90 protein-coding genes and 2 pseudogenes are annotated in these 115,343 nt (G+C 46.3%); 64 read left to right on the top strand and 28 right to left on the bottom strand.

The annotated features are described in order from the left end of the window. Positions 1-546: 546 nt before the first annotated feature. Positions 547-1,845 carry a group II intron reverse transcriptase/maturase gene (gene ltrA, locus ACJJIE_RS07810; RefSeq protein ID WP_444894191.1) on the top strand — a complete coding sequence of 433 codons (1,299 nt, stop codon included), beginning with the start codon at positions 547-549 and terminating at the stop codon, positions 1,843-1,845. 535 nt (positions 1,846-2,380) lie between these two features. Here the strand turns inward: ltrA (ACJJIE_RS07810) and ACJJIE_RS07805 are convergent. The 3 genes from ACJJIE_RS07805 to ACJJIE_RS07795 all read right to left on the bottom strand — a co-directional run bounded on the left by ACJJIE_RS07805 (position 2,381) and on the right by ACJJIE_RS07795 (position 5,354). Then, positions 2,381-2,977 carry a DUF4291 domain-containing protein gene (locus ACJJIE_RS07805; protein ID WP_444894190.1) on the bottom strand — a complete coding sequence of 199 codons (597 nt, stop codon included), beginning with the start codon at positions 2,975-2,977 and terminating at the stop codon, positions 2,381-2,383. 146 nt (positions 2,978-3,123) lie between these two features. Next, positions 3,124-3,288, bottom strand: coding sequence for a pre-peptidase C-terminal domain-containing protein (locus tag ACJJIE_RS07800; protein ID WP_444894756.1), 165 nt, complete (start codon positions 3,286-3,288; stop codon positions 3,124-3,126). Then, complete coding sequence (locus tag ACJJIE_RS07795) at positions 3,213-5,354, bottom strand: M12 family metallopeptidase (protein ID WP_444894189.1); 2,142 nt, start codon at positions 5,352-5,354, stop codon at positions 3,213-3,215. Before ACJJIE_RS07795 ends, ACJJIE_RS07800 begins: the two co-directional genes overlap by 76 nt. 548 nt (positions 5,355-5,902) lie before the next feature. Between ACJJIE_RS07795 and ACJJIE_RS07790 the strand changes: the two genes are divergently transcribed. The 4 genes from ACJJIE_RS07790 (at position 5,903) to ACJJIE_RS07775 (ending at position 9,863) form a co-directional block, all read left to right on the top strand. After that, positions 5,903-6,496, top strand: a complete 594-nt coding sequence (locus ACJJIE_RS07790) for a TetR/AcrR family transcriptional regulator (protein WP_444894188.1) — start codon at positions 5,903-5,905, stop codon at positions 6,494-6,496. 74 nt (positions 6,497-6,570) lie between these two features. Further along, entirely contained in the window at positions 6,571-7,701 is a 1,131-nt protein-coding gene (locus ACJJIE_RS07785; protein ID WP_444894187.1) for a methyltransferase, read from the top strand. A gap of 303 nt (positions 7,702-8,004) precedes the next feature. Beyond that, the gene (locus ACJJIE_RS07780; RefSeq protein WP_444894186.1) at positions 8,005-8,829 is read left to right on the top strand and encodes a transporter substrate-binding domain-containing protein; all 825 of its coding nucleotides are present in this window, start codon (positions 8,005-8,007) and stop codon (positions 8,827-8,829) included. 146 nt (positions 8,830-8,975) lie between these two features. Then, positions 8,976-9,863 (top strand): SMP-30/gluconolactonase/LRE family protein, encoded by an 888-nt coding sequence (locus ACJJIE_RS07775; RefSeq protein ID WP_444894185.1) that lies wholly within the window; start codon positions 8,976-8,978, stop codon positions 9,861-9,863. A 6-nt stretch (positions 9,864-9,869) separates the two neighbouring features. Here ACJJIE_RS07775 and ACJJIE_RS07770 read toward each other — a convergent pair whose 3' ends face one another. Next, a complete protein-coding gene (locus ACJJIE_RS07770) occupies positions 9,870-11,252 on the bottom strand; it encodes an amidase family protein (RefSeq protein ID WP_444894184.1) in 1,383 nt (460 codons plus the stop codon). A gap of 180 nt (positions 11,253-11,432) precedes the next feature. Here ACJJIE_RS07770 and ACJJIE_RS07765 point away from each other — a divergent pair, with 180 nt between their 5' ends. The 10 genes from ACJJIE_RS07765 (at position 11,433) to ACJJIE_RS07720 (ending at position 21,128) form a co-directional block, all read left to right on the top strand. Continuing rightward, on the top strand, positions 11,433-12,014 hold the full coding sequence (locus ACJJIE_RS07765; protein ID WP_444894183.1) for an HAD family hydrolase: 582 nt from the start codon (positions 11,433-11,435) through the stop codon (positions 12,012-12,014). Between the two features lie 573 nt (positions 12,015-12,587). Continuing rightward, on the top strand, positions 12,588-13,430 hold the full coding sequence (locus ACJJIE_RS07760; protein ID WP_444894182.1) for a hypothetical protein: 843 nt from the start codon (positions 12,588-12,590) through the stop codon (positions 13,428-13,430). A 120-nt stretch (positions 13,431-13,550) separates the two neighbouring features. Then, a complete protein-coding gene (locus tag ACJJIE_RS07755; protein ID WP_507021888.1) occupies positions 13,551-14,942 on the top strand; it encodes an IS4 family transposase in 1,392 nt (463 codons plus the stop codon). A 1,346-nt stretch (positions 14,943-16,288) separates the two neighbouring features. Next, the gene (ltrA, locus tag ACJJIE_RS07750; protein WP_444894755.1) at positions 16,289-17,581 is read left to right on the top strand and encodes a group II intron reverse transcriptase/maturase; all 1,293 of its coding nucleotides are present in this window, start codon (positions 16,289-16,291) and stop codon (positions 17,579-17,581) included. Between the two features lie 34 nt (positions 17,582-17,615). Beyond that, complete coding sequence (locus ACJJIE_RS07745; protein WP_282933231.1) at positions 17,616-17,846, top strand: hypothetical protein; 231 nt, start codon at positions 17,616-17,618, stop codon at positions 17,844-17,846. Between the two features lie 45 nt (positions 17,847-17,891). Further along, positions 17,892-18,488, top strand: coding sequence for a hypothetical protein (locus ACJJIE_RS07740; protein ID WP_444894180.1), 597 nt, complete (start codon positions 17,892-17,894; stop codon positions 18,486-18,488). Positions 18,489-18,490: 2 nt separating this feature from the next. After that, entirely contained in the window at positions 18,491-18,700 is a 210-nt protein-coding gene (locus ACJJIE_RS07735) for a hypothetical protein (protein ID WP_444894179.1), read from the top strand. A 150-nt stretch (positions 18,701-18,850) separates the two neighbouring features. Further along, entirely contained in the window at positions 18,851-19,276 is a 426-nt protein-coding gene (locus ACJJIE_RS07730) for a hypothetical protein (RefSeq protein ID WP_444894178.1), read from the top strand. Positions 19,277-19,949: 673 nt separating this feature from the next. After that, complete coding sequence (locus ACJJIE_RS07725) at positions 19,950-20,231, top strand: hypothetical protein (RefSeq protein ID WP_444894177.1); 282 nt, start codon at positions 19,950-19,952, stop codon at positions 20,229-20,231. Positions 20,232-20,813: 582 nt separating this feature from the next. After that, positions 20,814-21,128: a hypothetical protein gene (locus tag ACJJIE_RS07720; protein WP_444894176.1), complete on the top strand. Its 315-nt coding sequence runs from the start codon at positions 20,814-20,816 to the stop codon at positions 21,126-21,128. A gap of 40 nt (positions 21,129-21,168) precedes the next feature. Here ACJJIE_RS07720 and ACJJIE_RS07715 read toward each other — a convergent pair whose 3' ends face one another. From ACJJIE_RS07715 to putA, 3 genes are all read right to left on the bottom strand, one after another. After that, positions 21,169-23,148, bottom strand: coding sequence for an alkyl/aryl-sulfatase (locus tag ACJJIE_RS07715; protein WP_444894175.1), 1,980 nt, complete (start codon positions 23,146-23,148; stop codon positions 21,169-21,171). A gap of 555 nt (positions 23,149-23,703) precedes the next feature. Next, the gene (locus ACJJIE_RS07710; protein ID WP_444894174.1) at positions 23,704-24,093 is read right to left on the bottom strand and encodes a hypothetical protein; all 390 of its coding nucleotides are present in this window, start codon (positions 24,091-24,093) and stop codon (positions 23,704-23,706) included. Between the two features lie 257 nt (positions 24,094-24,350). After that, positions 24,351-27,497 carry a bifunctional proline dehydrogenase/L-glutamate gamma-semialdehyde dehydrogenase PutA gene (putA, locus tag ACJJIE_RS07705; protein WP_444894173.1) on the bottom strand — a complete coding sequence of 1,049 codons (3,147 nt, stop codon included), beginning with the start codon at positions 27,495-27,497 and terminating at the stop codon, positions 24,351-24,353. 141 nt (positions 27,498-27,638) lie between these two features. Here putA and ACJJIE_RS07700 point away from each other — a divergent pair, with 141 nt between their 5' ends. The 6 genes from ACJJIE_RS07700 to ACJJIE_RS07675 all read left to right on the top strand — a co-directional run bounded on the left by ACJJIE_RS07700 (position 27,639) and on the right by ACJJIE_RS07675 (position 36,769). After that, on the top strand, positions 27,639-28,148 hold the full coding sequence (locus ACJJIE_RS07700; RefSeq protein WP_108732847.1) for an Lrp/AsnC ligand binding domain-containing protein: 510 nt from the start codon (positions 27,639-27,641) through the stop codon (positions 28,146-28,148). A 254-nt stretch (positions 28,149-28,402) separates the two neighbouring features. Further along, entirely contained in the window at positions 28,403-29,557 is a 1,155-nt protein-coding gene (locus ACJJIE_RS07695) for an acyl-CoA dehydrogenase family protein (protein WP_444894172.1), read from the top strand. Between the two features lie 176 nt (positions 29,558-29,733). After that, positions 29,734-31,740: an alkyl/aryl-sulfatase gene (locus tag ACJJIE_RS07690; protein WP_444894171.1), complete on the top strand. Its 2,007-nt coding sequence runs from the start codon at positions 29,734-29,736 to the stop codon at positions 31,738-31,740. Between the two features lie 68 nt (positions 31,741-31,808). Beyond that, entirely contained in the window at positions 31,809-33,035 is a 1,227-nt protein-coding gene (locus ACJJIE_RS07685; RefSeq protein WP_444894170.1) for a phytanoyl-CoA dioxygenase family protein, read from the top strand. Positions 33,036-33,075: 40 nt separating this feature from the next. Further along, a complete protein-coding gene (locus tag ACJJIE_RS07680; RefSeq protein ID WP_444894169.1) occupies positions 33,076-34,302 on the top strand; it encodes a phytanoyl-CoA dioxygenase family protein in 1,227 nt (408 codons plus the stop codon). A gap of 556 nt (positions 34,303-34,858) precedes the next feature. Then, entirely contained in the window at positions 34,859-36,769 is a 1,911-nt protein-coding gene (locus tag ACJJIE_RS07675; RefSeq protein WP_444894168.1) for a hypothetical protein, read from the top strand. Positions 36,770-36,938: 169 nt separating this feature from the next. Here ACJJIE_RS07675 and ACJJIE_RS07670 read toward each other — a convergent pair. After that, positions 36,939-37,400 (bottom strand): annotated as a pseudogene (locus ACJJIE_RS07670) (transposase family protein); the annotation flags it as partial. Positions 37,401-37,907: 507 nt separating this feature from the next. Between ACJJIE_RS07670 and ACJJIE_RS07665 the strand changes: the two are divergent. Further along, positions 37,908-38,882 (top strand): DJ-1/PfpI family protein, encoded by a 975-nt coding sequence (locus tag ACJJIE_RS07665; protein WP_444894167.1) that lies wholly within the window; start codon positions 37,908-37,910, stop codon positions 38,880-38,882. A 643-nt stretch (positions 38,883-39,525) separates the two neighbouring features. Here ACJJIE_RS07665 and ACJJIE_RS07660 read toward each other — a convergent pair. After that, a complete protein-coding gene (locus ACJJIE_RS07660) occupies positions 39,526-41,055 on the bottom strand; it encodes a flavin-containing monooxygenase (RefSeq protein ID WP_444894166.1) in 1,530 nt (509 codons plus the stop codon). A gap of 115 nt (positions 41,056-41,170) precedes the next feature. Between ACJJIE_RS07660 and ACJJIE_RS07655 the strand changes: the two genes are divergently transcribed. Next, complete coding sequence (locus tag ACJJIE_RS07655; protein WP_444894165.1) at positions 41,171-42,208, top strand: AraC family transcriptional regulator; 1,038 nt, start codon at positions 41,171-41,173, stop codon at positions 42,206-42,208. Positions 42,209-42,230: 22 nt separating this feature from the next. On the opposite strand, the gene ACJJIE_RS07650 is transcribed toward ACJJIE_RS07655, so the two are convergent. After that, the gene (locus ACJJIE_RS07650; protein WP_444894164.1) at positions 42,231-43,763 is read right to left on the bottom strand and encodes a DUF1254 domain-containing protein; all 1,533 of its coding nucleotides are present in this window, start codon (positions 43,761-43,763) and stop codon (positions 42,231-42,233) included. A gap of 882 nt (positions 43,764-44,645) precedes the next feature. Between ACJJIE_RS07650 and ACJJIE_RS07645 the strand changes: the two genes are divergently transcribed. The 17 genes from ACJJIE_RS07645 (at position 44,646) to ACJJIE_RS07565 (ending at position 62,426) form a co-directional block, all read left to right on the top strand. After that, positions 44,646-46,121 (top strand): class I adenylate-forming enzyme family protein, encoded by a 1,476-nt coding sequence (locus ACJJIE_RS07645; RefSeq protein ID WP_444894163.1) that lies wholly within the window; start codon positions 44,646-44,648, stop codon positions 46,119-46,121. A 92-nt stretch (positions 46,122-46,213) separates the two neighbouring features. After that, positions 46,214-47,362, top strand: a complete 1,149-nt coding sequence (locus ACJJIE_RS07640; RefSeq protein WP_444894162.1) for a type III PLP-dependent enzyme domain-containing protein — start codon at positions 46,214-46,216, stop codon at positions 47,360-47,362. Positions 47,363-47,365: 3 nt separating this feature from the next. After that, on the top strand, positions 47,366-48,406 hold the full coding sequence (locus ACJJIE_RS07635; RefSeq protein WP_444894161.1) for a hypothetical protein: 1,041 nt from the start codon (positions 47,366-47,368) through the stop codon (positions 48,404-48,406). Then, positions 48,403-49,236, top strand: coding sequence for a hypothetical protein (locus tag ACJJIE_RS07630; RefSeq protein WP_444894160.1), 834 nt, complete (start codon positions 48,403-48,405; stop codon positions 49,234-49,236). The genes ACJJIE_RS07635 and ACJJIE_RS07630 overlap by 4 nt, the downstream gene beginning before the upstream one ends. After that, the gene (locus ACJJIE_RS07625; RefSeq protein WP_282933209.1) at positions 49,236-49,763 is read left to right on the top strand and encodes a hypothetical protein; all 528 of its coding nucleotides are present in this window, start codon (positions 49,236-49,238) and stop codon (positions 49,761-49,763) included. Before ACJJIE_RS07630 ends, ACJJIE_RS07625 begins: the two co-directional genes overlap by 1 nt. Positions 49,764-49,765: 2 nt before the next feature. Next, positions 49,766-50,785: a hypothetical protein gene (locus ACJJIE_RS07620; RefSeq protein WP_282933208.1), complete on the top strand. Its 1,020-nt coding sequence runs from the start codon at positions 49,766-49,768 to the stop codon at positions 50,783-50,785. Then, entirely contained in the window at positions 50,778-52,640 is a 1,863-nt protein-coding gene (locus tag ACJJIE_RS07615; RefSeq protein ID WP_444894159.1) for an acyl-CoA dehydrogenase family protein, read from the top strand. Before ACJJIE_RS07620 ends, ACJJIE_RS07615 begins: the two co-directional genes overlap by 8 nt. Further along, on the top strand, positions 52,637-54,604 hold the full coding sequence (locus ACJJIE_RS07610) for an NAD(P)/FAD-dependent oxidoreductase (RefSeq protein ID WP_444894158.1): 1,968 nt from the start codon (positions 52,637-52,639) through the stop codon (positions 54,602-54,604). The genes ACJJIE_RS07615 and ACJJIE_RS07610 overlap by 4 nt, the downstream gene beginning before the upstream one ends. Beyond that, positions 54,601-55,515, top strand: a complete 915-nt coding sequence (locus ACJJIE_RS07605) for an alpha/beta hydrolase (protein WP_108732865.1) — start codon at positions 54,601-54,603, stop codon at positions 55,513-55,515. The genes ACJJIE_RS07610 and ACJJIE_RS07605 overlap by 4 nt, the downstream gene beginning before the upstream one ends. After that, positions 55,512-56,642, top strand: coding sequence for a hypothetical protein (locus tag ACJJIE_RS07600; protein WP_444894157.1), 1,131 nt, complete (start codon positions 55,512-55,514; stop codon positions 56,640-56,642). Before ACJJIE_RS07605 ends, ACJJIE_RS07600 begins: the two co-directional genes overlap by 4 nt. Positions 56,643-56,644: 2 nt before the next feature. Continuing rightward, entirely contained in the window at positions 56,645-56,899 is a 255-nt protein-coding gene (locus ACJJIE_RS07595) for an acyl carrier protein (protein WP_282933202.1), read from the top strand. A gap of 19 nt (positions 56,900-56,918) precedes the next feature. After that, positions 56,919-57,653, top strand: coding sequence for a tetratricopeptide repeat protein (locus ACJJIE_RS07590; RefSeq protein WP_444894156.1), 735 nt, complete (start codon positions 56,919-56,921; stop codon positions 57,651-57,653). After that, positions 57,653-58,357, top strand: a complete 705-nt coding sequence (locus ACJJIE_RS07585) for an ABC transporter ATP-binding protein (RefSeq protein WP_444894155.1) — start codon at positions 57,653-57,655, stop codon at positions 58,355-58,357. The genes ACJJIE_RS07590 and ACJJIE_RS07585 overlap by 1 nt, the downstream gene beginning before the upstream one ends. Beyond that, a complete protein-coding gene (locus tag ACJJIE_RS07580; RefSeq protein WP_444894154.1) occupies positions 58,354-59,073 on the top strand; it encodes a hypothetical protein in 720 nt (239 codons plus the stop codon). The genes ACJJIE_RS07585 and ACJJIE_RS07580 overlap by 4 nt, the downstream gene beginning before the upstream one ends. A gap of 2 nt (positions 59,074-59,075) precedes the next feature. After that, positions 59,076-60,305 (top strand): ABC transporter permease, encoded by a 1,230-nt coding sequence (locus ACJJIE_RS07575; protein ID WP_413665420.1) that lies wholly within the window; start codon positions 59,076-59,078, stop codon positions 60,303-60,305. Positions 60,306-60,317: 12 nt separating this feature from the next. After that, positions 60,318-61,070, top strand: coding sequence for an outer membrane lipoprotein-sorting protein (locus tag ACJJIE_RS07570; RefSeq protein ID WP_444894153.1), 753 nt, complete (start codon positions 60,318-60,320; stop codon positions 61,068-61,070). Positions 61,071-61,082: 12 nt separating this feature from the next. Then, positions 61,083-62,426: a hypothetical protein gene (locus ACJJIE_RS07565; protein WP_444894152.1), complete on the top strand. Its 1,344-nt coding sequence runs from the start codon at positions 61,083-61,085 to the stop codon at positions 62,424-62,426. On the opposite strand, the gene ACJJIE_RS07560 is transcribed toward ACJJIE_RS07565, so the two are convergent. After that, positions 62,423-64,687 carry a multiheme c-type cytochrome gene (locus tag ACJJIE_RS07560; RefSeq protein WP_444894151.1) on the bottom strand — a complete coding sequence of 755 codons (2,265 nt, stop codon included), beginning with the start codon at positions 64,685-64,687 and terminating at the stop codon, positions 62,423-62,425. The genes ACJJIE_RS07565 and ACJJIE_RS07560 overlap by 4 nt on opposite strands. Before the next feature lie 106 nt (positions 64,688-64,793). On the opposite strand from ACJJIE_RS07560, the gene ACJJIE_RS07555 reads away from it, so the two are divergent. After that, positions 64,794-65,843, top strand: coding sequence for an HAD family hydrolase (locus tag ACJJIE_RS07555; RefSeq protein WP_444894150.1), 1,050 nt, complete (start codon positions 64,794-64,796; stop codon positions 65,841-65,843). Positions 65,844-65,885: 42 nt separating this feature from the next. After that, positions 65,886-67,448: an arylsulfatase gene (locus ACJJIE_RS07550; RefSeq protein WP_444894149.1), complete on the top strand. Its 1,563-nt coding sequence runs from the start codon at positions 65,886-65,888 to the stop codon at positions 67,446-67,448. A 136-nt stretch (positions 67,449-67,584) separates the two neighbouring features. On the opposite strand, the pseudogene ACJJIE_RS07545 reads toward ACJJIE_RS07550, so the two are convergent. Together ACJJIE_RS07545 and ACJJIE_RS07540 are read right to left on the bottom strand one after the other, a co-directional pair. Further along, a pseudogene (locus tag ACJJIE_RS07545) lies at positions 67,585-67,743 on the bottom strand (tyrosine-type recombinase/integrase); the annotation flags it as partial. 481 nt (positions 67,744-68,224) lie between these two features. Further along, positions 68,225-69,304, bottom strand: coding sequence for a M12 family metallopeptidase (locus tag ACJJIE_RS07540; protein ID WP_282933192.1), 1,080 nt, complete (start codon positions 69,302-69,304; stop codon positions 68,225-68,227). Positions 69,305-70,785: 1,481 nt separating this feature from the next. Here ACJJIE_RS07540 and ACJJIE_RS07535 point away from each other — a divergent pair. The 4 genes from ACJJIE_RS07535 (at position 70,786) to ACJJIE_RS07520 (ending at position 77,466) form a co-directional block, all read left to right on the top strand. Further along, positions 70,786-71,556, top strand: coding sequence for a hypothetical protein (locus tag ACJJIE_RS07535; protein WP_444894148.1), 771 nt, complete (start codon positions 70,786-70,788; stop codon positions 71,554-71,556). A 55-nt stretch (positions 71,557-71,611) separates the two neighbouring features. Next, positions 71,612-72,883, top strand: a complete 1,272-nt coding sequence (locus ACJJIE_RS07530) for a hypothetical protein (RefSeq protein WP_444894147.1) — start codon at positions 71,612-71,614, stop codon at positions 72,881-72,883. Positions 72,884-73,330: 447 nt separating this feature from the next. Then, positions 73,331-75,397, top strand: coding sequence for a peptidoglycan-binding protein (locus ACJJIE_RS07525; protein ID WP_282933188.1), 2,067 nt, complete (start codon positions 73,331-73,333; stop codon positions 75,395-75,397). A 986-nt stretch (positions 75,398-76,383) separates the two neighbouring features. Beyond that, positions 76,384-77,466, top strand: a complete 1,083-nt coding sequence (locus tag ACJJIE_RS07520; protein WP_444894146.1) for an alpha/beta hydrolase — start codon at positions 76,384-76,386, stop codon at positions 77,464-77,466. 618 nt (positions 77,467-78,084) lie between these two features. Here the strand turns inward: ACJJIE_RS07520 and ACJJIE_RS07515 are convergent. Continuing rightward, positions 78,085-78,852 (bottom strand): LytR/AlgR family response regulator transcription factor, encoded by a 768-nt coding sequence (locus ACJJIE_RS07515; RefSeq protein WP_444894145.1) that lies wholly within the window; start codon positions 78,850-78,852, stop codon positions 78,085-78,087. After that, complete coding sequence (locus ACJJIE_RS07510) at positions 78,842-79,894, bottom strand: sensor histidine kinase (RefSeq protein ID WP_444894144.1); 1,053 nt, start codon at positions 79,892-79,894, stop codon at positions 78,842-78,844. Before ACJJIE_RS07510 ends, ACJJIE_RS07515 begins: the two co-directional genes overlap by 11 nt. Before the next feature lie 394 nt (positions 79,895-80,288). On the opposite strand from ACJJIE_RS07510, the gene ACJJIE_RS07505 reads away from it, so the two are divergent. After that, positions 80,289-82,106, top strand: a complete 1,818-nt coding sequence (locus ACJJIE_RS07505) for a haloalkane dehalogenase (RefSeq protein WP_444894143.1) — start codon at positions 80,289-80,291, stop codon at positions 82,104-82,106. A gap of 350 nt (positions 82,107-82,456) precedes the next feature. Beyond that, positions 82,457-84,220 carry a DUF885 domain-containing protein gene (locus ACJJIE_RS07500; protein ID WP_444894142.1) on the top strand — a complete coding sequence of 588 codons (1,764 nt, stop codon included), beginning with the start codon at positions 82,457-82,459 and terminating at the stop codon, positions 84,218-84,220. Positions 84,221-84,810: 590 nt separating this feature from the next. Here the strand turns inward: ACJJIE_RS07500 and ACJJIE_RS07495 are convergent. The 6 genes from ACJJIE_RS07495 to ACJJIE_RS07470 form a co-directional block, all read right to left on the bottom strand. Then, a complete protein-coding gene (locus ACJJIE_RS07495) occupies positions 84,811-85,974 on the bottom strand; it encodes an acyl-CoA dehydrogenase family protein (protein ID WP_444894141.1) in 1,164 nt (387 codons plus the stop codon). Between the two features lie 11 nt (positions 85,975-85,985). Continuing rightward, positions 85,986-88,010, bottom strand: a complete 2,025-nt coding sequence (locus ACJJIE_RS07490; protein ID WP_444894140.1) for an acetyl/propionyl/methylcrotonyl-CoA carboxylase subunit alpha — start codon at positions 88,008-88,010, stop codon at positions 85,986-85,988. Further along, positions 88,010-88,813, bottom strand: coding sequence for an enoyl-CoA hydratase/isomerase family protein (locus tag ACJJIE_RS07485; RefSeq protein ID WP_444894139.1), 804 nt, complete (start codon positions 88,811-88,813; stop codon positions 88,010-88,012). The genes ACJJIE_RS07490 and ACJJIE_RS07485 overlap by 1 nt, the downstream gene beginning before the upstream one ends. 9 nt (positions 88,814-88,822) lie before the next feature. Then, positions 88,823-89,989, bottom strand: coding sequence for an acyl-CoA dehydrogenase family protein (locus ACJJIE_RS07480; RefSeq protein ID WP_413665474.1), 1,167 nt, complete (start codon positions 89,987-89,989; stop codon positions 88,823-88,825). 81 nt (positions 89,990-90,070) lie between these two features. Beyond that, a complete protein-coding gene (locus ACJJIE_RS07475) occupies positions 90,071-91,678 on the bottom strand; it encodes an acyl-CoA carboxylase subunit beta (protein ID WP_444894138.1) in 1,608 nt (535 codons plus the stop codon). Beyond that, the gene (locus ACJJIE_RS07470) at positions 91,678-92,571 is read right to left on the bottom strand and encodes an SDR family oxidoreductase (RefSeq protein WP_444894137.1); all 894 of its coding nucleotides are present in this window, start codon (positions 92,569-92,571) and stop codon (positions 91,678-91,680) included. Before ACJJIE_RS07470 ends, ACJJIE_RS07475 begins: the two co-directional genes overlap by 1 nt. A gap of 202 nt (positions 92,572-92,773) precedes the next feature. Between ACJJIE_RS07470 and ACJJIE_RS07465 the strand changes: the two genes are divergently transcribed. Together ACJJIE_RS07465 and ACJJIE_RS07460 are read left to right on the top strand one after the other, a co-directional pair. Beyond that, entirely contained in the window at positions 92,774-93,418 is a 645-nt protein-coding gene (locus ACJJIE_RS07465; protein ID WP_444894136.1) for a TetR/AcrR family transcriptional regulator, read from the top strand. Between the two features lie 183 nt (positions 93,419-93,601). Beyond that, on the top strand, positions 93,602-96,145 hold the full coding sequence (locus tag ACJJIE_RS07460; RefSeq protein ID WP_444894135.1) for a hypothetical protein: 2,544 nt from the start codon (positions 93,602-93,604) through the stop codon (positions 96,143-96,145). On the opposite strand, the gene yciH is transcribed toward ACJJIE_RS07460, so the two are convergent. After that, positions 96,142-96,465, bottom strand: a complete 324-nt coding sequence (yciH, locus tag ACJJIE_RS07455) for a stress response translation initiation inhibitor YciH (protein ID WP_282933173.1) — start codon at positions 96,463-96,465, stop codon at positions 96,142-96,144. The two genes, ACJJIE_RS07460 and yciH, sit on opposite strands and share 4 nt — an antisense overlap. Positions 96,466-96,631: 166 nt before the next feature. Here yciH and ACJJIE_RS07450 point away from each other — a divergent pair, with 166 nt between their 5' ends. After that, positions 96,632-97,465, top strand: a complete 834-nt coding sequence (locus tag ACJJIE_RS07450) for an ion transporter (RefSeq protein ID WP_413665480.1) — start codon at positions 96,632-96,634, stop codon at positions 97,463-97,465. A gap of 63 nt (positions 97,466-97,528) precedes the next feature. On the opposite strand, the gene ACJJIE_RS07445 is transcribed toward ACJJIE_RS07450, so the two are convergent. Beyond that, entirely contained in the window at positions 97,529-97,993 is a 465-nt protein-coding gene (locus ACJJIE_RS07445; protein WP_444894134.1) for a PaaI family thioesterase, read from the bottom strand. Positions 97,994-98,103: 110 nt separating this feature from the next. Here ACJJIE_RS07445 and ACJJIE_RS07440 point away from each other — a divergent pair, with 110 nt between their 5' ends. The 10 genes from ACJJIE_RS07440 to gad all read left to right on the top strand — a co-directional run bounded on the left by ACJJIE_RS07440 (position 98,104) and on the right by gad (position 107,995). After that, positions 98,104-99,246 (top strand): serine hydrolase domain-containing protein, encoded by a 1,143-nt coding sequence (locus tag ACJJIE_RS07440; protein WP_444894133.1) that lies wholly within the window; start codon positions 98,104-98,106, stop codon positions 99,244-99,246. Beyond that, positions 99,246-99,473, top strand: coding sequence for a SlyX family protein (locus tag ACJJIE_RS07435; protein ID WP_444894132.1), 228 nt, complete (start codon positions 99,246-99,248; stop codon positions 99,471-99,473). The genes ACJJIE_RS07440 and ACJJIE_RS07435 overlap by 1 nt, the downstream gene beginning before the upstream one ends. A gap of 615 nt (positions 99,474-100,088) precedes the next feature. Then, positions 100,089-100,736, top strand: a complete 648-nt coding sequence (locus tag ACJJIE_RS07430; protein WP_282933168.1) for a YiaD family glycine zipper/OmpA-like lipoprotein — start codon at positions 100,089-100,091, stop codon at positions 100,734-100,736. A 224-nt stretch (positions 100,737-100,960) separates the two neighbouring features. After that, complete coding sequence (locus ACJJIE_RS07425) at positions 100,961-102,046, top strand: PQQ-dependent sugar dehydrogenase (protein ID WP_444894131.1); 1,086 nt, start codon at positions 100,961-100,963, stop codon at positions 102,044-102,046. Positions 102,047-102,247: 201 nt separating this feature from the next. Next, positions 102,248-102,700: a netrin-like domain-containing protein gene (locus tag ACJJIE_RS07420; RefSeq protein ID WP_282933166.1), complete on the top strand. Its 453-nt coding sequence runs from the start codon at positions 102,248-102,250 to the stop codon at positions 102,698-102,700. A gap of 309 nt (positions 102,701-103,009) precedes the next feature. Then, on the top strand, positions 103,010-103,576 hold the full coding sequence (locus tag ACJJIE_RS07415) for a hypothetical protein (RefSeq protein ID WP_444894130.1): 567 nt from the start codon (positions 103,010-103,012) through the stop codon (positions 103,574-103,576). Between the two features lie 81 nt (positions 103,577-103,657). Continuing rightward, positions 103,658-104,026, top strand: coding sequence for a SpoIIAA family protein (locus ACJJIE_RS07410; protein WP_444894129.1), 369 nt, complete (start codon positions 103,658-103,660; stop codon positions 104,024-104,026). A gap of 36 nt (positions 104,027-104,062) precedes the next feature. Beyond that, positions 104,063-104,866 carry a class I SAM-dependent methyltransferase gene (locus ACJJIE_RS07405; protein ID WP_444894128.1) on the top strand — a complete coding sequence of 268 codons (804 nt, stop codon included), beginning with the start codon at positions 104,063-104,065 and terminating at the stop codon, positions 104,864-104,866. A gap of 220 nt (positions 104,867-105,086) precedes the next feature. Next, entirely contained in the window at positions 105,087-106,607 is a 1,521-nt protein-coding gene (locus tag ACJJIE_RS07400) for an amino acid permease (protein ID WP_444894127.1), read from the top strand. 14 nt (positions 106,608-106,621) lie between these two features. Further along, complete coding sequence (gad, locus tag ACJJIE_RS07395) at positions 106,622-107,995, top strand: glutamate decarboxylase (RefSeq protein WP_444894126.1); 1,374 nt, start codon at positions 106,622-106,624, stop codon at positions 107,993-107,995. Positions 107,996-108,048: 53 nt separating this feature from the next. Here the strand turns inward: gad and ACJJIE_RS07390 are convergent, their stop codons facing one another. Both ACJJIE_RS07390 and ACJJIE_RS07385 read right to left on the bottom strand, forming a co-directional pair. Beyond that, the gene (locus ACJJIE_RS07390) at positions 108,049-109,617 is read right to left on the bottom strand and encodes a multicopper oxidase family protein (RefSeq protein WP_444894125.1); all 1,569 of its coding nucleotides are present in this window, start codon (positions 109,615-109,617) and stop codon (positions 108,049-108,051) included. Between the two features lie 129 nt (positions 109,618-109,746). After that, a complete protein-coding gene (locus ACJJIE_RS07385; RefSeq protein WP_444894124.1) occupies positions 109,747-110,433 on the bottom strand; it encodes an alpha/beta fold hydrolase in 687 nt (228 codons plus the stop codon). A 354-nt stretch (positions 110,434-110,787) separates the two neighbouring features. On the opposite strand from ACJJIE_RS07385, the gene ACJJIE_RS07380 reads away from it, so the two are divergent. Further along, complete coding sequence (locus tag ACJJIE_RS07380) at positions 110,788-111,537, top strand: sporulation protein (RefSeq protein WP_444894123.1); 750 nt, start codon at positions 110,788-110,790, stop codon at positions 111,535-111,537. A 632-nt stretch (positions 111,538-112,169) separates the two neighbouring features. On the opposite strand, the gene ACJJIE_RS07375 is transcribed toward ACJJIE_RS07380, so the two are convergent. Next, positions 112,170-112,529 carry a winged helix-turn-helix transcriptional regulator gene (locus ACJJIE_RS07375; RefSeq protein ID WP_282933156.1) on the bottom strand — a complete coding sequence of 120 codons (360 nt, stop codon included), beginning with the start codon at positions 112,527-112,529 and terminating at the stop codon, positions 112,170-112,172. A 110-nt stretch (positions 112,530-112,639) separates the two neighbouring features. Here ACJJIE_RS07375 and ACJJIE_RS07370 point away from each other — a divergent pair, with 110 nt between their 5' ends. After that, complete coding sequence (locus ACJJIE_RS07370; protein WP_444894122.1) at positions 112,640-113,050, top strand: GFA family protein; 411 nt, start codon at positions 112,640-112,642, stop codon at positions 113,048-113,050. Positions 113,051-113,463: 413 nt separating this feature from the next. Here ACJJIE_RS07370 and ACJJIE_RS07365 read toward each other — a convergent pair whose 3' ends face one another. Continuing rightward, positions 113,464-113,700, bottom strand: a complete 237-nt coding sequence (locus ACJJIE_RS07365) for a winged helix-turn-helix transcriptional regulator (RefSeq protein ID WP_353057041.1) — start codon at positions 113,698-113,700, stop codon at positions 113,464-113,466. A 459-nt stretch (positions 113,701-114,159) separates the two neighbouring features. Between ACJJIE_RS07365 and ACJJIE_RS07360 the strand changes: the two genes are divergently transcribed. After that, positions 114,160-114,453, top strand: coding sequence for a YciI family protein (locus ACJJIE_RS07360; protein WP_413665500.1), 294 nt, complete (start codon positions 114,160-114,162; stop codon positions 114,451-114,453). 54 nt (positions 114,454-114,507) lie between these two features. Here ACJJIE_RS07360 and ACJJIE_RS07355 read toward each other — a convergent pair whose 3' ends face one another. Beyond that, a complete protein-coding gene (locus tag ACJJIE_RS07355) occupies positions 114,508-115,242 on the bottom strand; it encodes an SDR family oxidoreductase (RefSeq protein WP_444894121.1) in 735 nt (244 codons plus the stop codon). Positions 115,243-115,343 lie beyond the last annotated feature (101 nt).

Raw genomic sequence — 115,343 nt, 5'->3', positions numbered from 1 at the left:
GACTTTATTGAAGACGAGCGAGTTTCTAGCGTACTATGCATACAGCCAGTGCGTCCTGAGTATTTTTTTTTTATAAATAAAAAAAAAAATACGTGCTATCCAGGAGATGGAGGTCGGCCCTCCGTTATCGCTTTGCAGGAAGTGATAACAAACCCCCTCAAGGTGATCGGAGTAAAGAGCTTTGGTTAGAAGCGCTTGAGGAAAAGGCGTACGAGATACGTCAGGTATGTTGTGTAGAGACGAATGCAAATGAACCACTGATGAGGTGTCGAAAGCGTATTACCAAGATGATGTCAAAACCCGTGCACTGGCTAAGTGCGGGGATAAGCTTGGAGGTTACCTGTTTACCGACCGAGTGGCATCCGGCATAGAGGTGGCGTGAACACACAACAGGCTTTTGGGTGGAACAGGAGAACCTGTCGTCCAGGTGTTAAGGAAGAGCGTCAAGTAGAGGCCCTGCAAGACGTTGAGTACCAAGACTGGTCACAGGGGCGGAACAACCCGTAGTAGTGGAGAAGCGGCTGTAATGGACGTGGAGCGAAGGGGTTGTCGTATTCGGCGACTAACCGTGTAATCAACCCAGATGGGGAGGAATTAACGATTAGCGCAAAGCCATTCAATATTCCCAAGCGAGCGGTTTGGGAAGCGTGGAAGCAGATCAAGGCTAATGGCGGCGGAGCGGGGATTGATGAGATAACGATAGAGCAATACGAATCGAGTCTCGTCAAAAACCTTTACAAGCTATGGAATCGGATGTCATCTGGCAGCTATTTTCCATCAGCCGTCAAACGAGTGGATATTCCGAAACTCGATGGCAGCCTGCGACCACTGGGTATCCCCACAATCGAAGATCGCATTGCACAAATGGTGGCTAAGCAACTGCTGGAGCCAGAATTGGAGAAGGTATTTCACCCTGACTCCTACGGCTATCGGCCAGGCAAATCTGCTATAGACGCAGTGCGTCGAGCTCGACAACGATGCTGGGATAGAATCTGGGTAGTTGATTTAGATATCAAAGGTTTCTTTGACAATATTAATCACGAACTTCTGCTGAGGGCATTAGATAAACATAATAATCATCGGTGGGTCAGACTCTATGTACAGCGCTGGTTAACGGCTCCAGTACAACATCGGGACGGACAGCTTGAAGAGCGAACACAAGGTACTCCACAAGGGGGTGTAATCAGCCCGCTACTGGCAAACTTGTTTTTGCACTACACGCTGGACGCCTGGATGGTGAGAACGCACAGAGATATTCCTTTTGAGCGTTACGCGGATGATGCTGTTTACCATTGTCGTAATCCTCGAGAGGCGGATCGCTTACTGGCGGCTCTAAAAGCACGCTTGACTACCTGCGGGCTTGAGGCTCATCCAGAGAAAACGCGCAAGGTCTATTGCAAGAACAGTAATCGTAAAGACTCCCACCCAGTGATCCACTTTGACTTTCTGGGCTTTCGATTTGGTCCCAGAAAAGCAAGGAATCGCCAAGGACAGATCTTCACCGCATTTAGTCCTTCAATGAGCCCTAAGGCCTTCAAGAGGATTAAGGATAAGGTCAGGCAATGGCGAGTAATAAACTGGGTGGATCGATCACTATCTGAAATGGCAAAAGTACTTAATCCCGCAATACAGGGTTGGCTGAACTACTATGGTCACTTTGGGCGGAGATATGGTGTTTATCGACTTCAGAAGTATCTTGACCAAACGCTGATGCGTTGGGCCAGGAAGAAGTTTAAGCATCTGAAGCGAAGCTGTTTCAAAAGTTGGGCCTTTATTGGAAAAGTTCGTCAACAAATGCGCGGCTTGTTTGCACACTGGAGAATGGGAAGATTGAAAATGTGCTGAATACGAAGAGCCGTATGAATTGAGAGGTTCACGTACGGTTCTGTGAGAGGTCGAAGGGGAAGTTCCTTTGGTCTACTCGACTCTTGATAGGTGATTTATCAATTTGGTTAGCTGGCCCCCGGTGTTGGCGCACCTTGGGTCAGCGCCTTTTACTTACTTTTACGTCACGCTACTGTTCTCCTTTGAGAAATGAGTCTTGGATTTGCTTGAATCAACAATCCTTAAAAAACTGCTTAGTAAGACTCTAATTCCGATAAATATTCATCAATTTTACGCAGCTTTGACACTAAAACAAACTTAATAAAATCCAATAAGATCATTTTAGTGCCTATATTTTTGTGTTTGTTTGAGAAGTCTACAGCGGGTTGTTGTATTTCTGGGGAGAAGGATAACACTGCTAGTCATTCTCTATATTGGTTTTTAAAAGTAATACCATCAGTTCAATTGAGCCCCATTTGCTGACCAAAATTTTCTTCGGACTTTGTGATTTTTAGATGTGTCACAGGGGCTTAATGTTGGTATTGGCCGTGCAGATTTACATTTCCAATTTTTCTTTTAATGAAACACTTAAGGGGTACTCAACCTCTGAGGGAAGAAGGTTTTCCGCTTGCTCTAATTCTCTAGCTTTGACTAGTTGGTGAATTCTGGAGGCGCCATCAGTTACATCAGTAATTTTCTGAATCCATTCGTTAACGTAAAGCATTACAGCTTTATTCGACAGCCCAATCTGAATAGCTCTGTGAGGAAGGGGTTCCAGATCTAAATTCCGTTCAGGGTCCCACTGAATACGGACAGGTGTAGTTCTCTTAGCTTCCAACCATGCTTCTTTCGTTGGGTATTGATCGGTTTGGTGGCTAAGTAGGCTATTCTGTAAGGCCCATTCAAATCCTTCTCTAGTGATATCTATCGCCAGAATGCGGTTTTGTCCGCTGTCTTTTTCTCCCCAACCCGAACGGTACATCATCCATAGGAAAGAGGGTTTAATCCAGGTCATACGTTCCATTTTGAATGGTGGGGATACAAAGGTTCCGTTTTGTAGGGCGGAATTTGCAATGGCTGTGTTGTATGCTTGGTAGACGCGAATGGTGTGATTATTAAAGCTAGCGCGGATCTGGCGCGTTGGGATAGTCATTTCTTAACCTCTAAATACATACTGTAATGTTACAAGTGGTTAAGTTATTAGTAAAATTCTATGCAAATTTACTCCTCAAGAGGAGTAGTAGAGTCCGTTGATTTAGCGAAGCTCTACTACCAAATTATTAGTTAATTATTCATGCTTCAATAATCAGCACTAATCCAAACATTTTCAAAGTCGATATAACCATAGATGGTAATATACCAAGTGCCCGATTGAGGAGCGTTCAAATCTATGGATTCATAGTTGCCCCAGTTTTCAGAAGCGTAGTCGGCATTTGACTCAGTGGCGGGTTCACCGTGCTTGATGTAGAGATCTGCATCACCAACGGAGTTGAATAGAGCAGCCCCGTAGCTACAGAAAGCTGGCTCGCTCCTTCAGGAACTTCAATCTTAAACTCTAATTGATCTCCAGCATGGCCATTCAGGTCAGAGATAACCTCGCCGGGGATTAAAAATTCATCAGTAGATGATTCAGTAAAAGAGCCGGTCAGGGATACTTGATCGAAGTCTGTATAGCCGTGGAGCATGACATGCCAGATTCCGGGAGTTGGGTTTGCTATAGCAACGGACTCCTCATTGCCACCTAAATAGGGCCGATAATCATAGACCGATTCAGTTGGTCTGCTAGCAAAACGAATATAGAGATCCGCATCGCCACTACCACCGGTTATCTCAAATGAAAGGTCGCTGGCATTTTCCGGTACTGTGATGGTGTAGAACAACGACTCTCCTGCACTGGCATTAAGACCGCTGACAGGTTTCTGATTAACCAGAATATTGTCGGACTGATCAGCCAGAGTTACCGTTGCCGTTAAATTTACACCCTCGAAGGAGCGTTCGATAGGAGACAGTAATATGTACCAGCGGCCGGTTTCTGGCGAAGTGACCTCAATACTTTCAATATTACCGCCATTTTCAGAACTGAAGTCAAAATCGGTTGTGGTCGGTTGGCGATTATAGGCCACGTACATATTCATTTCACCGCCCAGTTCATCGCCTGAATTGTCAGTAATAATTGTCAGGGTTTGAGCATTTTCGGGCACGTCGATATGGAATACTTTTTCGCCTTTGCTACTTAAGTTCTCTCGCGTTTTTGATGGAATAAGAGTTAGCTCTGCCTCCTCATCACAAGCTAATGAATTACCGCCTTTAGCGGGGCTGAAGCTAATGCTCCCTTCATTAAGATAAGAATCAATTAACTCAAGTGCCTCGCAGGAGTAGACATCGAGGAGGTTGTCCGTAACATCAATAGCGGTTAAGAAATGTCGGTCCATTACCCACTCGAATTGCGCAGTGTCCAAGTAGTTGCCGGCAATATTTAACGTTTCTAGACGTTTAGGTAATTCGGGTAACTCGGTGAGGTTTTCATTAACAGCGGTTAAGTGCTTTAAGTATCGGAATACGTGAATCCCTTGCAGTGACTGGATTTCCCCGTTGCCTGGAGTGCGAATTTCTTCAATGTTTGCTGCTTCCAGGCTGTCGATCTCACCATCATTGTTTGTGTCGAAATAGGAAGTCAAATATGACTTGAATGCAGGGTCAGGAATATTAATATTGACCACGCCATAGTGGGATGCTGCTGCAACCTGGTCACCGCCGCCCAAGTCGATACGCTGGGCCATTATACGGCTGAAGTGCTCATAACCCGATTTAGGGATAATTGTCTCTTGGCCATTAACCGAAAATGCACGTGATGGGTAGTGCATTACAGACAGGAAGTCATAGTTACTGTAGTTGTGGGTTTGCCGTATATCAAAATTATGGACATACTCGGGTTTAATATTATCCTCAATGATTTCGACATATTCATCACGATCAGATCGCTGATGTTCATGCCTCATACCAATAACATGGCCCAATTCATGTACAATAATGTACTTGGTATCCCAGTTGTTCATGCTGAAGAATTGCCCGCCGCCAGTCTTTCCAACCATGGAGCGGTTTTCAGTTCCGTTTCTTACGTGAACGTAGTCAGATTGATTAGTGCGTCTTAAAAATTGTAAGTCTGCAATTTCTTCCCAGACTTTGGTGGCGTCGATAAAACGCTGTTGATTTTCTTCAGTGACACTATCGTAAAAGTCGTAATATATGATTCCATCAGGCCACTTATTCGCTGATATTTCAATAGCGGACATAATGCTAACTTGACCGGAATCCTCTTGAACTGGCTCCAGCATATCTCCGGTCAGCTGGTATAGTTTGCCATCAATAATGACTTGGCTCGATTTGGGTTGCTCTTCCAATTGAGCAAACTCATTGCCGGTGTAACTTGGTATCGTTATATATACAGCCTGGCTGTATGCCACTGCCGACTGCAAGGTTAGAGTCAAGGTCGCTGAAATTCCCAGTGCTGTACTGGTAAATAGTTTCATTTTCATGTTCCTGCTTTGAAAATGTTTTTAAAGTTTTGCCAAACTTTTATCCATAAATAGTCGAGTAGAAGGCATGTCTGATTAACTCTGGCAACAAGTTAAGTCAGGATGAATATGCCGCCGCGCGGGAGAATACCGATGTTTGGATTTGAGGTCGATAGGTGGTTTTAAGTTGATTCAGAATGCGAAATTTGATTCGTGGCATTTCTCGAAGGGCGAACTCACGAAAGCGATAAAATGTAGAGGATGACTATCAATTTTTGAATGTATATCTTGGTGTTATTAGCAATACTTGTGTTCTGAATATTAGAGATCACCCAGGTGCTTTGTTAGCTGGGTAATTAGTGCCAGATCCAAATCCACTTGCTCTAAACTACGAATATCTTCGAGACAATTTCATATGAATGAGTGGGGTCGTATCCAGTTTGAGGATATACGGCCACCTCAACCCGTCGTACAAACCCCTCAAATTGAACAACAAATAGCCTGGAAGGCAGTAGGGTACCCTGTTAGCCTCTCTTGCAAGCTAGATAGGAAGGAGCGAGCCTATGCAGGAGTCGGATGTTGCCAATCGGCTAATCGATGCGGCGCGAGAGTGCTTTTTGAACGATGAGTACCACCGGGTCACAACTCGCCAGATTGCTGCTAAGGCTGGAGTGGCGGTATCGATGATTCGATATTACTTCGGTAGCAAGGATGGCCTCTATGAAGATATGATCCGCCAAACCCTTCTGCCATTGATCGAGGCCGTAGAACAACTCAGCCTTGATGGCGATTGGGATTTTGGAGATTTCTTTGCCCTTTACTACTCCACGATGCAAGAGAATCCCAAGTTTCCGGCTCTGATCCTGAAAGTCATGGCCCTTAATCAAGGGCCGGGGAAAAATGTGATCCGTCAGCTCCTGGAGCGGGGGCGTCAAAGGGGTTCTCGGCGGTTAGCTGAAATCAAGGGTGAAGAAGCCGAATCTGAAGACCCCAAGTATGATTTGCTCAGGATTTCATTTGTCAGTTTGGCTATGTTGCCGATGTTGGCCAAACCCGTCCTGGAAGAGCAAATGGGGCACGTTATGGACCCCGATTTCTTAAAACAGCTTGCAGAATTTAATGGCCGACTTCTGAAGTCAGGTTTGCAAAGCTTATAGCGATAAGGCCTCAGCAAGTTGAGGCCGGTCTCTTATATCTATTTTTAATCAGATGTTATTTCTGAGGAGTTCTTATGCCCCAGTCAATGCAAAAAAATAGAGCCGTAAATTGGGTCTTTCAGCGCGCTTCTAATATGATTAATAGTATTTGTAATATTCCTAATGCTCTGATGCCGCCTCCATTTCGAGTAATGCAAATTGGATCGCTATTTTGGCAGTCTAGATGTCTGTATACAGCTGTCCGATTAAATATAGCTGATCATATTAACGGTGAAGTCGTCCCAGTAGAAAAACTGGCAAATGATTGTAATGCAGATAAAGAGCATCTATATCGATTGATGAGGATGTTGTGTGCAATGGGAATTTTTAAGGAGGTAAAAGCAAGGCACTTTTCGCACAATCGAAACTCTGAAGTGTTGCGCAGTGATGCCAGTAACAGCGTAAGAAGCATGGTGCTTATGCATAACTCCCCAGAATTCAGCAAGCCTTGGTTTAATGGGTTTGAAGACCATATTAAAGATGGGAGTGTGCCTTTTGAAGGTGTTTATAATCAGGAAATGTTTGATTATATGAATGATCATCAATCTGTTAGCACGCTGTTTTCGGACGCTATGGATACCGTTGATAATCTTACCGGGCTACAGTATTTACAAGATTTTGATTGGAGCAGGTTTGATAGGGTTATTGACTTGGGTGGGGCAAAAGGCAGCAAAAGTGCGAGTGTCCTCTCTTCATATAAACACATAACGGCGATGGTGGTCGACAGGAATAATGTTGAGGGGACGGCAAGAGAGTACTGGAAAAACTCACTGAGTGATTCAGTTGAAGAGCGATTGGACTTCTTCCCAGCAGATATTATTAACGATAGACTGCCGGTAGCTAACAGTGATAAGAATATCTACTTGTGTACGGCTGTTTTTCACTTGCTGAATGACAGCAAGGCAAAGCGACTTCTCAATAATATTTACTCTGCCATGCAAGGGCAAAATGCTACGCTTGCTATTGTTGACGCAGTATTACCTGAAAAGCGCGCAGACCTTAATTTGGCTGCCATGGACATGCAGATGTTGATGGGAACTCGTGGGCGGGAGCGAACTTACAGCGAATGGAACCAACTCTTTAGTGATAGCCCTTTCCACTTGGTGGAGACAGTCTCCGTGCGTACCTTTGCAAAACTGATGGTGTTGAAAAAGAGAAAGGGTTAGGTGCTAAGCAGTAAGTGGGTGTCAACAAGCGCAATGTTAGTAATTATGAAAATGAAAAAACATTGCGCTTATTGTATTGGTGGCACGAATAGTCCGCTTGTCAATTATAGATACGCCAGCAAGCCAATATCCGTAGTAGCTTAAAGTGCAGTATCACCTGTATTGGTTTTATATACGCCTATATTTACCTATAGCCTCTTTCTGCTAGTCGACTAAGGTTTCGGCCTTTGGTGTCTCAGTGGATATTACAGAATTACTTAGGGGGCTCTGAGCCAATATATTTGAAATTACTGGATCTTAGCTATGTATCTAGTGTCCCGTCTAATAGGCAGCTTGCTAGTTTTATCGGTTATTTATGTGGGGTATGTTTGGGCTGATCTTGAGGATCGAGAGCTAGTTGCTGGGGTTACTTATGATATTCCAGGGCTGGCGTATAGAGAACCCTCTTCTGGCGCTATAGAAGGCTTTGAGCCTGACCTGGTCAGGGCAATTGGGGAGAAGTTATTTGGCGGCCCTGGCTATATAAGGCTAACCCGTGTGCTGGATGAGGATCGTATAAAGGCACTTGAAGACGGAAGAGTGGATATGGTGGTATCCCAGTTTACCATCACTCCAGAGCGCGAAGAAAAAGTGGACTTTTCGATTCCTTATTACGTCACTGGGGAGGGTTTACTGGTCCATAAAGATAGCGATATTGAGAGCTTTATTGATCTGGAAGGTAAGATAATTGCTGTTACTAAAGGCTCACTTTCCCTAAAAAGAATGCGTGCTGTCCTGCCGTCATTGGAGGGGGCAAGATTGGTTGTAGCGCCCACAAGCTCAGCGACCTTAGAGGCTGTTCAAAGCGGAAATGCTGATGCTGCCTCCAATGACATTATTAACCTAGTACTTTTGCGTAAGGCATCAGCCTATCCGACTTTATATCGTCTGGTGAATATTAGTGGAGACTTCCCGCCAAAGCCCTTTGGTATCGGTGTTAAGAAAGGGAATAAGGAACTGCTCGAACGATTAAATTCTGCTCTAGAAAGCCTAAAGGAGAGTGGGGAGATCAATAGAATGCTGGATAAGGCCGTTTCCAGTGTGGGTTCAGAGAATGACCCTGATGATACCTTCAGCGGCTCACAGTAGAATAGTCGCCGAAGTATCCGTACAGATAAAGTCTAATTAGGGGCGATATGACTACTAAATCCCCCAGTGTCTTCTTTTCTTTGCTTTTCAGCTCAGTCCTTTTCTTGGCTATTACTTACAGCAATTATCTACTGGGGAATTCCCCGATGCAGGCTACCCATTCGATCTTGGTGGAAACGGATGCACATGAGGGGCTTGTTTATGTACCCTCCCAGAAACGTCTCTACTTCACCAGTGTTCCAGATTTAGAGATTGAGAATCCACAAATATCGATCCGTTACTACGACTTTATTACTGGAGAAGTTGTAACCTGGAAGCACCGAAGCAATATGGCAAATAGCATGTGGCTTAGCAATGACGGTGAACATTTATTGGTTGCAGAGCAGGGGAAAGGAGCAACCCCGGGCGCTATCAGCCGCATAAGCCTTTCAGACGGTCAACGAGAAGTGCTTGTAGATGCCTATAAAGGCAAGCCATTTAATTCACCCAATAAAGTTGTACAGTCACCCTCTGGCTGGATCTACTTCACCGATCCTGATTATGGCTACAACCAAGGCTTCAAGCCTGAGCCAATGTTAACGCCAGCTGTCTATGCTTTTGATCCTTCAACAAAAAAGTTAATTCGCTTGTCAGCGGAGTACATGATGCCTCATGGGTTGGCAATCTCTCCAATAGGCAACCAAATTTATATTGGTGATACTGCAGCTATCGATGGAAAGAATCCTTACAACCCCAAAAAAACAAAAGACATTTATGTAAGCGCTTTGCCATCCCCGGAAAAATTGGAAGAGAAGCAATGGGTTTTGTCGGTACCAGTAGGGATTCCTGATGGTTTTATTGTTACTGGCCCCAAAAATGATCTGTGGGTGGCGGCAGGTGACGGGCTGCGACACTATCGAGAGAACGGCTCCCTGGTTAATCTTTACCCTGTTCCCGGCGGTGTATATAGCGTAGCAACTGACGGTAAAGCAATTTACTCATCAAGTAATACCGCTATATGGAAGACAATTCCCCGAGGGGAAGAGGGGGGATAGTTCCTCTTACTTTTGGAGTGTTATTACCTGTTCGATCTGTCTAGCTACGGCAAGTAGTGCCAAATCCGCTCCAGGTAACCCATCTATCTCCAGGCCCACCGGTAATCCATTGGTACCAGGCCCGATGGGGATGCTGATGCTTGGGGCACCGGTAACTGGTGCGGAGACATTGTTGTATATCAGTGTGTCCAGGGTGGGGAGTGTCTGTCTATTTAGCTCCAGTTGATATGAGGATGTTTCCAGGGGTTGCGCTTCGATAGGTGCAGTTGGAAATACGATCGCGTCCAGTTGATGCTGCTGGATGATCTTCGAATAGCTCTCGTGCACAGCAGGCAATTTCTTTAAGGCCGCTTGATAAGCTGAGTCTGGCGGTGCCTTAGGGCCGAGCACTGATTCCTGATAGACCTCTTTCACATCCTCACTTTTGATCATTGCTACCAAACCCTCTAGTTGAGTTTGCGGTTGATAATTCGCCAGAAAATGCCCCATGGCTGTCCGCATCTGATGAAATCCGACGGGAAATCCGATTTCGAGAGCGGCGCTGACTATTGGCGAAAGGTCTACTTCTACAAGGTCTACTCCGGCATCAATAAGGGTGCTTATTAGAGCCCTGAAAGACTGGTTTACTCCAGGTGAGAGGTTGTCAAATAGAGGGTGGGCAAGCCCCAAGCGCAACTGATTGATTGGCTTGCATTGGGGTACGGAGCCCCTTGTCATCACTTCAAACAGATAGATGGTATCTTCGACACTAACAGCCATAGGGCCGATAGTGTCAAATGCTGGCACAGAGGGTACGACTCCCTGGCTGCTAAGGCTGCCAGTTGAAGGGCGAAAGCCAACAATACCAGTTAACGCCGCCGGTAATCTGACGGAGCCGGCGGTATCGGTGCCGAGGCCAGCGGGCACAATCCCCGCGGCTACAGCAACAGCGGTGCCCCCCGATGAACCGCCGGGGAAGTAAGCGATGTCCCACGGATTCCTTACGGCACCAAATGCAGCGTTATTGGAGGTTACGCCAAAGGCGAGTTCATGTAGATTGGTCTTCCCAACCACTATGGCCCCACATCCCTCTAGCCGTTCAACCACTGGGGCAGAGGACTTCGGCAGAAAGTTCATGCCAAGGGTCCCAGCAGTGGTATGCATACCCTTTACATTGATATTGTCTTTAACAACGATGGGGATACCGGCAAGGGGCCTACGGTGGCTACCGGAGGCCAATTCCCTGTCAATGCATTTGGCTTTTTGAAGGGCGCCATGCCGATCGAGGCAGATAAAAGCATTGAGTTCGGAATGAGCAACTGCATTGTCACAAGCTTCTTCAATCAGTGATACTGCGCTAATCTTTCTTGCGAGCACCATCTCCACAAGCTCATGAAGGGAAGTCGTCATAGTTTGCTTACTAGCTTCTGATTGTACTTGGGATCTTAGATCATAGTGAGAAAGAAAGTAGGACGATAAGAATGATATTGGCTAATTTGATAGCACTAGCCTTGATCTCTCCGAGGCGTATCTGATGGTGAAGAGTGAGCAGCGCGTTTCTGGCCATTGAAAATATGAGGGTTATGGGTTTTGAAAATTGATGTATTACTGTTTGATCTCGGCGGCGTACTAATAGAGCTAAAAGGCCGTCCATTACCAACCGGTAAAGCGCCTGTGACTGATGTCATTATCTCCGGTCCGGTAAGGCAGTTTGAGAGAGGAGAAATCACCACGGAAGAATTTGCAAACGCTTTAAAATCTCAATTGGAAATAGAGGAATCGATAGAGACTATTATCGATCATTTCACAAACTGGCCTGCTGGATTCTATCCAGGAGCAATTGAATTACTCAGCTCTCTAGAGACAAACTACAGAGTGGCCGCATTGACAAATACCAATGAACTTCACTGGCCACGCATCACTCATGAATTTAATGCACATAACTACTTGGGCCGAATATTTGCTTCCCACCTTATAGGTATGGCAAAGCCCGATGAAGCATTTTTCAAGCACGCGCTTGAGCAGCTGGAAGTTGAAGCCAGTAGTGTTGTCTACATGGATGATATCCCTAGAAATGTAGAGGTGGCGAATAAGGTGGGTATGAATGCGTTTCATACGAAGGGCTTTAATTCGGTGTTGGAAGTGATAGAACGTTTAAATGTTCAAAAATAGATTTTTGGTAGTAAGAAAGCTTGAGGTCTAATAGGTTATTGTGTAGAGGTAGTTTCTTGGCCTTTAAAATCTACTTAAGCCATCCAGACATGCCTGCCCTCAAAGTTGCTCCCTCTTTCTAAATATTAAGTTTTAGGAGCCTGTTCACGGTTCACGGTTCACGGCTAAGTTCATTCGAATATTGGTTAGACTATAATTTGCGCCAGTTAGTAAGTGCCAGCACGGTGAAATATGATCATGATGAGTGTTATTTCTGGGTTCGATTGAAAAACGGTGAAAAACACTTATAAATTATGGGGTTACGTGAGTAGGGTAAAATTGAGATAGTAGTCATAGTGATCGTTTTTGCAGTTTGTTTAATCGTGCCATTTTGGTGTAACTAACTGACTTTCAATGGGAAACTGTAGTGGTGGCGGCAGATTGATTATGAGATAGTAGTCAATATAATAGTGGTCAGAATGATTACTATATAGCTGTTAGCTCCTAATATAACTAGCAAAGGGACTTATGGGAAAAAGTACGTACCAGTTTGATCGATGGAAACCGAGAGCAAAAAGTTCTTGGGCGTGGAGGGTGTTTAAAAAACACAATATTGAATTTCAAAGAATGTACACGTCCTTTGACACCGGCAGAAAATACACATATCAAAATCTGGGAAAAAATGGTGCTCAAAAAAACGATGAGCCCGACAAGCATTTTAAATTTGATCGTCCTTGGGAACCTAAAAACTTCGGTGATTTAGAAGACTGGATATCAGCGTTCAATGACCTTGAAAATTGGATGAACTTAAATGCTCTTGTGGCTATTTTGTCTAACTTAGAAACGTATATTGCTACAATAGTTCCACTGGCACTGGAGTCTGATATAGGAACCTTATATGGTGTCTCACACCGGATAGATGGAATAGAGATATTAAAGCACGGTAAGGATAGGCCATTTGATTTTGACGATATTGTTACGTCGTGTACAAAAGGCACTTGGGATAGTCGTATCTCAGCATATGAGCGTGCGTTTGGAAAAGCTCCTAGGTATCTAAAGAACCATGTTTCCGAATTGGATCGGATGAGGAACCTAAGAAATAACGTAGCACATGCTTTTGGTAGGGAGATAGAAGCTGCCAGAGTTAGTGGTGATGTGAAAACAATTCCTATCGAAAGGCTCTCAAGGGATCGTCTATTAAAATATCAAGCAGTGGTATGGAAGGCTACCAAATCTATCGATGCACACTTACAGAATTTCCATATAGGTGAGTACCAAGCAGTTCTTTTTTACCATAATTTGTATCCGTCGCTTAATCATAATGTGCACCAGAGTATGAGAGCTATGGAACTCAAGAAAAAAATTGGGCAATTCGGCATCGAGTCTCAAGGTAAAGAGTTTTGCAAGGGTTTGGTCGCATACTATGAGTCAATCTGAGCTAACAAACGCGTCAATTAGGACGCTCGCAGGCTCGCGCCTATTACGCGGGCGCTAAGTTTTATACACAAGTTTTTCCGGTTTTATTATGTAAATCAATAAGTTACAGTTTGACCTGGCATGAATTACAGATTTGATTGGATAATTATGCAGGACTGGGTCATGGAGGAAGTAAAAAATCAGGTTATGGGTGATACACGTTTGAATAAGCGCTTGTCCAATATTCTTAGTAGTTTAAGTTCAGATCCAAAGAATAGCATTCCCTGTGCAAACAAAACTTGGGCAGAAACGTTTGCAGCTTATCGCTTTATCGAAAATGATAAAGTCAATTTTGATTCTATTATGAGCGGCCATAAATCGGCAACTCTTGAGAGAATCAAGGCGCAGCCCGTTGTTCTTATCCCTCAAGATACCACCTTTCTAAATTTTGCCACTGACTTAGAAAGTAAAGAGATGGGAACACTTAGGCGGAAAGAGACCAATCGGCAACTCTTGCACACCTCCATCGCTATAACGCCATCAAGAGTTAACTTGGGTGTTGTTGAGGGTAGTATGTGGCAGAGAGACAAGGAATCAAGCTCTAATTCCCGTTATACCAAGTCGATAAAGAATAAGGAGAGTCGACGCTGGCTAGACCATTACGAAACGGCTTGTCAGATACAGGAGCGCTGCCCTGAAAGTACAATTGTGAGTATTGCTGATAGAGAGGGTGATATTCATGAGTGGTTTCAACTGGCTGAAGATCAAAGTGAACAGCGGCGGGCGAGCTATATCGTTCGAGCTAAGGCCAATCGCACTTTAGAGCTCGATGGAGAAGAAACGGTTTTGCTTTGGGATCATATGAATGAGCAGAAATCTGTTGGTCTATACACGGTAGATATTCCCAAACGGAATGGTGAATCTGGAAGAAAAGCCAAAGTCAGTGTATCCACTACTGAGATACGGCTACTTGGGAAAGGAAAATCTAAACGACCACTTTCTCTCTATGCTGTATTGGCTAAAGAATTAAACCCACCAGAGGGTGAAAAAGGCATTGAGTGGATGCTGTTAACTGATCTTCCAGTTGAAGACTTTAAGCAGGCAAGGGTCATCATTGAGTGGTATCGAAGCCGGTGGGAAATTGAAACCTATTTTCGGGTGGTGAAAGGCGGATGCCAGATAGAAAGTAACCGTTTTAGAACAGAGCAGCGCATGTTGAACTGCATTGCGATCTATATGATTATTGGATGGCGGCTACATTCGATAACTACGCATGCACGAAGAGTTCCTGACGCACCGTGTACAAGTGCCTACTCTGAAAAAGAATGGCGTATGATATGGATGATGCGAGATAAAACTACTCCACCAAATGAACCCCCAAGCATGAGGGAGATAACCCGTATGTTGGCAGGTTTAGGAGGTTTTTTGGGGCGTAAAGGGGATGGCGAGCCAGGAGTTAAAACCGTTTGGCAGGGATACACCAAGCTACTTCATTATATAGAGGCAGCAGAAACTCTAAATGGACTTAAATAATGTGTATAAAACACAGCGCGGGCGTTATGTTCTCACAAGAATTTAAGTATGGATGAAATCGTTTGGCTTAAGAGGATTGAGCCTTTTAAATACACGAGCAAACCATTCCACTATAAAAAGTCGAATTGGTGCAATATTCAAAAACGTCAATTCCGCTCATATATTGTTCGCATATCAATGAGAGAGCGTCGTAGCTACCCAGGACCAGTTCGTAGTCACTGGCGCCAATTACGATTTGAGGCCATAAAATATTTCGAGTCTAAGTGGGGTGAAGTGCCTCAGGCTATTCGGGGTAGGCATGTTCCACCAAACTCCGTACTATTTAAATCAGAAGGTTGGTCGCAATGGGCAAGATCTTAGACATAACAAATCAATCAAAGATGCCCCTACGGGGCTGGACCTCCACTCCGCGGCTTCGCCGCTGCGTTCCGGCCCTTTATTGAGGCGTTATTGTGGCGGCCGATTTTCAGATGTTCTGTAGCTGCTGCAAGCATCAATCTCTATCTGAGCACTTTTTTCTGAGAGTTTTTCTGCAATTTGGTACTACAGTTTCGTTCCAGTGCCATCGTTTTAAGTCAGCAAGCCCTGCAAGCCAGCTACGCCATCATGGAGTGCCAATCAGATAGTTAACCGGTTGGGAAAGTATGGTATTTTCCCCTTTAAATTTATCGGGCAGTGGCCAGCCAAAGTTGGCTGGTAGAGAGCAAGTAGGTGGTTCAGTGCGCGCCAGCCATAACCAGGCTAGTCAAGCTCGCCCAACCCCTCCGGGGCTGGGCTGGACAGCCTACGCGTTGCTTCGGCTGCCCTTGCTAGCAGCGTGTGTGCCAGGCATGGCATTTAACTAGAGAGGTGAAAGTCCTCTTACCAGGTATTCGTGGAGCCGAAGGTTAGCGAAAGGGCAAGGTTAATATCGCGAGGTATTAGCTGGAGGAAGCTCAACGCAAATTCACGGGGTGATGAACAAGAACTGGATATGAGGTGTGACGTAGGTGGAGCCAGTGGGCACGTGACCATAAAGCTCTCCATCCACAATTGGCCTACGTTTTATAAATCCAGCATCTACGTGAAGAAAGTTAAATGTCTTACCCTGGGAGGTCTATGGGTTGTTAATGGAATAACTGAAAACTGAGAGATTGGTTTTGACCGACCCATAGAAGTCAGCAGAGGGCATAGTAGGTAGATTTCGTGCTACTGAAGGCCTGAACAATTCTGGACAGTATTATTAATGCAGAGCTTGATGACTGCATCTGACAAGTAACTTAGTTGCCAGAAAAAAAATATTTTTTTCTGGATGAACATCAAACTGGAAACTTAATCATACATTGTCCAATTTCCCATCTCTTTTAATGCAGCGAATTCTAGATAGGAATAATCTGTTTCGAGCATTACAACAAGTTTCTCGTAACCAGGGTGCGCCAGGTCTCGATGGTATGACGGTAAAACAGTTGCCGGAACATCTTAAGCAGACCTGGATTGCTACCCGACAAAAGGTGTTAAGTAGTAGCTATCGTCCTCAACCGGTGAAACGCATCTTTATACCAAAAGGCAATGGAGGCCTGCGTCCATTGGGTATACCAACGGTGCAAGATAGATTGATCCAGCAAGCTATCGCACAGATACTCAGTGAGCAACGGGAGCCGAAGTTTCATGCTCTTAGTTTTGGTTTTAGACCAAATCGATCGGCACACCAGGCGATTAGACAGGTCCAAAACTTTGTCCGGCAAGGAAAGCGCTGGACGATCGATATGGACTTGAAATCCTTCTTTGATGAAGTGAATCATGACAGGCTCATGCTAACACTGAAGCAAAGCGGAATACCGGCTGATGTGCTGGGGTTGATAAATCGATACCTAAAAGCGCCAACGGTAGTCGATGGCAAGGTAATAGCTACAACAAAAGGCGTCCCGCAAGGTGGGCCGTTATCGCCACTTCTAGCGAATATTGTGCTTAACGAACTGGACTGGGAGCTGCACAAGCGCCAACTCAGTTTTGTGCGATATGCCGATGATTTTCAAATACTGGTGGGAAGTCGTCGGTCTGCAGAACGGATAAAAGCAAACCTTACGCACTTCATCAAATGTAAGCTGAAGCTCACAGTAAATACTGAGAAGAGTGCAGAGGATCATTTCTGGAAGCGGAGCTTTCTAGGATTTAGATTGCTGAAGAAAGATGCCCGGATAAAGGTATCAGAATCATCGATGAATAAATTGAAAGCCAAGATCAGAATGATCACCCGCCGAACACGAGGCCGCAAGTTTACTCAGATCATGGAAGAGTTAAAGAAGTCCCTGCTTGGTTGGAAAGCGTACTTTGACATCAGTGAAGTACTGAGCCCTCTGAAAGATCTGGACAAGTGGATAAGGCGGAAGTTGCGATGTTATTTATGGAAGCAATGGGGACGTAGTGGTTACCGCAGATTAAGAAGGCTGGGCGTTGATCGTTTTTTAGCGTGGAACACGGCCAAATCAGCGCATGGACCATGGAGGCTAAGCAAAAGTCCTGCCCTTTACAGAGCATTGCCAAATAGATACTTTAGGAACTTGGGGCTGCCGGAATTGGCAGATAGGAAGGGGAATAGAATTGAACCGCCATGGTACGTGACCCGTATGCCTGGTGGTGTGGGAGGAGGGGCATCGTGAGGTGCCTCCCTATCCCGATTATAAGTAATAAAAAATGGAACCTGAAGAATTGAGATGGAAGCTTGATATAGTCGCGACTTCTTGCATACAGCTTTCCGGTGAGTTGCAGTCTCTCTACGCACACTTAAGCTTGAGTCTGGATAGAAAAGCGATTCGAGAAATAATTACCAATCTGCATTGGGTGGCTGAAAATTTTACAGTCGTCGGGCTCCACCAAACTGGAGAAGTGCTTGATGATAATATGGGTACTGGTCTTCATGACTGAAATTATTCGTAGGGAGCACCGGCACAAATACAGGTTTCACGCTTTGTGCTTGTGGCAGGTTGCTTGCTTGTGCGGCTGGGGTTAAAACTCACTATGAAGAAATGTTGTGGGAAGTATCTAATTCCGAAAATCGACTACAAAGCGAGTCTTCTTGATTCACTAGGGCTTTGTATATTGTTAGGATTTTTCATAGGAATTGCCATTATTGCTACTTGGTTGGCATCGGTCACACTTGTATCTTCCATTGAGGGTGGTTCGTTCACTGAAAGGGGTATATTTGGTCAGAGGATAGTCCCTGGAGGGGTGGTAGTATTACTATTTCTATATTATTTCTTGCCTAAGGTTATTAATGCCTCTAGTTACTTGGTCAACTATACGCTCAAAATCGATATAGACAATGCAATTCATTTTGGCCAAGTGAAGGACTCCGAGGTAAGGTATAGTAACTTCCAAGCCTCTGTAGCTAAGTTGCAGGAACAAATCCGTACTATCAAGGGCAATCTAATCTTTGGCTTCGGTGCCAAAAAGCTTAGTAATGGCGAGTACGCTACTGAAAATCTTCGGATCCATATTGGTCATATGAAACAAAATGAAGTTGTGTGGGCTGTTGGTTCCAATTTTCTACTTAATCACTGTAACTGAATGTGACAGATGCTCGTCATTGCGGAAAATTGCGCGAAAACTATGCTTTATATAGTGCGGTAAAGTATTATGATATCTTTCAGAGTATTGAAGCGGGAAATATCGATGGAGCAAAGGAAAAGTTGTTAACTTTTCAGGCTGCCGAATTTCTCGTTCTTGAAGGATTACGAAAAAAATCATCTCTAATAAATCTAAGTTGGCAATTGCACTGATTCGTAAATATAATAATAGAAATGTAGAGTAAACAAAAAATAGGCTGCGGCGCTTTAGCCTGGTAGTATTTGGGGTATCACAGCCTTAGGAGTTTGTTGGCCTGATGTAAGGCATATGTGTCAAGAAATTTTATGTAAGTAGGTGTAAAAATGGAAGAGTCAATTTATAGCCCTCCTGATTCTGAATTAGAGCCGACGAAGCCATATAAGGATTTATCTCTTTCGGAGAGGTTGGCTGAGTCGCGCCGGCAAATAGAAGAATCCAGGGCAATCCAGACATTGAATTTTGTATGGGGATTGCGGCTTGCTGGAGATGTTATTTTTATTTTAATCTTTGTGGTTGGATTGATTGGGACCGAGGATAATATTACGGTAGCCAATGTGATGGTTGCTGGCTTTATCACCTTATTTTTTGGGGCTGAAGCATTCTGCATTATTGGTTATTTTCGTAGAAAATCCTGGTGTCAAATTCCCCTTCATATATTTGCGGCCTTTTCTTTGTTAAATATACCAATTGGTACCATTTTGTCGGTACTACACTACTATAAAATGCCTAAAGTTAGATTCGATAAGTAACGGTTATGATTTTATACCGAGTATGATGTCGCGGTCGGGTGAGTCCTTGGGGTTGTTACTCCTTGCTTGCTAGTTGTTTGATTGTCATGAAAAAGATAGCACCCTAAGGCCTAATATGACGGGCGTAAGAATCATACTATGAGTTGAGGAAATTTTTAGAAATGTAGAGGCAGTGGCGGACTTTATTGGGCATAATGTAGATTCTATTAGGTGCAGAAACGGATATGGAGCCCCCCTTTACATTGCGCTGCAGAGCAAAATTAACCCGATGCTATTATTTTATTAAGAAAGTTAGGTGGGGTTAAAATGTTACCGAATAGCGATGGTGAAACACCCGTAGAGCTTACGTTTTCTCTTGATAATATGGAGGCTGTTGATGCGTTCATGAGAAGTGTATATAGAGAGGTTTAATTTGTTTATAGATTGCCGCTCAATTTATGCATGATATGCTGATGATGTTAGAATAAATTCAAAATAGCTTCCGTTAATTTTATCCAGAAGCCAAATAGTTACGGACTTGGGATGCCTGTTGCAGCACTGTTTGTAGTGCATCTGACCTGCTGTTTTTTTGGATATATATGAGTGGAATTCGGTAAAATCAGATATTCTAAATTAGAGGGAAGTAATAATAAGAAAACTTATTCTGGCGAGTCTTATTTCTTTAGTTTTAGGTATGGCTAATGCCTTTGAGGCTGCTGAGCTTAATGGCACCTGGTCCTTTTATGAGCAGGATGCGGCAGGAAATGTTGTCTCGAAAAAAGTTACGATAACTTTAAATAAAGATGGTTCATATCATTGGGTTGATAATTTTTGGAGGCAGAATGGTACTTGGTCTGTGGAAGAAAATAGATTGATGATGTCGAATGTTGGATCACATAAGCTCATATCTATTACTGCAGATGAAGTTGAAATGAAACGTGGCAGCACCATGGGGATGCGCAAAGGTTCACGCTAACTAATAGCATATTACCTTGGTAAATTCTTGTGGGGCTTGTAGGTATAATTTACGCTTCAGTTACCAAGGGCTGTCGTTATAATCTTTTGCGCTGAGGGTGTTTTTGTTAAGTTTAAAATTGAATGTAGGCTTCTAAGTCAGGGTTTTAATGGGGGTGTCCGCAGGGTGGGTTTGTTGAAAATATATGTAGCAGCCTGGTTTGATCTTTCTTTTACGATAGAAAAGTTATTTCTTAATGGTTTGTTGATTCGTATGGATGGAAGATTCACATTTCCGTGGGTTCGGTGATTGCAAAGTTAACTACGGCTAGTAGGTTAAATTTCTCAGAGTAGGGGAGGCTCAAAATATATTCGCCAAGTCCATATCTTTGTGATAGCTCTAGGAGGCTCAATTCATAGTTTGGGCCTGTGAGTCGCTCTATAGGGCTATATTTTCGGTTTTATTATCCTTTTGTTGGCGTGGTAAATGATTAATAAGTTAGTGCTTTTTTTCTCTATATTCCCCTTTATATTTGCATGTGAGGCTAAAAAGAGTGCGCTAGTAGGTGTTTGGAAATCTAATGCGGACAGAACAATTTCCAGTATGAGTAAAGTTCAGGGAGTCCCAGAGAAAGCGCGAAAGTTTATGGAGGATGACTTTTTTGGGCATTTATTTTTTGAGTTTACAGAAACTGAGGTGAGGGTTTACTTCGATAAGGAGGAACTCAATACTGAGGAAAGTCAAAACTTCGCCTCGTATACACTGGTTTCTGAGTCGGAACAGTATTTTGAATTAAATCACTATGATGAGCTTGAGGCGCGGGAAGTGACAGAAATACTTCACCGCGAGGATAATTGTTTCTATAGGGAAGTAGCTCCATGGGGCTTCTATGAGTATTTCTGCAAAGTGGATGACTAGCTTTAGTTAAAGTTAACCAAGGATTGCCCGCCAGAGCTTTTTATGGTGTAACAAGGCTAAAATTACGATCAAACTTATCAAATAACCGCCCAAATTTTATTAGTGCCAAAGGATTTCCGCTTACCTTGAGTCTACCATCTTTGATTAGAGTAGGGGCGCCTACTAACCCGCTAAACATCATACGTAAGTCGGTACTGTTCAGAGCGAGGCTGGCAGAGGGCTCGTTACTGTGTCGGCCGGGGTAGCCGTGCAGTACCCCATTTTGCACTACGACTAAGTACTTTTCTCCAGTGTCAGTCATATCGATATTTAAGCGGATATCTGCATCTGCCGCTTTCTCACCGTTAAGGCGCACCGCCATCGCGTCGAAAAGCAGCTGGAGAGGGACTCGCGCTACTATTTCTTCATCGGGCAGTATTTCTTCACGGTATTCGATACCATGACGTAATTCCTTGGCTCCGGAGAGGTAAAAGTTACGCCAGATACCTGATTCTGCCTGGTAGCCGAGTTGCTCTAGGCTGTCAGCTAATAGATAACGGGCTTGCTCGTTCTCAGGTTCAGCGAAAACCAAGTGCTTTAGCACCATGGCTACCCAGCGATAATTGCCCTGGGCAAAATCCTGTCGGGCTCGAGCCATAATGGCTTCTCCCCCCCCCATGTAGTCGATGTAGTGCTCTGCAGCTTCTTCCTGAGGAATAGGGTGGAGGTTTGCTGGGTTGCCATCAAAATAACCCAAATATCGATTGTAAACTGCCTTGGCTCCAACATTGACAGTTCCGTAATATCCTCGATTGGCCCAAGCCTGAGAAAGGTTCTCGGGCAGCTCAAGGCGCTCTGCAACTTCGACCATATCGTAACCGTGGTTAGCTAGGCGCAGTGTTTGGTCGTGGATATATTTATAAAGATCCCTCTGCTTAGCCAGGTAATCCATAGCTTCATCTTTGCCCCAGGTGGGCCAGTGGTGGCTGCTGAAAACCACCTCGGTCTTATCGCCAAATTTCTCCATGGCGTACTCAATATAGCGACTCCAGGCCTTGGCATCGCGGGTTTTCGCACCACGCAGAGTGTAAATATTATGCAGTGTATGGTTGGCGATCTCACTCATGCAGAGTGCGTTAAATTGAGGGAAGAAAAACACAATCTCTGCGGGTGCTTCGGCCCCGGGCGTGTTAATGAAGACGATGTCCACTCCATCAACTGTCATCTCTGCACCGGTTTCAGTAATCTCTATTGTTGGCGTAGCTATTCCGTGCTCACCATCTGATACCCGGTTGCCTAAGCCGGAGGAGACAAAACCCTCCGGGCTGGAGGGCAGCAAATTTCCAAATTGGTATAACGCACGACGTTGCATTACGTTTCCGGTGCGCACATTCTCGCTAATCGCCTCCTCAGCAAAACCCTCTGGTGCAATAATGTCGATAGAACCGCTCGCGAGCTGTTCTTTAGTCAGAACTCCAGTTATTCCGGCGAAATGGTCTGCGTGGCTATGGGTAAAGATAACTGCACTTACCGGTTGCTCTCCTAGTGCCTTGTTGGCCAGTGCAAGTGCTGCAGCTGCAGTCTCCGCAGAAGTGAGAGGGTCGATAACAATCCAGCCGCTTTCTCCCTGCACAAGAGTCATATTGGCCAGATCCAGCGAGCGCACCTGATAGATACCATCTACCACTTTGAACAGGCCGTTATTCAGGACGTTGAGCTGGGCCTGACGCCAAAGGCTGGGGTTGACGGTATCAGGAGGGGTGCCCTGTAAAAATTGCATCTGGGATAGGCCATAGACTTCCCGGCCTTCGGTATTTTTCACTTGGGCGCCGGGAATAGATTCAATAAAGCCTCGTTTAGCCAGCAGAAAATCAGTTTCATCGCCGAAGGGGAGTTGTTTTGCCAGGGATCTATTGTGGGAAATAGTTGCCTTGGAGGCGGGTTTGATCTCGGTATTTAAATTTTCTGTGTGAGTTTTCGGTTCACTACCACAGGCAATCAAAAAGAAGGACAGCAACCACATCAGTATCAGCGAGCGCATTGAGACTCCCCAAAATCGGTGTACATGAAACTTCATTTTTATACTGGGACAGGGTTTTTATTGCCCAGAGTGGCCTTAGCTTCTCCCACCTGCGGTGGCGCGTCAAGACAAGAACTGTCCCTTTGGCGGCGTAAAAGTCTTTCTGCAAGGGAAACAGTTTCATGTTACCCACTGGTTAACCAGTTTTGTCATTGGGCTTTGTATTTTCTACCAATACAGTCACGATTGTCGGCATTGTGATGTGTGAAGAGTTTGTGGTTCCTGAATCGAAGGCGCTGGATTGTCGTAGCTGATAGTTTAATCTGATCTGTTTTTATATGCCCTTAGGGATTTTATATTTAACAGGTTTAGGAAGGCTTCTATGGTAGTGAATGGTCGTAAAGGTAAATTTATTTTTAGCTTTTTTCTGTTGGTACTAGTACCAAGCTGGCCATTCAAAATAGGGTGTCTTATTTATCAAGTTCTATTTTAAAAATAAGACACCATCTATTGGAGTTTGAGCAGGTCGCCGATCAAAAATTCTTTAACTTCTATTAATCTTAACTCGAGAAGTAATTAAACGGCAGGTGATATGTTTGCGCTCTTCTTAGAGAGCGTTGCGCTTAAGAATGCGAAAAATACTAGAGCTACGATATGAGGCAGGTAAAGTGTGTATTCACTGGTGTGGAAAAAATACAGAGTGGCTTCGCAGGCGATAATGGCAATTGCTGCAGTTGCCCATGGATGCAGTTTTATCAGCCTAGATGCCAAGAAAATGAGTGTGAAAACAATTAGTCCATATCCTAGTAAATGGACAACAAAAACTTCCCAAAGGACAGCCCCTCCGTCTGAAAGAAATGCTATGAAAGCTTCGGGTATAGCGATGGCTGCAGAATATTCTGTAATTAATGGGCCTAAGTATCCGGCGACTAAGCCTATTGTTATTCCAGCTATTATGTTTTTCATTGAATCCATTCTATTTTTTTAGGGCTGGCCAACTATACCTTATGTGGAGCTGTAAAAGAAAATACTTGGTTTGTTGCCGCAAAAGACTGCGGTTGAAATAGAAGTAATTGCCTTGGTTCATCCGATTAATTTACAGGGGGTTATGAAAAGCTTACGGAGTTGGGGAGTTTGGAGTTGGTACTCTATGGGGGGTTGGCGAAATGTTTCTCCACAAAAAAGCGGGCTAAAAGCCCGCTCTCTTGTTGTTTTATGGAAGCTTATTGTCCCAATGTAAACAGTGCGGTGTTACCGCCAGTGGCAACAGTGTTAATAGTTTTGGTTTTTTCGCTGGCGAAACGGAATAGGTAGTGCGGGCCACCGGCTTTGGGGCCGGTGCCGGATAGGCCGTGGCCGCCGAAGGGGTTAACACCTACTACTGCACCAACCATATCGCGGTTTACATAGCAGTTGCCGACGTTGATACGCTTGAATACCGCGTGGGCGCGGCCTTCGATGCGGGAGTGCAGTCCGAAGGTAAGGCCGTAGCCGGTGGCATTAATGCGGCGGATTACGTCTTCCAGCTCGTCTGCCTTGAAGCGAACTACATGTAGGAAAGGTCCGAAAGTCTCGCGCTTGAGCACGGAGAAATCTTCAATCTCTACTACCTGCGGGCCGAAGAAGGTGCCATTGCTGGGCTTCTTCGCTTCCTCAAATGCAAATAGCGGCTTGGCTTCTTTAGCCATGCGCTCGCGATGGGATTCCAGCATGCCGAGGGCTTTTTCGTCGATAACCGGACCGATATCGGTATCCAGTTTACCGGGATCGCCGAGGGTTAGTTCTTCACACGCGCCTTTCAGCATATTCAGCAGGTTATCAGCGATGACATCCTGTACACACAGGATACGCAGAGCGGAACAGCGCTGACCGGCACTGAGGAAGGCAGATTGAATTACATCGTCTACCACTTGCTCGGGCAGGGCAGTGGAGTCTACGACCATGACATTTTGGCCGCCGGTTTCGGCGATCAGCGGTACAATCGGACCTTCTTTCGCTGCCAGCTGCTGGTTGATCAGGCGTGCGGTTTCAGTGGAGCCGGTAAAGGCTACACCGCCCAGGCGGGGATCTTCGATCAGCAGTTTGCCCACTGCGGCACCGGTACCTGTGATCAAGTGCAGTACTTTTGGCGGCACGCCGGCATCGAGCATCAAGCGCACGGCGTGTGCAGCGATGATGGGGGTTTGCTCTGCGGGCTTGGCCAGTACGGCATTACCGGCGGCGAGTGCGGCAACTACCTGGCCGGTAAAGATTGCCAGGGGGAAGTTCCAAGGGCTGATGCACACGAAGGTGCCACGGCCACTCAAATACAGCTGATTTTGCTCACCGGTAGGGCCGGGCAGTTCGGTGGGTTCACTGAAATGCTGGCGTGCGCCGTTGGCATAATAGCGGCAGAAGTCGATAGCTTCGCGGACTTCACTAATGCCGTCATTTAGGGTGCGGCCCGCTTCAATACAAATAATTGCAGCCAGTTCATTGGCTTTGTCTTCGTAAAGATCGGCAATTCTATCGAGAATATCCGCGCGGTGTTTTCCACCCTGACGATCCCAGTCGATCTGCGCCTCAGTGGCGGAGGCATAGGCCTGCTCAATCAGGTGCTTGTCAGTATTCGCGGTGTGTCCAATTTTTTCGCCGGTTGCCGGGTTGTAAACCGGTTCTTCTGCTTCGCCCATGGTGCCGTTGACGATAGGGCCACCGAGGAAATGCTTTTCGCGTTGCTGCTCAAGCTCTTTCAGCAGGGGATCAACGGAGAGTGGATCAGTCAGTTCGATGCCGTGTGAGTTTTTCCGTGGCAGGGCTTCTGCGCCCATATAAATATTCTCCGGGACAGGAATTTGCGGGTGACGGTAGGGGTTGCAGGCTTCGCTTTGTTCCAGGGTGTCCTGGACCAGGGCTTCAACCGGCGTTGCCTCGTCCATAAAGCGGTTAACAAAGGAGCTATTAGCTCCGTTTTCCAGCAGGCGGCGAACCAGGTAGGGCAGTAAGTCACGGTGTGCCCCCACGGGTGCGTAGACGCGCACGGGCACACGCTTGCCGTGTACCGCTTCAATTTGTGCGTACAGCAAGTGGCCCATGCCGTGCAGGCGCTGGAATTCAAAGTCGGTGCGGCCATTGGCTAACTCAAGAATCAGCCCGACGGTGTAGGCGTTGTGGGTGGCAAATTGCGGATATATTGCATCGCCAGCTTCCAACAGTTTTTTCGCACAGACCTGATATGACAGATCGGTGTGGCATTTGCGCGTGTACACCGGGTAGTCCGGCAGGCCCATCTGCTGGGAGTGTTTGATTTCACTATCCCAGTAAGCGCCTTTAACCAGGCGCACCATCAGTTTGCGGCCGGTATCGCGGCCCAGGGCAATCAGCCAGTCGGCGACATGGGGGGCGCGCTTTTGGTAGGCCTGGAGTACAAAGCCCAATCCTTGCCAGTCTTTAATTTCGGGGTCGCGGGCGAGGGCCTCGAAGATATCCAGCGAGATATCCAGGCGGTCTGCCTCTTCTGCATCGATATTCAGGCCCATATCGTATTGGGCTGCGGCGACACAAAGACGCTTCACCTGGGGCAGCAATTCGTCCATTACGCGATCCCGCTGCAGCACACTGTAGCGGGGGTGCAGGGCAGAAAGCTTGATGGAAATACCATTGGCCTCAACCACATCCCGCTGGGTGTTGTCTTTGCCGATCTCTTCGATAGCCATCATATAGGCATCGAAGTAGCGGTGGGCGTCGGCCATGGTGCGGGCGCCTTCGCCCAGCATGTCGAAGGAAAAGCGGGTGCCCGGGAGGTTTTCTTTGGGGCCGCGTTTCAGGGCTTCCCTGATGGTGCGGCCGAGTACGTACTGGCCACCCATAATTTTCATGGCCTGCATCATGGAGGTGCGCACCATGGGCTCGCCGATACGGCTAACCAGGCGTTTCATCCAGTGGGAGGGACGCTCGGTGATATCTGGGTCCAGCTCCACCACGCTGCCGGTGAGCATCAGGCCCCAGGTTGAGGCGTTCACAAACAGGGAGTCGGACTGGCCACGATGGCTGGACCAGTTGCCGGAATGCACTTTCTCGGCGATTAGTTTGTCGGCAGTATCGGCGTCTGGTACCCGGAGCAGGGACTCTGCCAGACACATCAATGCAACCCCTTCCTTATTGGAAAGGCCGAATTGCTGAAGGAAAGCGTCCAGCGTTCCGCGCTTGCTGCGCTGCTGTCGCGAATGATGAACCAGTGCGCGCGAGGTGTTCAGAATTTTCTTGCGCATCTCGTCGCTGGGGCGTGGCGCAGCCAGCAGCTCGCTCACGCAGAGGTTTTCGTCGGCGTGCAAATACTCGCGTGCCCGGTCTCGGGCATTCTGGAGGTCTCCGGCGAAGTTTGTCGACATATCGTCTCCCAAGCTCTATATCTAGGGTCAGAATAAAAAACCGGATTATGTGCGAAAATCCTTAGAATTAATCGCCATAATGTCGCGAGTTGTGGTTAAATATCACGCCTAATTGCGTGATTACCAGTAGGGTATTTTGTAATGTCTCGACAGTTGGAAGATCTTGATCGTATTGATCGCCAAATACTGCGAATTCTGCAACGTCACGGCCGCTTGCCGAATGTGGAATTGGCGCGCCGGGTTAACCTTAGTCCCACCCCTTGCCTGGAGCGAGTCAAGCGGCTCGAAAGGGAAGGATTTATTCGCGACTATGTAGCGCTACTCGACCCGCTCAAAGTTCATGCGGGCCTGGTGGTCTATATCCAGGTGACCCTGAACAATACGGCAACTGAAGCATTGGAAGCCTTTAATGAGCATGTGGCTGGACTGGAGGAGGTCCAGGAGTGCCATATGGTTGCCGGTGGTTTTGATTACCTGGTGAAAATTCGTATTAAGGATATGCTGGGTTATCGCCGCTTCCTCGGTGAAAAGCTGGCATCCGTACCGGGAGTACGGGAAACCCACACCTATGTGGTGATGGAGGAAGTGAAGACTGATACCGCTGTAGCGGTACCGGACCCAGAACCCAGTGTGAAAGGTTCGCGGCGCTAATTGAGCGCAGTCAAATATCCTGTGCGGAGTGAAAGAACTGTAGCGATTTTGCTGGTTGGCTTTTTTATGAACCTGGGTAGGAATCTGAATTCTCTCCTCAGGCCTCAATCATAGGGATTGATTGCTGATTTCATGGATGAACAGATGGAATTGGCAACCATTGTCGGCGCGGTTTTTATTATGCTCGGCATAGCGATGCGGTACCAAGGTGGGTGCCGTGTGATTTGTCCGTAATAACTATAAGTAGGTACTGTATGGATTTTTCACTGAGCGAAGAACAGCAGATGATTCAGGATGCGGCAAAGCAATTTGCTGACAGTGAACTGAAACCCATTGCTGCCGAACTCGACAAGACCGGTAATAGAGAGCTCTTGTTGGAGAAGCTCAAGCAATTGGCAGAGCTGGGCTTTATGGGAATCAATATTGATCCCAATTACGGCGGTACTGGTGCTGGTACTGTGGCGTTTTCCCTGGCGATTGCTGAACTGGCGAGAGGCTGTGCATCCACAGCAACTACCACCTCGGTAACCAACATGGTGGCTGAGGTTATTCAGGCGGTAGGTTCGGAAGAGCAGCGCCAAAAATACCTCCCTAAGATTTGTAGTGGTGAATACCCGGCAGGTTCTTTCTGCCTCACCGAGCCCGGTTCTGGTTCAGATGCGGCCTCTATGCGCACCCGTGCGGAGAAACAGGGCGACGAATACGTTCTCAATGGCAGTAAGCTCTTTATTAGTAGTGCCGAATTTGCCGGTATTTTTGTTGTTTGGGCGGTGACAGATTCTTCCGCGCCAAAAGGCAAAGGTATTTCCTGCTTCCTGGTTGAAGCCGGCACGCCTGGTTTGGTGATCGGCAAGGCCGAAGAGAAAATGGGGCAGAAGGCCTCTGTTACCAATGAGGTTTCCTTCGACAACTGCCGAATTCCTGCGTCGAATTTACTGGGCGAAGAAAACCGTGGGTTCCGTATTGCTGCGGGTGAACTTGCAGGAGGTCGAATCGGCATTGGTTCCCTGGCGCTGGGTATTGGCTTTGAAGCTTTGGATTGTGCCAGGTCTTATCTGCATGAGCGGGAGCAGTTTGGTAAAAAGCTGGCGGAATTCCAAGGGCTGCAATGGCAGCTTGCCGATAAATATACTGAGATGGAAGGTGCGCGACTCCTATTGTTGCAAGCCGCTTGGCAGAAAGATGCCGGAATGCCGTTTGGCCCTGCCGCTTCAATGGGCAAACTGTTCGCTAGTGAGAAGGCTAACGAGGCATGTTATCTATCTCTGCAAATGCACGGTGGCGTGGGCTATACCCGTGAATACCCACTCGAACGTATGAGTCGGGATGTGAGAATCACTACAATCTACGAAGGTACCAGTGAGATCCAGCGTCTGATTATTGCCAGGCATTTACTGGATGTCAGATAATATTTAATGACACATAAGCCGGCGCTCTTCGCCGGCTTTTTTGTTTCTTTCCCCCTAAATTTGTCAGTTATTCTCCTGATGCCGGCATAAATACCCGTCCGCTTAATAGTTTCCTACCTATCCTCTACAAGGGGCTCTGCCGCATCACTTTGCGAATCATGGAAAGGAAACAACTGATGAACGTTAACAAGCTGCCGCTGTTTTCGCTATTTCTAGTATTCCTTGGCTGTTCGCTAACGACCGTAAGTGTCATGGCGCAAGAACCCAATCCTGCCAGTGTCGTCACAATGAAATCAAACCAAGCTGTACTGAAAGAGCTCCCCTTTGCAAATCGAAAGGATTTTGAGGATGTAAAGCGGGGCTTTATTGCTCCTTTGCCAAACAGTGGTGTTATCAAAAACAGCAAAGGCGATACGGTGTGGAACTTGGAGCAATTTCAATTTGCTCGTGATAAAGAGGCTCCTGACACTGCCAACCCCAGCCTGTGGCGGCAACTGCAATTAATTTCGGAAGGTGGTCTTTACGAGGTGATACCGCGAATCTACCAGGTTCGCAGTGCGGACCTCTCCAATATTACTTTTATTGAGGGCGATACCGGGATCATTGTTATGGACCCGCTGATCTCTGCCGAGACGGCTGAAGCAGCGTTGAACCTCTATCGGCAGCATCGCGGAAACAAGCCTGTCGTTGCTGTGATCTACACCCACAGTCACGTTGACCACTATGGGGGTGTTCGCGGTGTTATCGATGAGGAAGATGTAAAATCAGGCAAGGTTAAGGTAATAGCCCCGCAAGATTTCCTGATTGAAGCTGTTAGTGAAAATGTCTTTGCAGGAAATCATATGGCGCGTCGTGCCAGTTTTATGTACGGAAACCTGATTCCTAAAGATCCCAAAGGTACCTTAGGATCTGGCCTCGGTCTTGAAACCTCCACTGGCACCATCACACTGATAGAACCGACAGACTCCATTGTTGAGACGGGGCAAACTTTGGAACTGGATGGGCTTGTCTTTGAATTTTTGTTGGCTCCGGGCTCTGAAGCGCCGGCAGAAATGCACTTCTATATTCCTCAATTGAAAGCCGTAACTGCCGCCGAAAACGCAACCCACACGCTGCATAATCTCTACACTCTGCGGGGAGCAAAGGTCCGAAATGCTCGTGACTGGTCTCGCTACCTCAATGAAACAGTGCAGCGCTGGGGTGGAAAAGCCGAAGTCCTGTTTGCGCCCCATCACTGGCCAACCTGGGGGCCAGAAAATGTGGTGAATCACCTGAAAAAGCAGCGCGACCTCTACAAGTACCTCAACGATCAAACCCTGCGGTTGGCCAATCACGGATACAACATGGTTCAAACGGCTGAGCTGATGGAGCTGCCCCCAGAGCTCTCACAATATTGGGCTAATCGGGGTTATTACGGCAGTGTAAATCACGATACCCGTGCGGTTTGGAACTACTACTTGGGGTTTTTTGATGGCAATCCCGCTCGTCTATATCCAATGCCACCGACGGCAGCGGGAATAAAGTACGTCGAGTATATGGGCGGGGCAGCCAATATTATCAAGCAGGCAAAGAAAGACTATGAGGCCGGAGAGTACCGCTGGGTTGCGGAGGTGCTCGATAAATTGGTTTCCGCAGAGCCTAATAATCGTGCTGCAAGAGACCTATTGGCAGATGCATTAGAGCAATTGGGTTATCAGCAGGAGAATGGCACCTGGAGAAATTTTTTCTTAAGTGGTGCCAGGGAGTTGCGGGATGGTATCCAGAGATACCCGGTTCCTCTGACTGCGAGCCCAGACACAATTCGCAGTATGCCGGCTGGTTTGATTTTTGATTACTTGGGAATTCGACTCAACGGCCCCAAGGCAACTGGCAAAAACCTCTCCATCAATATCACCATGCCGGACGTAAATGAAAGGTATGCGCTTGAGCTTGAGAATGCGGTACTGAACTACGGGCCTCCTGTTAAGAATCCAGGCAGTAGTGTCCAGATAAACCGCTCAGATCTTAATGACATCATCTTGGGGAGCGCATCTATCCAGGAGAAGATGGAGGATGGGAAAATCAAAATTGAGGGCGATGCGGGAGAGTTGAAGGCATTACTTTCCTTAATGGACCGGTTTGATTTTTGGTGGAACCTTGTTACGCCTGAACCGATGGACAAGATGGTGCCAAAAGATTTCTGAACTTGGGCTAACTTTGTGATAAGTGGATACCTTCAGTTGTATTGGGAGGCTTAATTAAGGTGGCAGGAATGGCGGAGAAAGGAAAAACGCTTTCTGAGATGTTAAAAGGAATCGGTACACTGGAAGAAAGTGCTGATTTTGATGTTTCCTGGTTTCGAGTAGTACATATTTGTTCTGCAATTGTTGTGCTTATTGCATATCGATTTTTGGTTGCGCCATGGAAAGGTCGGAAAAAGATAGCATTCAATACAGAAATGAAATCGCTTAAGAACTTGCCGCTTCGGTTACCTGATCCAATATTGGGTAGTGAATCTGAAACTCAGTATTTCCTAAATGAGAATGAGTTAGAATTTTTCAAACAGAACGGTTATCTGCCCCCATTTTCCGTAGTTTCTGAACAGGAGGCTGCCGAGTTAAAAGATCTAGCTTTGGATGAGTATGATAAAGATTTCCATGGGATTAGCTTTCTTGGGGATAAAGTTCATGATATTGAATTGAAGCATGGAAATTGGCCGATAGAAGATGCTGGAACTTATCAGGCTTTGCGATTGCCTCAGTTCAGAGAGCTTCTAAGGAAACCGCAAATTGCACATCGACTGGCTAGTTTGTTGGGGGAGGAAGTGATTTGCTGGAGGACACAGTTCTTTCATAAGTTGCCAGATACTGAGCCGACAGTTTGGCATCAAAACGCGACCTTTAGAGAATCTGGAAAATTTGCCAAGCTTCAGCCAACCCTAGACACAGATCCAGCGATGATTCAGTTGAACGCATGGGTGGCGCTTTCCGATTCCACGCGTGAAAATGGCTGCTTGCGATTGCTTCCTGGATCATGTGCCGATGCCCGGATTAGTTTTTTATATGAATATATACAAAACAATAGATACTTCTATTTGTCGCAGCTTCCGCTTTCACTTTCTTATTTATACGCTATAGCAAAAATCGGTTTCTATGGCTCAATATTTGCAAAGAGTGCGTTGGTTTTTTTTACGGCGGTAGAGATTTTAGGGGAAGATTTTTTTGAAAACTTTGAGGTTCTTGATGTTGAGATGAAAGCGGGGGAATGTCTTATCTTTTCTGCCTTAAATATGCATGCGTCTTACCCGAATATAACTAAAAGTGACTGTCGATTTTCCTTTCTGGGGCGATGTACAACAACTCATGTAAAGGTTTCCCCCTCCGGTAAAGATAGATTTCCTAGTGCTGAGGGGTTGGTTGAGTTTGAATTGCCAGAGGTTAGTTCTTTTCAAATATACGGTGGTGATTCTTATGGGTACAACAAAATATTGCGAAACTAGTGGGTGGTAGTATCCATTACTTAAAAGAGGTGAAAAATTGATGGAAGCTGGCAAAAGTACTTTTTCGGAAATGCTGAAGGGATTTGGCTCTATGGGAGATGCTGCAGATTTTGAAATCTCCAAAGTGCAGGCTTTTCAGGTTCTATTGATGATCACTGTCGTTTTACTTTATAAGTTATTGATTCTCCCATGGCGTGGTTCGAAAAAGAAACAGATGTTTGATGAGTTGGATAGGCTGAGAAATATGACAGTGTCTATTCCGAGGGAAAATGTCTCCAGAGATGGTGGTAAGGATGAGTTCCTAACAGAAGAGCAAATATGTTACTTTGAAAAAAATGGGTATCTGCCTCCATTTCAGTTAGTTTCTAAAGAGCAGGCAGCAAATTTGCGCAAGGAGGCTGAGAAAGCATTTTCGGAAGATTTTCAAGGGGTAAGCTATGTTGGCAGTAAAGTAAGAGAGATAGAAAAGCGACATGGGCAATGGCAAATTGAAAGTGCAGGTCTTTACCAGGCCCTGAGAATGAAATCTTTTAGGGAGCTACTGAGGAATCCAAAGTTATCGCGAAAGCTTGCCAGTCTATTGGGTGAAGAGGTGATGTGTTGGCGATCTCAGTTTTTTGATAAATTTCCTGGTGCTAGCGGTACCATATGGCATCAAAACGCGACTTTTAGGGAAACTGGTAAATATGCGAAATTGCAACCTACAAAAGATACTGATCCTGCGGTAATACAGCTTACTGCCTGGATAGCTCTATCAGAATCCACTATTGAAAACGGCTGTTTGAGATTTTTGCCGGGGTCTTTTAGTGATGCAAGAATGGATTTTCTATATAGCTTTATCCAAGATAATAAATTGTTTTATATTTCTCTGCTTCCTTTTTCATTTCGGTATTTTTTTGATGTTTTTAAGGTGGTTTTATTTGGTCAGATTTTCGCTAAGAGTATATTAGTCTTTCTTACAGCTGCGAAGCTTTTAGGGGAGGATTTTTTTGATAAGTTTAAAGTTAAAGATATGGAGATGAAGCCGGGTGAGTGTATTGTGTTTTCATCTCTAAATATGCATGCATCATATCCAAATACATGTAGTAGTAATTCCCGGTTTTCCTTTGTGGGAAGATGTACGGCAAATCATGTACGGATTGCACCGGGAGGTAAGGATATATACTCAACAGCGGAGGGAATGGTGGAGTATGAACTTCCAGAGGTAGGTAGCTTCCAAGTGTATGGCAGGGATACTTTTGGCTACAACAAGATATTGGAGGATTAACATTTATGCAGTTTTAAAAGGGGTTGCCTTACGGAATCCCCTGTAGGCTGCTATTTATATTGGGTTATAGCGTTCAATGCGGTATGCAATAGGGGGAGGGCCCTTACTTGTTACTTTTGCGGAATGAATTTTCGAGTTGTAATTTTTTGAAAAATCAGATCCTTCGCAAGATATGTTTGCCCATTAGGGGCGGGAAAACGATTGGTGGCATTTTTGACTGAGTTTGCGTAATAATTTAGTTTTTTATTTTCATGATGCCTTATTTGTTTTGCCATTATTTCAGCCGGTTAGTGTTAGATACCCTATGTTGAATGGTGTTTAATACCTTTTTATCTTTCGATGCCTGGGGCCCATATACTTTATTTTGATTGTGGTCGGTGCTGAATGTCTCATATTCGGCCTTCCTTATTGTGTTCACATTTTATTAAGTTACGCACAGAATTAAATTTTGTTCCGACTAAAATCCTGTTCATATTTTCATTTCATGACTGCTTCGGAACTTGTGTTTTGGGCAGTACTCAACATCAAAATAAAAAACAAAGCACTTAAGGCGATTATGGACAATTTATTCGGGCAGAAACTATTAGTACTGGCGCTTACTGCAGCACTGGCAGCTTGTGGTGGAGGGGGATCATCAGATTCTGACTCCGAATCAGCACCTGTGAGCGATGGGGGAGGTCAGGGGAGTGGGTCAGGAGATAGTGGAAGTAATTCTTCTCTGCCGGATAATGATCCATCGACAGTTATAGTTGGTGATGTGTCACAATCAGAGTTAGGATTTGCGACTATTACTGCTACAGATATCACTCTACCTGATGCGATGGTAAATGCTCAGGAGGTTTATCAATTAGCCCACTACATAGGTCGTACGGACAGTGAGCAGGATGAGGAAAACATTGATATCCCCATCCGAAGCTATACAGCCACCTGTGCCACGGATACTACTGAACCGAGAATGTTTGTTTCCACTACTCTGTCAGAGGGGCAGAGCGCTTCTGATACAACCTATGGGTCAATTTACGAGCTTAAATATAACCCGGATAGTTTGAGTTTTGAGCAAACGGGTAATGCTACAATACTGAATCAGTGTTATGAGTCACATGGCATAACGGCCAGTGCAGATTGCTCCAGGGTAGCCGTTTTATGTAACACTGAATACAAAGCCAGTGAGCAATATGATATTGAGAAGGATCTGGTCGAAGAGTACGGTACCACTTGGATGAAGATTGAAGACAATCTTTCCAGTGTTGAAGGTACTGATAATGAAGAGAAATACAATGATCAAATTTGGTTATTAGAGTGGGATGATAAATCGATAACAGAGGTCCCTGATGCCTATGTTGTCAATAAGATGCATGGTGGCACTCATTTGGGGACTCAAGAGCTACTGTATGTAGAGGATGATAGCCAGGGACGTACAAGTTATGCATTTTCCGTAACTGCTCGTGTTCTTGTTAGTGGTTCGCATTATTCGGCAGGGTTAACGGTTATTAATCGAGATGACTGGTCAATGTCTTTCTCCGGTGATGATCATCGGGGTTGGTACTGGGCATGTGGCCATGGCCATGTTCTGAATATTCGAGCCTTTTATAATCCCGGGAATGAGATGTACGGGGCTCTTTGTACTAGTGACGGAAATAAATATTATCCATCCCCGGGCCTGAATGCGATCGCCATCAAAATGGAGGACAGTGGATCTTCTGTTTATGAAGGCACCTATAATCATTTAGTACCCTCGACAAGTGCAATGATATCCAACGGTGGTGGCCATACGGTTGTCCCGGTTGATGCCGATACAAACCTCTCAGTTATTGTATCTCCGAAGTACATTGAAGATACGAACATGGATATGTTCTTACAGGATGAGCTGGGCATCGATATTAGTGGCGATGGACCCTTCGATGAGCAATGTGCTGATAACGGCATTCGCAATTGCTTCTTCTCATATATCGATAGTGGTGAATATCCCGTAATTTCGAGGCAGGGTCTCTACTCTGGGGATGCCCTGGATACTACTTCCCTGACACGTGTAGGTGTTGCAAAAGTTGATGGGGAAGGCAGTATTGAAGGTAATGGCATTGAATGGCTGGCAACGGATTCTGACTGCCAAATTAGTGATCCCCAGTTGGTTGATCTGAAAAATGGCCGTTACTTATTTGGTTACGCGCAGTTCCAGTGTATCTCCGATAACCTCCCGTACAATCGCAGTTACAATAAGAGTGGTGATGCCATGCGTATGTTGGTGCCAAAAGCCTACTATGTAATGGAGATTGATGCAGACTTAAATGTACTTGAGGGGCCGGTAAAACTGACTGACTACGGTTGGGGTGGTTTGGATGAGCCTATGTACTTGGGTAATGGTAAAGTTGCCTGGAGCTATATTAAGAATCCTACCCTGGATAATTATATAGGTGGCCAACAAAATGTTTGGCAGGCAATTGTCTATCATTCTGATAGCGTAAATTAATTGTGCTGATTTGGGGTAAGCTTAGGCTTGCCCCAAACTAAATTATACTTATACATTTGTAGTAATTTATTTGTAGTAGTTCATGTTTGATCTGACAGTTACCGGTTTTTGAGGAGGTGCCCTTTCTGGTCAAATTTAGTTTACGAGTATTTCCCTTCAGATCCTTTTATAACTCTTCTATTAATCCATAAATCTTGCGGCGTGATGAAGGTTGGTAGAGCTCTTCTAAAATGGTCTTATAAAAGCGCTCACAGGTTTCGTTAGTTTGTGGATGACTGGCTTTTGTCTTGGTTTGTTCTATTTCGATCACACTCAGATCTAACTGGTAGATCATGTATGGCATAAAAGGGTAGTACACGGTCATTCATAAGCTCCGTCCATGTAATTGGCCCCAAGTGCCATTAATCACAATTTGAAGTTAGCCAGGTCATGCCGTAACCAGATGCTCCAAAGGCCACTAGGGGACACAAATATACCGGATTTACGCAGTTCATTGGTAACTCGAACCTCTCCATGGGCAGACTCTCGATACACCTATTTTCTTGCAATCTTTGGATATATTGCCGAGTTCTTCTGCAAGATTTAGTAATCCGGTCTTGTACTTGATGATACGATCATTAGTATGGACCATGGGGTTTTGCTTGTGGGTTTAGTCTCCTTCATAAAAACCGGTAAACACCCCCTTTTTCCAAGAAAACATGTCCGATTTAGCCTGAATTAACCCATTTTATTGCTAGTTGTTCCTCTGTGTTTTTTTCGTACCATTAATATAACCCTGAATGCTTGTAGTGGTTGATGCAGATATTTTTATTTATTTTATTTTGGGTTGTAGATTTATTTGGATATCTCATTGGCTAGACACTCGCTTTGGATAATGTCCTTTGCTGCTGAGACATATAGTGCAGTAGAAAGTATGTAAGCCCAGCTAAATATTATTTTTCGAATAAAGATTTGTCGTGCCCAATCATCGATGTCTGAATTTGTCGACTTTATGTCATTTGCGACCGAATTTACTAGCTTACAATTCTGGCTGTTACCCCTAGAGATACCTTATTTATATGTTTGAGCTTGGCGTGAGGTACCCGCGATAAGCGCTTAAGCATGTATCTGTACTCACCAAAATAAAAAGGAAATAGCCATGCGTTCTTTAATCTGGGCTGGCCTATGCTCGCTACTTTTTAGCAATATGGTCTGGGCCCACTCTACGTCCAAAGATGCCTTTCATATTGGAATATTACTGTACGATGGTGCGCAAACCATTGATTATGCCGGGCCCTATGAGGTTTTTGGGCAAGCCAATTATCGTTTAACAACGGTTTCGGAAGATGGTGGAACCATTACTTCAGCCATGGGGCTTAAAGTGGCTCCAGATACCAGCTTTGATCAGGATAATCAATTTGATGCAGTAATTATCCCTGGGGGCAGTATTAATGAAGCAATGGAGAGCCCGGAAGTATTACAGTGGATTAAAGAGCAGTCCAAACAGGCTCAGTACGTTCTATCGGTATGTAACGGTGCCTTTATCCTGGCAAATACTGGGCTTCTGGATGGTAAGAAAGCAACCACCATTCGCGGAGCATTTGATTCTTTCGAGAAGAACTTCTCTGATGTTGAATTGGTGAAGAATAAAAAGTTTGTTGATAACGGCAAGTTTATAACTACAGCTGGCCTTTCATCTGGTATAGATGGCGCTTTATATCTGGTAAGCAAGGTTGATACGATTGAAAAAGCCAAAAGTGTCGCAGCGAAGATTGAGTACCTGTGGGTGCCAGAGGGGGGCTATATCCGGGGGATGATGGCGGATAAAATCATGCCAAACCTTGGTGACTTGCCTGAGTCAATTCAGTTTGTTTCTAAGGAGTATAGCTATGGTAGCCTGGAAGAATGGTACACCGCGTTTCAGATTTCCGGTGATGTGGAAACTGTAAAAGCCTGGTTTGGTGAGCAAATGAAAGAAAATCCCGAGTGGAGGAAGGGGCAGGGTAAGTTTATTGACAATAAATGGGTGTATCAGTTTTCTGATGATCGTACTGTATTGCAAGTTGACTTCGTTGCTCCCTCTGATATCAATCCTTGGGTGCTTAAGTTCAGCATATTGGATCAAGCGTTATAATTTGGTAGCTTTCGTTAAAGGTGGAGACGATAAAACCTAGAATATAGGAAAAGTATTTGCTTTCTGGTCTTCAGATTGAACATACCGTTTGCACCGCCACATCGTCATTTTTGAATTACATTGGGAAGGTTCTTCATTCCGGCGATAGCATATTTGATAGGGCTTGGAAATTGACCAGCCTCTTTTTATGTTATTAAAAGTTTGGGAATTTGTGAACGACGGGTTTTTTCCGCCGGTAACTTGAATTTGACAAATTCTGTCCCAGTTTTCTAGTTGTATACTTACAGAAGACGCCATTGAAGCTATTGATAGCGAGGACAAAATTAAAAAAATACTCACAGCTCTCACAATAAGCCATCCTGTCTGGTGACCTAATATTCGGATGTGCTACCCCATGATTATATGGTTTCGTGAAGCCCGTAACGAATTCCTAGAAGGCATCGGTGGCGGATCAATTAGAAGTGTTTGTTACTTTTTTGTGAGGCGGGACTGTTAGGTCAAATAATGTTGATTGCGGTTGTTCACTTTGGGGTTTTAGTCTGGGCTTGGAGCTAGGGATCTTGTGCAGTATCTATATCTGTCTACCTGATGAAAGGTAAAATAGAAGCGAGCCGAGGCTCGCATTCTTAATGCTGCCTGAAATTTAAATACTGCTTACTTCGATAGAGGATGTGTTGTTTTTATCTTTTGCCTTTTGAGTTTTCTTGGTGTCAGATTGGTGGGGCAAAAAAGTTAAAAATTCATCCTCAATCGCTGAATCAAGGAGTATCTTACAGTCCTCTTCATAGTTATTTAACAGGCGCCATGGATAGCGCTTACCTTGCCTGGGAAGTTCTCCATTTGCCCGTTTTACATAGCCAGAATCCAGGCTGCTCATCACCGAACCTTGCTCAGCACTGCCTTCGCTATCTATCGCTGTACACACCTGAAAGTTATGTGCGTCCATGTATTTTAACAGGCGGCAAATATAGCGAGCAGTAATGTCGGCTTTAAGAGTCCAGGGGGCGTTGGTATAGCCGAATACCCATGAGATGTTAGGAACCCCCTCCATTAGCACTGCTTTGTAAGTCAGCTTTTGATTGACTACTACCGGTGCACCATCAATACAGAGCTTGATACCTCCTAGAACTTGTAACTTTAATCCGGTCGCACTGATAGTAATGTCTGCGTCTAATTGTTGCCCTGATTTAAGTAGGATACCTTTATCTGAGAAGGTTTCTATTTCACCGGTGGCAACAGAAGCTTTTCCTGAGCAGATTGAGGAGAACAGATCTCCATCGGGTACAACGCAGAGACGTTGATCCCAGGGGTTGTAACTGGGGTCGAAGTGACTGAGATCGTAATTAGCTGGAAGGCTTTTTCTTACATCTTTTAATAGTAACTTTCTAATAAAGTTAGGCCAGCGCTTAGCAGCTTTAAAAATCCAGCGCTGCAATTTGATATTGCGCCAGCGTCCTAGCTTGTGGACCCAGGGTGCTGGCAGAAATTTTGATAGTACACGAGAGATTTTATCGATAGATGGAACTGAAATGATATAGCTTGGGGAGCGTTGCAACATGGTGACATGTTGGGCGGTGGTTGCGAGCGAAGGGACCAGGGTAACAGCGGTAGCACCGCTGCCGATCACGATAATACGCTTGCTGCGGTAGTCCAGATTTTCTGGCCACTGTTGGGGATGAATCAGTTTTCCTTGATAGTTTTCTATACCTGGATATTGCGGCAAGTAGCCCTCTTTATGGTCGTAATACCCAGTACAGGCAATCAGAAAACTACAGGTATATCTCACTGGGCTGCCAGATTTGGTGTTGTGACCTTCCAGAGTCCAAGCTCGGTCTGTACTGGACCAGTTTGCCGTAGTTAAATTTATTCCAAAGTGAATTCTCTTTTTAACGTCATATTGCTCTGCCGTGGTTTCAATATACTTTTGGATAGATGGGCCATCCGCGAGTATTTTCTCGCCGGACCAGGGTTGGAAGTCATAGCCGAAGCTGTACATATCGGAATCAGATCGAATGCCCGGGTATTTAAAGAGGTCCCAGGTACCGCCGACTTGTGCCCGCCGCTCGATAATGGCGAAGCTGCGCCTGGGGCATTCGCGACTCAAATGACAAGCCATTCCTACCCCTGAGAGTCCCGCGCCGATAATTAATACATCGAAATGAGTCGATTTCACAATCCCTACCCCTGCAAATTTCTATGCCTTATAGACTGAGTAGATGTGCCCATGATTTATTGTTAGATTGCGACAAATAATTGTCTTTCCGCGCCACAAAGATGGGGAGCAAGTTATGGGTAGCCTTGTACGAGTCAGTATTCTTTCCGGTTTCAGTGAATTCTTGGAGCAGCTTGGGGGCAGGGGGGAAGCCTTCTTGGCTGAGTTCGGTATGCCTTGTGATATCAGCCCGGCAGATTCCCGCTTGGTATCATTTGTTGAGGTCGCGCGCCTGCTGGAAACTGCAGCACGCCGGTTAGATCGCCCCGATTTGGGGCTATGCCTCGCATCGCGACAAGGGGTGGACCGCTTGGGTGGGATAGGTGTAGTCGCATGCAACGCGGCCACTCCACGGCAAGCTTTGCTATCCGTTAGGCGCTTTCTTTCTCTTCATAGTTCATCCCTCAGTATGCAACTGGAGCCATTAAGTGAGGGTGATGTACTACGTGTTGTTTTTGACTGGCAGGACCCAGCTCTCAGTAGCTATCGCCAGATCCGGGAGCAGGTGCTGGGAAATACGCTGACGATGATACGGATGTTGGTAGAGACTGAGTGTTGCCCGCAAAACGTACTGCTGCCTCATGGTCCTCAAATGGCTGAGGGTGAATACTGCAATTACTTTGGGTGTGAGGTTCTGTTTAGCTCGGGCTATTGCGCGATGGACTTCTCAGCTGCATTTCTGGATACACCACTGAAGTCTGCCGATCCAGTGGTTGAGCGATTGGTCATTCACCACTTGGAGCAGCAGAGCGCGACGCTGCCCGTTCCTCTAACTGTAGAAATTCGACAATTACTCAGTGAAATATTGCCCAGCGGCAGATCTCAGCTCGGCACTGTGGCAGGGGCGCTGAAGCTCCACCCCAGAACTTTACAGCGCCGCCTGGCTGCGGAAGGGCTTAGGTTCGAAGAGCTATTGGATAACGTGCGGCGGGATCTGGCGACTCGATACTTATCCGATCCGAATCTGGCCTTGGGGCAGATTACGGGTTTGTTGGGGTACTCCGAGCAGAGTACATTTCAGCGAGCTTGTCGACGTTGGTTTGCGGAGACTCCCCGGAATCATCGCTTGCGCCTTGCAGGCAGCGCAATTGTGGGGCGGCCGGAATCTCCGTAATAGCCTGTAGGGGGCGGTTCTTTTAATATTCAGTAGGCTCCACCTCTCCAGGGCGCCAGGTTTTCTCCAGCCATGGCCCCAAGGGTCCATACAGTCTCAGGATTACGAAGAAACCTTTGTTGGGTAGGGTCTCCAGCCAGTTTTTCTCAAACCCTTTTGGCGCCTCGGGTCCAAAATAAACGTCATAAGAACCATCGGAGTTTTGTCTTATCCCTTTCGACTGGCTGCTTACTGCGGGAAAGGGTTGGCTGGTTTTTAACATTGAGCGCGTTTGGCTGTCGTAGATATTTACTGCCCAAAAGGCATTGACCGGTACATCGGGGGGCAGGTGCAATTTGTATTTTCTAGAGCCATCAAAAGGCTCTTTGTTTTCATCGACAAAGGCAATGGCGTAATCAGAACCTTTGCCAGGTTCAATAGCAGTCATTGCTGGGCTGACACCGGTATAGGGATAGAAGTAGCTGACTCGAGCGTCACTATTAATGGTTTTGCCATCGGGGCCATTGAAGAAGATGTTCTTGCCGGGAAACGCCATTACCCAGGCGCTATCTGTGCCTGGGTAGATTTTGATATCGGAGAGGGACTTGTCTGTCCGTGGGTACCAAACAATTGAGCGGGCTATACCATTACCAATTGCAACTGCGTCCGTAAGGATTTTGGTCATTCTTTTATCTGGACTGAAGGCTTTCCCTTTTTCAATGCCTATTGAGGCAAAGAGGCCGCGCGTTTCTGGGTTAAGCATCCCAACCCACTCGTATTGAACGACTTCATTAAGGTGCTTATAGAATTGATAGTCATTGGGGTGGATGGTGTTGAAGGCCTTTCCAGACGCACTGATAAAGACCATCCTTGGCGGGTTACCTTTTTGAGCCAGGGGGTAGATTCTCAAGTTGTCTTTGATGTTTTGCACCGCCTCCGGCAAAGGCTGGTTACTTGGAGAGCGCATAAACACCCACAGTCGGAAGGAGCGAGGGTAGATGGGAATGTAGCCGAAGGGAATATTGCCTTTATAGTCTGGTGGCAGTAACAGAAACTTTCCCCCGCGCCCCTTATCCGGGCCAGAGGAGCCGATATCTTCAACAAAGCGGAACCAGGCATCATTAAACGCGCCCATAACGTCGGGCGGCGAGTGAAACACAGTTGGTCCGTCTCGTTTTAGATCTAAAAAAGCCAGCGTATAGATAGTCGAAGTATTGCCTGTGAGAAAAAGAGACTCAGAGTTCATTAACCGATCGAAAATTAAGACTTCATTGGCAGACTTAGCGCCAAGCTCTCTTCCCCCTTTCATCAGAGCATGTACTGATGCTCCCTGAATTCCCTTGAGGAAACTATCCACCGCACGCATATGATCCAAATAGTCGTAGAGCTTTTCTGCGGTCTGGGGATAGGGAGCGCCATCGCGGAATTCGAGAGTGCCAATACTACTGTCCACCTTATCTGGAGTACTGATTGATTTCAGAGTCTCTGGATGTAAATCGGCGCAAAGCGGCAGAGAGCTGGTTAACAGAAGAAAAATTCCGACAGACCCAAATGCGTACTGAAGTAATCGAATCAAAATAGCTACCTCTATATGCAAGGCGTGCGTGATACGTAAGTGTGTGGTATTGCTTCCTCTATTGGGGTTATTTCGTGCCAATTTTTTGTGTTAACTGCCGGATTATAAAGATGACTATCCCCAGGCGTAACTTGGGTATCTTTAGCGATAAGTTTGGCTTAATTTTGATCTGGTGAGGCCGGTGATTTAAAAGGTCAATTTTATTGTAATTATTAGTCTGTCGTTTTTAGGCTGGCGCCCATGTCTTGTCTGGCAGACCTGGATTTAAAGGTTTACTTGAAGTCAGTAATTTCACACCGCTACTGATCTGACTCTCCTGTAACCGAAATTATTACATTAACTTGCATTCAAATATTTATCTGGCTTTCAGTGCCGGTAGCCGATCACTTGTAAAAGAAATCTCTCAAGGTTTCATGGTTCTCAAAAACCACCTTCAGAAATAAGTTTGAGTAATTTTTAATATTTGCCCATCCTATTTTGTGACCATTCGGTTCAAATTTTTTTGGCTTTATAGGGTTTTACTACCAAAAAAATTATTTTCTTTTTTTTGGTCATTTGGCGGAATTAAATTCTGGATAAATTGGTTTTTCATTGCCTATTTTTTTACTTGGTAGTGGTGCGAGATCGGAAAAAGGGTTTATTAACTTCTTGATTTATTTGTCTTTTGGAATGTTTGTAATGTTTAGTCAGATCGAATAATTTCTAACAGGATGAGACTTTTCATGGATTGATAAAGAGGTTGTCATAAGCTTTACAGAAAATGCTTGTCATTATTGGGTCATCCGATTTATAAAATGATCGTCCCATGTAGCCGGTTTGAATAGTTTTTTTTAGGCTTATTCGGACTAGATCAAAAATCTTAGAATAATAAATGGACTAAAAATGTTTTCTCTTGCCAGCCTGTTCGAGAAAGTTGTGGAAAAATGTTGGCAAGGTCGTCTGGAAAATCTGGATGGCGAGGTTTTGACCGCGGCTCACTGTGAGAATGCGTGGCTCTCACTTACAAATGAAGAAGTTTGTTTCAGTGCTGGCGATCGCATTTTAGTGTGTACTCAGTCTGAAATAGAGGCGGTCGCCATTATGTTGGCGGCGTGGAAGATGGGGTTGGTGGTTGTACCTGCAAAGGGGGATCTGAGCCATTCTTCAATTAAAATGATCGCTTCAGACTGCAATGCCAAGGCGATATGGCGTGCTGGAAAAATTGAGGCCTTGCCCGATTATCAGCAGGAATGCTCAGAGTTTGAAGTGTCTTCTACTCCAGTGGTCACAGGCGTGGATCTGGCTCTGGTGATCTATACCTCAGGAAGTACTGGTAAGCCAAAAGGCATTATGCTTACCCATCAAAATGTTCTGACTTCCTTGGCCTCAATATCCCAATATTTGGGCCTGACAGCACAGGACAGAATTTTGTGCTTATCCCCTTTATCGTTTGACTACGGTCTTTATCAGGTATTATTTGCGCTATATAGCAACTGTACAACCATCCTCTACGACAAACCATTTAACCCCATACAAGCCCTTAAAACGATTTCAGAGCGGGATATATCTGTTCTTCCGATTGTGCCAGCAATGGGGGCTGCCCTAGTGAAACTGGTGGGTTTGGTTAAACCTAACCTCAGCAACCTGCGCAGTATCACCAATACTGGGGGCCATTTATCTGAGTACATGATTCGCGCCTGGAAAGAGTATTGCCCAAGTCTAAATGTTTTCTCTATGTATGGTTTGACTGAGTGCAAGCGAGCCTTGTACTTGGAGCCAGAGCTTTGGGAAGAAAAGATGGGTTCAGTTGGCAAGCCGATCCCTGGCCTGGATGCACGTGTATTTATACCTCACTCAGCGGTCAGTAAATTTAGAGAAGCAAAAGCTGATGAGGTAGGTGAGCTTTATGTTCGTGGGACGGCAGTGATGCAAGGCTACTATAACCCGGCCGCTCAAGGTGGTGCAGAAATCTTTTCGGGCAGATATCGGGACGACAATTGGTTGGCGACGGGAGACCTTTTTACCCGTGATCAGGATGGCTTTTTCTATTTTAAAGGGCGTTCAAAAGACTTAATAAAACAAGGTGGATTTTGTCTGTTTCCAAAGGACTTGGAAAATCATATTGATATGTGCCCATTGGTGCATATCAATGCAGTCATCGGCACTAGAGATAAGCTCGAGAATGAAGTGGCTACTTGTGTTGTGGAGCTTCATGAGAATACCGCTGACAATCAGAAGCAGTTTCGCACTTGGCTGAAAGCGAACATAGATACTGACTACATGCCGAGAGATATCAGGTTTGTTGATGGAATTCAATTAACCGCTAATAGCAAGGTAGATAGGAAGCGCTTAGAACAGGATTTACAAGTCCATGCCTAATGATCTGAGTATATTTAGGCGGGATCCCGCCTAAAACATAAAACGCTAACTTAATAAAAATATAAACGATACGTTTAACCCTTGGGGGAGTTATGGGTGCACTGTCAGATGCGCTGGTTCAACAGTTGGGCCAAAATAAGAAACAGCTATCTACACCTTGTTATATCTATTCCGTTAAAACTGCTCACGATAACTACAAGCAGCTGAAGGCAGCGCTGGGCACGGGATTGATATACTCTCTGAAAGCCAATAGTTGCCTTGATTTAATACTTCGTTGTGGGCACATCTTTGAAGACGGTATTGAGATTGCATCTATAGGCGAACTAAATCTACTTCCTAAAGGGAATAGCCCCCGATTTGTCAATAACCCATCGGCAGATAAGGCCTTTATACGCGCTGCCATTGCGAGTAAGTGCCATTTAATTATCGACAACCTCAATCAATTAACTTTGATTGAGGAGTTGAAGGCAAGGCGGCCAGTAAACCCTGTCGTTTTAAGGCTTAATCCCTCAATCTTGAGCCACTTTGATAGAAATCAAAAGGGCCTAAGAAAAGATCATTTTGGTTTCGACTGGAATGGTTGTCTTGAGGCTTTGGATTTTTGTAAGAAACATGGGATTCCAGTTTTAGGTTTTCATTTGTTTAGGGGTTCATATTCCTTTAATAAAGGTGCTTTCGACACTGCCAAAGTGGCCTTGCAAGTTGCTTATGAGTTTGAGGAAATACTGGGATACCCTCTGTCATTAGCCAATCTAGGTGGTGGGTTTGACCCCAATTGGCGAGAGCAGGAGTTTGATTTTGGCCAATATAGAAATTTGATTGCTGAATTTCCAGATCATATCAAGGTAGTTCACGAGAGTGGTCGAGCAATTATGGGCTCAGCCGGTTATTTCGTCACGGAAGTTCGCTATAAAAAGTCCATTAACGGTGACAAGTACGCCGTATGTGATGGGGGAATGGCCCAAAATTTTCTGTTGGCGAAAACGGAAAGTACCTTTAAACGATTCCAGCAACCTCATGTTTTGCGTAATGGGACTCCTCTAAAAGGGAATGATGAGGAGCAGAAAGTCCTTTTAGTGGGCACATCTTGTAATAAGGAAGATGTGATTGGGGAAGTCAACAATATTGACCTTCGAGAAGGGGATTTAGTCATATTTGATGGATGTGGTGCCTATAACGCAAGTTATACCGTAGCACCTTTCCTCAAGTTGCCGGCTCCGAACTCTTATCTGGTGGAGTAGATCATGGAAATGCAATCGGTTGTAGGTGGTTTTGTTCTCAATCAATTATCCAGTATTTCACCAGTGCCCAGCACATTGAAATCGCTGTTAGAAAATTCTTGTGCTCGGCTATTCGATGCATCAATGATTATCGAAGATCCTTTGACAGAGCTTGCACCACTTAGGGACGCTTCGGTTCAGCAGCCATTAGAGCAGTTTGAGCAGACCTTTGTTATTGATCAAATTATTGACACTGTCCGGGATGAAGGACTGGATAATCACTTTCACAATATGATCGGGCTATTTGGCTCGATTATGTTGAGCCTGACTGCTACAGATGATCAGCTTGCCCAGGTCAATAAATGGGTGGAACAGGGGATTTTTGGCCACTTCCTTATGACAGACCCCGGCGGCCCGAGCCTTATGGGTTGGAAGACAGAGCTGGTTGAAACTGATAGCGACATGCTACTGAATGTCGACAAGATCCACGGCATTGAGGCACATAAACTTGGCTTTGCCATGGTAGTTACCAAGCAACCGGGAAGGCCTTTTCCCCTGACAGTGATGTTGCCGCCAGAACTCTGTAACCAACTACGGCAGAGTACTGTAGGAGAGCCGTTTTTAAATAGCACCTTACAGCTGGGAAATTGTAAGGGTAAAGTATCAATTACCAAAGACATGTTGTTGAGCAAAGGTGGGTTGGGTAGCGTCAATCGATTTTTAACACTGGTTCGCCCGCGCTTTGTTAAATCACTAATGCACTTTGTGCTTTGGCTACATGACTGTAAAGAAGCTCATTTAACCAGCGAAGATCAGGCTCATATAGAGTATCTAATTTATTTGTGTAATGAGCAGGTAGCTGCAACCACTTTCTCTATGCACAGTGTAAACCGTGTACTGGCAACGAAATTTACCAGCAATGAGCTTTTGCTGAACCTGGTCTTGTCAGGAAAGATCAAATCCGTGAATCGACAGCGCGATCTGTTGGCTTTCACAAAAATGGAAGGCAGTTCATATCGGTGCTTCTTTGAGATATATAGCAAATTTAAGGGGCTGCGGGTATGAGCCTGTATTTACGATCTGCAGCTTTTATCCCTATAGAAGGTATCACTGCCTCATCCAGTAGTGATGTATCAACTGCCTTTGGTGATATTGCCAGGATTATCCGAAGACAGACAGATAGTGTATTAGATGCTGCTCCAGAGATAAAAGATTCGCAAATAGATCGCCATTTTTTATGCTCTACCATGATTGAACTTCCTTTGAGTTCATCGGCGATTAGTGAGCAGGACTTCAATTACGGTGATAATGCAAGAGCGCCAGTTACCAGTTTTGTTAATACCTATGAATGTGCATCTTGGGGTTATAGCCTTCGGCATTACCTGACACAAAATCCGGAATCGCGCTACTTACTGGTTAGTATTCTTGACGCCAATGTTTTAGATCTAACGTTTTGGCGAGAAAATGAAAATTGGGGCGATAGTGGTTTTGGTCTCTGTACACTGTTGTTTGAAGTGCGGGATCTTGACAGTATAAACCTTAATGCATCCTGCACGATTACTTATAATACAACTCCAGAATTTGCCACTGTCATCCGAAAAATGGCTGTTGGACGAGATGACCTGACTTTATCTTTACCATTCTTTCCGGAGAATATTCGCCAGATTTTCTCCAAATTGTTGTCGGCCAATCAAAAGTTACCAGACTTGCATGATCGATGGGGGCATTGTTTTGGTAGTGATCCCTGGCTGAATATTATTTGCCAAGGCGCTGAAAAGGGCTTCGACAAGCAAGAGAATTTTCTAGCCTGTTCGATTGCATTGAATGGTTATTATTGCACTGTAGAAGTTACCGTTGATGAACAAAGTCACTTCTATCTAATGGAGGCCGCGTGATGAAGACTGTTGAGCTATCAACGTGTCTCGAACGTAACCCCTATCCGGACACATTGAAATCCTGCTTAGCACAAATGCTGCCGTTGAGTACTGAGCAGGACTATCTTGCATTATCCAGTCTACCAGTTAATTCCAGCCCGGTGCTACTGAATCATTCAGAGCACTATCAATTACTGCTGGATATTCTGCGATACTTTGAAGATTCTGAACTGGATATAGACTTAATCTTGATAAAAATGCAGATGCCTGCTGGCGGGCGTATGCCAAGTGCTCTATTACAAGACACCGTTTTAATGCTTCATGACCTGGCTGGTGAAGAAACAATATTGGTTAGAGAAGGAAAACGATATATAGCTATTGAGGATAGCTTGGTTCGCCACCCATTTGAAGCGGGAACAAACCAGCTGAAAATCAGGTTGGCAGTGGATGTTGATTGCCATGATCTCTTAATTGAGGGGCTTTCTAAATTACTTATCGAGTGCGGTTTCGGTGATATAACAATAAACACCATGGACGGGACAGCATAAAGATGTTTATTAAAAACCTATGGGTAGACAGTGGCGGGCAGGTTGATCGATTACTTGATGCCTTGAGAGGACACCTGGATCAATATGATTTGTTACCAGAGCTTATCTATGTGGTTTCTGCGGGAGAGGCTAATGTTCTACAGGATAGTCGGATTGTAGAGTTTATAGCAGACTTAGAAGACGGTGGGCATAATATCCGATTTGTGGGTAGCGCCTGCACCAGCTTCCATGCTGCAGTATTGAGTTTTTCAAAGTGTAGTGAAGCCGAAGCTTTGATCTTAAATCTCGAACTGGGCAAAGAGCGGCAACAAGAGTGCCTGGATTCATTGGGAATTGGAGTTGGACCTGATCAAGATGGCTTAGATGTTCTTGTAGGTGTGGCGGCTACCTGGATCTGCCGAGAGTATTGTGAAACACATCTCTGTCAAATATCCAGCTGCGATATTCTCTCTCAAGCGCCATCTTTATCTGGCGCACCAGATTTAGTAAAGAGTATTAAGCAGGTAATCTCAACCAACGCTAGTGATGATACTCGAGTAGTTTCCTTTGATATCCGCTCGAAATGGGCCAAGGGGCTCCTGAAAGGGTTTTCGCACAGAGATAAGGCCTCATGGTTACCCAGTATCGAAGAGGACGGCTGGCACTATTTGAGTATTAAACCTCTGTCTGAATTGATCAGTTATTACATTGAGGAAAAGGTGACTGATCTATGGCTGTTAACTCTAGGGGGTGGCGGCAGGGTAGGTTGCCTGAAAATAGACATTCCTTCGCCCAATTTTCAGGGATTTCTTTCAAGACTGGTAAATGTTGAGAAATTGGTGTTGGAAGACGCCTATATAGATTTTAGTTCCGCCCAGCACCTGGGTGACACTCTAGGCCAGGATTACCTTTCGCATATTCGTGAGGCATTAAGGTATCCCAAGAGGATTTACCGGGGAAGACACAACCAGATATTTGACTGGGTATTAGGTGCAGGTAGTTGGCGTACGCTGTTGGAATATCAAGGAGCAAGACATGGATAATAATATTTATAAAACTGATATAAGAGAATTTCAATTCCTTATTGAAGAACAGTTCCATGAAGCTAAAACTCTGTTCAGCGACCAGATATTTAAAGGGTGCTCACCAGAGATTCTCCATGAAATTTTAGTTCGGGCTAAAAAATTCTCTTATGAGGTTCTCGGGCCGGGATATCAGGATTCAGATCGAGAGGGATGCCAGTTAGAGAGTGGGAAAGTGAAGCTCCCGAGCGCATTCCCTGAGATGTGGCGGAGGTTTAAGGATGACTGGGGGAATATTTCCTCACTTGAGGGCGAACAAAATACAACTATTCCGCCCTTTGTAATGCAAATGCTCCTGGAAATGTTTATGGGGGCAAATCCAAGTTTTATGACTTATGGTGGTTTTTGCCTGCCGTCCTCCACCTTGGTGGAAAAATATGGAACCGATCTGCAAAAAGACCTGTTTAGGGACAAATTAGCCACCTCAGAGTGGACATCTTGTCTCTGCCTCACTGAACCCCAGGCGGGAAGTGATGTATCCCTTGTAGAGACTCGCGCTGCGAAACTGGAAGATGGCACTTATTTGTTAACGGGCGAAAAATACCTGATAAGTGCCGGTATGCACGACCTGACAGAAAACACCATTTATTTCGTTATGGGTCGTGGCGAAAAAAGCGGCTCGGGTACCTACGGTTTGTCCTGCTTTATTGTGCCTAAGTACTGGGTTGAAGAGGATGGGAGTCTCGGCGAGTTTAATAATATCGAATGCATTTCTTTAGCTGAGAAAATGGGCTTTAAAGGGTGTGCAAACACTCACCTTCGGTTTGGTGACAATGGCCCCTGTAGAGCTTACCTGCTGGGGAACCGTGAGAATGTAGGCTTGTTGCAGTTTCTTACCTTGATGAATCAGGCACGAATCAGCACAGGTGTTTACGCCTTGGGTATGGCTTCCTCAGCCTACTACAATGCACTTTCCTATTCGACAAAGCGCTTACAGGGCAAGAGATTTCACGAGAGCTTTAGCTCTACCGCAAGCCGGGTCAATATCGTTGAGCATACCGATGTCCAGCGTATGTTGTTGGAAATGAAATCCAAGGTAGAGGGCTGTAGAGCACTGATTGCTAAACTGACATTGTCAGAGAGCTTAGTCAAAATCTACCAGGGGCAGGAAGACAAAAAGGATCGCATTGCTCACTACCAGGGTTTAATGAACCTGCTAACTCCAGTTGTTAAAGCCTATATCAGTGACCAGGCTTGGCGTATCTGTGAATTGGCGATTCAAACCTGTGGTGGTCAGGGTTATCTCAAGGATCTGGGTATAGAGCAATATGCCCGAGATATTAAAGTGCTGGCAATCTGGGAGGGAACGAATTATATCCAGAGCCAGGACTTGATCCGGGATAAGTTAGGATTGGGTAATTCCAGTAAGCTATTCCAATTCTACCAGGAAGAAATTGACAATTTCCTCGATCGGGCCACGGACTACCCTCAGTTTGAGATTGAATTTGAGCGCTTAAAGACCTCGTTTGGACATTTCGAGGCAGCACTGAAAGCTGTGCAAGTATGGGTAAAAACAAAAGAAATGTTCAAAATCCCTGCCTATAGCACACGTATTCTACATATGCTTGGTGATATAACCTTGGCCTGGCTTTTATTGGAGGCTGCATGTGCGTCATCAGATAAGTTGAGTCAGGACCTGAATGATACTGATGAGGAATTCTATCGCTCGAAAATTGTCAGTGCTAAATTCTTTATTCGCAATGAGTTACCCCGTACCAAGCTGGTGCTGGATATCCTTCAGGATCAGGACTCTTTTTGTGAAATGGACGCTTCCTCCTGGAATTCATTATTGTCAAATGTGGAGGCTGTCTCATGAACAAGCTTGATCAGCTGGAATCCAATTACGATGTAGTGATTATCGGTGGTGGATGGGCTGGCTTAACCCTGGCCCGTCAGCTTAAACTCAATAATGATGCTTTAACCATATTGGTTGTTGAGGCAAATACTGAGTTTAAGGCCAAAGTTGGTGAAGCGACAGTGGAGATGACCGGCCACTACTTTATGAAGCAGTTGGGCTTGGTGAATTATCTCTATAGGAATCACTTGCCTAAAAATGGTCTGCGTTTTTTCTACGATAACCCTGAGCATACACTGTCATTAACAGAGATGAGTGAGCACGGAACCACCAGTATTCCGCCTCATCCAGCTTTTCAAATTGACCGGGCCAGATTGGAATCCGACCTTGTCGATATGAATAGGGCGAATGGCATAGAGGTTATTCAGGGCGTAAAAGCAAAAAATCTTAACATACAGCCAGGTGATGAACTCCATTCTATAGAGCTTATGGAAGATGGCGCTAGCGGAGTGGTTAACGCCCGCTGGTTAGTAGATTGCAGTGGTCGAACTCGGGTTGCTAAGAAGCATAAGAAGCTTACCCGTGTTGAGAATGTCCCTAAACACTTCTCTGCCTGGGGTCGCTTTAAGAACATACAGGATATCGACTCCATGGGAGATATGAATTGGAGAAAGAAGGCCTTTGGACGCTTTCTTTCAACGAATCATTTTTCTGGAGATGGTTACTGGGTTTGGTTTATACCCTTAAGTGGTGGCTATACCAGTGTAGGTATCGTTGGCGAGAATAGTAAATTCGACAAACCGCCCACAAAGAAGCAAGATTTCCTAGATTTTCTGTTGGCTTATAGAGCTATTTCGGAGCTGCTGGAAGGCGCCGAGCTTATTGATTTCGAGGCTTGGGGACAGCTTGCCTATAGAGCGGATGAGTTTATCTTTGAGGACCGCTGGGCTACCTCCGGATTTTCCTCGATGTTCCTTGATCCTTTGTTTAGTGGTGGGGGCGACATGATAGCCCTGTTTAATGACCATATTTGTAAGTACATTGTTGCCGATATCTCAGACAATAATCGTGATGAAGCTCAGCAGCGGCTTGCAAAAGAATTGCCGATCGCGAATCAGGTGGTCACAGAATTTTACCAGGGCCTCTATGCCCATGTAGCAAATGTATACCCGGTTATTGACTCTGCTGAACTGTGTTCTCCTCTTCTGGCCTACAATACCGCTGCTTATTTCCTGGAGAGTGCCTGGGATTATATGTCAGGTAATTATCTGGATCAGGAGTACTGGCTACGCAAGAGTTACTTGCGCCGTGGATATATGGCCCTTGAGTTAATCCTGCAACGCCTGTTAGTTGAAACGGCAAAAGAACTTAAAGCTCAGAATCGATATTTTCGCAGAAATAGTGAAGGTTTCTTTGAGTCCGGTGCCGATCACTATAAGTACTTTGTATATTTAATGGGAACCCAGGGCCGGGACGGTTGGCGAATCGATCTGCGGATCAAACTTTGGGTCGAAGTTTTCCTGAGTGTTGTCCAGGCGCGACTCGACCTCCCTAAACTGGCAAACCGGATGGTTGTTCAGCAGGCTATTACCCTGCCTGATCTTTTACAAAAGCCAAATATGAATGGGGCTGACCTCAACTGGCTGCTTGAGAAGTTATCTATCAAGCTTACAGATCTAGTCAATGAGGATATGGCAGATCCAGTGAGTGTTATTGTATCGGAAGAGTCCTTCCACACAGATACGATTGAAGTTATGGATCTTGCGGGTAGCTATTCCAATAAAGAACTTGCTGAGGTTAACAAGAAAGCAAAATCTATCTGGGTGCAGACTCAGGAGTATATTGCGATCCCCAGTATGGTTCCTGTATTTCTTGCTTTTGCACGCAGTCAGCCGGATAGCATAATGGATTCGGTCATTGACCAGCGTGAAGCTATGCCCACAGCTGAATTAGACTCTGCTCATGCGGATTCGGAGGTTGTGTGATTCAGGAGTTCTTTCAGGCGCGGGATGGAAAAAAACTCTCCTTTCGCTGGTTGCCGTGCGATGAATCTGACTTGGTGCTTGTCTGCATGCACGGGAGCACGTTCAGTAGCCAGTGGTATTTAATGTTTGGACGGATGGTACACCGAAACGGTATTAGTGTGTGTCTGCCGGACTGGCGAGGCCATGGTAAGAGTGAAGGTGTTCCGGGGGATCTCGATTATTCCGATCAACTGCAAGACGATCTTGCCGACCTATTAAAACACCTCAAAAAAAGAGGGGCTAAAGCCTTTGTACTTGGGGGGCACAGCGCGGGATCATTGGTTGCACTTAAATATCTGCACCTATATGGCAGTAAAGATATTGCAGGTTTTTTTGCGATAGCACCGCCGCTGACTCAGTCAGAGGAAACAAGAAAATACGATATTCCTGCATCTGGCTTTGAGTATTACATTCGTTATGGAAGGAAGCGTCACTATACGCGGCCTAGGGCATCGGCTGGTGATCAGAATCTGCCAAAAATAAAAATGCTGAAATATTGGCTGGCACTTTTATTCCCCCCATTGAGAAAGCTATCAGTGCTGAGCTTTCCCCCGGTGGGATCAGCAGCGGGGAATCAGGGGCGAGTTCTGGACTGCACGTTTAACTTACTCAGCGCCTATAACGTAAAGAGATACGCAGATCTCTTTGCGAGTTTAAATGTACCCTGCCACTTTTTTGTTGGAGAGAAGGACGAAGTGCTTGATACCCACGTGCTCCACACCGTATTGAGCTGGTATCTCTCGCCCAGTATTAAGGCTGGACTCACTGAGTTGCCCAGAGCTACTCATATGTCAGCTATTTCTGCTTCGGCAAAACCTATTTCCAACTGGTTGACAACTTTGATGCGGCAACCTGAGGGGGCTGTTGCATGAGACATAGCAAAGGCAAAACTCCCCTGATGCGAGAAAAGGTGTTGCCCGTCGGTGCAGAAGTTTCACTGAGTTCATTTTTAAGTGATACCGATTGGGGAGCAGGCCATGACGAAGATTGGACATCTTTAGGAACTATAAAGAGAAGTGATAAAAACACTTTTCACTTGCAAGTTGGCAAGGCGTTTCGATTTCCCCTTTATTATTACCTGAAGGACGATCGTCTATTTGTTGGTCAGGATTTATCACTGTTTCCTGCTGTTGGTGCCGATACGGTAGATTGCCACTACTTAATTGAAATAGAGTATTTTGGTTTCTCCATAGAAAGAAAGAGCCTTTTGCAGAATGTTAAAATGCTCTTTCCTGAAGATGATGTTGTTATATCAGCCAGAGAGCTTTTTTGGCTCTCTGCTGAACATCATCAATCTGGGTCATTTGATGCAGCCCTGGTGACTCCTGAAGAAGCTACCGATAAACTCTTCAACAGTTTACCTGAGGTAACCTCTAAGCTTTTCTCGCCTGTTGATACCACTTTTTATGCTCATATTGCCAATCGTTTGGCGGAGTCAAGCGGCACCAAATTAAAAGTGGGTAGACAAAGCCTGCCTTTAACGGTCGGCTATCAGGAGAAGCGGGCAAAGATCTTTAATAAGGCTCATAAAAATAGAGTCGTAGAAGGGATAGATCTACAAAGTTACACCGACATGGTGCAGGAAGAGTTGGATCGAGCCTGGCAGGACTCAGAATCAAGTCTCGATAGGGAACATTATATCTTCCAAACTTTCTATCTGCCTTTTGCCCAGTTTTTACTCAATATACTGGCAATGAATGCCAGCAAGATGGTGGAGATTGTTGAAGGTTCGGGAGATGAGGGTGTAATTCCCCCGGCACTTTCAATAAGTGATAAACCTATCTGTAATATTTACGAGTCTTTTCAGCGGGTGTTTTTTTATGGACACCATTGGCTTGCAAAAGTCTGGTTCTATATACCGCCCATGATCAGTTCTGCTGCCATAAAACAGCAGCAAAAATACTCAGAACGAGAGCAGCATGTTTGTGTTTTTACTTTAACATTGGACTACTTGCTGCGATTTAATAACTTAAAAATAGGAAATGTTACTGGAGAGTAATTATGTCTACAGCAGTTGTAGAGAACAAGGTACAAGAGCTTTGTGAGCAAATAGCTCTTATGCTGAATGTTGATGCTGTCGATGCAGATACACCCATTGCAGAACTCGGGGTGGATTCCCTGAATATTGTCGAGGTGATTCTAATTTGCGAGCAGTTATACCCGGGGGTGATGAGCCCTGAAAATCTTGTTTTCGACGAACACACCACCCTAAGGGAAATGGATGGCCAACTACTTGAAAACTCGGAAGAAGTCTAGCGTACTTCGGGAGCAGTCAATGTTTAAAAAAGTACTTACCATTCTTATCAGTAGTTTTTTTATTGGAAATGTTGTTGCCTGGTTTTCAGGTGCTGCTCCCATCGAGTTTGGCAAGATTGCCTATTCAGAAGGCGAGATGGAGCAGGTGGAGTTTCTCCAGCAGGAGATTGGTGAAAATAGTACAGACCCCGACTTGATGTTGGAGCTTGGGCAGTTATTTAGTCACCATAACGAGCTTGAAAAGGCTGCACACTTGCTGGAAGCCGCGTATCAACAGCGTCCAGACGACATGCTGATACGTGCAGCGTATTACTCCAATGAGGGCAAGCGCGCAGGTGCAATGTTTGATCCTGCAATGGGTCTTTACAAGCTCTACCGTCTGCGGCATGCGATGGATGAGGTGGATCAAGCGGGTCTCAGTGCCGATTCAGACTTTAATGTGCGCCTGATACGGCTGATTACTTTTTCTTATGTAGGAGAAGTAAGCGGCCACTTTGAGCGGGTGTTCGAAGATGAAGCCTGGTTTAAGAATCTGATGGATTCAGAGCCCGATCTATTGCCGGCTGCTATGCAGCAGGTGGTGTATTTGTCTTTGGCCAATGCCTACTGGGTGAAAGCTGGAGAGGGCACTGAGGATTTGGCAGTGGCCATGGATTACTACCAAAAAGCAATAGCAATGGCTCCTTGTCCTGCCACGATGCAAACCTCTTGTGAGCAACTGGGGCAAATGGCAGTCACCCTGGGTAAAAGTTAATGTTGGTTGAGCTAAAGCGTGTTTCAAAGCGCTATCGATTGGGCGATCTCTGGGTCGATGCCTTGCGGGATATAGATCTTGCTATCGATCGAGGTGAGTTTCTGGCTGTGAAAGGGCCCAGCGGTAGTGGTAAGAGCACATTATTGAACCTTCTATCCGCACTGGATCAGTGTGATTCCGGATCAGTTCATTTTGATGGCGTTAATCTTGGGAGTTTGGGAGAGCATCAGCGCTCCCTGTTCCGAGGTCGTCATATTGGGATTGTTTTCCAGTCTTTTAACCTGATTCCCGTGCTTACAGCACTTGAGAATGTGATGTACCCGCTGACACTGCGGGGGGCTAACAATGCCAGGCAACTAGCGTTAGACGCTCTGGAAGCAGTGGGGCTTGCCAAGTTGGTTAATCAGCGTCCTACCCAGCTTTCGGGGGGGCAGATGCAGCGAGTGGCGATTGCCAGGGCAATTGTCAGTAAGCCGGATCTGGTGCTTGCGGACGAACCTACAGCCAATCTGGATTCGCGCACGTCGGAGAGCATTATGAGCCTTATGAAGCAGCTCAACCGGGAGCAGGGTGTCACTTTTATCGTAGCCACCCATGATGATTATGTAACCAGCTTGGCATCTCGTGTTATCGCGGTACGAGATGGGCATTTGGTAGAGGATACAGCTTCGTCTCAAGGTATTGTTCAGGAGGCTATTGCATGACAGCAATCATGAAAATGTTGCTGGCTAGGGGCCCGCTAACTAGAGCGGCTTTGGCTATTTCAGTTGTATTCTTAATTTCTGCACCAGCTTTGGCTGAAGACTTCGTCTATCCAACTCCGATTCCATTCACCAATAGCGAAAGGGAAGCGCTGTTTGCTGCTGTCAATGGAGAAACGACCAGTGAGCAGAGAAAGCAGGCCTACCTGGCTCAGCTTGCGCGCCTTACGTCGATGGAAGATGCAGAGTTGCAGGATGTTGAGAAGTTAGAGGCTCTGATGCAGTCACTGTTGGAGAGTCTCCCGGATGACCCGGAACTCAATGCTGCATTGGGATCGACAACTTCCTTTAAATCCAGCTTCTACCTTGATCGATTGGCAAAACTATCGCTGTTCTCCAGACGAGGCAATCGCATGATGGATCGGGCTGTTAAACAATCTCCATTCAATCTGGGCGCCCGCCTTCAGCGGGGAATCAGCTGTGCCAATATGCCGGCCTTTCTAAAAAGAGCGCGCTACGCTGTTGAAGACTTGGAGCTGGTTAGGGAACAGGTGGGCAATCGGTTCGGTAAAGAATTTCTTGGCTTTGTAGAGTTCTACCTTGCCCAGGCTTACGAGCGCAATAAACAGCCCGATGATGCCCGGGTTCTTTGGGGAAAGGTGGCCGAGTCGGATACCGACTGGTCCGCTAAAGCCAAGCTGGCGCTTCGGAGTATTTAGTCATGGGCTTGGGTTGGAAAGTTGCACTGCTGAATATTATGCGTAACGGGCGCCGCAGCCTGATTACCTTGGCTGCGATCGTTTTCGGTTGTACCAGCCTGATTATTTTTGGCGGTTTTGTACAGTCGATGTATGAGGGGATGCGGGAGAGTATGATCCGCTCGCAGCTTGGTCATATACAAATCTATGCCAAAGGTTACAACCAGTTTGGCAAAGCGGAACCGGAAAAATACCTGATTGCTGATGGGGATCTCAAAAAGATTTCCGAGCTGGTAGAAAACGAAACCGATACACTGGTGGTAGCACCACGTCTTAATTTCAATGGCCTGCTTAGTGATGGCAAGCAATCGATAGCCATCACTGGAATTGGTATCGATGCGGAGAAAGAAGTGATGCTTTCCTCTGCAATTCAGATTGTTCAAGGGGACGATCTATTTCCAGAGGATATTTCTGCTGCCCACCTTGGAGAAGGCTTGTTCAATGCTCTGGATGTTCAGATTGGGGACTACTTGACCCTGTTGGCAAGCACCCAGGATGGAGCAATCAATGCTGTCGATGTACAGGTGATGGGGGTAATCACAACCGGTGTTAAGGAACTGGATGATCGCTTGCTCAGGGTGAATTTGCCTCTGGCCCAGGAACTGCTCTATACGTCAGATATTACACGGCTAGTGGTTTTACTGGAGGAGACCGAACTTACATCTACCTCAATTGCGACTCTGGCCAGTGTCTTTGAGCAGAACAATTTGAACCTAGAAATAAAAAGCTGGGAAGAACTGGCGGGTTACTATCATCAGGTTGTTGGCCTGTTTAACGGAGTTTTTGGTTTTATTACCGTCATTGTGTTGGTAATCGTCGCGTTGAGTATTTCCAATACCATGTTGATGGCAGTAATGGAGCGTACCCGTGAGCTGGGTACTATCCGAGCCATGGGCGGTACTCCCCGGCAGGTTGTAAACCTGATTTTACTAGAGTCGGTATTTCTCGGTTTAATCGGAAGTTTGCTGGGGTTACTGATTGGTGCACTGGCAGCCAAGGGCATTACCTATGCAGAATGGATGATGCCCCGGCCACCGGGCAGTACCCAGGATTATCCTATTCGTGTGTTTGTCGTGCCGGATATCTTATTGAAAACATTCCTGTTGGGTTTTTGTATTTCACTTGTTTCCAGCCTTTATCCAGCGATAAAAGCATCCCGGCTGCCGGTAGTAAAAGCACTTAGGTTTACTTGATTTGGGTCTTCTATGTATAAGTTGAATTCTTTTTATGGGTGGGTGTTGGCGATAGCCTGCTTGCTGTTTAGCTACTCAAGTTATGCATCGGTTTCGGCTGAGTCACTGGTTAATAAACTGGATGACTTTCGCGGGTTCAGGGATCAGGGTTTTAGCTTTGATATTACCAATGTCAGCTACAAAAAGGATAAGGAGCCCCGCACCAATAAGCTCAGTGTCAAAGTATTTAATGATCAATCACTGATCCAGTTTTTGGCACCCGCCCGGGAAAAGGGGAGGGCAATGCTAAAAGAGAGCGCCAATATGTGGCTCTATATTCCCGGCACGCGCAGGGTTATCCGGATTGCACCCTCACAGCGATTAATTGGTGAGACCAGTAACGGTGATGTAGTGGGGGCAAATTTCTCCCGGGATTACACCGCAGAGCTGCAAGGGCAAGAAACTGTTGATGGGGAAGATTACTGGGTGCTGTATTTATCGGCAAAATCCTCTGGTGTTGCCTATGACAAAGTAAAAATATGGATAGCACAGGCTGAGGGAAACCTGCCTTTAAAGGGGGAGTTTTATACCCGCTCCGGGCGCCTCCTTAAAACAGCGCACTATAAAGAGTTCAAGCAGTTTGAAGGCGAGCTGAAACTGCATAAATTACTCTTGGTGGATGCACTCATTGACGAGAGTTATACCTGGATGAAGTTCGATGACTATCGTCTTGAGAGCCTGGACCCGGCAATTTTCCAAAAGGGCTCCCTTGGCAGGCTGAATTGAGGTGAGTCGGTAATGGTTATCAGAATCAGGACAATTCTCCCATTTATATTCCTTCCTCTCGCTTTTGCTGAAAAAGTTGCCAGTGCCGAAGACTATCAGGACCCTTTCGAGACCAACTCGGAACTTTTCGATGAAGTGAGCACTGAGGAAGGGGTTTCTCGAGTTGTTTGGGATATTGATGCTTCGCTACTGGGGTATCACCAGCAGAATGAAGTTCGGGATGACCTCTATTTCGATCCGGGTCTGTTTGTCTTTGATGAACAAGAGTCTTTGCTTGCTCTGGATCTCAGTGGCCAGTTCTCCCTGGGAGCACACTTCTCAGTTTACTCGCGGTTTGCGGCGATAGAGCACTATCGGTCTAATGAGGCTGGAACATCTGAAAAAGAGACAGAATCCCATCTGCTAGAGGGATATTTCTCTTCTTACACTGACAACCGAAGGTTTGGTATTAATGTCGGTCGGATAAAACCTCAGTGGAGCAACGGTTACAACTGGTCTCCGGCAAATCTTTTAAAAGCCACTTTTGATCGCCCCAATCTGGATGCCGATGAACTTACCCAGCAACTGGGCTGGGATATGGCCCATCTCGATTTCCGCTATGGTCGCTGGAACACCGGCATTTATATGGCTCAGGTTGAGGACGATCTGGATGGTCACTTTGACACTAGCGTAAATGACCATGAGTTTCAGTACGCACTCGTGGTGAATCGTGAAGGTGACTTGGATACCCGCTTGGTACTACATCAGATAGAGGGGGAGGCAACCAATGTCGCTTTCGGGTTGAGTACTTTGGCTGGAGACAGTGCCACACTCAGGTTGGAGGGGGCTTGGGAACATCAGCGGGAGTTACCGCAGCCGGGCGAACTCTCCTATTTTCCAGCAGAGGACGATGGTTATTTGAAGCTGGTACTTGGTACTCAGCTCAGCTTCAACCAGGGATGGGATGTTACTGCGGAGTATCTGTATAACCAGCATGGATTCGATGATGACGAGTGGGGTTTGGTTCAAACGCAGGTAGATAGTGCAAAGAACGGATTGAACAGCGCGCAGATTTATGAGGCGATTTCTTTTCTGTCTGACAGTTTTAACCTTTTATCTACCGGACAACTACGGCAGGAGTATTTGTTCTTGATGTGGGGTAACACCCGGCTGGATAAGAAGTTTCAATATCGCCAGAGTGTGCAATACAACCTGGATGACAAGAGTCAGTACCACAACCTGGAATTGATTCAGAACTGGACTGAGCATTTTAGTACTCGACTGCAAGCCCAGTTTTTCCGGGGTTGTGAGTCCTGTGAATTTGGTCTGCTGCCTACTGAAAGGCTTCTTAGGTTAAGTCTCTATTATGATTTTTAGCGCTTGCTGGCTAAAAGTGCTTCATATTTTTGTGCGATTTCCCGCTTGCCGGATTCCCTGCTAATAGAAATTAATGCCCGCAAAATATCCAGGTCCTGCGGAAACTGGTGATAGCCGTCTTCTAGAATATCCAGGGCGAGTTCGCTGTTGCCTTCTGAGTGAACGGCTATGGCGTATACGTAAAGATACCGGCTCTGGGTTTGCTCATGCTCAGCCGCCGCCTTTAGAAAACCCATTGCCTCCTGGTGGCGGTTCTGACGAACCAGGGAAAGTCCTAAGGCATGCTGGATTACGGCGATATCCTCACTCTTCGAAAGTGCCCCTCTGAGTAATAATTCCGCATCGGTTTCACGTCCACTTACCCGGTAAAGGTCGGCCAAGTTGATATAGGCGGGTGTGTAGTAGGAGGCCTTGGTTATTGCCCGGCGATAGAAGGCTTCCGCTTGTTGCGTATTTCCTCTCTGGAAATGGAGGTTGCCCAGGTTTACCAGGGATTCCGGTCGGTCGCTGTTGAATAATTCTGAGGTGGTATAGGTTTTAAGGGCCTTTGAGTATTGCTGATGTACTTGCGCGGGCATAGTCCCGATCTGAGCATCGGTAACGCCATTGGCAGCCAGCGACCTGGTCACGGCCATTTTACTGAAAAGCAGCGGTACACCGATCATCAGTCGTAATTGCTCCGGTAGTTCATCCAGAGACTGCGCAAGGGCCAGGTTTAATAATGGTTCTTCGCTCTGGGCAATTTGTTGGAGTAACTGAGCGGAATTTATCGTCAGGTAGCGCGGTAACAAACGGATTGCGCTGGCCCGAACAATCTCCGGTTGACTGTCGTCCTGAATAAGGTCCATTAACATCTTATCGGCCTCGCTATCCCCGCGCATAGCTGCGTGCAATGTCTGCCCGTAGTGAGGGGGAGGTGAGCCGTATTTGTCTTCCAATATCTTCGCTGCCCACTGGCTCGATTTATCTTGATGGCAGCTGTTGCAAGTATTGGGGGTGTCCAGCGCCTCGGAAAGGTCAGGTCGGGGAACGCGGAAACTGTGATCCCGGCGCCCATCCACCTGCATAAAATTTTTCGTCGGCATATGGCAGTTTGTGCAGCGGGCACCGGGGCTTTGAGTTGGGTGCAGATGGTGATCAGTACGGGCGAATCGCTCCGGCATATGGCACTGGGCACAAACTGCATCACCAGCTGCTCTCAGTTGTAGACTGTGGGGGTTATGACAGTGGCTACAGGTAACACCTGCAGCGTACATTTTGCTTTGCAGAAAAGATCCGTACACGAATACCTCGCCATCGGCCTGGCCATCTGCGTGGTAGAGAGGCTCTTGCAGAAGTGTGAGGTTGAAATGATCCAGTAATTCGCTGTTAGCCTGCGCTCCCGGTAAATGGGTACTCCGCCGAGAATGGCACTGGGCGCAAGTTGTTATTTCACGCTGGATGGCTGCCGATGGCGCAAGCTTGGCTATCCCCGTTTGCAGATCCATTCCCCGGAGCTGTTGGGTTGGGTCAATAAGATGGGGATCAAGCCCTTTATTCGGCAATGCCTCATTCTGTGTTTTTGCCCACTGAAGGTGTCTCGATCCCGGGCCATGACAGGATTCGCAACCGACACTGATTTCTGACCAGGATGTCTGGTAGCTATCGGTTTGTAGGTTATAGGCCTTTTGCAGATTGGTGGAATGGCAGTCGGAACACATAAAGTTCCAATTCTGGTTTATGCCGGTCCAGTGCAGGGGATGTTGATGGTCTATCGCTTGATCGGGATAGAGATGGAACCAGCGCTGGCCACCGATAGATTTGTCCCGGCTATCCCAAGCGATACTCAGTGCCTGAAGACGACCGCCTCCCAAATCAATCAAGTATTGCTGTAAAGGGTGGACACCAAATGTATAGGCAAGGGGATAGTCCTGGAGGTCTTCACTGGGCCCATCAGTGCGTACGTAATAGCGTCCTTCCTTTTGATAGAAGTGAGATTTCTGCCCCTGATATTCAAATGCCACCCCGGAGAAATCACCGAGAACGCTGTTGCTATTGGCGGCCTGCATTGCCAGCTGGTGGTGGGAACCTTGCCAGGCACTGGCCTCATCTTTGTGGCATAGGGCGCATTGCGCGGAGCCCACGAAAGTGGCTTCTGAGCTAACTGCTTCGTCCTGGCGCTTGAGAGGTTGGGTATCAACCGGCTCTTCGTCACCACAGGCCACCAGTACGAGACAGATAAGGCTGATTTGGAGGAGGCTAGTGCCAGCTATATTTATCACGGTTTTTTTATTGTGATGAGTTCTTATCTTAGGGAGTTATTCAGAGGCCCCCTAGGCCAAAAGATTAGTTCATGTGCCGTAAATGTCATTTTGTGAGAGGGCCAGAATGCTGGATTGGAAATTTAGGGTTGCCCTGAGCCGAGGGTGTCTATTGCTGGTTTTGGCAATCAGCTTACCGGCACTCAGTTCTCCCTTGCCATCCTGGCAAGATGGCGTTAAAGCCCAAATTGTGGACTTTGTTGACAAGGTTACCCGAAAGGACAGCGCCGACTTTATACCTGTCGGTGAACGTATCGCGGTATTTGATAATGATGGCACCCTCTGGTCCGAGAAGCCCGTGTATTTCCAGCTGCTCTATGCCGCCGATGAAGTTAAAAGGCTAGCGCCCCAACACCCAGAGTGGAAAACCCAAGAGCCCTTCGCTTCGATCCTAAAGGGCGATTTATCAAACCTGCTGGGGCAAGGCAGGGAAGGTTTGGAAGTAATGCTTACTGCGACTCATGCGGGATTGAGTACGGATGCCTTCCAGCGCTCTGTTGCCCAATGGCTCAGGAGCGCTAAGAACCCGGAAACTGGCAAGCACTACAGTGCGATGGTGTTCCAGCCCATGCTGGAGTTGCTGGAATACTTAAGAGCAAATGGTTTTAAAACCTACATTGTTTCGGGGGGCGGCACTGATTTTATTCGAGTGTTTTCCCAGGAGTTATATGGAATCCCCCCAGAGCAGGTTATCGGCAGTCGCCTAAAGTCCCGCTATGAAAATGGGGGTGGTCACCCCTATATCGTGAAATTAGATGAACTGGCCTTCCTCACTGATAAACAGGGGAAGCCTATCGCAATCAATGACGTGATTGGCCGGAGGCCGGTTTTTGCCGCAGGCAATTCCGATGGTGATTTACAAATGCTGGAATGGACCACCGCCGCCAAGGGGTCGCGTTTTGCCATGCTGATTCACCATACCGATGCCAAAAGAGAATGGGCATACGATAAGAACTCCTCAGAGGGGCGCCTGGACAAAGCGCTACAAGCCGCTAAGGCAAATAGCTGGTTAGTGGTAGATATGGCGAAGGATTGGCGGACGGTGTTTCCGCCAGAAGAGAAGGATCAATCAAGCCAGGGGCCGGTGATTCCTCAAGTTCCCGCCTACCAGGACTAGTCTTAAAGCGGTGTATTGAGCCTGCCAATATTGAGGTGTGTAATGCTCCTGATCTCCCAATCCCGTCTCCGACAGTTCCTTTTGGTTGTACTGGCTGCTGTATTCCTTTCCCCTGGTAGCCTCTTCGCGCAGACCAAACCCAATATTTTGGTGATCTGGGGAGATGATATTGGCATCTGGAATATCAGCTTCAACAGTCGCGGCATGATGGGCTACACCACGCCCAACATTGATCGGCTGGCGGTAGAAGGGCTCTCTTTTACCGACTACTACGGCCAGCAATCGTGCACAGCAGGCCGCGCGGCGTTTTTAGCGGGTAATGTCCCAGTGCGCACCGGCATGACTAAGGTGGGGCTTCCAGGTGCCAAAGAGGGTTGGCAGAAGAGTGATGCCACTATCGCCACAGTAATGAAAAGCCTGGGTTATGCCACCGGCCAGTTTGGTAAAAACCACCAAGGGGATAGGGACGAACACCTGCCCATCAACCATGGTTTTGATGAATTTTTTGGCAATCTCTATCACTTGAATGCGGAGGAAGAGCCTGAGAACCGGGACTATCCCAAAGACCCTGAATTCCGCAAGAAGTTTGGCCCCAGAGGAGTGATTAAGGCCAAGGCCGGCGGACCAATCGAAGATACCGGCCCCCTTACCAAGAAACGGATGGAAACCATCGATGATGAAACCCTAGCGGCAGCTATCGACTTTATCGAACGTGCACACGCGGCTAAGACCCCATTCTTTGTCTGGTGGAATGCCACCCGGATGCACTTTCGCACCCATGTCAGAGAGGAGCACACAAACCTTGCGGGCCCCAACAGCAATGAGTATATGGATGGCATGGTTGAGCATGACATCCTGGTAGGAAAGCTGCTAAGTGTACTCGATCGCCTGGATATCACCGACAATACCATCGTGTTTTATTCCACAGACAACGGCCCCCACTTCAATACCTGGCCAGATGCTGCAACTACGCCATTTCGCAGTGAGAAAAATTCCAATTGGGAAGGAGCTTATAGGGTACCAGCTTTCGTGCGCTGGCCGGGCAAATTTCCAGCGGGCACTACGCTGACAGGTATTGTCTCCCATGAAGACTGGCTGCCGACCCTCGCTGCGGCCGGGGGGAATCCGAATATCAAGGAACAGCTCAAGGACGGGGTCGAGCTCAATGGGCGCGAGTACAGAAATTATGTTGATGGCTACAACATGATGGATTACTTCACCGGCAAAGCAAAACTTTCACCAAGAAAAGAATTTATCTACGTAAATGATGACGGTCAAATTGTAGCTATGCGCTACGAACCCTGGAAAGCTATTTTCCTGGAAAATCGCGGGCGGGGTTTTGAAGTCTGGCGAGAGCCCTTTACTGAATTGCGAGTGCCACTATTGTTCAATTTGAGGCAAGATCCTTTTGAAAAAGCCCAACACAATTCGAATACCTATAACGATTGGTTTATAGACAGGGCTTTTGTCTTGGTTCCCATGCAGCAACTTGCAGCAAAATTTTTGCAAACTATGAAAGAATATCCACCCAGCCAGGTACCTGGGTCTTTTAATTTGGATAAGGTACAGGAGCAGCTGGAAGCTGGGGCGAGTGGTAGTAATTAACAATATAATTATCGCAGATCTGACATTATTGGCATTACCTGGGAACTCTTTAAGGTGAAATTTTAGGTGGATGAAATCAACAAGGCTTGGCCTAAAGCCAGCTACCACCCAAAGGCATAGCTGCCGGGGGCCGAAATTAGTCAAGAGGGCTGGTAACACCGCGCTCATGTACGCCTATAACATGGGTGTAAATCATGGTTGTACTGATATCGTTGTGGCCGAGTAGTTCCTGGATATTGCGTATATCAGTACCAGCACGCAGAAGTTTGGTGGCAAACGAATGGCGAAATGTATGAAGTATTGACCTGCAACTATTACAGAACTTAGATACAATTTATATAATGTAAATCTGTTATACTTGTGGCTGAATGCTTGCAGATTTTTTTCAGAAAGGTATCGATGTCGTCACCTGAGGCAGCTCCCATTTATTGCTAGAAAGTATCACTCGATATATACGTTATCTTGTCATCCCTAGAGATATTACCGAGCTCTTCTGTTAGATTGAGCGATCAGATCTTGTGTTTGATAATGTGACTATTAGTGTGGATCGTGATGAGTTATTTATGACTTTAGGCTTGAGATACCTCATAAGATATTTTTCCTCTTCAGGTGGGTCTGCTTTGCGTTAATTAACATATTATTTATCACTTTTATGAAGCATGGGTAGGGATCTGCTGCAAAAAATGGGTTGAAATTAATTTTCTTTCGCTGGGATTAGCTTATATGTATGCAAGGCCGAATAGGGAAAGGCTCACTAATAAAATATAAATGGCGAGCTAGGTTAGCATCAATGCAGCTTCACCTAATGTTTCTATATAATTTAACCTTACACGCAATACATAGCTGCGACCACGTACCAAACGTACGTTTAATTTAGCATTAAGTGATGTGCCGCTATCATCATCGCCTTTGTAATAAATGCAATCATCACCTGTTTTTTCAAATAAAACTAATGCTGTATCGGCATTCCCGAATGTCTGTATAGTATATTCTCGGCTATATTCAGGTTTAATTAAAAAGTTCGATTGTTCGCATGGAAGTATTTTAATGCGATGAGATTCCCAAGGCTTCAACTCTATCAAATTAGAGTCTAAAGCCGGGTAAAAACGAAGTGCTTCTTTAATATCTGTAGGTGACAAACCTGGAGCAGGGATAAGGGGTTTTCTCTGGTACTTGTTAGGTTTTAATATTAGTCCAGGATCAAAAGGATAGTGCATAATAGAATCTTTATCCCATTTTGAACCGCTAACCTCATGTGTGTACAGCTTGTTAAGAATGTTATAATGAATTGCTTCTTCATCCCAATAGTTAGGCTCCCCCGAAAAATACTCAAGAACGGCTTGCTTGTTCCACACAATCCCAGACATTGGGTTTTGATGTTCGTGTGAAAACCCTAGGGCATGTCCTATTTCATGTAGGGCTGTATCATATCCATGTGTTTCAGTAAGATCCCACCCAAAATTCATGGTATTAAATTTGGGGTCCTTAGCTTCTTCTATATTTATATTGTCTCTTCCAACATAAGAATATGAGCCTTGATTATAATCAAATGAAATGCGAATTTCTGCCTCTTCAGGCGAAAAAACTTCAGAGAAATCCAATCCTATCCCCAGGTTTTTCCATTCTAAAAAAGCTTTGCGAACAACATCCTTTTGGGTGGAGTCACCACGCCATGAAGCTGGATTTTCAAAAAAATAGTAGTGAAGTACTGTTCCGTTTGTCCATTTCTTCTCATTGAGGCGTATGAGTGACTCTCTGTGTTTGCCAATTTTCTTGCTCAATTTTTTAATTGGCACTTCAGGTAAAGCGCATAAGGTTTTCTTATTGTCTTGGTTTTTGCCCTTTTTTGACTTCATAGCTCCCACCATATTAGCTTATATACATGGAAATACTTAAACACATACGTTTATTTTAGTATGTAGTTGATAAGCCTGCTTGGAGGTTGAAGGTAGGTGAGCCAATAATTGATAAGTTTTATCCTTTATTAGCTTGAATATGGATGTGTCCAAGTTGAAATTGAGTTTTGGGATTACAAGTGAGCCTGTCTTCAACTGGTTTGTTGAGGTTATAATTCTTACTTTTACTTTCCCTATCAAAAAAGTGAGTGTCTGCTTAATGGGATAGACTCTCGATTGGCTGAGGGTTTATGGAATATAAATATACTTGTGAAAATAGTTTGTTATTCCATTGCATATGTGCTGTAGATGGGACTTTGGGGGAAATTAAAAAATGATTCTTCGGAGGAATCGCCAAAGAACCTTTAGTTAGAAGTAGTGATATATCGTAAGGTTCTGTCATCTATGAAGGGTGGCTAGTGTAATAGAGAGTACACAGTTGGCAGCTAGGCAAACGTATTAACATAAGGGTAAGTAGCAGAAAAATTATAGTATATGAATTTTCCGGTAGAAAAGTAATTGCTAGCCTCCGGTATTGAAAGTTTAGGTTGACTGTAGGCGATTTAAGGTCTAATAAGGAGGTAGATAGTACGATTCTAATACTTGCCAATAAGCGTTTGTACCATACTCATATTGATCTTAACTGAACTTGAAGTTTATACCCAGAGTACTTTCGATTCCTCTTTGATTGGATATCATAAAAAAAATAGTTCTGTACATTAAAAAAGCAAGAGCTGTATGCTATTTCTAAAGGTATGACTCAGAATGTGAATGGAGAGTCATCTAGTATTGAAATGTACTGTAGAGCGACCCTGTAAATTAAATTTTGTGTGAGATAGCGCTGATTCATGGAGGTTGTAGAGCAATGAAATTGAGAAAGCGTGAGTTTTAAAAGTCTCCTATAATAGAAGGATCTACTAGGGCAAAGGTTGCAGAGCATCTTGAATGTTTGGGGCTGGGGCTGGGGCTTGGGCTTAACACTTAAAATTTATATTTTTATTTGTTGAGATTTTAGATGCAGTAATCTTTCAATTAAGATCTTTAGTTGTAGCCGCACTGTGAGAGTTTTCTAGGGCTTTGAAAGAGCCAGTTGAGCTCTGGATAGAATAAGGTTGGGGTGCCCGCATTTATATATTTTCGGAAATTCATTCGTTAACGTTAAGAATTTTTTCGAATATTCTTTTATGTGAAAAAAACCTTATCATATATATTTAAGTATGGCTGTCTTCTTATTTTTAGCTACAATAAATTTCATTATTTAGATTTCAGTGTTGTCTATTTATTTGTTGTTTTTTTCGAGAAGGCAGGTGTTGAAAGAAATAAATTCTTAACTTAAATGAGTGAAGGATGTTTGGCCAAAATATAGTGTTTCCGGAGTTGAGATATCTGAACTGAATTTAAGGGAGATGTAGCTAAATCGATTCTGACGGTAGATTTAATTAATGATTAGGATTATTCGACAGAAAGAAGCCCCATTTTTGTTTTTAATAGTCTTAGCTTCATTTGGCTGGGCTGCAAATCATCTTGCAAGTAGAACATTAAATCAACCGATTATTACATACACAGAGTACACAGAGGATTGCAGGCCAGAAAAAGAAGGTCGCGATGACTCTTATGGCGCTAATATTACTTACACAGAGGATTGCAGGCCAGAAAAAAAGGGTCGCGATGATTCTGATGGCGCTAAAGAGAAGATTTGGGATTTCTGTGATGATAACAAAACAAAATCTGATGGTATAAGGAAGCACTCTAACAAAGATGATGACATTATTCATAAGTTTCAAATAACAAATATTTCTAAAGTGAATTGGGTTAAAGATGTTAAGTTTGTTATTAAGTCTAGAGGGGGGTATGACATTAAGAGCTGGACGGAAGCGCCAGACCAACATACTAATCTCAATGAAAAGAATGTCTCGTATTGCACAGTTGATTACTGGGAGTCTGCAACAGTAACATTAAATCCGACTGCGAAATATATCGTTAAGGTGAGAACAAATAGTGCTCCAAAAGACAAGAAAGGCTCATCGTATCAGTTGTTGTTGACCGTTAAGGAGTCGTCAGGGCCAATATATTTAAGGACCCCAAACTGGGAGACAGGATTAATTACTCATGAGGGGAGCATAATCATTTTTTTTCTAATTGCCATTGTCATTGTAGTATTTTTCTATTTGTTTGTGCTTTTTAAAAATGGTAATGAAAAAGGCAATGGTTGAAAACTAATTCCTCTGGCTTTAATTGGTGGCTATTTGATCGTATTGTGAGGTAGGCATGCAGTTTAGGTTCTATTTTTTGTTGGGAATATTTGTAGTGTTAATACTCTTTTCAAGTTTATCCCTGGGTAAGGATAAAGGTAAGCATGATATTCAAGTTGAAGACGCTGATCGAGAAGGGGTTCAAAGTGATGTGACTATAACTAGAAGGAAAAATGATGGTGATAAAGAGGAGGTGGAACTTACAACTAGAGATGATGGATCTTTGTCGGGAGAGAAGTGTATACCTCGCACAAAGATTAAAGTTGATCCACATCCTCGGAGGTATAAAGATGAGGAGGCGAGTTGTGAAGGGGAAAAGGGAACAACTATAGTCGTTGCCTCTAAAGAGGCCCTTGGAAATCTGAAAATAAGGGCAAATAGATACTTCAATGATAAAGAATATGGGAAGGCTGCTCTTACCTATAATGAGTTTGCGGTGAAAGTCGGTGATCGAGATGAAGAAAATGCTTTGCGGGCTAGGCAAAATGTTTTGATAATGTTTCTAAAGGCTGTATCTGGCTCAAAATATGGAGTCCATGATCAGGTGGAGGAAGCCGTTATTTTTGACCCTAAGCAGAAAAGGTTAGTGTTAACAAAGTATGGGGAATATATTGTGGAGAAGTATAAGGCAGACAATGACTTATCTGGTAAAATTGGGGTGATAGGTAAAAATGTTCTAAAGAAAATCTCCGGAAAGCTCAATAGCCACACTCTGTGGAGTGAAAGTGAGCGTAAAGATTTAGAGGAAAGTAGTAGCGATAGGTCTTGCTTTCAATCTCCTTGTGTATTAGATCTTGCAGAAGAGTACAAGAGTGGTGATTTGTTTTCTAATACGGTAAATGAGGGGAGGAGTGTGCTAGTCAGAAGAGCAAATAAATTATATGAAGACAAAGAATTTGGTCCCGCAGCATTTGAATATAATGAAATTTTAGCCAGACTTGAAAGAGGGGGTGAAACATCAAAGAAAATATTAAGGCAAAATGTCCTAATTCTATTTTTTTTGGCGTTAGAAAAAATGGGGAGGGAAGGCAATTTAAAGGATTTTATTGTTTATGATCCATCGCAGAGTGAATATGTGTTAAGTGTCAATGGTAAAAGGACTGTTAAAGCTTTTCAATCTGAGTTTGGTATGAAAAATACCTCGGGTATCTTAGATGGCAGTACACTTGCGTTGCTTAAAGGTGGAGAGGAGGTGGGCTACGATAAAATGTTAACGATATCTCCTAGTGAAAGTAGAAACTGTACAAATCCTGCATGTATTAATGACTTGGCCAAGGAAAGGATGTGAGTTAGTTTGTCTAAAGAGATTTGGTGATAAATAAAAAAATCTGTCATGGAGCCGATTTCATTTGTTTAGTTACAGCCGCATCTAAGAATACGGGGTAATAGTTGTCTGTAAAATAGTAAATTGTGGGCCGCTCACAGTTAAATATATCGGGTTATATTATCTGATTTTTCCGCCTAAGATTTTCAGCGGGAATTGCTTGGTAAAGAGGTTTTGTCGCCTGGACAATAGGATTTATATCGCTATCTTTTAAATATGGTGTGGTTCCTACCCATAAGAAACTGGAATGGACTCATTACTTGGATTGCCGGTAGGCGAACAGTGTGAAGTTTGATACACGCAGATACTGAAATCACCATGGCATCGAATTACGCTAATGCCTGGTTCTATTCCCATCAATGCTTTAGCGGCCGCTCTATTCGTTACTTAGCGATATTTTGGAGGTAAATTATGGCACGCATGCCGGGTGCTATTCGGGAGCGCGAATACGGCAAGGTCCCGATGACTCGCCATGATATTGTCTGTTTGCATACAATCGTGGGATTTGCGCCTGCACATGCTGCGCACTTTTCTACCAAGGCGGATGGCACAATTATTCAATCCCGTGACACTGACTACCGATCAGCAGCCAATCGAAGTGGCAACTACCGAGTTATTGCAGTCGAAAATGAGGATCATGGTCCTGCTTTCGGAGACTGGAACGTTGATGATGGACATGCTGTTCCGGCGTTTACTGAGCAACAGATCGAAGCCATCGCAAAGATCTGCGTATGGGCGCATAAGACCCACGATATTCCGCTCGTCGAATGCCCTAACAGCAAACCCGGCTCACGGGGGATCGCTTACCACCGTCAGGGTATCGATGGTAATTGGTCCGGCTACGATTACAGTGGGCGAATTTCTGGAGGAGAAAAGTGGAGTAATGCTGGGGGTAAGGTATGCCCTGGGGATCGACGTATTTCACAGATACCTCAAATCATCGCGCGCGCAATACAGATTGCAGGTGGAGCAGATAAGGAGAAGGATAAAGAAAGTTATTTGAGTGGTTGGAAAGAACTGTTAAAAACAGCCAGCCAGAAAACTACACTCAAGCGAGCTCGGAGTTGCCTTGAAAGAAAGACCCGATACAAATTGGGAAAAGGGGGCATAAATCCTCTAAATCCGTTAGTGGCAGAGTGTGATTGCTCCGGCTTTGTGGCTTGGTCGATTGGCGTCCCTAGAGAGCTTCCGCCAGGTAGCGCCAAGTGGCTCCAAACAAGTAGTTACTGGGAAGGGGGAGGAGAAGTTGGGGATGATTTATTTGCTTTAGTCACTTCAGCCCAGGCGCAACCCGGTGACCTGTATGTGTACCCTGATCATGGCAGAAAGCAAGGGCACATGGGGATTATTACTGAAGTAAAGGGAGGTGAGCCCACAAGCGTAATTCACTGTTCTTCTGGTAATAACAAAATACATGGCGACGCGATTCGAGAGACCAGTATTGATATTTTCCGAAATCATCCAAAAGCCCGTATCATGCAAATTGACTACGCGGCATTGCGAGATCTTTTTGACCTCCCGGAGCCTGATATAGATGAAAGTGAAGCTGACCAGCTTCCGTCCAATATGCGCCTCCATCACAGGTTGCTTTCATATGACACGACCTTAAAGCTGGTTGTCACAGGAAAGCTGATCCTTGAGCCTACCGGTGATTACATGGGTGGTTGTGGTGCCCTGCATGATGCTTTGAATCAACTAACCCCAATCAATCCCAAATATCAGGTTGATCTAGGGGAAAATCAAGAATATCGTGGATTTTATGGCCCTAAGACTGCTGAGGCGATCAAGAACTTTCAGGCTGACCAGGGCCTAACTCCCTCTGGTGAAACTGATGCTGTTACCCTAGTAGCTTTAGACGGCGTACTTAGCAAGCTCTGTACAGGCAGTGAAGTCACACATGATGGCGCTGCAAAGCACACAAATAATCGATGGAGTTTAGCCCTGGCTGCAGCTAGCACAAAGGGAGCTTCTGCTAGAACCGCTCGTCAAGATAACCTACCCTCTGGAGTGGCGTCTTCTCATAAAATGGCACGAACAGACCTTGAAAGAGTGCTTGACCTTCGTGAGCTGTTTCGTACCTGTGGGGATAAGTTTGATGTTCCTCCGGCGCTACTGGCAGCTTTAGCCAGTCGCGAGTCCCGTGCAGGCAACGTCCTGGACAAAGATGGCACCGGTGATAAGGGACACGGGTGGGGTGTTATGCAGGTTGATAATCGACACCATAACCCGCGAGGAGGACCATATAGTATTGACCATATTGAGCAAGCCACAGAAATATTTGTTCGCTTCCGTCGTCAAGTTCAAGAAAAACGCCCGGAGTGGGAAGATAAAGATGTTCTGAAGGGAGCTGTCGTAGCTTATAATTCGGGCGTCAGTAATGTACAGACTATTAAACGTATGGATGTCGGTACGACCGGTAATGATTACGGAAATGATGTTATCGCACGTGCACAGTTTTATATGAAACATTTGGGTTGAGCGTCGTAAGCTAATAAAACTAGACTAATCTAGTTTTAAGCGGCCTTGTCGGACTCCTAATCGATTTTGGGGATCTCGATCGGGGTCCAGATTACCAGGCTGTGGATTGCCGTGTTCCTGATAGTCATTTGTGCTGTTTTTGGGATGCCAATGAATTAGCGGTGGTCCACAAACTCACCCGTCGGGATAGCTCAGAAGCCCTCTAGTGGTAGTTTGTCGAAACAGTTTTGATTGTGAGGTATCGAGAAGCCACACAAAGACCGTTTTATGGATCCTGGTAAAGTTGAATAAAATATAGGCTTATTCAGCCTCTATTATGAAACTGCCTGAGATGAGGCTCTAACCTCTGAGTCGTAAAGTCATACAATTCCCTATTAAATATCTAAGTATTCTAGTAGGACACAGATCTTTAAGGCTGATGAGACGTGTCTGCGTTGTAGGGCAGATAAAATTAATCGTACTAATTCTTCCCCGGTTAAGCTTGAGCGCCTTCTCCAGCATACTCTTTAGTTCCTAGAAAATTAATAGTTACGCTTCTGTTGACGTCGAAGTCCCTTCCTTCGGCGTGGGTAATGGCAGGTTCAAAACCCATCAATAGTTAATCTTTGCTGTAAGTGGCGTACACAGTAAGTCTTTTAAAATTTGATATTTCCAGCTTAGATAGACAGTTTGATTAACCCATCCTCCTATATTGAAGATAAGCAAAGTATAGAGCATTAGTGCCTCATATTATACAAGTAATACTTGGCTGTCGGTTGTATCAGCTTTAGTGTACGCTGTCATCTATATCGAGATAAAGTTATTCTGCAACTGCCATGAATAAGCGGAAGGTTAAATTGTGCGAACGGAAAAGCAGTTTGATAAAAGCAAGTTTGATGTATAAGGCGTTTTGACTGAATCAATTAATAATCAAGAGAGCCTCAAGGGAGTACAGGCAAGCTATTATATAAAGATCTATCTGATTCACCTTGACAAAGGAGCAGAGCATGTATGTTATCACCAATCGTGAAGTGCTTGCGAGAAAGAAGGGTTTAAACCAGTTTGGTAAAAGCGTCAATCAAAAAGGTCCTAATGAGTTGCGGATAGCGAAAATAACTAAAAAGAAAAGAGGTTGGAACGTAGAGTTTTTGGCAGATGATTTAACTCGGGATGAAGCAAAGCTACTCATCAATAAATATAAATTGCCCCTTGATGCAAAAGAAAATCACTATGTCAGTTTGAAAGTTGCTTGTGAAATTGCAGAAGAAGCACGTGAGAAAAAATCCCATATACTTTTTTTTGTGCATGGGTATAACAATGATATGGGCGATATTGTAGATCGAGCTAAAAAAATAGAAAAACAATACGGTGTGATTGTAATAGTATTTTCTTGGCCCGCAAATGGTGGAGGTATAATCGGAACTATAAGTTATAAATCAGATAAACGTGACGCAAAAGCATCAACTTGCGCACTGGAACGTACGCTGCATACATTTCATGAGTACTTGCGCCTCATTACAGAATCACGGAGAAGTGAGCTTTATAAAGCGGCTTCTGAAAAATATCCAGATAATCCTGAGAGAAAGGAAATGCTTTTCAGTAAGTTGCTGAAGAAGGAGTGCCCTTTTACTGTGAATGCTTTATTTCACAGTATGGGGAATTATCTTTATAAGCAAATGCTGAAGAGCACAATCACAGAGGGCGGTGGGTTGATATTTGACAATGTAATATTGGCAGCAGCTGATACTAATAATTTTGATCATAGTTTGTGGGTTGACCGTATTGCGTTTCGGAAACGTTGTTTTATCACTATTAACGAAAATGATCGTGCGCTCGGAGTGTCAAGAATTAAATCTGGCTATGAACAACTTGCACGACTTGGGCACTCTCTGAGGAATTTAAATTCTAGAAACGCTCACTATATCAACTTCACTAACGCACCTTGGGTTAAGGGCTCACATTCCTATTTTGCCAATTCGTCGGTGAAGAAAAATGCCAAGGTACACAAATTTTTTCAGAGGGCGTTCTCGGGTGAGTCTGCGGAAGATGAGCTGTATTTTCATGCGGAAGGAAATTGGTTCAGTTTTTGATGGGCTTGGTTATTGGCTGACAATTATTCAGCTTTTCGGCAACTTAATACTTGAATATATTTCAAGCAGCAAAGGAGGTAAGTAACCGAAGCAATACTTTTTCTTCGAAAAGTTGTTCAGTCGGAATGAGTTATGGCGGATATTATACACAAATGTAGGCTATCAAGCATCAGTAGTTGTTCCGCTGTACAGTCAGTGTGGCGGTGTCACAGGTATTAATCTCGACCTGAACTCACCCTGTGCAACTGAGGCTTAAAGTAAGTGGTTTCTGGAGAATGTTGGAGATACTGTTAAGAACAGTAGCACTCTGAAGAATATTTCACCGGTATATCTGGCACAAAACCTTCAAAGGCCTGTATTTATTATTCATGGTGAGAAGGATGAAACTGTTGATGGTGAACATATGTACCGCATGAATATGATGTTAAGTAAGTTTGATAAGGACTATGAGTGAAAACTATATCCAGATATGGCTCATGGTCCTACGGATAGTGAGCACCATAGAGCTATTTTTGGGTCGATCATCAGCTTCCTTAAAAAGAACATGTAGGTTTCTGGGATTATGGAGGCTCGGAGTAATTTCATAGCTGTATTTGCGGGATTACTTAGAGCCATCTATTACCCAATTAGAGAGCTAGCTGAGACTTTAATACTCTCCTTTAAGATGGATAGAAAACTGCGAGATACTGGGATAAGTGTATCTGTTCCGGAAAGCCGGACAAAATGACGTCGTGACTGTAACTTTAATTCAAGGATTCTATGGCTGTTAATGATGTAGCTTCGATGTAATCGGTAAAAAGTTTCCTTAGGTAGCTGCTCACTGAAACTGTCAAGTGTCATATCTGAAATAATGGTATTTGTATTGTGAGATTTAACTCCTGTCTCGGTAAGGTGGATGCGACGATAACGACCGATACTGTCGATATAGTTTATTTGGTCATATTCAAATATCTTCATTTGATTGTAATCACTCAAAACCAATCGGTTTCCGCTTGACGAAGACGTCTGTTGCCCTAAGGCATACATCTCTTGCCGTAATATCTTGCAAATGCTTTTCTTTATTAATTCTGGATGAGCAGGCTTTGTCAAATAGTCAATTGCATTTGTGTCGAACGCACGCAGGGCATAGTGCTGATAGGCTGTTAGGAAGACAAGTTGATAGTTTATATGTTGAGTTGCATTGGCCACATCAAAGCCATTCACCTCTGGCATTTCAATGTCAAGGAATACGATATCAGGGCTTTTGGTTATGATCTGCTTTATTGCTGACTTTCCATCAGTTACTTGCGCCACAACTTTCAATTCATCGAAAGTGTTGATTACTTCTATTAAATTGGATCTTGCTGCAGGTTCATCATCGACAATAATCACTTTTTTAGTATTCATTTTCGCCATTTCCAACCTGCGGGGTTATGGATGAATTTACTTGTGGGAAGCGAATTTTCAAAGTTGCTCCTTCACCGCTTGAATTTAACTTAAGGGCGTGGTTGTCACTGAAATTGACTCTTAATGTTTGAGTAAGAATACGTAATCCTTCACCATAAGTGATGTTCTTGTCATCAAAGCATGCTCCTGTATCCTGAACTTCCACTTCTATGTAGCTATTATTTAGTTCCACATTTACACTCACATGACCACTTTTAGCGTAGGGTGCAATACCGTACTTTATGGCATTTTCCACAGCTGGCATTAATAGTAATGAAGGTATATTCATTCCATTCAAATTTTGTGGGCAGTCAATATCAAAGGTAAATCGATCCTCAAAGCGCTTTTGCTGCAGCAAGAGGTATAACTCGATTAATCTTAGTTCTTCCTCAATAGTTATCCATTGGGTTTTGGTTAAGTTGATTGTGTCCCGCAATAAATCGGAAAGGCTGTAAATGAGCTCTTTAGCTTTTGATGGGTGCTGAATGACCTCTGATGCAATCAAATTTAGAGTGTTAAATAGAAAGTGAGGATTTGATTGCATTTTAAGTATTTGTAGCTCTGCCTGTTGTGCATGAAGCCGCGAGCGATAGAAGAAGCTTTGCTGTTGAAATATATATATGGCAAAAATATAAACTGTGGATTCAAGTAGCATTATCGCCAATGGTAATATTTTAATATCAGGTACTTTGAAAGTTAATGGGGGTTCTACGATCGGTGCAATGCTTATAAATAGAAAAATGATTACAAATGGTCTAAGTAAGTAGGTGTGTTTTTCTTTTAATAATCGTAGAGGGCTGTTGGGAAGATTTTCAATAAAAATGAAAAGAAGGTGACATAAAATGAATGTTCCCCATATTTTAGCTGTAGCCAACAGGAAGAGGTGGGGGGTTAGTGACTCAAGTGAATAAAGTGTAGCAGATACGATAAAGATATTCACCCATGGCCAAATTAGAAGAAATATCCATGCTTGGATCTTATTTATTTTGCGAAATTCAAACAAGGTTCCTTGCCTATATTGCATTCAATATCGATTTTATATATCAGAATATCAACAGTGAATGATATAGGTAATCTCATATGAAAGAAACTTGCCATTTGCTCCATTGAGCTTGAAATATGCACCGTTCATACAAAACATTCCCGATTGCAAGCAAATTTTTCAGTATCTAAGCATAAGTTTATGTATCTCCGGTTCTTAAATTGGCGGAAGTTAGTCATGTGCTTTTTTATAGAGTTTTCCCTGTTTAATTAATGATAAAACTTCCAACAGTTCTGGTCGTGCGGAGATTTTCACCATCCGCACAATTCTGTCATGGGTGGATGCTCTGATGGTGATATGAATATCCTCTCCAGTTAAAGGAATTTTTATTTAATGTAAAAGGAAGGTTTATATTATGAATTATTCTTTTGTCTCTATATCTATAACTCCCCAGTATATCTCTCTATTCCGGTGCCTGTTCGGTATCTGCTTTTTGGGTTCCCTATTGGTTGCTTGTGACTCGGATAACTCTGAAGATGTCTCAGGGACAGAGATTCCCTTAGTTACAGGCCCAAATAGCGATGCTTGTAAATTGTCTGAAAGTGAAATACATGCAACCGCTACGGGTTTGGAATACATTGTTACTCCCGATGCCTGTTTTGACTCCCTTTCCGGATATGAGTTTGAGCCAAGTTACGTAGAAATTGACGGCTTAAATATGCATTACGTGGATGTTGGGCCTGATAATGGTGAAGTTATACTGTTACTACATGGTCAACCCAGCTGGTCCTATTTATACCGAAAAATGATCCCTATCCTTGCTGATGCCGGTTACCGAGTGATTGCACCAGATCATATTGGAATGGGAAGGTCAGACAAGCCGATCGACGTCACAGTTCATCAATATGAACAACATGTTGCTTGGACTAAGGCGTTTATTGATAAGTTAAATTTAACTGATATTAATCTGTTTGTACAAGATTGGGGAAGTGTTATTGGTCTTCGTATTGCAGGTGATATGCCACAAGTTATCGGAAGGCTAGTTGTCGCGAATGGTGACCTTCCGGTGATTCCATTGGGGGGAAATCCTTATATATACCCGACTTTTGAGATTGATGAATCACTGGGTGATGCAGAAACATTCTTTACTTCAAAGTCGACTGACAGGGTGGAGGGATTCCAACAATGGATTAACTATGCTTCTAGTGTACCGGAATTAATTGCTGGAGATGTGGTACAAACATTGACTATTAACCTGCTAAGTGATGAGGAAGTACTTGCGTATAACGCCCCCTACCCAAATATTGAGTATAAAGCGGCAATACGAGCATTTCCTGCGATGATGGTAGGCATTGAAATGCAGAATTTTTCTGCCTGGAAAACACTTGGAGCTTTTCACAACCCATTTATGTTTAATGCCGGTGAGTATGATATCAACTTGGGGAGTATTGAAACGCAACAGAAGTGGGTGGAGCATGTACCAGGTTCGGATGATGGTGATCATAGGCGCTTTGCTGCAGGCCACTTTATTCAAGACGATGTAGGCGAGGAATTGGCCATACACTTTTTAGATTTCTTGCGAAATACTACGGTTGAGGAACCATTGCAAGTTGGCGGTCCACTCTTTAATTTTCGCTATTGTGAGATATTACTGTCTTATCTAGACGGAGCTGAGGAGTCAACAGAGATTTGGGGTACCCCGGGTGTTAATTTTTGTCCCCAAAATCAGTGGGATGCTATCAACTTCAGCGATATAGAAATTGAGTATGGTGCGCTTTTAGCAATCCCTAATGGGCCGCGTTTTTTTGTGGTGGATGAAATTTTAGGTGGCGATATTGTCTCACCTAGTCCGGATGATGAACATCGTTTTTTCGGTGACTTAGAAATGCGCTTATTGACCACCATGAATTATAGTTCTGATCTCGGAGAGAGTGTTTCCTATATTCCTGGACAAGTACTAAGGAATAATACTTGGTTGTTTTATGAAGGCCGCCGTGTTTATGAGCTAACTGATATCAATGGGCAGGTGTATATTATGCAATCATTTAGTCGTATTGAGGTCTCTGATTTTCAGTTTGACGATTTAAAAGACCTGGGAAGTCGCCTCAATCTGCCAGAAGGCTGGACATTTAGAAGTCGCATTCTAAGTGAGCCATTAGAAGTTTCCGCCATCGATGGTATTGCTGAGGTGGTACAAGACGACTTAGGTAATAGCTACCAGTTAGTGCCGTAATATAAATGAAGTAACATTCATCGGTGTTATAAGGAATTACTGTTCTTTAAGAAGCCCATTTTTATCAAAGTGGGCTTCTTATGCATCGCCATACCCTTCAAGTGCATAGGTTAAGGGAGGTTTAGGTGGTCTCTATGTCAAGTTGCTAGCGCTTGTTATTTATGACTCTGCCAATTAAACGAGTTCCGCGCTCTATCTCTGGGATTTATCTATAAATATCCTCGCTTCGCCGATATTCCGCATTTGAGGTGTTGAAACTCATTTTGTTACAGTGCCTACTATAAAACAGGAAGTTGAAGTTTTCTTTGTAGAAACCTTTTTAATGAGTTTTATGTTGCGGTCTTATAAGAATGATTAATGTAAAAAGAGCGGGTTTAGGTGTATTGGTAGTTTCATCGGTCCTAATGGGATGCTCAGTTATTGATAACCAAACTGATGTGGCCGGTAGGGAAGCTATTGACAACTCGGCGCTACTCCATGATCTAGCGGATCAATATGCCGAAGCTTATTTAGAAAACTTCCAGCCGTACGCTTACTTCTCAGATATGGAGCTGGATAGGCACAACCTTTTTTTAAGTAACTCCCCCAGTAACGCTGCCTCTCTAGCGGCATCTGAGGACAGAATACTCAATAAATTGGCAGAGATAGATCTTAATGGTCTAAAAAATGATCAGGAAAAGGTATTCTACTTCAAACTGAAAGAGCGATTAGAGTCCAATGTTGGCCTAAGGGTGTGTAAAACTGAACTCTGGTCTGTTGATCATATGTTTGGCCCTCATATCATTCTTGGCTTTTTGACCGAGGTACAGCCGGTTGAAACAGCCCAAGAAAAGGCAGATGCGATTGAACGTTGGCTTGACGCGGCTCGTTACTATGAGCAAGAAATAGCCAATCTCCGCCGGGGGTTAGAGCAAGGTTACTCCGCACCTCAGAGTGTGGTTAAGCGAGTCATTCAGCAAGTTGATGGGTTGACCCAAGTACCTATCGATGAGCACCCCTTCTTGTGGTTAGCGAAGAAAGCTGGGGACCCTGAGTTTGAAGCTGCATTTAAACAGGTGCTTTCAGATCACGTTATCCCCTCAATGGAGAATTACAAGAATTTTCTAGAGTCTGCCTATTTACCTGAAGCCAGAGCCGAGCTTGGTATCCATGCGATCCCTAATGGCCGTGAATGTTATATGGCTCAGTATCGTTCTTATACGACTTTGCAGAGAACACCAGAAGAAGTTTTTGAGTTGGGTTTAAGTGCTGTCAACTCAAACAAGAGCGAAGTGGTTCGCTTAGGCAAGGAGTTCTATCAAGTAGATTCCTATTCTGAGGCAGTGGCAAGGGCCAGTGAGGATAAAACTCAGAAATTTAATAGCGCTGATGAGATGCATCAGTTTTATGAGCGCCTGGTAGATAAGTCTAGAGATTTAACCGTTGACTTCTTCCATGAAATGCCTTTGATCGAAATGGAAGTAAAAGCTATCCCTGAGCATGAACAGGGCTCAGGTCGCAGCGCACACTATATTCCGGGCACCAAGGAGCGCAAGGCGAGATTTGGATATGATCCGACAACTTACAAGGATGAGTCTTACGCTTCTGCAGAGAAGGTTACTATCCACGAAGGGTACCCGGGCCATCATATGCAAATTGCTCTCGTACAAGAGCAAGAAAAGTTTCACAAAATAGAAGATGCTTTGTCTAACTCTGCTTTTGCTGAAGGTTGGGGTAGGTACTCTGAACATCTAGCGGAAGAAGCGGGAATGTATCAGTATGGGTCAACCAAGATCCTAAGGCGAGCATGGCCTGCGCGAGGTATGGTAGCGGATACCGCAATGCATGTACTCGGTTGGAGTGATGAAAAGGTTGCGGAGTTTTTGCAGGATTCTGGCGCTTCATTTGCTAAAGGCCCGAGGACTCTGATGGACCGAATGGCGGTTATGCCTGCGCAGCTTACCTCTTATGATTCTGGTGCCCTCGAGATTTTCGCCTTGCGAGAACTGATGCAAAATGAACTTGGTGAGGACTTCGATATTAAGGACTTCCATGAAATCATTCTGAGAAATGGCAATGTTCCTATGGCCGTACTAAGTGAGCAGGTAAGGGATTTCATTCAGGACAAGAAGTAAGGGTAGCTGCGTTTAAGTCTGATCTCGGGCTCGTGTTATTGCGAGCCTGAGCTACACAGTTGGGTGCCAATTAATTTTTGACTAAGTGTCAGCGCTATATAAGTTGGGTTCCCGAATTGGGCTATGTTTAATTTTTTTACTATAGTGTTTTTTTCCTTCTCAGTTACGATTTTAATCAGTCACCTTAAGTTATCTGATCTGATTAAGTACCAATTTGAGAGGCACCATGAGAAATGGCTTAGGGATGGAAGTCCGATGGCTTTGTTTTTCAAGCCGAGGGGCTCTTCCTTTTATGCCTTTCAGGCTGTATGTAACAAGTTGGCTCGAAGGGAGAGGCCGGATTGGATCTTTGGTGATCCTTATGCAGAATTACTATATGGAAAAATGAATTTTTGGGATGAATTTTCTAAATATCACATAATTCTCTTCGCTATCTCTATATTTTCATTCCTTTGGTAGTTATTGAGATGGTTATAAAGTGGGTAGTTAATCGTTCTCTTAAGAATTTGCTGTTGCCTGAGTCAAAGTAACTACCCCAAATAAAGCTTCGTAACTATTAATATGGTGTTTTCAGGGGGGCCTTACACTCACTAAATCCCCATTTGCCTGGACGCCAGATCCCGCATAATTTCTTCAGATCCGCCACCAATCGCATTCACCCGCACTTCACGATATATACGCTCAACACGGCTGCCACGCATATAGCCTGCGCCACCCAACACCTGCATAGCCTCCCGAGCGCAGAACTCAAGGGTTTCTGTGGCTTGGACTTTGAGTAGTGCGATATCCGCTACTTTGAGCTGATGTTGTTGCTCTGCCCAGGCACAGAGGTCCAGATAGGCTTGGGTGGCATTGATACGTTGAAGCATCTGGGCAAATTTGTGTCGAATCACTTGGTGATTGGCGAGACGCTTTCCGAAAGTCTGGCGCTCCTGGGCCCACTCAATGGCGTCCTGCAAACAGACCCGGCTGAACTCTACACAAGAGGCGGCAATGCCCAGGCGCTCGCGATTGAAGTTGTGCACTATGGGTAAGAAACCTTGGTTCTCACCGCCAATTAGATTACTCGCGGGGATGCGTACCTGATCAAAAAAGATACTGGCCGTATCAGAACACCACCAGCCCTGCTTTTTATCGAGCAGCTGCCGGCTAACGCCTTCGGCATCCGCAGGGATTAAGAGCAGGGAGATACCGCCGAAGCCTTCCTCGCCAGTGCGCACGGCAGTAGTAAACCAGTTAGCGCGCATACCGCCGGTGATATAGGTCTTTTCGCCGGTAACGATATAGTCATCCCCATCACGCACTGCGCGGCACTGGAGATTGGCTACATCGGAGCCTGCGCCTGGCTCGGTAACAGCCAGGGAAATATGCTTTTCGCCACGTAATACCGAGGGAATAACCTGATCTTTTAGGGCCTCACTGCCATAGTGCAGTAATGGGGGCAGGGCAATGCCGTGGACCATCAGGCTGGCGTAGAGGCCACCAGCGCCGGGGCGGGCTAACTCCTCTGCGGCAACAATCATATGGAAGACATCGGTTTCGATGCCGCCGTAGTTTTCCGGATAACTCATCTGCAGAAGGCCAACTTCTGCGGCTTTTTTCCAAAGCTCGGCGGGTAGCTCGCCGTCTTCGTCCCATTGAGTGATGTAGGGAGTAATCTCACGGTCGACAAAGCGGCGCAACTGGGTGCGCCATTCCTGATGGCCTTCGTCATAGAAGGGGCTTGCCATGCGGGAGGCATCAATATCGTACATGCTGATCTCCTTTAGGAAGTAGCGTCGCTGGGGATTTTGGCGGTTTCCGTGGGAGTGGCTTCGATCTGAACTAACAGCTGGCCACCGCGTACCTGGTCTCCTTCACAGGCGCCCAGTTTAATTACGGTACCGTCGCGGTCTGCGCGCAGGGCGTGCTCCATTTTCATGGCTTCCATTAAGGCGATAGTGTCTCCCCGCTGAACGCTTTGATTGGGCTCAACCAATACCTGCACCAGGCAACCGTCCATAGGAGCCGTGATGCGACCACTTCCTTCGTTAAGGCTCGATTTGGCGGGGGCGTGGGTGATATCGACAAAATGAAATTGCCTGCCGTCTAACAGGAGATGCAGATTGCTTTGGTTGGCTAGGAACAGTCTCTTTTGGCTAACGCCATCCAGCAGGAGTTCAGCGCTATAAACTCCACTTTCTTTTTGTGATTTCTCAAAATGGACCCACTGAATCAGGAACTGCTGGTCGCCTACTGAGATTTGATAAGAATTATCTACTAACGCCAGCAGCTCACAGTTTAGAGTTTGTCCTGAAATTTCCAGTCGGTAGTTGGTCGGCACGCTGTTGTCGCCACTGCGCCAGTCACTGCGGCCGCTGCGCCGATCCTGAGGGTTGGCTTGGTGCAAGTGATTCAGTAATGCGGCTTGGGCTGAAACTACTGCTGGAACCGATTCTGCGGATGTCAGCGTGCTGTTTTGGTCGAGAAAACTGGTATCGGCATCGCCAGCGATAAACTGTGATTCGGCCAGGATCTTCTGCAGGAAATGGATATTGTTTTTAGGACCGATAAATTCCAGCTGGCTTAGGGCTTGGGTTAGCTTGCGCCGAGCTTCTTCTCGATCCTGCCCCCAGGCAATTAATTTGCCGAGCATGGGGTCGTAAAATGGCGTAATTTCACAACCATTTTTCAAAGCGTGGTCGATACGGATTCCTTCTCCCTTTGGCGCTACCCAGTGGAGTACTTTTCCGGCCTGGGGCAGGAATTGTTGTTCCGGGTCTTCGGCATACAGGCGGACTTCAATAGCGTGCCCCTGCTGGGTGACTCTCTGCTGGGAAACGCATAGGGCTTCGCCGCGTGCTACTGCCAGTTGCCAAGCTACCAGGTCAAAACCGGTTACCATTTCTGTTACCGGGTGCTCTACTTGCAACCGGGTGTTCATTTCCAGGAAATAGAATTCGCCATTGGGGCAGAGTAGAAACTCTACGGTGCCCGCGCCTAGATAACCGCAGGCTCGCGCGGCATCGACTGCGGCTTGCCCCATTCTTTCCCGCAGCTGGGTGTCGACCGCTGGGGAAGGGCACTCTTCGACCACTTTTTGATGGCGTCGTTGTACGGAGCAATCTCGCTCCCCCAGGTGAATACAGTTGCCATGACGATCCGCAAATACCTGGATTTCGATATGGCGAGCGTTGACCAGTGCCTTTTCCAGAATCAACTCGTCGCTGCCGAATGCACTCATGGATTCACTGCGGGCAGCACGCAACTGGGAGGCCAGCTCGTTGTCTCCGTGAGCCAGGCGCATGCCGCGCCCACCACCGCCTGCGGCAGCTTTGATCATTAACGGGAAGCCAATGCGTCGCGCCTCGGCGACCAGGGTGTCGTCGTCCTGGGCACCCTGGAAGCCGGGAATACAGGGTACGCCGGCAGCGGCAGTAAACTCCTTGGCTTTGCGTTTGTTGCCCATCAATTCTATGACTTCAGCACTCGGGCCAACAAAACTCAGTCCATTCTCTTCGCAAGCGCTGGCAAATTCCGCATTCTCAGCGAGAAAGCCGTAGCCAGGGTGGACGGCAGTGGCTCCGGATTTTTTAGCTGCGGCGAGAATTTTTTGGATATCCAGATAGGACTCCGCCGAAGTCTGCCCGCCAATGGCTACGGCGATATCGGCAGTCTGTGCGTGAAGTGCATCGCAGTCCGCATCGCTGTAGACGGCGACTGTGCGATAGCCTTCCGCCCGAGCAGTTCGCATAATTCGCAGTGCGATCTCGCCTCGATTGGCGATTAACAGGGTCTCTGTTGTCGACATCAGTGCTGCCACTCCGGTGATCGTTTTTCCAGAAATGCACGGGCGCCTTCCCGCCCTTCATGGCCTTGAATTGCACGGGAAAACTGCTGCGCAGCGCCGTCGAGCAGTTGGCCGAGGGCAGTCTCATCGCTCACCCGTGCAGCATCCAGCAAGATCTGCTTGGTCGTTGCCAGGGCGCCGGGAGCGCAGGCATTGATCGCACCCAAGTGTTCCTGCAGCGCGCCTTCGAGGGCTTCGGAATTATCGAGCAATTGGTGGATTAACCCAATTTCCAAGGCCTGCTGTGCGTTGACTTTTGCTCCGCTCAGGGCCAGGCGCCGGGCCTGGGAGAGGCCGACCCGTGCCACGACAAAGGGAGCAATTTGTGCAGGCGGTAAACCCAGGCGGGTTTCCGGAAGGGCGAAGCGGCAACTGCGATCGGCAATGGCAATATCGGCACTGCAAGCGAGCCCGAAACCACCGCCCATTACGGCACCTTCCAATACGGCAATGACTATTAAAGGGGTGCGATTAAATCGCTCCATCAATTCACCGAAACGACGGTTTAGGTGAAAAAACACATCACTATTTCCATCGCTCGCGCCCTGCTGAGCATTGAGCATATCGGCAATATCGCCACCGGCGCAGAAGTTGTGTTCTGCACCCCGCAGTACCAACGCTCGCACCTGAGGATCTTCTTCCGCTTCTACGAGTTTTTGCAGAAGCTCATCTACCATTTGCAAGCTGATGGCGTTGCGCTGTTGCGGGCGATTTAGCGTGAGATGGCGGGCGATGCCGATGGTTTCATCAATAATTGTCTCCATGGCCTGACCTCACGCGGTGGGTTTGCGTTTGCTGGGCAGTATGCCCATCAGCTTACAGATAATGCCGAGCATTACTTCATCTGCACCGCCGCCGATAGCGGTTAGACGGCTATCCCGGTAAGCGCGGTTGATTACAGTCTCCTCGATATAGCCCATGCCACCCCAGAACTGCAGGCACTGATCGGGAATAGAGCGGGACAGGCGACCAGCCTTGAGCTTGGCCATTGAAGCAAGGGTAGTGACATCTTCACCTGCCACATAAGCTTCCACCGCGCGCCAGGTTAGAGAGCGCAGGCATTCCACTTCGGTCTGCATTTCTGCGAGGGCAAAGTGGATAGTTTGATTGTCGATCAATGGCGCTTTAAAGGCATGGCGTTCGCGCACATAGTCGATGGTGCTGGTTACACAGTGCTCCAGGCCTTTTAAGTTCAGCGCGGCGCCGGCGAGGCGTTCTTCCTGGAACTGAAGCATCTGCAATAGGAATCCGGCACCTTCATCGCCGATACGGAAATGTTTGGGCACCCGTACATTGTCAAAAAAGATGGGAGCGGTTTCCGATGAGCGCATGCCTAATTTGTCGAGTTTTTCGCCGATGCGTACACCAGGCGTTTTCGCCGGAATAATGACCAGGGACTTGTTGCTATGGGCTTTGCCCTCACTGGTATTGACCAGGGTGCAGAAAAAATCGGCGCAGGGGGCGTTGGTGATCCACATCTTGCTGCCGTTAATCACATAGTCGTCGCCATCGCTCTTGGCGGTGGTCTTAATCGAAGCAACATCGGAACCGGCGCCGGGTTCGGAAACGGCAATTGCACCGATCATCTCGCCACTCACAGCGGGAATCAGGAACTGCTCTTTCAAATCCTGGCTGCCAAAATTAGCCAGAGCCGGGGTGCACATGGAGGTTTGCACTGAAATTGACAGAGGTACGCCGCCACAGTGAGCGCTGCCCAGCTCTTCCAGGAAAACGGTTTCGTAACTGAAGTCGAGGCCCAGACCACCGAAGTCCGTGGACTTGCTGATGCCCAGCAGGCCCAGGTTGGCCAGTTGTTGGAAAATTTCGTGGATAGGAAAGCGGCCGGCCTTTTCCCATTCCGCCACATTGGGATTGATTTCCTGCTGTACAAAGTTTTGTACGGTGCGCTGCAGTTCCCGGTGTTGATCGCTAAATATCATTATTGTTTTCCCTGCCTTGAAGTGTGAACCCGGTGATTGTGTTAATGGGCAACCGCACTTCCTTGTTGCCCCGGTTTTTCATTAGAACCTAGCTACGCCAAAGGTATTTTTATTGAGTTTTCTCTGCTCGGCCTCATTGCAAATTTCTAGCAACATGCCTAAAAGTTTGCGTGTATCGCGGGGATCGATAATGCCGTCATCCCAGAGGCGTGCACTGCAGGCGAGAGCATCGGAATTGCCATGCATAAATGCGCTGGTGTCATTTTCCAATTTGTCCAATACCGTCTCATCCACATTGCCACTGCGTTGCATTTTTTGCTCGGTGACGATGCGCATTACCTTGCCGGCCTGGGCTGCACCCATAACTGCGGTGCGGGAATTGGGCCAGGCAAAAATAAAGCGGGGATCGAATCCGCGACCGCACATGGCGTAGTTGCCGGCCCCGTAGGAACCGCCCACGACAATACTGAGTTTTGGTACGCTGGCATTGGCCACGGCCTGAATCATTTTGGCCCCGTGCTTGATGATGCCGTTGCGCTCCACCTCGGTACCCACCATAAAGCCGGTGGTGTTATGTAAAAACAGCAGTGGCGTGCCACTCTGTTCGCACAACTGAATAAATTGCGCGGCCTTGTTAGCCCCCTTGGGGGTGATCGGGCCGTTATTCCCAATAATTCCTACAGGAAAGCCTTCAATACGAATATGGCCACATACGGTTTGTCGATCAAATTCCGGCTTGAAATCCAGCATGGCAGAGCCGTCGGCGACACGAGCGAGAATTTCGCGCACGTCGTAGGGCTTTTTGCTGTCTGCTGGAATCAGGCCGAGCAGGTCGTCGATAGGATGCAATGGGTCTCGGTAGTCTTTTTGTACTGAGCTTTTAATGGGTGAGGGGAGGGCGGCAATAATTTCCCTCGCTATGCGGATACCATCGGCGTCGTTCTCAGCTAAGTAATCGCCACTGCCGGATTCGGTACAGTGCATTTCCGCTCCGCCGAGGCTTTCCGCATCGGCAATTTCACCGGTGGCTGCTTTCAGTAGCGGCGGCCCAGCAAGATACATACCGGTTTGCCCGCGTACCATGACCACATAATCTGATAGGCCTGGCTGGTAAGCACCGCCGGCAGTAGCGCCGCCATGTACCACGGTTACTTGCGGAATACCGGCAGCGGACATTCGAGCCTGGTTAGCAAACCCCCGCCCGCCGGGAGCGAAAGTGTCGCTGGCATACATCAGGTTGGCACCACCACTTTGTGCCAGGGCGACAATCGGCAAATGATTCTCCAGAGCGATCCTCTGCATTCGCAGGGCTTTATCCATCCCGGCTGGTGAGATGGTGCCACCTTTTACGGCATAGTTATCCACCCGAACCATGCAACGTTGTCCGCTGACCTGGCCAATGCCACAAATGGCTCCGCCACCCGCACCGGTACCATCCTGGTCGTCAAAAAGTTTATAGCCAGCAAGGGAGCACAACTCTACAAAAGGCGCGCCGGGGTCGAGCAATAAATTAAGGCGCTCCCTTGGCAGCAGCCAGCCCCTGTCACGATAGCGCGCAGCCTTACTTTTCTCTGCCTGTACCGGACGTTGCTCAGCTTCACGAAAATGGTTGATCTGTTCCAGCATGGCAGCTTGGTTGTCATTGAACTCTGCCGAGCGGTTGTCGAGCTGGGAATCAATCGGCTGCATTAGAGCTTGCCCTCCGCTTCCAATTCTTCCACTACCTGCGGCCGGCGTTTGCGATGGAATCCGTTGAAGCGTTTAGAGTTACGAGCCGCCTGTGGCTGCCAAAGGGGAGAGTGATGTTTGAGACTCGAGCCACCATCGATACGCAGCGTTTGTCCGGTGATATAGCTGGCGGCATCGGAAAGCAGGAAGCACACGGCCCCACTAATTTCCGCTTCCTCTCCCAATCGATAGAGGGGAATACTGTCTCGGAAGCCCGGTAATAGCTCGCGCAGGAATTTGGGGTCGTAAGTATCAAAGCCGCTGGAGAGAATATAGCCTGGCGCCACGGCGTTGACTCGAACCCCAAAAGGCGCCCACTCTAATGCGGAGGTTTCGGTAATATTTTCCATGCCTGCTCGAGCGGCACCGGAATGCCCCATCATTGGCATACCGCCGGCGTTATCTGCGGTGATATTTACGATACTGCCGCCGTGTTGTTTCATAGATTGAACAAAAACTTCTCGGGACATTAAAAAGCCACCGAGCAGGTTGCTGCGTACAACAGCATCGAACCCTTTTGTGTTGATCTGCTCAAGGGGTGAGGGGAACTGGCCACCGGCATTGTTCACTAATCCGTGAATTTGGCCCCGGGCCTGGACTATTTGCCCCACTGTCTCCTGCACCCCTTCTTCATCGCGGATGTCCAGGCTGAATAAGCTGCACTCGCCAGCATCGTTGTTGATCTCGCCGGCAACCCTTTCCAGCTTGTCCAGTTTGCGCCCGATCAATACTACATGGGCGCCGAGGCTGGCCAGTTCGTGGGCGATGCAGCGTCCAATACCGCTGCCGCCGCCGGTGACGATATAGGTTTGCTCGCTAAAGCTGCCGGAGCGCAGCTGGCTTTGATAGCGCATGAAAGTTTCCTTTTTTACGGCCTTACGGCTTATTCAGTTTTTTTTGTTCTTGTCGGCGCTTGCGCCTGCGTGTGGGAAAACGCAGAATAGCTTAACGCTACCAAGCAAGCGCTTGGTATTCAACACTTGGCGCCTATTTGATTAAAAATTCTCAGGGCCGTTAAGATGCTTGACTCAAATTGATCAATACGGGGAGTGGTTCGTGATTGAAAGTGGGCAGGGTTTCGTGGAAGTTCCCGAAGAGTTATCGCCTCAGCAGCTGGTAGGTGCTTTGGTGGCAGAGGGAGTGCTAACAGATCCTGAATCTGCCCGTGGACGTTTGCTGAATGCTGCAGCGCGGTTGTTTGAGCAAAAAGGGTTCGCCCGGACAACAGTGCGGGATCTCGCTGCGGAAGTGGGTATTTTGTCTGGCAGTATTTTTCATCATTTTTCCAGTAAGGAGCAGATTCTCTGTGAAGTAATGCGGGAGGTGACGATATTTGCCGGTGCGCGAATGCGAACCGCAGCGGAACAGAGTCGAACACCGCAAGAGAGGCTTCAGGCCTGTATTCAGTGTGAATTAGAGGCTATTCATGGGTTGGCAGTACCGGGTTTTTCTATCCTGGTGGTGGAATGGAGAAGCCTATCCGAAGAGAGTCAGCAGGAGGTTTTGCGCCTAAGGGAGGAATATGAGCAGATATGGCTGGACGCTATTGAGGCCGCCGAGTGTCCCGGTGGTGATCCCGCTCTGGTAAGGCGTTTGCTGGTTGGTGCCTTGAGTCACACATACAGTTGGTATAAGCCGAGAGATAAGGGGTTGTCTATTCCAGATCTGGCGGCGCGTGTTCTAGCGATATTCACTCCCTGATTTCTTCCTAAATTGGCAAAGCGTGCCAGAAAAACTGTGAACTTTGCCTTCTTTCCTGCCATTTTTGTTTTTGAACTGGCTTGGTGAGAACTGGTGCGCAACTGATTTTCTCTGAATCTTTTACTCTCCGCGCAAGATGTAATAAATGTGACAATTTGCGTCACTTGGTGACAGGAGAGGGAGATGGCGGGCCAGGATTTGTACCAGGTGGTTTCCACGGGAAGGACACTTCACGCCAAAGAACCGGGTCCGGTTATCCGGGATGTGGCGAAGTTGTTCTCCATCCCGGAGCCCCAGGCACGCAGGCTGCTACTAAAAGGCTGGGTAATTAAAGATCGGTTGGTTTCTGACCAGGCGCTGGAGTTTCGCACCAGTCTGCAGAAAATTGGCCTGCGAGTGGAGGTTTGTCCGGCGGGACGGTTTGATAACCGCGAGCTGATTGCAAAGATAAAAGTCGCCCAGCGGCGCAAGGCCCAGGTCAATGCTGCATCGGTGGATGCGCCGGATAAGCCGCGCGCTGGTACTGACCCTTTTGTTCCTATTTGCCAGAAAACTCTCGAAGCAGACAAGCCCCAGAAAGTCGCTTCATGCACTCCTGCCGCAGGCAATCCAGCAATAAAGCCGGAAGGCTCCCAGGGTTCGGTTGAGTGGTATTTATCTGATACTAGTCGATTACAGGCTGACAGTGTCACCAGTCAGGGAAAGGCAGTTTGGGGGTTGGTCAAAGCAGTAATCGTGCCTTCAATATTCTGGTTGGTACTGTTCGCTTGTGTTGTCTCCAGTGGATATGTCCTATGGCAAATCCCTATGGCTGTTTGGCAGGGAGAACTTACTTGGGTGGGGGTGTCGCTGAGTATTTTAACCGTACTTCTCGCCCTGCTTGTTGGTCTGCTGTTTGTCTGGCCATTTTTCTGCTTATCCTCCCGTTTGCGAGAATCATCGGAGCCCCGTCAGCTGTTGCCCTCTGAAGGTAAGGAGGCCTTGAAGTTAATTAATTTGTTGGTCGATAAGTTAGGGCTGCCAAAGATCAGCCAGGTCTTTGTAAGTGCAGACTCCCATATTCTGTCCCAGCCGGGATTTCTCCAGGTTTTTAGGCAGAATTTACCACTTACGGTAGGGCTTGCCAGCGTCGCCTCATTGGACGGAAAGGAGGTCCTGGCACTCGTGGGCCGGGGGCTCGCCTTTTATCGCGGCCGTTTGCTCGGCGCACTTGGTTGGTTGACTTACGGCACCGTGCAGCGATTGGAACTGATGCAGTGGGCTTTTGAAAATGAGCGCAGTGTTGTTAGCCCGGATAATGCTCCGGGAGCATTGGCTGCGCCATTTCACCGTATGCTAGTGACAGGTGGATATATTTTGCTCCCTATTTTGCAGCGCCTGGAGGCACTGCATTGCCGCTTAACCGCAGGCAGTGCCGTAATGCTACAGGAGAGGGCTGACGGTGTTGCGGCGCAGATAATAGGTAGTGATGCGTTGGCAGACTTCGCCTGGAAGTGGCACCGGTTAGTGCACGCAGATCTCTTAGTGACAGAAATTAATCGCGAAGCTCAGGCGCTGGGACGCAGTTGTGCAAATATTCCCGATGCCGTCCGTTGGATGCAGGAGAACCTGGATGTTGATACCTGCGATGTGGTTGAGGCTGCTATGACGCAGGCCAGGGACCCCTGGGATATTCAGCAGGCGATCGACAGTGAATGTGTAACGGTATTGATTGAGCGGGAATTTGTGGGGCAGGTTAGATCTGCGATACCCCTGCAATCCATGTTTGTGGACTTTGCCGGGCTGGCAACCGCTGTGACATCTGAAGTTGCAGGCAAAGACTGTGAGATGGTCGAAAACCGACTTTTACTGAGTTCAAGTAAGGAGTCAGAGGAGTCTGCTGAGGTACTGGACGAGTATTTCAATCGCCTGGCGCCCTTGACCCTGATGCCTCTGCGCAGGCCATCCTCTGCGGAAATGCAGGCGCTGGATCTGCAGGGCACTATCGATTGGCTGCGCAGTAAACTGGTGGAGTTGCGTGATTTGCGTGGACGCCGGGAGGACTTGCAGATCAGGGTTTTTACAATGCAGCTGGGAGCGGCGCTGATACGCGGCAAAATCCCTTTTACCGCTGAAGACTTTTGCTTGAAGGGGGCCAGCCTTGCAGGAGCTCAAGAGCAGATCGCTGTTAAGCGCGCTGAACTGGAGGAGTCACACAAGCAATTACAGCAGATTTATGGTGTTTTCTATCAGCGCCTGTGTCTATCCCTGGTAACTATGCCTACGGATCAGCGCCAGACAGCCAGGAACCAGCTGCGCCATTTGGCCGCCTACGATAGCTTGGCACCACATCTGGATCGGCTCGCTGGTTATAGCCACTCGCTGGCAATATTTGCCCAGCACCTATCACCAGAGTTGAATGAAAGGGAACTGCTGCAAAAATATACGGCGCTGTCTTTGCGAGAGATGGATGCCATAGTAGCGGCAGTGGAGAGTTCGGCTCTATTAAAAGAGCAAGGCGTGGCGGCGGCAATAAATTTGAAAGCTCAGGGGGAGCCTTTCAGGCAGCTGCCACAAGGGCGACAGGAAGTGCTGGATTCTCTGCAGGTTATGGAATCGCGTTGCAAACACATTCGCGCTGCGATTCTGGAGCACTATCATATCCAGCTAGCCGCCTTGCTGAGTCAGTGTTTGGAGCGGGAAAAGCAGTTGCAGTTAAAGCCACTGCGACTGCTTAAGGCCGGCTAACCGCCGGCCAGTTTTACCGTGTGGTTGCGAGATTCCAGGAATGTTTTGATCTCAGTACGCTTGTCACCCTGAATCTCAATCACCCCATCTTTGAGAGCGCCACCGCAGCCACAGCGCTTCTTGAGCTCTGCCAGGAGCAGCTTGAGTTCGCTGTCAGTGCCTGGCAGCCCGCGCACGCAAGTCACCCCTTTTCCTTTGCGGCCCTTGGTTTCCCTTTGGATTCGAACTATGCCATCTCCATCACGGCGCTTCTCTGTCTTGGATTCCTCTTTAATTCGACCGAGGTCAGTTGAATAGACGAGACGATTCTCCTTAGCCATGGCTGGGAATACTCCGTTGGTATTTGCTGAAAATGCCGGGAATTGTGCCCGAGGTGCGCAGGATGTTAAAGCCGCTGTAACCGATGTTGAAAATGGGGCGACCCCTGGGGCTTGAGAGGTTAGAATTTTGCCGCAATATGAAACAGCAGCGTAGTTGAGGTGATAGATGGCGTTGACGGGACGTCGCAAACTGCTCAATGAGGTAATTTTCGGAACCGAGACCCGGGCAGGGCGGAATTTTGATGTTTTTTTGATCTGGGCGATCCTGATCAGCGTGGGTTTGGTGCTCCTGACCTCCATAGGTACGGTGCGCGACCGCTATGAGCACTTACTCATCGGCCTGGAATGGGTATTTACTGGCCTCTTCACCATTGAATATATCGCCCGGATATATTGCACGGTGAATCGCCGCAAATATATTTTCAGTTTCTATGGGATTGTGGACCTGCTCGCAATTCTCCCCAGTTACTTGGCGCTTCTCTATACTGGCGCCACCTATCTTTTGGTGATTCGCCTGTTGCGGGTGCTGCGGATCTTCCGAATCCTGAAGCTGGTTCGCTACTTACGTGATGCCAACGTCTTGTTGCGAGCCCTCGGGCTGGCCCGGCGCAAAATCCTGGTCTTTTACTCCAGTGTTTTGGTTATGTGCATTATTTTTGGTTCCCTGATGTTTGTGGTGGAGGGGCCAGGCCACGGATTTACCAGTATTCCCACGAGTGTTTATTGGGCCATTGTGACCATCACAACCGTTGGTTATGGCGATATCTCTCCGCAAACGCCTTTGGGGCAGGGCATTGCTGCAATGACCATGCTGATTGGTTACTCAATTATTGCAGTGCCTACCGGCATTCTAACGGCGGAATTGGCTGGAGAAATGCATCGGGAGCGAGTGCAACAGCGCTGTGATAACTGCAGCCGTAGTGCCCATGACCCAGATGCGGAATACTGCAAATTCTGTGGCCATCGCCTGGAGGATATGGAAGAGAGCGAAGCGCTGTAAGTTATTCGCACTTTGTCACTGCCGGCCAAAACAGGGCCGGCAGCCATTTATCAGCTTATGGTTTTACCATTCATCAGGGACGCGAACTGCTATGACTTCTGCCTTGGCGCAGAGGCGTCCATTACTGGTGAGATTGCAGTGCAGAACAGTTTTCTTGGAGGAGCGCTGAACAATAGTGGCTTCGAGAATGACCGGTTTATCGATGGCAGCCGGTGCCAGATAGCTAATATCCAGTTTGCCGGTGGCATACCAGATCTTGTCACCAGTGCCGACAGCTCGTCCGGCTTGCAGGTAACCATCGGCGATGGCTGTGCATACGGTATGGCAGTCGATAACCGTAGCGATAATTCCACCGTTTAAATATTGTGCAGGCCCAGCGTTGTGATGGGAGCTGGGAAGGAACTCGCAGCGGGTTTGATCCTTCTCGGTCCAGTAGCTTTTAATACGCAGGCCCTGGTCATTGTCTGGGCCACAACCGAAGCAGTGGTTGCCCTGGATCTGATCTTGAATGGCGCTTTCCTGATTCATATTTATCCCTCACTATAAGCGCGCCATACTACCGATTTGCGCCGCAGAGTGGAAGAAACTACCCTTGCGGGCTTGCAATAGAGTTACCCGAATTATCTGGACGTAAATACATGGAAATATACGGCTTTTGTGCCCCTGGTTTAGAGGCTCTTTACGATGCTTTTGCCAGAAATTTTCGCGAGTGCGGCGATACAGGAGCGGCCTTTGCCGTGCGCCAGCATGGAGAATTAATCTGTTCCTTATGGGCGGGAAGTGCGGATCGGGGTGCAGAGAGGCCATTTACTGAAGACACATTGGCCAATGTCTTCTCATCTTCCAAAGGCGTTCTTGCAGTTTTGGCGATGCAGCAAGTTGCCGCAGGCAAACTGGATTTGGATCGCCCGGTAGCGGATTACTGGCCTGAATTTGCCCCAGGCAAAGAAGCTGTCACCGCACGCCAATTGCTGTGCCACCGCAGCGGACTTGTCGCTTTCCGTGAGCGGGTAAAAGACAGTTTGATTTACGATTGGCAGGCCGCTTGCGACCAGGTGGCTGGGAGCGAGCCTTGGTGGAAGCCCGGAAGTGCACAGGGTTACGCCCCATTTTTATACGGCTGGAGCGTGGGTGGATTAATTGAAAGGGTTGCCGAAAAACCCTTGTTGGAACTTTATCGGGAATTTCTAGCCAAACCCCTCAATCTTGATGGGGGCTTTGGGGCAAACGGACACCTCTCGCAGAGAATTGCCGATGTCAGCCCGCTGAAACAACCCTTACCAGAGCTTCGGGAAAATGCCATTGGCCGCGCCATAAAAGAAGACCGCAAAGGGCCTGTTGCGATGGCATTTAGCAACCCGGTGAGCTTGATGATGGGTACCAATAGCTCCGAGTGGCGCGGTGCTTTAATTCCTGCAGCCAATGGCCACTTCAGTGCGAGAGACCTGGCAGCGGTTTACGGTGAACTCACCTGTGACGAGCCGACTATTTTGCCCAAGCGGTTGATAGATGAAGCGGCAAAGGAGCAGAGTCATGGCCGCGATAAAGTATTGCAGGCTGAGGTGAGTTTTGGTTGTGGTTTTATTCGCAGCAGTTCCGCTGCGGACTTGCGCTTTGGGGGTAGCCAGGGCTTTGGACATCCGGGAGCGGGTGGTAGTGTCGGCTTTGCTGATCCGGAAAGAGGGCTGGGCTTCGGATACGTGACAACTCGTTTGGGGCAGAGCTTATTTATGGATCGTCGAGCGGTCGGTCTGGTAGATGTTCTTTACGGGTTGTTGTGATGACTGAAGAAATAAAGGCTCTGGTAGAGCGGGTCGATGAACTGGAGAGCCGTTTGGCTTTCCAGGAAGACACTATAAGCCAATTAAATGATGTGATTGCTCGTCAGGATACGGATATTCGCACTCTACTCGCACATATGCGCGAGTTGGGCGAAAAGTATCGGACGATTGCTTTTGAGATGCAGGGGGCCGGCAAGCCGCTGGATGAAAAACCTCCGCATTACTAATTCAGTGGTTACAAAAGGTTTTTATAGAAGTCCACAGGGGCTGGCATGAAAATCTTTTTTGTTACTAAGTGACAGACATAGAGGTATTCGCTGCCTCTTGGTGGCGACTTTAAAAACAAAAGCGTCTAAAAAAATTGCCTCAGTGGAGCGTGAGGCTATTGACAAACTTTTCCACATACGCTGTTGGTAAAATTTGCTCTCAAATAAGAAGATATCCACCGCTATTTGACGTCAAAGCAGATTTCTAACTTGTTGTTTTTAAAAGGAAAATTGAAGAGTTTAAAAAATGTGCAAAACGCTGTAGGCGAGAGTTTACGCCGGCTGGCGCCATGGATAGCTTATTAGTGCACAGTTTTATCCACAGATTTTGTGGAAGACCGGGAAGCTGATCACTTCTTGCTCGCTACTTTGTCCGTCATTGGTACGTAGTTATGAATAGTTAGTACGTAATGGGGACTAGTCAGTAGAACTGACAATAAATTCGCTTTAGTCTATGGAAAATTTCATTGGGTTGGTTCAGCCGCCAGTCAGATAGTGTGTTGAACAATACAGAGATTGCACAAGACATGTGTAGCTCAATACCCGTTACTTAAAAATGCGTTAGGAGAGCCAATAATGAAATATTGGGTAGCAGCCCTGGCACTGGGTTCGATGGTTGGTTGTTCCACATTGGACCCTTACACAGGTGAAAGTAAGACCAGTAATGCCGCCAAGGGGGCTGGAATTGGAGCTGTAACTGGAGCGATCGTTGGTGTCGCTACTGCCAGTAAGAAAGACCGTGGTAAGGGAGCCTTGACAGGTGCCCTGGGTGGCGCGGCGATCGGTGGTGGCATTGGTTACTATATGGATCGTCAGGAAATGTTGCTGCGTCAGCGCCTGGAAGGTACCGGCGTACGCGTTGAGCGTGAAGGTGATAATATTCGCCTGATCATGCCGGGTAACATTACCTTCGGTACTAACCGCGCGGATATTCGTACAGACTTCTATGACACCTTGGAATCGGTCACTGTTGTATTGCAGGAGTTCGATAAAACTGCAATTCGAGTCAGCGGCCATACCGATAGCACTGGTTCAGATGTTTACAATCAGAGCTTGAGTGAGCAGCGTGCTAACTCTGTAGCCAGCTTCTTCAGCGGTCAGGGCGTGTCTTCAGGTCGTGTTCAAGCTGTAGGCTACGGTGAGCGCTATCCTATTGCCAGCAATGACTCTGAAGCTGGGCGCCAGGCCAATCGCAGAGTTGAGCTGGAATTGTTGCCACTGTAAGTACTAGTGATACAGCCAGAGGGCTGTGTACAGCGAGGCCCTGGACAATAATGTCCTGGGTCTCGAGTCTACTCTAACCTCTAGAATCCCTTCTGTTTTGCCTCCTCGGAAAACTTTTTACCGCTCATCGTATCCAGCCTGTATTTCAACTCCTTTTCTTGCGCTAAATTAGTCAAGTTCTATGTCGAGAGTTAAGATGTTCTTTTTTCTGTCGGCTAATAAGAATGAAAAAGATATTGTTCGCCACTTTGCTGTTTGCCTCTGCGGTACAAGCAGAAATAACCCTGGATCAATTGCAAGTACCTGAGGGGTTTGAACTCAGCTATTTTGCCGAAGATGTTGAAACGGCTCGACAACTGGCTCGCTCTGAGTCGGGGACAGTTTTTTCCGGCTCTTTTCGAGCAAAGAAAGTCTACGCCTTAAGAGATACAGACAATGATGGCGCGGCAGATAAGCGCTGGGTCCTGATGGAAAACCTAAAGGCTCCTACAGGTATAGCCTTCAAGGATGGCGACTTATATGTGGCTGATGTCGATAAAATTATTCGCTTTCCCCAGGTAGAGCGTAATCTGGATCAACCAAAGTCAGAAGTTGTTTACGATCAATTTCCGACGGATAGGCATCATGGTTGGAAGTTCTTACGCTTTGATCGTGAAGGGCAATTAATTGTGCCTGTGGGCGCACCCTGCAATATCTGTGATGCCAATGAAAACTATTCAAAGATATTTTCCCTGGATTTGTCCTCTAAAAAAACAAAAATTATTGCCAACGGGGTGAGGAATTCAGTTGGTTTTGACTTTCATCCACAAACCAATGAATTGTGGTTTACCGATAATGGCCGGGACATGATGGGGGACGATATCCCGCCCTGCGAAATCAATAAGGTGAGTTTTTGGGGAGAGCATTTTGGCTATCCCTATTTTCATGGAGATGATATTGCAGACCCGGAATTTGGGCTGGGTAAGAACGCTGCTGACTACTCTAAACCCGTGTTAAACCTTGGTGCCCATGTAGCGCCATTGGGAATCCACTTTTATCGCAGCGAACAATATCCCAAGGATTATCGGCACAATCTGTTGGTTGCTGAGCATGGGTCCTGGAATCGGAGCGAAAAATCTGGCTACCGAGTGATGTTGGCGACTGTCGAGAATAGTGAGATAACGAAGTATGAGCCGCTGATTACCGGCTTTATGCAGGAGGAAACCACATATGGTCGTCCGGTTGCATTTTTGGAAATGCCAGATGGAAGCGTCCTGATTTCCGATGATTTTGCGCATAAAATCTATCGTTTATCCTATACGGGTATATGAGCAGTAAATGTAAAGGTTGCCTGGGCTGCCAGCTTGGTGGCCCGCTCAGTTGGCCACTTCCTCTCAGATCAATCCATGCCAATTTTTCTGTCGAATAGTTTTCTCTTCGAAGTTATGACAAAACAGTAAGCCGATCTTGATGGCTTGTGCTATTTCTACTGCGATAAGAATACAAGTAAGGAGAGGGTGGTGGCGGAAAAAATGTCTTTCGAATTATTCCCCCGAATTGTGGGCGGTATATTCTTTTTTCTAATGAGTGGCCTGGTGCATACGACTGAAGATATCGCTGCGGCATCTACTACTCACTTGGAGTTGCGATTTGCCCAGGCTGAGATTGTTGCACAAGTAGAAGTGATTGATGTCCACCGGGATGTGGATAGCGCACTGTCTGAAGATGGAGTTACAGCTATATCCGGCTATATCTATTCAGCAGTGCCAAGCCAGGTATGGAAAGGGCCTATGGGTGGAGAGATAACCTTCCGCCTTGGGTTTGAATCCTGTGATATAAAGTTGGAGCAGGGTGAAAACTATCTGATCTTCGCTAATTTGGATAGCTATGGAAGGTTACACCTGAAGAGCTGTGAAGCGGTTATTGCTGAGTCAGATGCCACCGCGATACTTGCCCAACTTAATGAGTTTATAAAACAGGGCTAATAAGTTGTTTTCTTGTCGACCTGTTAGAACTAATGGTTTTAACTGAATCTTTCTTTACAGCAATCCAAACTGCTACGAAGTAGATCTCTCCCTTGAAGAACCCCAAAGGCGGGTTATTCTTATCAGTATTGGCGCGACCTTCTTTTACAGGCGCTGCATCTCATTAAGTTGCGCACCGTTGTAAACAGGCTGGAGTGTCAGGGTTTGGGATTGTTATCGAGAGAGTACACCGACCAGCACTGTGTAACCGGCTCGATTTTAATGATTAATGTCTTCTTTTGAGTTTGCCTGGGGTCGAGAGGTCCAGATATGAAGAAGTTACTGATTCCCCTGATCATTTTATTACTGATCATCGGTTATTTTATGTCGCGCAGCGGCGAGCATAAGGCTAAAGAAGCCTATAACTCGATGGAGCAGGAGCAGAAGAGTGAACAGATGAGGGGATCCTCTACTCCCTCTAGTGGAGGAAGTAGCGGTGGCTCAATGGCCCCAGCAGATACCTCGGATTCCCCGGATGGTATGGGCAATCCCGATTCCCAAATGCCCCAGGACTCTGACTCAACCGATCCCGCTCCTCCGGGGTCTTCAGATAACGGGGGCTCACCTGACGCTACTATGTCTGGGTCAGACAATATGGGTGCAGATGGCAACATGAGCCCGGATGCTAATGATTCTAGCTCCATGCCAGACGCGAGCAATAATTCGGGCAGCGACCTAAATCAGCAAGCGGATAAGGTCGTAGAAGATGCTACAAAGGAAGCCAATGATGCTGTAGAGGGCGCGACCAACGATATGGATGCCTCCGCCGACGGCACTGAAACAGATACAGAGGCAGAAACCGGTCAGGATGAGGGGATGGAAAGTAACGATAACTGACCAATAGTAATGACTCAGCTGCATCGAGCTAAGCGAAAAGCAGGGCCGCACAGAAGTGTGGCCCTGTCGCATTCTCAAAATATGATTGAGCATGCCTGGCATCAGGGTGATCGAATACTCGAGGTTAGGCCAGTTGGGAAGTTAACCGTTGAGGACTTCCAGTTGCTAGCCGCGCAAATTGATCCGATCATCAGCAAGCGGGGACGTATAGAGGGGTTACTGGTCAATGCGGGAGACTTCGCTGGTTGGGAGAGCTTCGTCGCAATGATCTCTCATTTCCGCTTTAATCGAGAGCACCAACAACATATCCGGCGAATCGCTGTGGTAACCGATAACCCCATTCTTCGTTTTATGCCTACGCTTGCCTGTCACTTCATCAGCGCTGAGGTGCGCCCCTTTCCCGAAGTGGAGTTGACTCAAGCCCTGGAATGGTTGCAAAAACCGGGTTAGCATCGCCTCCCTTTTTAACTGTTACCGGGAGGGCAGGTGAGTCCATCGTTGGCTATTGTCGCTGCGGCGCCAGAATATATTTCCGCTGCTGAAGAACTATCCGCTCAGCTAGACTATCCCTTCCTTGGAGTTACTTCTCCCGTTGATGTGGTCGACTTTCCACAGGTCTTGTGTCTTGGGGAGCAGTTGCAGCTATGTGCGACCGGGCGCAAAGCGGCGGGGCCAGTATGGGTGGATTTTGTTGCTGGAACACTTGCTCATCGCCGCAAGTATGGCGGCGGTAAAGCCCAGCCAGTAGCAAAAGCTGTTGGTCTGCGTTCTGGCTTCCATCCCAAAGTCCTCGATGCCACCGCTGGTTTGGGTAGAGATGCTTTTGTTCTGGCGGCGCTGGGATGTGAGGTGCAGATGCTGGAGCGCAACCCGGTTGTTTTCCAATTGCTGAAAGATGGAATACGCCGGCTGCGACAGGCGTCTATCGGGGATGCTGAGTTGGCTGCAATTTCTGAGCGAATGAGCTTGGTGGATTGCTGTACGGCGGCGTCAGAGTGGCTCGCGCTGCAATCGGAGGAATCCATCCCTGTTATTTATCTGGATCCGATGTTCCCTGCGCGGGGGAAAGCTGCCAAGGTCAAAAAGGAAATGGCTGCCTTCCATCATTTGGTTGGGACTGATGAGGATGCGGATAGCTTATTGAGCCCTGCCTTGGCGGCCTGCTACTACCGCACAGTAGTTAAGCGCCCTAAGCTTGCCCCCTATTTGGCTGATATGAAGCCCAACCTTTCCTTGGAGGGGAAATCCGGCCGCTTCGATATCTACACCAAACATGGGGTTCCAGGTTAACTGCCGCATACCGGTGTCGTAGCCGATTTCTCACTGGGTGAAAGATGGTGTGGGCACCGACTTGCTATGAATTTTATATTTCCATAAGCCCCTTGCTAAAAGGGCGGCTTATGCCTTGGCAGAGGCACCTCTGTTATCCCATCTATCCCGCAGACTCCCACGATAGGCTTTGCTTCTTTGTACTGCCGCAAAAATATTGCACTCCAGGGAGGTCCCATCAGTGCGACCAAAAGGGAGCAGTGCATCGAGCACCCCGGATATTGCCAACAGAAAGATGTTTTCTGTGGCTGCTCTCGGGCTCCTAACTGCCGCAACGGTCGTTACCAGCTTGCGCACCCTGCCGATGATGGCGCAAGAAGAACTGACGATGTTTTTCTATATCGGCTTTGCGGCATTGTTGTTCCTGATTCCTGCAGGACTTGTGTCGGCAGAACTTGGCAGCGCCTTTTCAGAGCGCACTGGGGGTGTCTATACCTGGGTTGGTGAGGCCTTCACCCCGAAGGTGGGTTTTGTCGCTATATGGTTGCAATGGATCGAGTGCATTGTTTGGTATCCCACGGAGTTGGGTTTTGCCGCTGCGGCGGTGGCTTATGCGGTGGGCGATAATACCATCGCCCAGAATACCTACTATATCGGTGGGTTTTGCATCCTTGCCTATTTGCTAGCGACCCTGATTGCTCTTACCGGAACCCGCTTTCTGGTAAAAGTGGCACAGTTTGGGTTTCTGGTGGGTATCATATTTCCCTGCTTGATTTTGATTGTCCTGGCTGTTTGGTGGGTGGTGAGTGGTAATCCTATTGGCTGGGAGACCTTGACCGACCCGGAAGTAGCAGTGCGTCGGGATGGTTATGATCACCCACGCTGGTTTCCCCATATTAACGGTTTGGGGGCTATTGCTTTTCTCGGGGGTATTTTACTTGCCTTTGCTGGGGTGGAAGCACAGGCCACGCATGTGTCGGAACTACGTGATACCCGTCGAGGATATCCAGCTGTAATTGCCATCGCCGCCGTTATTTCCATCCTGGTGTTCACCCTCGGCGCTCTCTCTATTGCTGCAATTTTGCCCTATAAAGAGATATCTGTAGAAACTGGCTTATTTACAGCTTACGAAAGAGCTTTTGGGCAGCTACTTGGGATTCAATGGCCCGTGCAAGCACTTTCCTGGCTAATTGGCTATGGTGCACTAAGTGGTGCCTTGGCATGGTTGGCTGGCCCCAGTCGAGGGCTACTGGCTACGGCCCAGGATGGGATGTTGCCGCCCTGGTTTCAGCGAGAAAACCGGGTGGGTGTACAAAAAAATATTCTCCTCGCACAGTTTGTAGTGGTAGCAGCAATCTCGTCCATTTACATCTTAATGGATAATGTATCTACAGCTTTTGTTTTAATTTCAGTGATGGCTATTAGCTTATACATCATTATGTACATAATGATGTTTGCTGCGGTTATTCGATTGCGGATCACGCAACCAGACTTACCCAGAAGTTTTCGTATCCCGGGAGGGCTGCCAGGGGTTTGTATTGTTGCCGGAATAGGCTTAATTTCCGTTGTTTTTGCCTTGGTAGTTTCATTTTTCCCGCCAGAACAGCTCACGATAAAAAATCCTGTAACTTATGTTGCTCTCAACCTGGGTGGAATTGCTATAGCGATCACCGTTCCCTTGTTAATTTTCTATTTTCACAATCCCTCCTGGCGGGGGGAGGGTGGCCATCAACAGCAGTCATTTTCTGATATTGATGAATGAGCCGGAGGTAGGTAGTGAAAGAGCAATCTCCATTTGACAGGTTCTTTGACGAATACAATGAAGATATTCCAGAAAAGCATTTTCCCCGGTGTAGTATTTCAGCAGAGGCTGCCGAGGCTATTGTAACCAGTGAAACCTGGGCTGACGCAAAGCCTGCGATGAACTTATCTTCGTTTGTCACAACTTTTACTGAGTCAGAAGCATTTGAGGTCGCTAAGAAACATTATCTGAAGAACTATATTGATCACGACATGTATCCACAGCTGTTCGCGATGGAAGCGCGAATGGTTGGCTGGTTACACAACCTTTGGAATGGACCTGAGGGAGTAGAGCCATACGGCGCAGCAACCATAGGCTCGTCAGAGGCCTGCATGTTGGCTGGTTTGGCGCACAAGTGGAATTGGCGTAAGAAGAGGCAGCAAACCGGCAAAGACGGCTCAAAACCTAACCTGGTTACCGGAGCCAATGTGCAGATTGTTTGGGAAAAATTTATGCGGTACTTCGATGTGGAGCCGCGCATAGCACCGTTAAAGCCTGGTCATTACCGCTTTACCAGTAAACACCTGGATGAATTGGTCGATGAGAATACCATCGCTGTTGTTGCTATCGCCGGGCAAACCTTTACCGGTGAGGATGATGCATTTAGGGCGATTCAAAACTGGTTGGATAAGTATGAAGAGAGAACAGGGCACGATATCCCTATGCATATTGATGGGGCGTCGGGAGGGTTTGTTAATCCATTTCTCTACCCGAACTATAAATGGGATTTTCGCTTGCCAAGAGTGAAATCTATCAATGCTTCCGGGCACAAGTTTGGCTTGGTGCCGCCGGGATTGGGGTGGATAATTTTTCGTGAAAGAGCAGTTTTTGATGAAGACTTGATGTTTTATGTTAATTACCTGGGTGGGGAGATGCCTACAGCCACATTGAACTTCAGCCGAAATGCATCACCGGTTGCCTACCAGTATTACAACTTTATACGTCTAGGCTATGAGGGTTACAGGCAGATTATGCAGCACACCTTGGAAAATGCGCAGACTCTTCGTCAACTTCTGGTGGCCAGTGGGTACTTTGAAATAATGAATAAAACCCAGAGAATCCCGGTTGTTGCCATGACCCTGAATAAAAAATATAAGAATTTTAATGAATATGATATATCCAATAAAGTACGTGAGCGGGGATGGGTTCTTTCTGCCTATTCGATGCCGCCAAACGCTCAGTCTGTAAACTCTCTGAGAATTGTTGTTCGCCCTCATCTCAATCAGAATGCAATCAGTGGTCTTGCAAAGGATATTATCCATGCTTGCGATTGGTTGAGTAAGAATTGTGGTAATGCAACTCCTCCCAAGTTACATGACCCGCAAAAAGTGGCCCCCAGTAAGTGTTAATTCTTACGGGACTTTAACGATCCTTGCATTCAATGACTGGATAGATAAGAGGGCTATTTTGGAATCTCAGAGGCATCTTTGACAACTCTAACATGCTGCATCATGCCCCCATCCTCATGATAAAGTAAGTGGCAATGCAGAGGATACTTTCCGGTAAAATCCTTGAAACGAGTACGGAATTTGACGTGCCCATGGGGCGGTACTTGAAAGGTGTCGCACCAAAGCGGTAGTTTGAGTGTGTGGTGCATGGGGTCTTCTCCAACCACCTCGATAACATAATACGGATTAACATGTATATGGATTGGGTGTGGGAATTCACTCTCATTAACCAAGGTCCACTCCTCTACTGCATCAAGCTCTACGTAATGATTAACCACTTCACATCCTTCGAATGGTGAATGGTCAATACTGACATTCAGCCCGCGATAATATTTTTGGGGGTCATCAAGCGTGTTGGCCTGGAAAGTGAGTCGACGTGTATTGGTGATCTCATCATCTGTAATAGGTTTCAGTAAGTCCACTTTAAAACTGCTGGGGAAGGGTGGGGGTGCACATCGGGCGGGTGGTTTGCTGGGGGCATAGATTGCCGTTCCGATTTCCTCCCCCTGGGCAATAGCGATAACAAAAAGTGGACTGTTGTTATGGTACTTATAATGCGGCATTTGTTGGAACTCAATCGCATTATTGTAAATGTAAAAATGAGCTCCCGGAGTGGCGGCTTCACTGATTTTTAAGAAAAGGGAGGCTCGATTAGCGGGGCCCAGGCTTACTCCGTCTTGTAGGCGGTAGTCATCAGTAGGGTTTCCATCAAACCCGTAGATATACATTTGCGCGAACCAAGGGCAATCGATATCTATAGATGTGCGAGTGGTAGCATTGAGAAGTCTCAGATTGAGAAGCTCACCCACCGTTGCATGAATGATAGGGCAGTATTGTCCGTTAACGGTAATACAGTATTCACTATCTGGGAACTTAGCGACCTGGTGTTGATCCTCTACTTTTCCGTGCTCATCTACGGCAATATTCTGGAAGACAAGAATATGTTCCTTAACTCCCATTGCCTCAAGTTCATCGTCAAATTCATCCCTTACGATTAGGGCACCTGCCATCCCGCTGCCGACTTGTATAGCGACAGAGCCGTGCTTATGGGGGTGGTACCAGTAGAGTCCTGGGGGTTGGTCCTTGGGAATGTCGTATTCGTAGGTATAACTTTCCCCTGGTTTGATCTTCATGCAGACATTGTCGGCCGGAGATTCTGGGGAGACGTGGAGCCCGTGAGTATGTAAGTTGTAGGTATTGAACTCATGGGGGAAGTTTATTGTAGCGGGTGTATTGAGGGGGTCTTCCTCTGGCAGCAGGTTGTTTGTCTGGATAGTAAGGTGGCTATCAGCGCGAATTTCAATGGTAGGGCCTGTCAGTGTGAAACCTGCTTCTTGAGTGATTGATGATGAAAATACACGGGTCCAGGTTGGTGTGTCATGGGTTTTGTAAAAACTGAAAATGTTATTCTTTTCGTACTGTACATCAAGTTTAAGTTCTAATTTTCTATTTTCTTTATCCATTGAGTAAGCGGGCGGATTTTTTATGGGTTCTAGAAAGGAAATATGCTCTCTATTGCTCACTGTCAACTCCGGGGTTTGTGCGGAAAGCGAGATTGGTAGGGGGTAGTTAATGAACGAATAACAGTTTAGATTCTAAGGTAGGATTATTTGTGGATTTGCTTGCCATATAATCGTTAATTGAAAGGCAAGTTAGGGTTGTAGTAATCCTTCTGCAAAATTCATAACTATTCTCGCGACTTTATTGGGGTGTGCTTGAGCAATAAAGTGTCCACCAGGAATATCAATGACATTGAGGTTGATGTATATCGCAGATATATCGGTGACAGCTTTTTTCCTGATAAGTCGATCTCTATCCGGGCGGATATAGATGGCAGGGATTTCCAATTTTTGGGATGGTTTGGAGATAGAGGCGATATTATGAAGCCTTTGCTTTAGTTTGCCTCTGTTGGTATTTAGTAGGGCGTTATAGGTGCTGTCAATGAGTATGTCACTGCCTTTGCCATTGAAACCAAAGAAATTTAGTGTGATTTTGGTTAAAGATGGGCAGTCTATAAGCGAGATTGGAGCTAGTTGTGCTGCCTTGGATAGCAGCGAAGGAGAGGTTATAAAGCTAGCTATAAAGGTAATGCCTAAAATTTTTTCGGGAGCTAAAAGGGATAGCTCATATGCAACGCTTCCTGAATAGGATTCAGCAATAATGTAAGTCTTCTCATTGAGATAGCTCTTGGCGATTGATTGAGCTTGAGTCGGGTAAGTATCTCCTGGAAGTTCAGAAAGGCAGAGGGTTTCACTTGTCCACTGTTTTGGTAGTGCCTTAATTAAATCTGAAAATAGTGCTCCAGTTCCATCGAGTCCTGGTAGTAGTAAAACCCTCAAATCTAAAATTCCTATTTTAGTAGTCTTGCACATTACATATTAACATGAGCTTCTAAAATTTCCTTTTGTTCAGGCTTCTATAACCGAACATCTTATGAAGTGTTCATGCCGGCCAAGTATAGTATGGCAATACCTAAAAATTATATGTTTCGATGATCTGCTAAGAAGCAGATGCCAAAGCTCCACAGGTGAATCGGAAGGAAAGGGGCCCCTTGGGCTACAAACTGGTGTGTTCCAGTAAAAGTTTAGTATCTACGGCTAAAGTTATGGTCGTTTATGCCTACAAAGACCGTGAAGTAGCTCGGAGTTTATGATATGAAGGTTAGCGATAACGAGTGAATTAGGTTTTTGACTATGTCTGTGTTTCAAAAATTGAAAGCATCAATAGGTATCGGTGCTGCAAAAGTAGATACTGTTTTACAGAACCCTGAGCAGGTTCAGGGTGGGGTAATTGAAGGGGCTATCCATATCATTGGGGGGGATGTCGACCAGCAGGTGGATGCTATAAGTTTGAAGCTCTGCACTGAGATCAAGGTGGAGACCGATGAAGGGGTAAGTTATGAGCGTTTTGTATTGAGCGAGATGCATGTACAAGACCCATTTGTTATCGGCGCTGGCGACAGCCAGGAAGTTCCATTCGAGATGGAACTGCATGAAGAGACACCGGTAACAGTTTTGAATGCACGTAAAAATAAAAGTTTCGTGTGGCTGGAAACCTCTCTGGATATTGATTTTGCGCTGGACCCAAAAGATAGGGACCCATTGCAAATTAGGCCCTTGCCAGTCGTGGAAAAAGTGCTCTCTATGATTGAGGAAAGTGGCTTCAAGATGGTAAAAGCAGATGTTGAAAAGGGACATCTGCGCGGAAGAAATTTTGCCTCCCAGTCCGGCTGTTATCAGGAAATAGAATTTAAGAGCAGTGGTTTGTTGACTTCTAAAGAGGTTGAACTCTCCTTTATCGTTGAAGGTGAGCAGGTACACTGCTTGGCAGAAATTGATCGTAGATTCGGACTGCGCGGCGATGAATATCATTCGTTTTCATTAGTGCATGATGCGAGTGATAATGAGGTTGTCGCAGCAGTTCAGTCTATTTTGCCTCTATAGTTGAGCTGATCTACAGAGCCTGGTGGCACTGAGCTGCCGGGCCCTTGAGCTCGATTTGTATAGCCTCCATTATCTCTCTAGTGGGCCCCTTCTAATCTCCAGCTAACGTATTAGAGCGATACCTTAACGTAAATGGCTTCAAGAACTGGCTCCGGGCATGCCAAAGAGTGCCCGCCAGCCCCCTTGAGGAATTGGCTCTGAAGGGGCTAGGTAAGTGGCTTCAGGGGTTGATATCGCAGCTTTGAGAATCCGGCCTTGTCCACTATGTTTATAGTGAATTTAAACCTCCCAGGTTTTGAAAACTGACCCCAGAGCTCATGGTGTAACATGTGAGCCACCTGGAGGGACACTATAAATCGGGGGATTTGCTTTTTGGGAAGCGAAAGTGTTCCAGTTAAAACAGTATACTCTTAAAACAATTGCCGCCAGGTTCGTTAGTGATCCAGGAGGATTTCTTAATGAGATTGGGGGGAGAAACATAACAATCAGAGTCAACATCATGAACCTCTGGTTATTTATGGAAAATACAATTATGCAATTACGAAGTATAAATGCATAAAAGTTGTTGTTATCTCCAAATTGTCTGTCTCGGGTTTGCGGTATTGTTACGCTTCTGGCCCTGAATCAAGGGGTTAGGTTTCCATGAACCACTTCGGGGGAACCCACGAGCCTTCAAAATATGTATTTCCCCATTTGGCGATTGCCTGAAGAATCGGTAAGACATCCTTGCCTTTCTGTGTTAGCAGGTACTTATATCGCTTAGGCTTTGATTGATATTGTTCCCTCACCAACATTCCCTCTGCTTCTAGCATTTTTAATCTTTCTGCTAGTCTATTGGTTGGTATTTTCTCTGGTGAGTCAGCTAGCTCGCTATAGGTCTCTTTACCACACAGTAAGTCTCTTAGAATAACTAATGTCCATTTATCGCCGAATACGTCCAGTCCGTTCACGATAGGGCATCCCGAACGTAAAAATTGATTGTCAGGACTCATGCTCACACTCTTACTGCCAGAAAATGAAATACTAGCCTAGTTACTTGCGAAGTTGAAGTTATTGATTTAGGCTAAGGTTACTTCAACTTCGTAAGTAACAGGGGAAATTTATGTCCAAAATATCTGGAGAATGCCTGTGCGGTTATATTAGTTATTCTTGCTCTGAAGAGCCGGTAATGGCGGGTCATTGCCAATGTACAGATTGTCAGAAAATTAGTGGGGCTGGACACATCGCTAACATTGCTATTCCTCGCGGAAGCTTAACCATTAGTGGCGATCTTGCATTTCATGAGAAGCAGACAGATAGCGGCAATACAGTAAGGAGAGGTTTTTGCCCTCGCTGCGGTTCGCATATTTATGCGGAAAATAGCGGTATGCCGCAGTTTGAATTTATCCGCGCTGGAAGTCTTCATGACCTGGAGCAATTCAACCCGACAATGGTGGTATATGCTGGTAGTGGTGCATCTTGGGACTATATGGACCCGGAATTACAAAAATTTGAAAAAATGCCAGAAATGTGACCTTAACAATCAAAAGTAGGGGATGCAGCGCATAGCTGTTTTTGGGTTAAGGAAACTTCTGAAAATCACATTTCTCTCAATTTATCTCCCTGCAATCCCCATGACTCGCTACTTACGGGCACAAAAAGGTAACTCATAAGGGTGCCCTTAAGAGCAGTGGTTTGGTGATTTCTAAAGAGATTGACCCCTCCTTTACCCTTGATGGTTAGCAGGTGCATTGTTTGACAGAATTATTCGTAGATTTGATTTGCGCGGCGATTAATATTATTCGTTTTCGCTAGCGCATGATGCGAGTGATAATGAGACTGCCCCATCGGTTCAGTCCATTTTGTCGCGATAGTTGGCCTGCATCCAAGAACCCAGCGGCATCTAGGCTGCAAGGCTCTTGGGTTTTGGCTTTTACAGAGTGTCTATTAGGCCTTGAAGGATTCCTCCCAGTTATTAGCCCATTCCCTCAGCGGATCAAGGGTCTCCATTAACGAAACTCCCAGATCTGTCAGTTGATATCCATTCGTACACTTATTAATCAATTTAGCTTCGCTCAACTGTTTGATTCTTGTATTTAGTACCGAAGGGGACATGGCATCACACTGGGCTTGGAGCTCCCTGAAGCTCCGGGCTGTGTTCCTCAGTTCCCACAGTATTCTCATATTTCATTTTCGCCCGAGCAGATCGAATACAGCCATAATGTCTATACCGCTAGTCGAGCCTCTGAACAGTTTTTACATCTTCTAAAGATGAGTTCGCATTAACAGTTTTAAGAGTGAGCACAAAGAGGGAGTGCCATCGCAATAATCCCCATACGTTTTGAGGGGGATACCATAGCCTGGAAGGCAGATGAAGCTCTTCAGGCCGCATGTAACTTGATTAATCTGAAGTATCGTCTATTTAGCACTATTGCCTAAAGAAAGGTACGTGATGGCACCATTAAATTAAATGATGCCCGATCATCAATCTCCGATGGTTTCCATTTAAACTATTGCTTGGGGACTATCCTCTACCGCCAAGGTGGAAAGAGTAGCTACCTTTTAGATTGGTGGAGGTTATTTCTGCAAGCTTAAAGTGGTGTTAAGAGTTGATATATAGCCCCTAAGGAGGGGGGAGAGGTTATGTTTTTAGTGAATTTGAACTTCCCAGATCTTAAAAAACTGACCCCAGAGTTAATGGCGGAGCATGTGAGCTACCTGGAGGGACACTATAAATCGGGAGACCTGCTTTTTGGGGGAGCGAAAGAGCCTAGAACTGGCGCGATAATTATTTCACGTCATCCCTCTGAGGAAGTGCTGCGAAAGGTTCTGGAAGAAGACCCTTTCACAAAACATGGGGCGTCGACTTTTACGATCACTGAGTTTGTACCCGTTATGGCTTCAGAGGAATTTTCCAGCCTCTTGAAAGAACCCTAGATCGGGTTCCTTCGAGGCTTGTGTTACTTCTTACTCAGACAATCTTCGGCCGTTTTATTCGCTAAGGTCTGCGGTGATCACCGAATCAGAGAAGCTCTGATAAGCGGCTTCAAAAGTCTGCGACATGGCATCCGGGAAGAGGTGAAAATCCCCATTTTTTAGCGCGCCAACAATTTCCTCAGCCACTGCACCGGGGGATTCTCCGTCCTCCAGCCCAGCCTGTTTGGCCATATCTGTTTTGATGGGGCCGGGGTGAACACTCAATACTTGTACGCCTCGCTCCTGAAGCGTTTCTCGAAGTGCCTGGGTAATTGCGTAGCTGGCGGCTTTGGATGCGGAATAGGTGCTAACGTGTGGGAAGGTACGCAAGGATACTACCGAATTCATTTGTACCAGGGCGCCTTTGCTCTTTTCCAAATGGGGGGTGAATGCTTTGGCTACACGGACAAGCCCAAAGGTATTCACTTCCAGTTCCTGCTTAAGAGAGTCCTCTACATGGTCGCTAAGCGGGTCTGCGGGCGCAAGTATCCCGGCATTGTTCACCAGAATATCCAATTCCTGAATCGCCTTTGCCGCCGCCCCTACACTTTGGGCTTTTGCCACATCGAGTTCCAATGTGATTACTTTGTCGCCATATTTTTCTGTCAGTTCTGTCGTTGTCTCCGGGTTGCGAACGGCCAGATAGACTTTTTTTACGCCACCGTCGAGAAAGCGCTCGACAATTGCCTTGCCAATTCCGCGGTTTGCTCCAGTTACAAGGGCAGTTTTTCCTTCGATTGAAATGCTCAATTCCGTTCTCCTGTGAAGGGTTGATGAATATTGTACCGATCGGTAAGGTTTGAGCTAAGTCTTACCGATCGGTACAATATTGTCAAAACAATTTTTTGGAG

Source organism: Microbulbifer maximicatervae (SeqCode) (genome assembly GCF_052467325.1).
Note: the sequence above shows the minus strand (reverse complement) of the source record. Positions and strands in the feature narration are given on the sequence as shown.

Coding starts and splice junctions, on each gene's coding strand:
- ACJJIE_RS07805 (WP_444894190.1), bottom strand. CDS start 2,977: ATGACTATCCCAACGCGCCAGATCCGCGCTAGCTTTAATAATCACACC.
- ACJJIE_RS07795 (WP_444894189.1), bottom strand. CDS start 5,354: ATGAAACTATTTACCAGTACAGCACTGGGAATTTCAGCGACCTTGACT.
- ACJJIE_RS07790 (WP_444894188.1), top strand. CDS start 5,903: ATGCAGGAGTCGGATGTTGCCAATCGGCTAATCGATGCGGCGCGAGAG.
- ACJJIE_RS07785 (WP_444894187.1), top strand. CDS start 6,571: ATGCCCCAGTCAATGCAAAAAAATAGAGCCGTAAATTGGGTCTTTCAG.
- ACJJIE_RS07780 (WP_444894186.1), top strand. CDS start 8,005: ATGTATCTAGTGTCCCGTCTAATAGGCAGCTTGCTAGTTTTATCGGTT.
- ACJJIE_RS07775 (WP_444894185.1), top strand. CDS start 8,976: ATGCAGGCTACCCATTCGATCTTGGTGGAAACGGATGCACATGAGGGG.
- ACJJIE_RS07770 (WP_444894184.1), bottom strand. CDS start 11,252: ATGACGACTTCCCTTCATGAGCTTGTGGAGATGGTGCTCGCAAGAAAG.
- ACJJIE_RS07755 (WP_507021888.1), top strand. CDS start 13,551: ATGAATTACAGATTTGATTGGATAATTATGCAGGACTGGGTCATGGAG.
- ltrA (WP_444894755.1), top strand. CDS start 16,289: ATGCAGCGAATTCTAGATAGGAATAATCTGTTTCGAGCATTACAACAA.
- ACJJIE_RS07745 (WP_282933231.1), top strand. CDS start 17,616: ATGGAACCTGAAGAATTGAGATGGAAGCTTGATATAGTCGCGACTTCT.
- ACJJIE_RS07730 (WP_444894178.1), top strand. CDS start 18,851: ATGGAAGAGTCAATTTATAGCCCTCCTGATTCTGAATTAGAGCCGACG.
- ACJJIE_RS07725 (WP_444894177.1), top strand. CDS start 19,950: ATGGCTAATGCCTTTGAGGCTGCTGAGCTTAATGGCACCTGGTCCTTT.
- ACJJIE_RS07720 (WP_444894176.1), top strand. CDS start 20,814: ATGAGTAAAGTTCAGGGAGTCCCAGAGAAAGCGCGAAAGTTTATGGAG.
- ACJJIE_RS07715 (WP_444894175.1), bottom strand. CDS start 23,148: ATGCGCTCGCTGATACTGATGTGGTTGCTGTCCTTCTTTTTGATTGCC.
- ACJJIE_RS07710 (WP_444894174.1), bottom strand. CDS start 24,093: ATGAAAAACATAATAGCTGGAATAACAATAGGCTTAGTCGCCGGATAC.
- putA (WP_444894173.1), bottom strand. CDS start 27,497: ATGTCGACAAACTTCGCCGGAGACCTCCAGAATGCCCGAGACCGGGCA.
- ACJJIE_RS07700 (WP_108732847.1), top strand. CDS start 27,639: ATGTCTCGACAGTTGGAAGATCTTGATCGTATTGATCGCCAAATACTG.
- ACJJIE_RS07695 (WP_444894172.1), top strand. CDS start 28,403: ATGGATTTTTCACTGAGCGAAGAACAGCAGATGATTCAGGATGCGGCA.
- ACJJIE_RS07690 (WP_444894171.1), top strand. CDS start 29,734: ATGAACGTTAACAAGCTGCCGCTGTTTTCGCTATTTCTAGTATTCCTT.
- ACJJIE_RS07685 (WP_444894170.1), top strand. CDS start 31,809: ATGGCGGAGAAAGGAAAAACGCTTTCTGAGATGTTAAAAGGAATCGGT.
- ACJJIE_RS07680 (WP_444894169.1), top strand. CDS start 33,076: ATGGAAGCTGGCAAAAGTACTTTTTCGGAAATGCTGAAGGGATTTGGC.
- ACJJIE_RS07675 (WP_444894168.1), top strand. CDS start 34,859: ATGGACAATTTATTCGGGCAGAAACTATTAGTACTGGCGCTTACTGCA.
- ACJJIE_RS07665 (WP_444894167.1), top strand. CDS start 37,908: ATGCGTTCTTTAATCTGGGCTGGCCTATGCTCGCTACTTTTTAGCAAT.
- ACJJIE_RS07655 (WP_444894165.1), top strand. CDS start 41,171: ATGGGTAGCCTTGTACGAGTCAGTATTCTTTCCGGTTTCAGTGAATTC.
- ACJJIE_RS07645 (WP_444894163.1), top strand. CDS start 44,646: ATGTTTTCTCTTGCCAGCCTGTTCGAGAAAGTTGTGGAAAAATGTTGG.
- ACJJIE_RS07640 (WP_444894162.1), top strand. CDS start 46,214: ATGGGTGCACTGTCAGATGCGCTGGTTCAACAGTTGGGCCAAAATAAG.
- ACJJIE_RS07635 (WP_444894161.1), top strand. CDS start 47,366: ATGGAAATGCAATCGGTTGTAGGTGGTTTTGTTCTCAATCAATTATCC.
- ACJJIE_RS07630 (WP_444894160.1), top strand. CDS start 48,403: ATGAGCCTGTATTTACGATCTGCAGCTTTTATCCCTATAGAAGGTATC.
- ACJJIE_RS07625 (WP_282933209.1), top strand. CDS start 49,236: ATGAAGACTGTTGAGCTATCAACGTGTCTCGAACGTAACCCCTATCCG.
- ACJJIE_RS07620 (WP_282933208.1), top strand. CDS start 49,766: ATGTTTATTAAAAACCTATGGGTAGACAGTGGCGGGCAGGTTGATCGA.
- ACJJIE_RS07615 (WP_444894159.1), top strand. CDS start 50,778: ATGGATAATAATATTTATAAAACTGATATAAGAGAATTTCAATTCCTT.
- ACJJIE_RS07610 (WP_444894158.1), top strand. CDS start 52,637: ATGAACAAGCTTGATCAGCTGGAATCCAATTACGATGTAGTGATTATC.
- ACJJIE_RS07600 (WP_444894157.1), top strand. CDS start 55,512: ATGAGACATAGCAAAGGCAAAACTCCCCTGATGCGAGAAAAGGTGTTG.
- ACJJIE_RS07595 (WP_282933202.1), top strand. CDS start 56,645: ATGTCTACAGCAGTTGTAGAGAACAAGGTACAAGAGCTTTGTGAGCAA.
- ACJJIE_RS07590 (WP_444894156.1), top strand. CDS start 56,919: ATGTTTAAAAAAGTACTTACCATTCTTATCAGTAGTTTTTTTATTGGA.
- ACJJIE_RS07585 (WP_444894155.1), top strand. CDS start 57,653: ATGTTGGTTGAGCTAAAGCGTGTTTCAAAGCGCTATCGATTGGGCGAT.
- ACJJIE_RS07580 (WP_444894154.1), top strand. CDS start 58,354: ATGACAGCAATCATGAAAATGTTGCTGGCTAGGGGCCCGCTAACTAGA.
- ACJJIE_RS07575 (WP_413665420.1), top strand. CDS start 59,076: ATGGGCTTGGGTTGGAAAGTTGCACTGCTGAATATTATGCGTAACGGG.
- ACJJIE_RS07570 (WP_444894153.1), top strand. CDS start 60,318: ATGTATAAGTTGAATTCTTTTTATGGGTGGGTGTTGGCGATAGCCTGC.
- ACJJIE_RS07565 (WP_444894152.1), top strand. CDS start 61,083: ATGGTTATCAGAATCAGGACAATTCTCCCATTTATATTCCTTCCTCTC.
- ACJJIE_RS07555 (WP_444894150.1), top strand. CDS start 64,794: ATGCTGGATTGGAAATTTAGGGTTGCCCTGAGCCGAGGGTGTCTATTG.
- ACJJIE_RS07550 (WP_444894149.1), top strand. CDS start 65,886: ATGCTCCTGATCTCCCAATCCCGTCTCCGACAGTTCCTTTTGGTTGTA.
- ACJJIE_RS07540 (WP_282933192.1), bottom strand. CDS start 69,304: ATGAAGTCAAAAAAGGGCAAAAACCAAGACAATAAGAAAACCTTATGC.
- ACJJIE_RS07535 (WP_444894148.1), top strand. CDS start 70,786: ATGATTAGGATTATTCGACAGAAAGAAGCCCCATTTTTGTTTTTAATA.
- ACJJIE_RS07530 (WP_444894147.1), top strand. CDS start 71,612: ATGCAGTTTAGGTTCTATTTTTTGTTGGGAATATTTGTAGTGTTAATA.
- ACJJIE_RS07525 (WP_282933188.1), top strand. CDS start 73,331: ATGGCACGCATGCCGGGTGCTATTCGGGAGCGCGAATACGGCAAGGTC.
- ACJJIE_RS07520 (WP_444894146.1), top strand. CDS start 76,384: ATGTATGTTATCACCAATCGTGAAGTGCTTGCGAGAAAGAAGGGTTTA.
- ACJJIE_RS07515 (WP_444894145.1), bottom strand. CDS start 78,852: ATGAATACTAAAAAAGTGATTATTGTCGATGATGAACCTGCAGCAAGA.
- ACJJIE_RS07505 (WP_444894143.1), top strand. CDS start 80,289: ATGAATTATTCTTTTGTCTCTATATCTATAACTCCCCAGTATATCTCT.
- ACJJIE_RS07500 (WP_444894142.1), top strand. CDS start 82,457: ATGATTAATGTAAAAAGAGCGGGTTTAGGTGTATTGGTAGTTTCATCG.
- ACJJIE_RS07495 (WP_444894141.1), bottom strand. CDS start 85,974: ATGTACGATATTGATGCCTCCCGCATGGCAAGCCCCTTCTATGACGAA.
- ACJJIE_RS07490 (WP_444894140.1), bottom strand. CDS start 88,010: ATGTCGACAACAGAGACCCTGTTAATCGCCAATCGAGGCGAGATCGCA.
- ACJJIE_RS07485 (WP_444894139.1), bottom strand. CDS start 88,813: ATGGAGACAATTATTGATGAAACCATCGGCATCGCCCGCCATCTCACG.
- ACJJIE_RS07480 (WP_413665474.1), bottom strand. CDS start 89,989: ATGATATTTAGCGATCAACACCGGGAACTGCAGCGCACCGTACAAAAC.
- ACJJIE_RS07475 (WP_444894138.1), bottom strand. CDS start 91,678: ATGCAGCCGATTGATTCCCAGCTCGACAACCGCTCGGCAGAGTTCAAT.
- ACJJIE_RS07470 (WP_444894137.1), bottom strand. CDS start 92,571: ATGCGCTATCAAAGCCAGCTGCGCTCCGGCAGCTTTAGCGAGCAAACC.
- ACJJIE_RS07460 (WP_444894135.1), top strand. CDS start 93,602: ATGGCGGGCCAGGATTTGTACCAGGTGGTTTCCACGGGAAGGACACTT.
- yciH (WP_282933173.1), bottom strand. CDS start 96,465: ATGGCTAAGGAGAATCGTCTCGTCTATTCAACTGACCTCGGTCGAATT.
- ACJJIE_RS07450 (WP_413665480.1), top strand. CDS start 96,632: ATGGCGTTGACGGGACGTCGCAAACTGCTCAATGAGGTAATTTTCGGA.
- ACJJIE_RS07445 (WP_444894134.1), bottom strand. CDS start 97,993: ATGAATCAGGAAAGCGCCATTCAAGATCAGATCCAGGGCAACCACTGC.
- ACJJIE_RS07440 (WP_444894133.1), top strand. CDS start 98,104: ATGGAAATATACGGCTTTTGTGCCCCTGGTTTAGAGGCTCTTTACGAT.
- ACJJIE_RS07435 (WP_444894132.1), top strand. CDS start 99,246: ATGACTGAAGAAATAAAGGCTCTGGTAGAGCGGGTCGATGAACTGGAG.
- ACJJIE_RS07430 (WP_282933168.1), top strand. CDS start 100,089: ATGAAATATTGGGTAGCAGCCCTGGCACTGGGTTCGATGGTTGGTTGT.
- ACJJIE_RS07425 (WP_444894131.1), top strand. CDS start 100,961: ATGAAAAAGATATTGTTCGCCACTTTGCTGTTTGCCTCTGCGGTACAA.
- ACJJIE_RS07420 (WP_282933166.1), top strand. CDS start 102,248: ATGTCTTTCGAATTATTCCCCCGAATTGTGGGCGGTATATTCTTTTTT.
- ACJJIE_RS07415 (WP_444894130.1), top strand. CDS start 103,010: ATGAAGAAGTTACTGATTCCCCTGATCATTTTATTACTGATCATCGGT.
- ACJJIE_RS07410 (WP_444894129.1), top strand. CDS start 103,658: ATGATTGAGCATGCCTGGCATCAGGGTGATCGAATACTCGAGGTTAGG.
- ACJJIE_RS07380 (WP_444894123.1), top strand. CDS start 110,788: ATGTCTGTGTTTCAAAAATTGAAAGCATCAATAGGTATCGGTGCTGCA.
- ACJJIE_RS07375 (WP_282933156.1), bottom strand. CDS start 112,529: ATGAGTCCTGACAATCAATTTTTACGTTCGGGATGCCCTATCGTGAAC.
- ACJJIE_RS07370 (WP_444894122.1), top strand. CDS start 112,640: ATGTCCAAAATATCTGGAGAATGCCTGTGCGGTTATATTAGTTATTCT.
- ACJJIE_RS07365 (WP_353057041.1), bottom strand. CDS start 113,700: ATGAGAATACTGTGGGAACTGAGGAACACAGCCCGGAGCTTCAGGGAG.
- ACJJIE_RS07360 (WP_413665500.1), top strand. CDS start 114,160: ATGTTTTTAGTGAATTTGAACTTCCCAGATCTTAAAAAACTGACCCCA.